Origin of the sequence: Leifsonia sp. Leaf264, from assembly GCF_001422325.1 — a bacterium.
GTDB lineage: Bacteria > Actinomycetota > Actinomycetes > Actinomycetales > Microbacteriaceae > Orlajensenia.
Map to the genome: position 1 here is coordinate 115,344 of NZ_LMMR01000004.1, position 114,849 is coordinate 230,192.

The window sequence follows — 114,849 nt, forward strand, 5'->3', positions numbered from 1 at the left end:
GCACACTGGACTTCGAGCGCGAGGTGCTGCCCATCCGCGACTACCAGGGGACCTCGGTGATGAACTACGCCGACCTCGACGTGCCGTACACGCGCATCCACGAGTTCCGCCACTTCCACCCCGAGCGCGAGTACCCGGCCGACAAGACCGTCATCATGCGCGAGTTCTCCCGATTCGCGGAGAAGGGCGACGAGCCGTACTACCCGGTGAACACCCCGGACGACCGCGAGAAGCTGCTCGGCTACCGCGAACTGGCGAAGTCGGAGGACGGCGTCTACTTCGGCGGACGCCTCGGCACCTACCAATACCTCGACATGCACATGGCGATCGGCTCGGCGCTCTCGATGTACGAGAACCAGCTCAAGCCCGCGCTCGGCTGATCAGCCGATCCGCACACCGACCCACCGCCCCGAGGGAGCACCACAGGCAATGACCGAGTCGACACCGATCGAGGAGCGCGCCGTCCTGCAGCGCGTCATCTTCCCCGCGAACGCCGACCCCCAGGCACTGCCGCTCTACCTCGACCCCGAGGTCTGGACCTGGGATCGCCGATCGGAGAGCGAGGCCGACAGGCTCGCGAAGATCCGCGGCGTCTTCATCGAGGGTGCGGATCGGGACCCCGTCAGGCTCACCAACCGCAACGGCATGGCCTGGCTTCGGGGTCGCCGAGGCCTGGAGATCCCGTCGTTCCGCACCGTGTCGCTCGCCAGCTACTTCAACGCGTTCCCCGCCAGCTACTGGAACGCCTGGACGAGCCTCAGCGGTGTCGACCTGCGGATCAGCACGCAGGGCACTGGAACCGTCATCGTCTACCGCTCCAACGCGCGCGGCGTCATCCAGCGCGTCGACGACCTCACTGTCGCCGGGGACCACACCGGGACATTCCACCTGCCGTTCGCGTCGTTCATCGACGGCGGATGGCTGTGGTTCGACCTCGTGTCGGGGGAGGAGCCGCTCACCCTCGTCCAGGCGGACTGGCTGGCGCCGGAGGGCGCGACGCCCCGGGTCGACGGAACCGCGACGGTGTCGATCACCACGCTCAACCGCGGCGACTACTGCACCAAGCTGCTCTGGGAGATCGGCGAGGACAAGGAGGTGCTCGCGCACCTCGACCGCCTGACAGTCGTCGACCAGGGCTCGGAGCGCATCCTCGAGAACGCCGGCTACCCGCTGGCGGAGAACAGCCTCGAAGGCAAGCTGCGCGTCATCGAGCAGGCCAACCTCGGCGGCTCCGGCGGATTCTCCCGCGGCATGATCGAGACCGTGCAGGCCGGCGAGTCCGACTACATCATCCTGCTCGACGACGACGTCGAGGTGGAGCCCGAGAGCATCCGTCGCGCCGTGACGTTCGCGAACTACTCCACCAAGCCCGCGATCGTCGGCGGCCACATGCTCGACATGTACGACAAGGCGAAGCTGCACGCCTTCGCCGAGGGCATCCGCTGGAAGCCGTTCATCTGGGGTCCCTTCACGCCGGCTCGTCACGACTTCGGCGAGTCGAACCTGCGGCAGACGTCGTGGCTGCACCGCCGGTTCGACGTCGACTACAACGGATGGTGGATGTCGCTCATCCCCGTCGAGGTCATCAAGCAGGTCGGCCTGTCGCTCCCCGTCTTCATCAAATGGGACGACGCCGAGTTCTCGCTCCGCGCGCGCGAAGCCGGCTACCCGACCGTGAGTCTCCCCGGGGCCGCGGTCTGGCACGTCTCCTGGGTGGACAAGGATGACTCGCACGACTGGCAGGCGTTCTTCCACGCCAGGAATCGACTCGTCGCCGCCCTGCTGCACTCGCCGTACAAGCGTGGCGGCTCGCTCTGGCGGGCGAACCTCTCGACTGACCTCAAGAACCTGCTCACCATGGACTACTACACCGTGGCGATGCGCCTCGAGGCCGTGAAGAACATCTTCGACGGGCCCGACCAGCTGCACGCCGACATGGTGGACCGCCTGCCCCGCGTGCGGGCCATGGCCTCGACGTACACCGAGGGCAAGCTCATCCGCGAGACGAGCGACCTGCCGCACTTCCCGGCGCGCGAGATCATGTCGGTCACCACGGGCCGTGCCGATCCGGGCCCGCGTGGGCTCGGCCTGCTGGTCTGGCTCGCCCAGCAGTCCCTCAAGCACGCCTTCACGACGCCGAGCGCCTCGTCGAGGCAACGACCTGACGCACACCTGTCGTACCAGGATGCTCGCTGGTTCGAGGTCCCCGACCACGACAGCGTTCTGATAACCAATGCGGAGGGATCGGGCGCGACCTGGCACCTGCGCAACCCGCGCCTCTTCCGGAAGCTGCTGGTGCAGTCGGTCAGAGCGAACCTGCGTTACCGCCGGGAGTGGGCGGAACTCAGTTCCCGCTACCGGAAGGCCCTGCCGGAGATCACGTCCATCGAGGCCTGGAAGCGCACGACAGGGGCCTGACGGCTCCTCGCCGCGCGTCCGTGCAGCGCGCTCAGGCGCGGCGGCGCTCGAGCAGAGGCAGCCCGACCGCCTGCACGAGCAGGCCGCAGACGGGGCCGACGATGAGGGCCAGAGTCGTCCTCGCCTCCAATTCGAGCGGCAGCAGCAGGCAGCCGATCGTGACGAGGGCGGCCACGACCCATCCGGCCGTGAACAGGCCGTGGCGCGAGCGCGAGAGGGTGGCCGGGGCGGTGATGCAGAGCGCGCCCAGCGCCGTCGACGATGCCGCCAACACGGCGATGAGGGAGCCGTCGATGGGCGGCTCCTCTGGGAAGAGCAGGGCGAAGACAGCCGGTCCGAGGGTCCAGCCCGCGACGACGAGGACGGCGCCGACGGCGAGCACCACCCCCTCGAGCCGCAGCAGCAGGCCCCAGAAGTGCGCCGTGCCGCGGAACAGGACGACGAGGTAGCTCTGCAGCGCGAGTCCCACCACGATGAGCGGGGCACGCACGAGGGTGGCGAGCAGGATGATCGTGCCGAGCCGGTCGGGATCGGCATCCGGTGATGTCACTCCGAGCAGGAACGGGAAGCCGCTGACCAAGAGGCCCATCCCCGTCGCTGCGAGCACAGTGCGTGCGACGTTCCACACGAGCTGCCGGTAGCCGACGTCGAGTTGCGTGCGTTGCACCAGGCGACGTCCTGCGGCGAGCCAGATGACGACGAAGGTGGTCGGGAACGGGATCGCCACGGCCCAGGCCAGCGCGACCTGATCCGTCGTGACGACCAGGGTTCCGGCGATGAGGATCAGGCGGAGCGTGCCCTCCATCAGGATCACCCAGAACACCCCACGCCAATGCGCGGAGCCGTACAGCGTGCCCGTCAGCACTGTGAGCAGCACGTAGGACGCGCCGCCGACGGCCAACGGCCACACCATCGCCCAGCCCTGCTCAGGGAAGACGGCATCAGCCCAGAACAGCGCCGAGACCACGACGATGACGAACACCAGCAGCGAGGTGGCCAGCGCGAACGGCAGCGCACGGGCGAGACGACTCCGGGGCGGCACCGCAGCGGCATCAGCGGGCCCGGTGGCCCTCGTGACCTCCTGCTGGATTCCCGAGAGTCCGGCGGCGAGCAGGAAGGTGAACGACCAGTAGATGGCGAAGGTGGTGTACGCCGCCGTGCCGATGACGAATGGAACCAGCCAGGTGATGACGTACCCGGCGACGCCGACCACGGCCGTCGCGACCAGCACCGGGGTGAAGCCGCCGCGCGACGTCGACTCAGGGTCGGCGGACGGGTACTCCTCGATGTCTGACACGTGCAACTCCGTTCGCGGCGGCATCCGGAAGCCGCACCACCGCCTGTCGTCAGAGGGTGGGGCCGACTGCGTCGACCAGCGACAATCCTATGCGGCCACCTACGCCGGGCCCGCTCGGAGCCGGCCGCCGTCGACGCATCCACCTGCCAGATCCAGGCGCTGTATGGTCGTGACATGAGCTCCGGACCGACCGGAAGGGCAACGCCGCCCTTCGACAGCCCGACCGCCCCCTCGACCCGCGACAGTGCCTACACCGATCGACTCGTGGCCAAGCAGACGGCCACCTGGAAGCGCGTGCTGAATGTCCAGGCGCCGTACAGGTGGAACCTTCGCCGGCTCGACCTCGGCTTCGTCCTGGACATCGGATGCGGCATCGGTCGGAACCTCCAGCACCTCGGCAGCGGAGTGGGCGTCGACCACAATGCCGACTCGATCTCCGTCGTGCGCGAGCGGGGCTTTCCGGGATTCACGCCTGAGGAGTTCCACGCATCGGAGTTCGCCGTCGCCGGTCGCTTCGACTCCCTGCTGCTCTCGCACGTGCTCGAGCACATGGACGCGGCGACAGGACGAGCCCTCCTGGCCGAATACCTGCCGTACCTGCGCCCCGGGGGCCGGGTCTGCGTGATCACCCCGCAGGAGCGCGGCTACGCCTCCGACGCCACCCACGAGCTGTTCGTCGACTTCGCGGGGATCGAGGAGGTCTTCGCCGACCTCGGCCTGGAGCCCGTGCGGCAGTACTCGTTCCCCTTCCCCCGCTGGGCGGGGCGGGCCTTCATCTACAACGAGTTCATCGCCGTCGCCGTTTCACGACGGGCCGGAGACTGACAGGACCCTCCGTATCCGATCGGGTACTCTGACGGGGCGCCCCCCGATCGGGGACGCACACAACGGCGTTGGCACCATCTCTCGCCTGCGAACGCCCGTGAGAAGGGCGTCAGTCACTGTGGCAGGAACCAACCCCGAGCGTCGGATCTCCATCTGGGCGACGGTCGGAGTCATCGCCTCGGTCATGGTCGCCTCTCTCGCCCTGTCGCTGGGCCCGCTGGTCGCGCGCGCCGGATGGCGCTTCGACCTGTTGCGCAACTACTTCTCCTACGACCAGTGGGGCTACCTGTCCATCGTCCGGAACTACGCCGATGGACTGTTCTCCGCGGTCGAGCCCGACACCCAGACCGGGAGCAACTTCTACCCGCACGCGTACTACGCCTTCCTCGGCCTCGTCGCCCGGGTGACCGGCGCCGATTCCATCGTGGTGTGGAACATCGTCGGCATCGCGTTGCAGACGGTGCTCGTCGGATTCCTCGCGATGGTGCTGATCGTGCGCTGGCGGCGCCCGTTGCTCGGCCTGCTGGCCGTGATCCCCTTCATCATCGGCACCTTCGCGTGGTTGGACGGAGGCGCCTGGTTCACCCAGCTGCAGTCGCACGCCGTGCTCTGGGGACCCTTCGCGATGTTCTACACGCTCAACGGCGAGGCGGCATCCGTGGCCATCGCGGGTATGGCGCTGCTGACGATCCTGGCCGTCTGGATCGGTCCGACATCTCGTCGGCTCCGGATGTGGGGCACCCTGCTGGCCGCGATCGCCATCGGTGCGCTCGGCAACGTGCAGACCTACTCGTTCATCACGGCGGTCTATCTGGCCGTCTACGTGCTGGCCGTGTACGCCATCGTGTCGAGGCGTCGGTGGAAGACCGCCATCGTGTCAGTGGTGCTCGTCCCCGTGCTGTTCCTCACCGGCGGGACGGTCTTCGCCGTCGGCGGGCAACTGCCGACCCTGGTCTTCGGGCTGCTGCCTGCGATTCCCGGCCTGATAGCGATCATCATCGACTCCCGGGGGTTCGTCGCCGTGTGCGGCGCCGCCGCCGCGCTCGCTGCGTCGCCGCAGGTCGTGATGACTGCCATCGGGATCATCTCGAAGGACCCGTTCCTCACGTTCAGGGTCGACTCGAACGTCGCCCTGGGCCTCGGCGTGCGTGCCGGACTGCTGGCGAGCGTCGTGCTGATCCTTCCGCTGGTCGCCGTGGCCGTCGCCGGCATCGTGGCACGTCGCCCGCTGTGGAGCGCCTACGGCATCGGAGCGATGGCGGCCTGGTTCGTGCTCGCCTCGAACGACCGGTGGGGCGCGAACGCCGAGCCGTACCGCATCTGGATCGATGCGTTCACCCTGATCGCCCTCACGATCCTCCCGGTGATCGTCGACGTCGTCATCGGGCTGAGGCGACGGGCGGCCGAGACGGAGTCGGAGTCGCCGTCGCGCGCCCGAGCCCTGCGCGTGACCGTCAGCGTCGTGGTGACCGTCACCGCACTCGTCGCCGCAGGCTCGGCGATCGATGTGCTGCGGTTCAGCCAGGACGCGACCATGCACACCCTCGAGGCCTCGCGCACCCCGCGAGAGCTGGCGGCATCCGCCTTGGCATCGTCGACGGATGCGGCGAAGACCGGAGCCCTCATCGCCACCGACGGGTGCGTCGATCCGCGCTACCTGAAGGTCAACAGCGGCGGCCCCGTCGCCTTCTTCCACGTGGGCATGGCGTGGCCCGAGGACTACGTCGACGTCGGCGCCGTCGTCGACGGGCGGCAGGACGGCAGCTTCCCGGTCGCATCGGCCATCGCCGGGGGAGTGGGGTGGGTCATCACCGACTCCGAGTGCGCTGATGACTGGCCGACGCGATACGCCGACGACCTCGTGCTGCACTCGTCGCGCGACTACACGACGGACGATGGTGCGTCCGCACAGGTCCAGCTCTGGAGCATTCGCGGCGATGGCTGAACACGCGCGCGGCTGTGCTTCGGAGACGGCTCCTCTCGGCGCCGGAATCGCGCCGAATAGACTCATCACGACTCGACGGACCCGACTCCGTTCGCACACACCCGACTTCGTCCCATGAAAGGGCATCCGCCATGTCTCTGCCCCTCCTTGTCGCGTTCGACCTCGACGACACCCTCGCGCCCTCGAAATCGCCCGTCGATCCGCGAATGGCGGATCTGCTCGTGAGACTGCTCGCAGCCACGGAGGTGTGCATCATCTCCGGCGGCCAGATCGGCCAGTTCCGGATGCAGGTGCTCGACAACCTGCCCATCGCCGACGAGGAGACCTTCGGTCGGCTGCATCTCATGCCCACCTGCGGCACCCAGTACTACCGGCGCCACGACGGCGAATGGGCCCAGGTCTACGCCGAGAACCTGACGACCGACGAGCGCGACCGAGCGCTCGAGGTCGTCGAGCGTGTCGCGAAGGGGCTCGGCTACTGGGAGAGCGAGACCTGGGGGCCGATCCTCGAGGACCGGGGCTCGCAGATCACCTTCTCGGCGCTCGGCCAGGCCGCCCCGGTCGCGGCCAAGGTGGCCTGGGACCCGACGGGGGAGAAGAAGGACGCGCTGCGGGATGCTGCTCAGGCGGAACTGCCCGACCTCGAGGTGCGCGGAGGCGGCTCGACCTCGGTCGACATCACCAGGCGCGGCATCGACAAGGCCTTCGGCATGAAGCGGCTCGCCGAGATCACCGGACTCTCCCTCGACGACATGCTGTTCGTGGGCGACAGGCTCGACCCGAACGGCAATGACTACCCGGTCAAGGCGTTGGGCGTCGAGTGCGTCTCGGTGCACGGCTGGGAGGACACCGCCGTGGTGATCGAGGACCTCCTCGCCGGCGCCTCCGCCAGCTGAAGCGGCGTCATCTCCGGCTGAGCGAGAGCGTCATTTCGGCGCGGGCTCCAACGGGACCGGATCGCGCTTCGGCAGCGCATCGCGCCAGCTCATGCTGCGTGACGCCTTGACGGAACAGATGACGAGCAGCATCCATCCGCTCTCGAAGAGCGCGGAACTCTCGGCCAACGACACCGTCGCGAGAGCCACGAGGATGAGCGCCGGCCAGACGTAGACGAGACTGCGCTTGTCGGAGGCGAGCAGCCAGGAGCGGACGAGCGCGAGACCGATGAGCGCCACGAAGGCGAAGAAGCCGACGATTCCGAGCTGGAACCAGACGTCGAGATAGGCGTTGAGGCCCGTGGAGTTGTCACGCCCTGTCGCGAGGTTCATCCAGAGGTACGGAACCGTGTCAGGCCAGGTGCCGACCCAGCCCCAGCCCTGCAGATTGTTGGGGCTGGCGTAGGCGGTCATGGAGCGCCACAGCCTGTAGCGCACCTCGAACTCGCTGCCGGCGTTCAGCATGTCGATCACGCGCGACTGGGCGACCCAGATCAGCACTCCGGTGACGGCGATGCCGGCGAGGATCACGAGTTGCCAGATCCAGCGGGATGCTGCACGTGCACGGCGCACGGCGAAGAGGGCGAGGGCGGCGGCGACGACGACGGCCACCACGCCGATCGCCACGGGGGAGCGGGACAGCAGGAGGCAGGCCGCGGCGATGAGCAGCGACCAGCGCCCGACGCGTCGGGGGACGGAGTTGGTGGCCATCTCCACCGCGAAGGTGATGAGCGCTATCACGGCGATGAAGCCGAGTTGGTTGCGGGTCCCGAACACACCCTGGATCGGACCGAGGTCGGCGATGTTCCCCTGCATCCGGAGGAAGGCGATCGGCTGGTCGATCAGCACTCCCGCGAAGACCTCGAGCACGAGTGAGACCACCAGGAGGATGCGCAGGGCGTCGCCGGCGGCGCGCACGATCTGGATGGTGTCGCGCAGGACGGCCACGTAGAAGCCGAGGAAGCCGAATCCGAGCATGTAGACGAGGCGCATGCCTGTCGCGATGGTGGTGTCGGTCCAGAAGATCGACAGCACGGCCCATCCGACGAAGACGATGACGGAGATGGGCAGTGTGCCATGCCACTCGAGGTGCGCGCGGCGGTACCAGAGCGACGCGAGGGCGCAGATGATGAGTCCGGCGAGGATGCTGATCAACCCGGGCCAGCCGATGAGTGAGCGGATCAGCTGGGTGCTGAAGGCGGTGAGGAAGATCGCCGTCGTCACGGCGGAGGCGAATACCGCGGAGCCCAGGAAGGTCCGGCCGCCCGGGGGGAGGAGGAATCGCCGCTCGGCCACGGGTCAGCGCACCCGTTCGCCGGAGGACGGCGTCGCGTCGTCAGACTGCCGATCTCCCGCGGCCTCGACGGGGGCGAACTGCGCGCGCTTCGTGATGATGCAGAAGGCGACGACGAGCATCCAGCCGCCCTCGTAGAGGATGCGGCTCTCGGCGAGGCTCTGGGCGAGGAGTGCGGCGAGGATGAGGAGCGGGAGCAGGGAGCGGGCGGTGTACGGCTGGTCGTCCGCGATCCCGACCCGGGGGCGATCGACGGCGGCGAACCAACTGCGCCACAGCGTCGAGGCGAGCAACGCCGTGAAGAGCACGAGTCCGATGATGCCGACCTGCAGCCAGACGTCGAGCCAGGCATTGTGGGCCTGGAGGTAGGTCACGCCCTTGCGCACGGCGAGGCCGTCGAAGGGCTCGACCCACGGTGCCCAGTAGCCCATCCATCCCCATCCAGCCACCGGCCGCTGCTGGGCCAGGCCGATCACGGCGTTCCAGATGTCGAATCGGCCCGTGAGGTCCTCGCTCTTGCCGAACACCTTAAGCAGTGCACCGTTCAGCGTGATGAGCAGGGTGATGACGACGACGACAGATGCCGCGGCCGTGATGTACATGGGCCGTCGCCGCTCCGCCCCCCGCGCCCGCGCCCAGAGGGCGAAGCCGAGCGCTGCAGCGACGACGACGAGGGCGAGAATGACCGTCGTCGAGCGGGTGAGGGCGAACACCAGACCCGCGACCGCGACCCAGAAGATCGCCCAGCCGCGGCGCACAGTGCCCTCGACGAGTTGCAAGACGAACACGATCAGGGCGATGAGCGCGATGAATCCGAGCAGGTTGCGGTTCCCGACGATGCCCTCGACGGGACCGCCGTCGAGCAGCAGTCCTCGCGACCAGTAGAACGCCTTCGGGTAGGGAGGCTCCCCGTAGTCGACCCAGAACGGCAGGACGGGTCCGCGCACCACGAACGCCACCCACGCCTCGAACAGGAGGGAGAGGACGAGCATCCACCGGAACGCCGCCGCGAGACTGCGGATGAGCTCTGCATATGTGAGGCAGAGGGCCAGGAAGACGCCGCAGACCGCCGTGCCCAGCTGGATGCCCACGCCGATGAGCGACGCAGCCGGGTAGAACGACCACGCGATCGACAGGGTGCAGAAGCCGACGAAGGCGACGAGTCCCTTGGGCACGCGGCGCCACTCCAGGCGCGGATGCAGGACCGCGATGGCGACGATGGCGCCGATGATGCAGAGTCCTGCGATGATGCCGAAGCCCCACCAGCCGAGCAGGTTCCGCCAGAACTGGCCACCGAACGCCGTGAAGACCGTGAGTGACGCGAGCAGGCGCAGGGGGAGCCTGCTGCGCGTTGATGCCATGCGATCAAGATTAGTCGGCGGTGGCGTCGGGGCATGAGCGCGGCCGGCCGAGTTCGGGCTGGCTGAGGCCGTCCTATAGTTGTGCATTGGAAGTGTCTGTGACTTGGGGGTACGTGTGGGCGTGAGCCTGGGACAACGCGGCGTCCACCTGTCGACAACCGACGCTGGGCGCCATCCCACGATCTCCGTCCTCATCGACGGTCATCGCGTCTGGTCGACGAAGACGACGGATGCCGTGGCCACGAGTCGGAGCGGCTCGATCATCCTCCCGTGGCCTCCCGCCCTCAGATCACGCCTGCACGGCACCTCCGAATTCGTCGTCATCGACACGGCGACCGAGCGTTCTCTGGCCCATCGGCGTCTTCGATTCGGAACGTCCGCGGCCCCCATCCTCGTCGCCGACAACTCCGGCCGACGTCTGTCGGTGAACAAATGGGGCAGGCTGTCGGCGACCTTCGACGGCGATTCGGCCGGGGACGTCCAGGCCAGAGTGCTGGAGAGCACCAAGGAGGTTATCCTCGCCCTCGAGTCCTTCGGCCTTCCGACGTTCATCGTCGGTGGGACCCTCCTCGGCGCTGTTCGCTCCGGCACCTTCCTGCCGAATGATGACGACGTCGACCTGGCGTACCTGAGCGATCACTCGCATCCGGCAGACCTCGTCCTGGAGAGCTTCACGCTCGAGAGGGAGCTCCAGTCCCGCGGCTTCGAGGTGCTCCGCCACAGCGGTGCCCACCTGCAGGTCCTGTTCCGGCTTCCCGACGGGGAGACCGACCACTACGTCGATATCTTCACCGCGTTCTTCAAGGGCGGGGAGTTCTTCGAGCCGATCCACATGCAGGCAGAGCTTCCCCGCGAGGCGATCCTGCCGCTGGGCACCCAACCCTTCGGTGGCGTCGAGCTCCCGGCGCCGGCCGACCCGGAAGCCTGGCTTGCCGCCTGTTACGGAGTCGACTGGGAGTCGCCCGATCCGTCGTTCAGATTCCGCACTCCGAAAGCAACCCGTCGTCGGTTCTACAACTGGTTCGGCGAGCACAGCCTTCACCGCAGCCTGTGGCTCGACGAGTACGCGGCCGCAGCAGCGAGTGCGACCCCCGATGCCAGCGAACAGGCACGGCGGTTCGCCGCGCGGCTTGCCCCGAACTCGCTCATCGTCGACGTGGGCTGCGGCGACGGCGTCGACGCTCGGTACTTCGCCTCACTCGGGCATCGGGTCATCGCATTCGACTACGTCTGGCCCGCGATCGAACGCGCGCGCCTCGCGGCAGCCGAAGCGGCCGTCGACGTCGACTTCCGGGTTCTCAACCTCGCCGACCGTCGCGACATGCTGAATCTCACCGTCGAGCTCCTCGCCGGTGACGATGCCGTCAACGTCTACCTGCGCCATGCCCTCGACGGCCTCGTCGACAGCGACAGGCTGACGGTGCTGGAGTTCGTCCGTCGAACCGGCGGTCCCGCATCGATAGCGATGCTGACGGCCTTCGGCGACTCCGCCGAGGGCTTCAGCCCCGTCGATCCCCTGAGCTGGCACGTTCCCATGCGGGACCTGCTTCGACTCGCCCTCGAGAACGACCTCGACCTCGACCTCGTCGAGACGGCCGCCGTGCAGACGCCCTATGGTGAACGAGTGGTGCTCGAGTCCATCCTGCGAAGAAGAGGTGCACGTCCATCATGAAAGACAGAATCAAGAAGCGCATGATCCGCACCGGCTGGAAGATGTCGCCCGACACGATGGCCGCCATGGAAGAGGTGCACGCCTTCCGCGAGGAGGTCGCCGCCCTGCGGAAGACCGTCGCCTCGCTGAAGCGCGAGATCGACGAGTCGCGCCGCGACAGCCTGCGCATCGCCGAACTCACGGATGTGGTCGTCGAGAAGCTGGCCGCATTCGAGCGTGCGTCCCAGGCCTCCCGTGATTCGGACGTCCCCGCCGTCTAAGCCTTGCCGCGCACGACGTTGATGACCTGACCGGTGAGGTCGGTCGTCAGGAGCTTGAGCGTGACGTTCGCCACCGTCTCCGCCTCGAGGAGGGTGCCTGCAGGCTCCTCGCCGAAGGCCTGCGTTCGCATGGGGGTGCTGGTGCGCTGCGGGTTGACGCAGTTGACCTTGACGCCGGCGTCCGCCCACTCGTCTGCGAGCGCCTGGGTCAGGTTCACGATGCCCGCCTTGGTCGCGGAGTACAGGCTGTAGCCGGCGCGACCGCGGGTGTAGGAACTCGACGTGAAGTAGACCAATTGGCCGTTCGTCTGCTCCAGGTAGCTGTAGGCCTCCTGGGCGATCTTGGCCGGCGCGGCCAGGTTGACGTCGAGGGTGCGACGCAGGTCGCGACGCTTCGTCTCGTTGAGAGGCGCGATCGAGAGGATGCCGGCAGTCACGATCACGTAGTCGATGCGTCCAGTCGCATCGAACGCCGTCGCCAGTGCGGCACGCACCGCCTTGCGCGAGGTGATGTCGGTGTTGGTGGTCGACCGGCTGAAAGCGAACACCTCGGCGCCGAACTCGCGGGCGGCGTCGACGATGCTGGCGCCGATCCCGTAGCTGGCACCGAGCACGACCATTGTCTTCCCGGCGAAGTCCTCGGGCGCCGGGGCGCCGGGGGACGAGAGATCCTCGGTCTGGAGTTGGAAGATCTTGTCTGCGATGTGGATGTCGAGAGGCTCGGTGACCTTCATGTTCTCCGGAGTGCCGTCCACGACGTAGATCGGGACCTCGGGCGTGTACTTGAACACCACGCCGCAGTCGTCCGTCGCCGCGAAATCGGGGTCGCCCTCGGCGATCGCGTAGGCACGGCGGATCGCCGAGATCCTGAAGGCCTGGGGAGTCTGGCCGCGCCTCAGGGTCGAGCGCACGGGGATCCCGGTGATGTGCCGATTCTCGTCGACCTCGATGATCGTGTCGGCCGAGAGAATGGCTGTGTCGACGGCCTCGTAGTTCTCGAGCGCGGCGACGCAGTCGGCGATGATGCGGTCATCGATGAACGGTCGCACGGCGTCGTGGAATATGACGTTGATCTCCTCATCGGCCGGAAGAGCCGCGAGAGCGAGCTGGGTCGTGTCATTTCGCGAATCGCCACCGGGGAGCACTGCGGTGAGCTTGTCGTACCGGGGGTCGTCGCGGATGTAGTCGAGCTCACGGATGCTGGCGGCGTTCATCATCACGATCACCTCGTCGATGAGGGGATTGTCGTTCAGCGTCTCCAGCGTGTGCTCGACGATCGCCTTTCCAGCGATGCGGATGAGTTGCTTGGGGATACCCAACCCGACGCGTACGCCGACGCCTCCGGCCAGTACAACTGCGACGTTCTTCGGTCCAACGGATGACACGTTGCGACTCCTCTCGTGTCTGGGTATGATCGCGGCGACGTCTGGCCGCGATGAGCCCGCGTTAGTCTATCCGCCGACGCGGAGGCCGCGTCGGCGGGGCGCTGAGCGCTTGGTCGATTCAGGCGTCGCCGCGCGGCACGAACACCGCGTCCACGAGCCGGGCAGCGGCATGCCCGTCCTCGAGCTCCATGAACCTCTCACGGAAGACCAGAACGTTGTCCGCGTGAGCCTCGGCAAGAGCAGTCGGGTTCCTGACGAGCCTGACGACCTCGTCTGTCGAACGTGCCCACGGCCCGGGAGCCGTCTCTGCGTATTCCACGAAACTCTCCCGACCGCGGAAGTACCTCTCGAGGTCTGGGACGAAGAAGACCATTGGCTTGCCAGTGAGCGCGTAGTCGAACCGCAGCGACGAGTAGTCCAGGATGCCGACGTCGGAGGCGAGGATGAGGTCGTTGATCTCGGGGTAATCCGTCACGTTCACGACCCGAGGCGAGGTCCTGGTGCCTGCGCGTGCGTTGAACGGGTGGCCGCGCACGAGTAGCACGAAATCGGGCCCAAGCTGCTTGGCGAGGAGGTCGAAGTTCAGTGCCTCGAACATGTTCGCCGACATGTCATCGGTGGAGATGTAGTCACGGAACGTGGGCGCATAGAGGATTGCCGTCTGATCTTCCCGAATTCCGAGGTTGGCTCTCACTCGCGATCGGACGGCGGCCCCGTCATCAGACAACAGGATGTCGTTCCTTGGGTACCCGATCTCAAGAATCTCAGCGGGGATGGGCGCACCCTCCTCGTAGAACTCCTTGAGGAACGGTGTTGCATAGGCGGCTGGGGAAACCAGATAGTCCCATTCCTGTGCGCGTCTGAAGAAGGAGTGCACCCGTTCGGCCGAGAACCCCAAGCGATCCCACCATCTGCGGCCCGCGAGTTTGAACGGGTAGCCGTGGAATGTCTGGATCAGGATCTGGCCGTCCGGCTTGGCAGTCCAATCGGGTTGATGGACATTGACCATCAGGTAGTCGGCTGTGCCGAACGCCTCGAAATACTCTCTGCTGCCTTCGATAACCGCCCGGCCACCATCCGGAATGCGGACAGACCGGTCGCGAACCGCCCAGATCAGGTCCAGCTTGGAGCCCCTCCTTCGCAGCTCCTCATGGACAGCCAGTGAACTGTCATTGGCGATCTCCCCGTACAGCGACCTGAAGAGAACCGATCGGTCACCGGACGGCGCCAGCGATGAGTACCAGGCTTGGAGCCGAGCCCGATTGCCGCCGCCGAGCTCATCGTCCGCCAACGGAGCTTCGAGCTTGACCTCCATGGGGCCGATCGTCTGGGCCTCGATTCTGATGAGATGATCCGGCGTGCGAGCGACGGTTGTTCCAGAAATGCGGAAGGCCTGGTCGTAAACGATCGACAGCGGCGAGCCATGCGCTTGTGCACGCAGCGTGTACAAGCCGGATGCGACAGCGTTCCAATCGAGTCCCCACAACTGCTGGGTCGTCGAGAAGAATGCCTCATGCGTATCCCCGTCGTGGCTCGTGATCGCGATGGCATGCGATGTCGAACGTCCGTACATGCTGATTTCGAGATCGCTGATGTCGACACCACGAACGGCGATACTGAAGACGATGCCCTCGTCTGTCACGGAGCAACCGAACACTGTCAGGGTGCGATCGAGCTCGGCGATGATGATGCCCGTGCCGTTCGGCGACCGAGAGCCATCGGGATACCGCCGCGCCGGGCGAGACGTGAGGGATGCATTCGCACGGCGAAGGGGCACGACGGCGTTCGAAATGCCCATACTGCTGAGGGGAAGCTCGGGCGCCGAGATCGTGTGCAGCTGGCCGTCACGGTCGCGAGCCTCCAACCGCCAGCGTCGGTTGTCGCGGGAGGACCGACGTATTGCGACGTTGGGCTCGGGCGGGAGAGTGATCACTGCGTCGTACTGACCGGAGACGGCCGTCTGCACGAATCGCGCTTTAGCGCGCTGCAGACCGAACCTATCCGGCTCATAAACGGCGACAACGGAGTGAAGATTCTCCCCAACGACGGTGAGGGCAATGGTGCGATCCTTCGCCTGCGCGGTGATCAGGCGCGCCCGCACGTCGCCAACGCGGACGACGAGTCTTCCCCGCGGACCAGGCAGAACATCCAGGAGCCGCCCATCTTTCACCTCGAATGCCGCCGGCAGTTCGCGCCTCTGCTCGAAGCGGACGACAGTCTCGCGGATGAGCTCTCCCGTGCTCATCCGTACGTCGATCCAATAGTCATCGGGCCGCTCAGCCAAGAGGTCGAGCGGGACGCTGATACGTATGAACGACTCGCTCATATCTGCATAGGGACGTGTGTCCCACCGGATCGCATACTCATCGCGGAAACGGACTGAATCGAGTGGGATCTTCTGTTCTCCGTCGTCGAAGACCAGCTCGGCGCACACGTCATATCGAGTAGTCGAGGGGTCGACACCGTCGATGTACGCCAATGCCTCAACAACAAGGTTGCCGTCGCGTCTGTAGACCCGCTCGACACGAGACCGGGCGTACGATTCGCGGGGCGAGAGCATGAATGCCTCGGCCGGGATCTCCGCCCCTGCGAGTTCGTGGAACGGAAGCTGCGCAACGATTGCATCACCGACCACCGATCCCGGGAACGTGTTGCGATTCCATCCCCCACGCTCGAGGAATTCCAGCGCAGCGATTCGATTTCCCTGAGCTACGAGATGGATCATCACCTTGTTTCGAGAGTCGACACTGCGCCACACCTCAGGACTGTTCGCCTGGTCGCGCAGGTAACGAACGAATCCGACGAAAGAGTCCCAGGCATCGTCATCCATTGCGCGGATCGCGGGGAGGAATTCGGCGAGGTTATTGCTCATGAGCTGGCTCACGCGCACACTCCGCGCCGAGTCCAGACCGCGGGCCTCGAGGATGTCGAGGGTTTCGCGCACAGCCCGCCAGTGGTCGGAAATGTTCTTCTCGCGTGTCGCCTGCTGGGAGATTGAGCTCTGATCGTCTCGAATGCGCCAGTTGAGACTGACTCGCGACATGACGTCGAAGCTCTTGGCGCGAGCGAAAGCCGCGGTGGATATGGCCTGGTCCTCGTAGAGAAGCCCGACCGGGAAGGAGAATCCAGCTTCGTCCCAGAACTCCCGCCGGTATACCTTGCTCCAGGCCACCGCATTGACCAGGATTTCGGGGAACGACTCGAGTGTCTCCCCGAGACGCGTACGTCGATGTGCCGAGCGGATCCAGCTCGCCGCCGCCGGATAGCTTCCCTTGAAATAACGGCGGTACGGCGAAACCGCGAAGTCTGAGCCTGACTTCCTGAGCGCGGCGATCACCTGCGAGAACGCGTGACGATCGACCGTGTCATCGCTGTCGATGAAGGTCAGGAATTCTCCGCGTGCGTGCTCGATCCCCGTGTTCCTGGCGGCACTGAGACCACCGTTCTCACGCCGATACACGCGCACTCTGGGGTCGCGCTTTGCGTAGCGGCGAGCGATTTCGCCGCTCCGGTCGGGCGAGCCGTCATCGACAACGATGATCTCGATCCGACGATAGTTCTGACGCGATAGCGAAAGCAGCGTTTCCTCGATGTAGTCCTCGACGCCGAAGGCGGGAACGACGATGCTCAGCAGGCCCGGAACTCGGCTTCGCCCGGTGGGGGTGGCGCGATAGGCGATTCCCCGTGCCCAGTTGAGCCCGGTGCGGGTCGACTCGCGATAGGCCAGGTGCCGTGGATGCACCAGTACGTCGAACACCGGCTGCAGACGCCGGGATACTTTCAGCAAAAACGCCCCCTCAGGAATCGGCGCAGAACGCCGTTGGGATTCTAACTGACGCTGTCGCGTCCGGATTCTCACCGCCATGACAGGGAATCGGCAGATTGGCGCGAGTTCAGTACAGTTTCAATCGCGCATCTTTGCCCACCCGGGCGGAATCCGAGGGTGTGCAGGGATGAAAGCGGAAATTGACATGCGAGTACTGGTCATTGGTGACATCGGCTGGCAGCAGCTCTATCACTTGGGTGACGAGGCCATGACTGAGGCTGCGATCCAGATGTTGCGCCAGCGTGGTATCGATGACATCACGTTGATCGCAGGAAAGCCCTCGGTCGCCACTGCCATGTACGGACTCCCGGCTGTACCCCGGATCGGGTTCGCGGGAGCGTGGGATCGTGGCCGCATGGAGCGGAAGCTTCGCGAGATCACTGACTCTCTCCCCAGTCATACAGTCGCCGACGGCGAGCCGACGAACGTCGTCGACGCGGTTGCCAGCGTGGATGCCGTCTTGATCGCAGGCGGCGGCAATCTGAACTCGCAGCACGTGAATCATCTCTTCGAGCGAGCGGCACTGGTTCGAATCGCACGGCACTTCGGTCGGCCGGTTTTTGTGTCGAGCCAGACCGTCGGGCCCATGCTGCGTGAGATCGACCTCCCGCTCGTCCGCGAGATCGTCGACTATGCAACGTGCTTCGGCGCTCGAGAAGCGCACACGTTGAAGCTGCTGCTCGGATTGGGGGGAACCACGGACAGAGTCGTTCACACCATGGACGACGCGATGATGCTCACACCCTCGGACGCCGAGTTCGCACGAGCGGCCGCGGTCAGGACAAGCGATCGATACATCGTGGGGAGTTTCACTGCCCACCCGGGCACTTCGGGTCTGTCTGCCGCTGATTACCACAAGCAGATTGCAAAGTCATTGGACGAGATCGCCGCGAAGCATGACGTCGATGTGCTTCTCGTCCCGCACGCCGGATCCTTGGACCGAAGTGTCCGGAACGGCGATCAACTCGCGAACGACTCCATCGTCGCTGCCAGCACGTCCGGAAGGCTGATCAACCTCGACATGATGACTGCGGGGGAGGCGATCGCATTGTCCGCACGTGCAGAATTCTCGTTGTCGACTCGCTACCACCCGACCGTCTTCGGGCCGTTCGCGGGGAAGCCGTCGATAGCGATCTCACTGAGCTACTACTCATCCGTGCGGATGCGTGGATCGCTGGACAACGTTGGCATGCAGCCCTACGTGGTTCCAACCGCCGCGTGGCTCCAGGGAACCCTCAATGAAGTCGTTGACGACGTCCTTTCTCACCAGGGCGAGTTCGCGGCCCACATGAGCACGGTGGCTCCCCTGCGTTTGGCAGAACAGAACAGATGGTGGGACGCGATCGTCTCCGCCATGCGAGGCGGCGAATGGACAAGCCCCGATGGGTTGTCACCAGTCGACGAGCTCGCGCCCGAAGGCTGGAGCCGTGAGGTCGAATCAATCACCCGAGTCGCGGATACGTTGGGGCAGCTCCAGATCAAAACGGGATGGCTCGAGAAAGCCAATGGCGATCTCCGAGCAGAACGCGACAAGCTCGCGGCGGAGGTGGTATCCGGATCGCGCGCGACCGCAGCTGCTGTGGAAACTACAACGGATCTGAAGTCCCGCGTTGAGGGTCTGGAGCACGAGCTTGCCACCGAACGGTCTCGGCGGGCAGTCAGATTCGCCAACGCTGTCGGACGCGCCACCGGTAAGTCAAAGAAATAGTGCTCGGCTGCCCTCGTCGTTTGAGTCACAGGGGAGGGAAGGCGCAAGGTCGTCTGTCGACGGTGCTCGACCGGCAGGCCTCACAGAGCGACATCTCTGATGAACGAGAGCCGGAGGCGTCGTCGGCCAGCCATCTCCGACCGTGAGCACCCGCTGGCTGCGGCAAGTTCTCGGTCGGGCGCGACCTGGCGTCATAGGTCGTTCATCGCACGTGCGTCTCCTCGTAACTGGAAGTCTCTAGAGTCGCCAGTCGTCGAGCACAAGGAGGCACGTGAAGCAACGCAACCGAGTGGTGGTGTTCCCTGCCTGGGGCGACAACCCCTATCTCAACCTGCTCTACCTCGCTCCCAGGGCACAGGGGCGGGGGTACACCGGCATCACCACGTGGGACTCGCTGCAGGCCGCGGTGCCCGAGCTCGGGCGCGGCGACGTGCTGCACGTGCACTGGACCTCGCCGATCTGCCAGAAGGCGGCATCCGTCGGCGAAGCGCGTCGGCGTCTCGACGAGTTCACGACGTTGGTGCAGGCGCTCCAGCGGCGTGGTGGGCGGCTGATCTGGACGATCCACAACAGGCTGCCGCATGAAGTCGTCTACCGCGATGTCGAGATCGCGCTCAACCGGTTCCTCTCCCAGACGGCTGACGCCGTTCACGTCATGGCCGAGAGCACGGCCGACGTGGTGGGCGACCTCTATCCTCTGCGGCTCGATCGGATGCACGTCATCCCGCACCCCAGCTATCAGGGCCTCTACGGGCGGGCTGATTCGCGGGAGCCGGCGAGACGTGCGCTCGGCCTGGCGGCCGGCGAGCGCACCGTGCTGTTCTTCGGGCAGATGCGTCCGTACAAGGGCCTCTCGACGCTCATCGACGCCCTGCGGCTGATGCAGGAGCGCGGCGACACCCTCCCGACCCTGCTGCTCGCCGGGGCCGCCACCGCCGACGCCCGCCGCGAGATCGAGCAGACGCTGCCCGACGGGCTGAGAGTGATCGCCGACTTCGGGTTCGTGGCCGACTCCGAGGTGCGGGGCTGGTTCGACGCCGCGGATCTCGCCGTCTTCCCGTATCGGTCGATCCTCAACTCGGGCAGCGTGCACCTGGCGGCGACGCTCGGCGTTCCGGCCCTGCTTCCGGGCGAGACGCACCTGCGGTCCCAGTTCGCCGACGAGAGCTGGGTGCGCTTCTACGACGCCGAGGATCCTGTCGCCGGTCTCGCCCGGGCGCTGGCGGCCCCGCGGGCCTTCGAACGCCAGGAGGCCGGAATGGCCGAGTTCTCCGAGCGGCTCTCGCCGTGGCGGGTGTCTCGACGATTCAACGCGCTGCTCGAGTCGCTCGAGGGATCAGGCGCGACGGATGCCGCCGGCAGCGCGACGGCGAAGACCGCGCAGCTGGCGTAGGCCACCGCGCACGAGCCAGTGCCTGCGGCTCTCGACCCACAGCCCGTGGGTCAGCGGGTCGCGGCCGGTGAAGAAGCGGGCATACGGATCGTAGGGCAGCGACGCCGTCGTCTCCTCGGGCACAGTGATCGCGATGGCGGTCGTGCCGCAGGCCTTCGCAGCATCGGCGGTCGCGTCGTCGCTCGGCACGACCGCCTGCACGACGATGCGCCGGCCGAGGCTGAGCTCGGAGACCGGGATGCGCGCGGTCCAGGAGCGCATCCCGAGGTCTGTGTCATTGTCATCGCCCAGACTCGCGGCGATGTCGGGCCGCCCCGGGATCGCCAGAGCGAGCGCTGAGACCTCGCACGCGACGGTTCCGTGCAGGTCGAGCCCGGTGCTGCTCGGGGCGACCGAGGTGATCCGCACCCGAGCGGCCCGGGAGGCCCTGATCTTCTCGAGGAGGCCGCGGTCGTCGAGCTCGAGGTCGGCGAGCTCCGGAATGCTGCGGAGAGCGGCGCCGGATGCCGCATCGGACTGCCCGTCGACGGCTCGGATGAGACGCAGCAGGGCGGCATCCGCTCGCCCATCGTCGTCTCCGTCGCGCACGGCCCGAGCAATGGCCGGTACCACCAGCCGTGCTCCGAACTCGGCGAACGGCGGCATCCGCAGATCGTTCGAGAGGCTCAGTGCTTCGACGACGCCAGTCCAGAGCGCGGCAGCTCCGCCATCGCCGCGCTGTGCAGAGGAGGGGGCGGAGGCAGGGGCGGCGGCGGTGCCGGAGAGGGTCCCGAGCATCCGGCTGGCCTCGTCGACCCGACCCTCGGTGACCAAGGCGAGCGCCAGCCGCCTCGTCACCGGGATCCTGCGGAAGGAGGCCGCAGGAAGCAGGTCGGCCAGCGCGCGCACGAGCGCGGCGATCTCGGAGGACTCGTCGGCCGATCGATCGGCGGCCGACAGGAACCTCTCGATGTGCACCCAGCCATCGGCCTCGAAGACCAGAGAGCCGTACTCGATCACGAGGGCGGGCGACTGCGTGGCGGTGATCAGGCGGGCGCACTCGAGCTCCTGGGTGAGGTAGCTGATGATGGCCGTCGCCGACGACGCCTTCGACGTCATCGAGCTGGCACCAGGGCGCTCGCGGTAGAGGTAGACGACGTCGTCGACGACATCGATCGTGTTGGCGGCGAGATAGGCGGTGATCATCGGCACGATGTCGTTCGACCGGGGCACCTCGGGAAAACGGATGCCGGTCGCCCGCCAGAAGTCGGTGCGGAAGGCCTTGTTCCAGCAGGCGCGACCCCGCAGGATCGACGGCACCTGCTCGGCCGAGAACGCCGTGCGGGCCCGAGCGTAGGCCGGCCAGTTCTGCGTCGGCCGCCACGTTCGCGTCGGCGAGAACTTGAGATAGTCGCCGAACGCGATCTCGGAGCCGGATGCCTCCAGCGAGGCGACGAGGGCCGCGTAGGCGCCGTCGGGCACGATGTCGTCGCCGTCGCAGAAGATCAGGAAGCGTCCGGCCGCGTTGTCGATGCCGACGTTGCGGGCGTTGGCGCCGCCGCGGGTGACGGCGTCGATCACGCGCACCCTGTCGTCGGTCGAGGCGACGGCGAGGAGCGCGTCCCGCGTGCCGTCGACGGAGTGGTCGTCGACGACGAGCACCTCCATGCCCGGCACGTCCTGGGCGAGCACCGACGCCAGCGTCTCGCCGATCCACGCGACGACGTCGTGGGTCGTGATGATGACGCTCAGCAGGCACTCGGTGCCGGCTGCAGTTGGCGTGCCCGCGGCATCGGGCGCCAGCGCGGAGGTTCGCTCGCCGATCGCGTGGCTGCCTGACCGTCGACGCTGCTCGCCGGCCGACCGGGTGGCGAGGCCCGCGGCCTCGGAGTGGAAGCGGGGCGTCGCGGCATCGAGCGGCGGGTCGGAGACTGCCGCGAGCGGTGCATCGGCACCGGCCGCGGATGCCGAAGCGACGGCGACGCGGAGCTCGGCATCCGTCAACCCGGCGGCGCGGTGGGCGAGCGGCTCGAGACGTGACAGCGCCTGTGCGCGCCGATGGGCGGCCGATTCCTCGGGCGTCTCCTCGGCAGGGACCGCGGCACCGGAGGACAGCGCCTCGAGGCCGGCCGTGTGCAGGGCGATGAAGTCGCGCGGTCGGCCGCCGGGAGCATCCGGAGTCGCTCCCCAGGCATCGCCGGGGAACGCCACCAGCAGCCGGTCGAGGTCGACCTCGGGCGCATCGATCGCACCGAGCTCGAGCGCCTCCGCCGGAGACGTCGCGAACCTGATGCCGGTGCGACCGGTGCCGGCGTAGTAGTCGATGTACTTGAACGGGTCTTCCGTGGCCGGCACGATCGGGCGGCACGGGATGCCGAGGGCATCCGCGATCACCAGGGCGTGCAGCGAGGTGCCCGTGACGAACTCGCTGGCGGCGAGGTCGCGGATCACGACCCAGGGATCTCGCAGCGGGGAGAGCACCTCGGAGCCGGTGCCGAAGCGGTCGAGTTCGTTGAGGTTCGGAACGACGGAGAGCTCTCGGGTCTTCAACCGGGTCGAGTCGAGCAGCTCGGGCCAGAGGCGGGGGAGGAGCAGAACCGGGTCACCGTAGACCGGGGGCGTCTCGATCCCGTGGGCGAGCAGGACGCCCCGGGTGAGCGGACCTCGCACTGCACGCACGTCGAGCGTCGTCGGCAGGTGCTGGTCGACCACCTTGCCGTTGACGCCGGTGCCCCAGACGATGTCGCCGTGGCGGGCGAAGTGGAGGACCGAGCCGACGGAGAGCACGCGACGGCGCTGCACGGGGTCGGGGTCGACGATGCCGGAGCTCAGCCGTTCGACCAGCAGCGGGCCCAGCAGATCGCCGAAGTTGGCGACGGCGCGGCCGTGCGGCGGCACGTGTGCGGCATCACCCGCGCCCTCTTCCGCGCCCTCATCAGAACCGGGATCGGCACGGCGCACCGGGTTCCACCGCACCGTGGTCACGCCGTTGACGAGCTCCTCCAGATCATTGTGCACGAGGGGAGTCTAGGCAGGCGCCGGCGCCGATTTCCCGCCCGAGGGGCCAGTCCGCGCAACGGCCATCCGTCCTTCACCTCGTGGTCACCATCCGTCATCTCGCGGCCACGTCGGAGTCCTACCGTGTGGCCGTGTGGCCCCAGGACGGGGCACGAGACAGCACGACCTGACCACAGGGGAAACCGTGAGATCTGCAGTTCGCACCTCAGTCGCATTCGCGCGTCGGGTGATCGGCCCCGTGGTGCAACCGCTGCGCCGCGCGCTCGGGAACAGTCGTGCCAGACTCGAGCGCTTCCCGGCCCACGGGCGCGGCTACATCAGCGTCATCATCCCGGTGTTCGACGTCGAGCAGTACATCGACGCCTGCCTCGACTCCCTGCTCAGCCAGGACCACTGGCGGCTGGAGATCATCGTCGTCGACGACGGTTCGACGGATGCCACCTGCCGGCGCGTGCGCCGCTGGGCGCGTCGCGACCCCCGGGTGAGGCTACTCGTCGCTCCGCACGGCGGACCGAACGCCGCGCGCAACCTCGCGATCCCGCACGCCCGTGGCGAGTTCCTGACCTTCCTCGACGGCGACGATGTGCTCCTGGCCGGCGCCTACCGCGACATGGGGCGTCTGCTCGCCCGCACGGGATCCGACTTCGTGGTGGCCGGCTACGACCGACTCATCGGGGAGGAGCGTACCCCGGCGGCGTTCTGGATCCGCGACGCCCACGCCGTCACCCGGGAACGGGTCACGCTCACCTCGTTCCCGCAGATCATGGTGAACTCGGTGCAGTGGAGCAAGCTCTACCGGCGTGAGTTCTGGCTCGGCGCCGACCTCTCGTTCCCCGTCACCGGGCACTACCAGGATCAGGTCGTCAGCGCGCACGCCTACTCCCGTGCCCGCGCCTTCGACATCCTCTCGCGCCCGACGGTGGCGTGGCGCATCCGGGAGGACGGCTCGTCGATGACCCAGCGATTCCGCGAGGGGCAGAGCATCCAGGACCGCTTCGACACCTCGCACCGCGCTCTCGACGTCTATCGGGCGCACGCCGGGGAGGCCGCGGCGCGGCAACGACTCGTGCAGTACCTCTCGAACGACATCGCCCAGATGGCCCTGCACGTCGAGAGTCTCGACGCCGACGGCTGGGTGCGGATGCGGGCCGGGCTCATGACCCTCGCCGACCGGATCTCCGAGAGCTCGCTCTGGGACGAGGTGCCGGCCGAGTTCAAGGTCGTCTACGACCTGATCGTGCGCGACGATCGCGCACGCGCCGAGGAGTACGCCAGGCGCGGCGGGTTCGACCTGCTGCAGCACAGGCTCGAGTACCGCGACGGCTGCCCCTATGTCGCCCTCCCGTTCTGGGAGGACGCGGAGGCCCACGTGCCGATCGAGAGGTTCCGTGCTGCACCGCGTGAACTGAGGGCCTTCGCCGACGCTGCATGACGAACTGTCCGCTCCTCCTCGATGAGGCGTCCCCACCACGCGTGCGCGAGGTCGTCGCCGCGTCGTCGACCCTGCGCCCGGAGATCCAGGCCCTCCGCGCCGCCGCCGTGCTGTCCGTCGTGCTGTTCCACCTCTGGCCGGGTCGCCTGCCCGGCGGCTATGTCGGCGTCGACGTCTTCTTCGCCATCAGCGGGTTCCTCATCACGGCGCACCTCGCCCGGGAGCTGCGCCGGACCGGACGGATCGACCTGCCGGCATTCTGGGCCCGGCGGGTGCGACGCCTGCTCCCTGTGGCCCTGCTCGTGCTCACGCTCACGGCCATCGCGGTCTATCTGGTGGTTCCGTCGCCCTTCTGGGGGCAGTTCCTCGGTGAGATCGCGGCGAGCGCCGTGTACGCCGAGAACTGGGTGCTGGCGGCGGATGCCGTCGACTACCTCGCCGCTGACAACCTGGCCTCGCCCGTGCAGCACTACTGGTCGCTGTCGGTCGAGGAGCAGTTCTACCTCGTCTGGCCCGTGCTCCTGCTCCTCTCCGTTCTGATCGGCCGGCTGCTCGCGCGCCGCAGGAGCGGACTCTCGGACGGGATCGGAGTCGACGGCATCCTGCGCGTCGTGCTCGCCGTCGTGCTGGCCATCAGCCTGGCATGGTCGGTCATCGACACGGCTCTTGACCCCGCCTCCGCATACTTCGTCACGACGACGAGGGTCTGGGAGTTCGCCGCCGGCGGCCTGCTCGCGATGATCGCGCCGGTGCCCTTCGCCGGTGCCGCAGCGGTCCGCACCCTCGTGCAGTGGGTCGGCTGGGCGATGATCGGGTCGGCACTGGTGTTCTTCACGGCGGCGACTCCGTTCCCCGGAGTGGCCGCCCTTCTTCCCGTGGCGGGAACTCTCGCGGTGATCTGGGCGGGCGACCCGCGGCATCCGTTCTCCCCGGGCGGTCTGCTCGCCCGACGACCTGTGCAGTACCTCGGCGGCATCTCGTACTCGCTCTACCTCTGGCACTGGCCGCTCATCGTGGTGGCGCCGTTCGCCCTCGGCGGTGCACGCACGACCCCGGTCAATGTCGGGCTGCTGGCGCTCGCCGCCGCGCTCGCCGCGGTGTCGAAGCCGTTGGTCGAAGACGCGGCCCTGCGTCGAGGCGCGTGGGTCGATCGGCGCCCGCGCTTCACCTTCCTGCTCATGGGCATCGGCATGGCGGTCGTCGTGGCCGTGGCCTCGATCGGCATCGCCGTGTCGGATGCAGCCGAGGCCTCGAGCGAGCGCCTGGTGCAGTCACTCGTCGACGACGGAACGCCCTGTCTCGGTGCCGCGGCCCTGCTGAGCCCGGCCCAGCCGTGCGTGAATGCCGACCTCGACGGCACCCTCGTGCCCGCGCCGGCTGCCGTGCCCGATGACACCGGGGGAGCGTACGCCTGCTACGACCAGCAGCCGACAGCAGACCTGAGCTCGTCGTGCACGCTCGGGTCGACGCGAGCGGATGCGCTCCGCGTGGCCCTCGTCGGCGACTCGCACGCTGCCATGCTGATTCCGGGACTCCGCGACAGGCTCGACGCCCTCGACTGGCGGCTCGACACCTATGTCGGGCGCGGGTGCGTGTGGGGTTCGGTTCCGGTGACGCAGACCGACAGCCCGTGCCACGCGCGCGTGGCGGCGGTGCAGCAGCGGTTGGAGGAGTCGGCCTACGACCTGGTCATCACGACGGCACGGCGCCTCGTCGACGTGCCGGCCGCCGGCCCCGATGCGGCATCCGGCAGCTATGCGGAGGCCTGGGACTCGCTGGCTCCCGTCGGCACCCGGGTGGTGGCGCTCGCCGACAACCCTTACGTGACGGATGCCGCCGGAGCCTGCGTCGTCGCCGCCGGCACCGATGTCGCGGCCGCGTCGTCGTGCTCCGTGCCGCGCGACATCGCGCTGCAGTGGAAGGACCCGCTGCCCGATGCCGTCGAGCGAGCGCAGGGCGGCGCCCACCTCGTCGACCTGACCGACGCCTACTGCGGCCCCGACACCTGCGCGATGGTGAACGGCCACGTCGTGACCTATCGCGACCTGCACCACATCACCGCGACCTACAGCCGCACCATCGCGCCGTACCTCGTGGACGACATCACCCGGTGGCTGGGCACGCAGCGCCCCTCGGGGTGACTCCCGTCGATCAGACGAACGCTGCCTTGCCGGTGATCGAGCGGCCCACGATCAGGGTGTTCATCTCGCGGGTGCCCTCGTAGGAGTAGATCGCCTCGGCGTCGGCGAAGAAGCGGGCCACGTCGTAGTCGACGACGATGCCGTTGCCGCCGAGGGACTCGCGGGCCCAGGCCACGGTCTCGCGCATCCGCGACGTTGTGAAGGCCTTGGCGAGGGCGGAGTGCTCGTCGCGCTGCTCGCCGCGGTCGAGCATCTCGGAGACCCGAACGACCATGCCGATGGAGGCCGTGATGTTGCCGAGGCACTTGACGAGCAGGTCCTGGATGAGCTGGTGCGATCCGATGGTCTTGCCGAACTGCACGCGCTCGCCGGCGTACTTGACTGCAGCCTCGTAGGCTCCGACGGCGGTGCCGACGGCCGCCCACGCCACCTCGGCGCGGGTGAGACGCAGCACCTTGGCGGTGTCCTTGAAGGAGTTGGCGTTCGCCAGGCGGAGGCTCTCGGGCACGACCACGTTCTCGAGGGTGATGTCGGCGTTCTGCACCGAGCGCAGGCTGATCTTGTTCTCGATCTTGGTGGCGCTGTAGCCCGGCGTCGACGTGGGGACGATGAAGCCTTTCACCTGGCCGTCGGCGGTGTCCTTCGCCCAGATGACGGTGATGTCGGAGAAGGTGGCGTTGCCGATCCAGCGCTTGGAGCCGTTGATCGTCCAGGAGTCGCCATCGCGGGTGGCCGTCGTGCGCAGGCCCTGGGCGCTGTCGCTGCCCGAGAGCGGTTCGGTGAGGCCGAAGGCGCCGATGACCTCGCCGCTGGCCAGCTTCGGGATCCACTCGTCCTTCTGCTCCTGCGATCCGCCGACGGAGATGGCCCCGGTGGTGAGGCCGTTCTGCACGCCGACGAAAGTGGCGACGGATGCGTCGATGCGGGCGAGCTCCAGGGCCACGAAGCCGCGGAACACGGCCGAGTTCTCGAACGGCTTCGTCTCGGCCCAGCCGAACCGGAAGGTGTCGAGCTCGGCCAGCGGCTTCACGATCTGCATGGGGAACTCGGCGCGGTTCCAGTAGTCGCCGACGATGGGCTTCACCTCGGTCTCGAGGTAGGCGCGGATGGCGGCGAGCGCCTCCTGCTCCTGCGGGCTCAAGAGGCTCTCGTAGCTGTAGAAGTCGCTGGCGAGGGTTTCGAACGTCATGTCTGCTCCAGTGCATACGGCGACCCCCGCGGGACGGGGGTCTGGAATCCTCGGGCCACGATACGCCCGGCACCCGGGGGTCCCAACCCGTTGGTAGTTTGGAGCAACCGCCACCGGAGAAGGACCCAGCATGTTTGTAGCCATCAGCAACACCCCGCGCGACTACGCCTGGGGCTCGACGACGGCCATCGCGGGCCTGCTCGGAACCACGCCATCGGGCTCGCCCGAGGCTGAGCTGTGGCTCGGCGCTCACCCCGGTTCCCCGAGCCGCATCGATGACCCGACCCGGACCGAGGGCGCCGACGACCTGGTCGAGTGGATCGGGGCGGATGCCGCCACGGCCCTCGGCGCCGAGAACGTGGCCGAGAGCGGCGCCCGCCTGCCGTTCCTGCTCAAGGTGCTGGCCGCCGGCGGGCCACTGTCGTTGCAGGCGCATCCGTCGCCGGCCCAGGCGCGAGCGGGCTTCGCCCGCGAGAACGCCGCCGGAATTCCGCTCGACGCCCCGGACCGCAACTACAAGGACGCCTTCCACAAGCCCGAACTCGTGGTGGCGGTGAGTCCGACGTTCGACGCGCTGTGCGGCTTCAGGCCGCTCGCCGAGGCGCGCGACATCGTGAAGGAGCTCACTGTCCTCGGACGGGCGGATGCTCCCGACCCGACGGTCTTCGATCCGTTCTGGGAACGCCTCTCGGATGCAGACCCCCTGCGCAGCGCCGTGGAGTGGTTGCTGCGCTCCGGCCGCGAGGGCGGCGCCGTCGACGCCCTCGTCGAGCGCGTCGTGCAGCTCGCCGGCTCCGCGCCGGAGACCAGCCGGTTCGCGGTGGAGTACGCCACTGTGACCTCGCTGGCCGCCAGCTACCCCGGCGACCCCGGCATCGTGCTGTCCCTGCTGCTCAACCATGTGACGCTGCGCCAGGGCGAGGCCCTCTACCTGCCGGCCGGGAACATCCACGCCTATCTCTCGGGCCTCGGCATCGAATTGATGGCGGCGTCGGACAACGTGCTGCGCGGCGGCCTCACGCCCAAGCACATCGACGTCGAGGAACTGCTCGACGTTCTCGACTTCACGCCCGTCGACGAGCCGCTGCTCGTTCCGGAGACTCCGTCGCCTGGCGTGCACGTGTTCAGGCCTGATGTGCCGGACTTCGTGCTCTACGACATCGACGCGCAATCCTCGGCGACGGATGCTCCGGCCGCAGTGCCGCTCACGGGAGCGGCGATTGCGCTCTGCACCGCAGGAACCGTCACGATCGCCGGGGCACGATCATCCGTCACCGTCACGCGCGGTGAGTCGGTGTACGTCACGCCGGACGAGGCGAGCCTGACGATCACGGGTGCCGGCACGGTGTACCTGGCGACCGTCGGAGTCACCCGGCGTGACTAGTGCGACCCGCGAGTCGACGCCGGCGAGGACGCGCGATCGACGGCTCGACGTCGCCCGCGGCATCCTCATCTCCCTGGTCGTGTTCGGACACCTCCTCGAGAGGAGCGGCGGCTGGACGCAGGACGGCACCCGGCTGCTGCTGACGGTTCTCTACCTGTTCCACATGCCCGCTTTCGTCTTCCTCACCGGGATGACGATGAAGTCCGACCAGATTCTTCGTCGTGTCGGTCGGCTGCTCAGCCTGCTCGTCGTCTTCGAGGTTCTCTTCACCCTGCTCGACGCCGCATTGGGCACCGCGCTCACGCCCTGGTACATGCCGTGGTGGATCCTCTGGTACGTGGCGGCGATGGTGTGGTGGCAGCTGCTCATCCCGTTCGTACGACGATTCCCGAGGTCGGCCGTCGTGCTCGCCTGCGTCATCGCTCTCGCCGTCGGACTCATCGACATTCCCGGCAACGTGCTCGCCTACTCCCGTGCTGCGTTCTTCCTACCGTTCCTCGTGATCGGGAATCTCTGGGGGGCGCGCATCCTCGAGACCCTCCAACACCGGATGATCGTCGCTCGAGCGGGCGTCCTCCTCCTTTTCGTCGTCCTGGCGGCGTCGATCTATGCCCTGAATCTGCAGCCGCACTGGTTCTTCGGAAACTGGGGATACGGCCAGCTCGACGTCGACCCGGTGACGGGGATGCTCGTGCGTGCCGGCCTGGGGATCGTGGCTGGAATCGGGGTGGTGGCCTTCCTCCTGTGGATCCCGCCACGAGCAGCGTGGATCGAGAGGCCGGGCCGGCACTCGTTGGCCGTCTTCATCTTCCACGCCGCGTGCGTGCTCGTCTTCGCCGAATTCGTCGGCGGCGCCGTCACGGCGTGGCCGCTCGTGCCTCGGCTGCTGCTGGATGCCGGTCTGACCGTGATCGTCGTGGCCTTCTTCTCGCTCGACGTGTTCGAACGCATCGTGCGCTGGGTCGCCGGCATCCCGGAGCGCGTGGTCTCGGTCGTCCGCCGCGGCTGATCGGGCTACCCGCCCAGCCCGAGCTGGTCGTCGAGCTTCTTCGAGAGCGCCCGCGAGTAGGTGGCCGTGAGGTGGTTGCCGTCGCGGTAGACGAGGTACGAGCCGATCACGGCCGGGCACTCGTCGGGGCCGCAGATGTAGTTGTTCATGTCGATCCAGCCGAGCCCAGCGACCCGCTGCTCCTCCTTCTGCAGGCGGGTGTCGATGGCCTGGGCGCGCGGCACCGCGCAGGCGTCGGCGTCGTCGAGATGGGCCGACAGGCAGATGGCCGGCGTCGCGCCCTGGTGCGGGGTGTCGGTGATCCACGTCACGGGCACGTCCGGCAGTGCTGCGACCGTGGCGTCGAGTCCGTCGCGCCAGAGGGCGGCTGATGCCTCGGCCGGGGCATCCGGCGGTAGGTAATGCGTGGAGTAGCTGGCGAGCACGATCATCGCCGGGGGATCGGCGTTGAGGCGATCGATCACGGCCTCGCGCCACTGATCGCACTGGGGATACGGCCGCTCCAGCTCGGCATCGACGAGCACCGACGGACAGTCGCTCTTGGTGTCCGTCTCGAGCAGGATGGTTCCGGCCTCGGCGGTGGGCAGCAGCGCCGGGAACCACTGGGCACCGTGCGAGTCGCCGAACAGCACGACGCGCGGCGCATCGGGGTCGCTGCCGAAGGTGCATCCGCTCGCATCGGTGCTCGGGAGCCCGCGGTGGCAGCCGTCGGCGTAGATCGCCGGGTTGTCCGCCGCCGTGCGTCGCAGGGCCGGGCTGATGTTCGACGCGACGAACGTCGCGCCGACGGGGTGCATCCGCACCGTATCGACGGCCGTGGCCGTGCCGGAGTCGAGCCGCATTCCCGAACTCGCCTGCGCGGCCGTTGCCGAGAAGACCACGATGACGACGGATGCCGCCCCCGCGAGCAGGAGGCTGCGTCGTGGCCTGGCCTGCGCCAGGGCGGGCGGGTTGCGGAACGGGGTCTCGACGTAGCGATAGAGCAGGGCTCCGAGGGGGATGCTCGCCGCGCCGAGGGCGAGGAGGGTCCACGAGGGGAGCGGGCTGGCCGGGGCCGCAGCCTGCTGCGGGATGACGATGAGCGGCCAGTGCACGAGGTAGACCGAGTAGGAGATGAGGCCAAGCAGCTGCAACGGCTTCACGCTCATGGCCCGGCCCGGGGACCAGGGTGTCGCGACGTGACCACCGGCGATCATCAGCGCGGCGCCGAGCACGGGCAGCAGTGCGGCGTAGCCGGGGAACAGGGTGCTCTCGTCGAACAGGAGGGAGGCGCCGAGGATGGCGGCCAGGCCGACCCAGGCCCCGACTCCCGCAGCCCGCGAGCGGGCCCACGCCGGATCCGTGCGCATCAGCATCGCGAGAAGCCCGCCGGCGCCGAGTTCCCAGGCGCGCGTCGGTAGGGAGAAGAACGCCCACGGGGGATTCGTGACTGTGAGCACGAGCCCGCCGACGAAGGACAGGGCGACGATGGCGGCGATGACGGCGAACAGGGCCCGCGACGACCGCCGACAGAGGTGGAACGCCAGCGCGAGCACGCCCGGCCACACCAGGTAGAACTGCTCCTCGACGCCCAGCGACCAGTAGTGCTGGAACACCGACGGGGCCGTCTCGGCGAGGTAGTCGGTGCCCTGGACCGCGAACAGCACGTTCGGCACGTAGAGCGCCGTCGCGATGGCGGCGGTGAACATCTGCCGCAGCATCAGCGGTGGAACCCAGAGCATCGACGCGATGACGGTGATCATGAGCACGGCGAGCGAGGCCGGCAGGATGCGCCGTGCCCGTCGGGCATAGAAGTCGGCGAAGCCGATGCGCCCGTCGCCGGTGAGGGCGCCGAGCAGGTGCGTGGTGATCAGGAAGCCGGAGATCACGAAGAAGACGTCGACGCCCACATAGCCGCCCGGCAGCCACGGAACACCGCAGTGGAACAGCACGACGATGCCGACAGCCAGGGCACGCATGCCCTGGATGTCGGTGCGCTGCCGCCGACCGGCCATGCCTCAACGCTAGGGACCGGGTGTTTCCGCCCCGTGTCCGCCCCGTGAGCATCGGGTGTCACTCGAACGGGGGTCAGATGTCGACGACTCCCTCGACCGGGGCGAGCGGATGCCTCAGGCCAGCTGGCGGGCCCCGAAGGTGCGGCGATACGCGGTCGGCGTGGTCTGCAGCACCTTCACGAAGTGGTGCCGCATGACGGCTGCCCCGCCGAAGCCGCAGTCGCCGGCGATCTCCTCGAGGCTGAGGTCGCTCTCCTCGAGCAGCTGCTGCGCTCGCAGCAGGCGCTGGCGGTTCAGCCAGGCCGTCGGAGTCGTGCCCAGCTCGGCGCGGAAGCGGCGGGCGAAGGTGCGGCTCGACATCAGCGACTTGCGGGCGAGTTGGTCGACGGTGAGGTCCTGGTCGAGGTTCTCCAGCATCCACTCGGTCACGAGGGCGAAGGAGTCGCTGCGGCATTCGACGACGGGAGTCTGGATGAACTGCGACTGGCCCCCGTCGCGCTGCGGGGGAACGACCATGCGCCGGGCGACCACGTTCGCGGCCGATGCACCGAGCTCCTTGCGCACGATGTGCAGGGCGGCGTCGATGCCTGCCGCGGTTCCGGCACCCGTGACGACACGGCGGTCCTCGACGAACAGCACGTCGGGGTCGACATCCGTCAGCGGATACTCGGCGGAGAGCCTGTCGGTGTACATCCAGTGCGTCGTCGACCGGCGTCCGTCGAGGATGCCGGCCTCGCCGAGCAGGAACGCCCCGCTGCACACGCTCATCACCCAGGCGCCACGGGCCTCGGCCTCGCGGATGACCCTGACGATCTCGGGGTGGGCGCTGCCGTCTCCGAGGTAGGCGGGCACGGCGATGAGGTCGGCATCGGCTGCTGCGCTGAGGTCCTCGTGCACGACGATGTCGAAGCCCATCTTCATCGGGATGGGGCCGGGCTCGGCCGCCACGATGTGGAAGTCGAAGATGGGTCCGCCGTGCTCGCGCCGATCGATGCCGAAGACCTCGCAGATCACGCCGAACTCGAACGGCGCCATCCCGGGGATGGTGAGGCAGACGATCTTCTTCAGGGCCATGGGAACTCCGATTGGCAGGAATGTACCGAACACTGTCCACTCTGCCACTCGTGGCTGGAACGCGCAAACCATAGATTTACTGCCATGTCCATCATCCTTCTCATCGCACTGGTCGCCCTCGTGTTCTGGGGCGTGCTGGCCACCATCCTCGGCCTCGACAACGACGGCTACGGCCGACCCGAGATCCGCGACCGCACCCGCCACGCCGGACACGGCGAACGCTGGGACGCCCGCTGGGAGTGAGGCCGACCGCGCCGGAGCGTGCGCGCCGATAGTCTGAAGATCCCGTGCGGATGCCGCGCGGATCATCGAGACGAGGAGGCGCCTCATGGCGTGGTTGGTCACGGGCGGAGCGGGCTACATCGGATCCCACGTGGTGCGGGCATTCCTGGAGGCCGGAACCGACGTCGTCGTGATCGACGATCTCTCGAGCGGACACCGCGAATTCGTCCCGGACGCAGTGCCGTCGTACGAGGGCACGATCCTCGATCGCGAGCTGCTGGCTCGGATCTTCGTCGAGAACGACATCACCGGGGTGGTGCACGTCGCGGGCTTCAAGTACGCGGGCGTCTCGGTGCAGCGTCCGCTGCACACCTACGAGCAGAACGTCACGGCGACGGCCGTGCTGTTGGCGGCCATGGCGGATGCCGGAGTCGGGCGGGCCGTGTTCTCCTCGAGCGCCGCTGTCTACGGAACGCCGGACACCGACCTCGTGACCGAGGAGACGCCGAAGGACCCGCAGTCGCCTTACGGGGAGTCCAAGCTCATCGGCGAGTGGCTGCTCCGTGACCAGGAGGTGGCCGCCGGCCTCGCGCACACCTCGCTGCGCTACTTCAACGTCGTGGGGTCCGGGGCGGCCGACCTCTACGACTCGAGCCCGCACAACCTCTTCCCCATGGTGTTCGAGGCCCTGCTCGACGGGCGCACGCCGCGCATCAACGGCAACGACTATCCGACGCCCGACGGCACCTGCGTACGCGACTACATCCACGTGGCCGATCTGGCGCGTGCCCACGTCGTCGCGGCCCAGCGGCTCGATGCCGGGGAGCCGATCGAGGCCGTCTACAACCTCGGCAGCGGCGACGGCGTCTCCGTCGGCGAGATCATGAGCACCATCGCCAGGGTCACCGGCATCGACTTCGAACCCGAGATCGCTCCACGTCGGGCCGGCGACCCGGCTCGGATCGTGGCGTCGGGGGAGAAGGCGGCGCGCGACCTCGATTGGCGGATGCGTCACACCCTCGAGGACATGGTGCAGAGCGCCTGGGACTCGCGCCGGAGCGCCGCCACCGTCTGACGCTTCGCGCTCCGCTTGGGAAAACGTACCCTGAACGGGGATAACCCTCACTGGGGAGTTGTGCATCCGTCGCATAGCACGGAATTTCAGCGGCGCGTCGCAACTCTCGAGGAATCGTTGAGGGTTTACGATTTGCGACTTGACTCCTGAGAGTTACACCGGTGTAATTACTTCAGACACGCGGTTCGCAGGTCGTGAGAAATAAGGCGGGTGACGATATGGCAGCCAATGACTATCGTGCTGGGGTACCCGACGACTGGTTCGTCGATCCGATCAAGCTGGGCGTCCCCGGGGTTCGACAGAACATCGATGACGACAACCCCCTCGCCTGGCAGTCCGACTCCCTCTGCGCCCAGACCGACCCCGAGGCGTTCTTCCCGGAGAAGGGCGGATCGACGCGCGACGCCAAGAAGATCTGCACCTCCTGCGAGGTGCGCACCCAGTGCCTGGAGTATGCGCTCTCGAACGACGAGCGTTTCGGTATCTGGGGCGGGCTGTCCGAGCGCGAGCGCCGGAAACTGCGCAAGCGCGCCGTCTGACCCCTGCCGCACTGACACCTGAACGGGCCACAGCCTCCGGCCCGTCGGATATCGGCCACGCCCGGCCCTGCTGAGTCGTGACGGCGTTCGGCAACTTAGGCTTTCCCCGATATGTCACCCAGAGTCACCGCCATCATCGTCGCCCGAAACGGCGCGGAGCACCTTCCGCGGACTCTCGAGGCCCTGGCTGCCCAGACGTTGGCTCCCGATGCGATCATCGCCGTCGACTGCGGGTCGACGGATGCCACAGGCACCCTGCTGGCCGAGTTCGGGCCGACGCATCTCATCTCGGCGTCATCCGACCTCAGCTTCGGCGGAGCCATCGAGACGGCCGTGCGCGTGACCACTCCGCCCACGGCTCCGAACGAGCTGCTCTGGCTCATCGCCCAGGACACGGCCCCCGAGCAGACGGCGCTGGCCGAACTCGTCGCGGCCCTCGAGACGGCGCCGTCAGTGGCCATCGCCGGGCCGAAACTGCTCGACTGGGACCGCGGCCAGTTCATCAGATCGCTCGGAGAGTCCCTCACGACGCAGGGGGCGACAGTCGCCCTCGTGTCCGACGAGCTCGACCAGGGCCAACGCGATGTCCTGAGCGATGTGCTCGCCGTCGCCGCTGGCGGCATGCTCGTGCGTCACACCGTCTGGGAAGCCCTCGGCGGATTCGATCCCGGGCTGCCGGTCATCGACGATGCGCTCGATTTCAGCGTGCGCGCCCGGCTCGCCGGCCACAGGGTGTCCGTCGCCCCCGCAGCGCGGGTCGCGACGGCCGGTGACGGGGTCGCAGGCGCAAACACCTCGCACAAGGGGCGCGTGCGCCGCCGGCGAGCCCGCCAGCAGCGCGCGGCGCAGCTGCACCGGAGGCTCGTCTACGCACCGGCGATCCTCGTCCCGGTGCACTGGCTCTCGCTCGTCCCGCTCGCCATCCTGCGTTCGATCGTCGCGCTCCTCGGCAAGCAGCCCGGGCGCATCGGCGGCGAGTTCGCCGCTGCGTTCACCGCGGCCTTCACGGGCATCAGGACGACGGCCGCCCGCCGCAGCATCGCCAGGACCCGGAGCAATCCGTGGTCGGTCATTGCCCCGCTGCGGGTGAGCCCGGCCGAGATGCGCCGTCGCCGGGCGCTGGCCCGGGAGGCCCGCATCGCCCGTGCCCGCGGCGCCAGGCGGGAGATCGGCTTCCTCACGGCCGGCGGCGCCTGGACCCTGCTCGCCGCCATCGTCGTCGGGCTCGTGGTCACGGCACCGCTCGTCGGGTCGGCTGCTGTCGGCGGCGGGGGACTCCTGCCGCTGAGTGCGACGCCAGCCGAGTTGTGGCAGAACATCGGCTACGGCTGGCGCGACATCGGCGCCGGATTCGTCGGTGCCGCCGATCCGTTCGCGGCTGTGCTGGCCGTGCTGGGGTCCCTCTCGTTCTGGGCTCCATCGTCGGCTGTCCTCGCGCTCTGGGTCGCCGCGGTTCCGCTCGCCGCGGTCGGAGCGTGGTTCGCTGCCACCAGGCTCACCGATCGTGGCAGCCTGCGCGCCGTCGCGGCCGTGCTCTGGATGCTGGCGCCCACCTTCCTCACGGCCCTCGCCGATGGTCGACCGGCTGCAGTGCTCACCCACCTGCTGCTGCCCTGGTTGGTCTTCGCCGGCTTCGCCGCGGCGCGTTCGTGGTCGGCATCGGCCACGACGGCCCTGCTCTTCGCGGCGGTGGTCGCGTGCGCGCCGGCGCTCGCCCCGGCACTGCTCCTGGTCTGGCTCGTGCTGCTCGTCATCAGCGGGCGCGGCTTCTTCCGCATCATCGGCATCCCGATCCCGGCGATCGCCCTCCTCGGCCCTCTCGTGTGGGATCAGGCGGCGCGATCGAACTGGATCGCGTTGGTCGCCGACCCCGGCGTTCCGCTGCCGGGCACCCCGGCCTCGGTCTGGCAGCTCCTGCTCGGCTTCCCGTCCGGTGACTTCGGCGGCTGGGATCAGGCACTCACCCTGATCCCGATCGATGGACTGCTGCCGCAGTTCGTGGTACCGGCCCTTCTCGCGCCCCTGGCCGTCCTCGGGTTGCTCGCACTCTTCCTGCCCGGCTTCCGCAGCGCGGCCTTCTCGCTCGGGGTGGCCCTGCTGGGCTTCGCGACGGCCCTCGCCGCCACTCTCATCGTGGTGGCGACGACGGGCTCGCAGCTCGCGCCGGTCTGGTCGGGCACAGGTCTCAGCCTGTACTGGCTCGGAATCGTCGGTGCCGTCGTCATCGGGCTCAACGCCATTCCGCGATTCTCCATCGTGCCGGCCATCGTGGCGACTGCCTGCGCCGTCACCGTCGCGGCACCGCTGGCGCTCGCCATCCCGCTGGGCGAGTCCGCTGTGGACGCCTCGAGCACGCGCATCCTCCCCGCCTTCGTGGCGGCCGAGTCCGAGGGGGATCCGCGCGCCGGGACCCTGGTGATGGTGCCGCAGCCCGACGGCGGAATCCTCGCCGACCTGCAGCGTGGCGCGGGAACGACGCTCGACGACCAGTCAGTCCTCGCGTCCACGGCCCCTGAGATGAGCCCGGCGCAGCAGGACATCGCGACGCTGGCCGGAAACCTGACCTCGCGCAGCGCCTTCGATGCCGCCGCCGAGTTCGATGCCAACCGCATCCGCTACGTGCTCCTCGAGGCCCCGGCCCGTGTCGACGGGGCACCGGCCTCGGGCGATGCCGTGCAGATGAGCCGTCGAGCCGCCGCAGCCCTCGACGGGAACGCCACTCTCGTCCCTGTCGGCAAGACCGATTTCGGCGTCCTCTGGCGGGTGGACACCGAGATTCAGGATGCCGCCTCGGCGGCGATCCCGGACCACGCCGGCGGGTGGCTCGCCACGACGTCCCTTCTCGTCGCAGCGATCGTGTTCGGCGTGACCCTGCTGCTGTCGATCCCGACCGGGGTCGGCCGTGAGCTGCCGCCGGAATCCGCACGGCGCCGCGCCGCGCGTGAACGGCGCGAGCGCCGCGCCGGTCGCTCGCCGCGACGCGCGGCCGCGGGTGTCGTGATCGCCGAGGACGACCTGCCTGAAGACGGAGTGACCGAGGAGTCGACCGGGGACGCCACGGCCGCAGCGGAGGCCTCGGACGCCTCCGATGTCGGGGCCGGTGACGGAGACGGAGACGGTGATGCCGCCGACGCCGGGGCTGCCGTAGATACCCCGGTCGAGCCTGTGCCCGACCCCGAGGCTGACGCCCGCGCCGGGATCGACGGCGAGGCGGTCGCCGCCGAACCCGCCGTCGCCTCCGACGATCCAGCGGCATCCGATGCCCCCGGTCCGCACGACGGGGCGGAGCCGATCGCACCGACGGAGCCGATCGCACCGACGGAGCCGATCGCACCGACGGAGCAGACCGAACCGACCGAATCGACCGAGGAGAAGCGCGATGTCGACTAAGCGCAGGATCTTCGTCGTCGGAGGGCGCACCGTCGCCGGCCTGGCCGCACTCGCCATCGCCGTCGGCGGCGTCGCCGCCGCCGTGCTGGTGCCGTGGCCGACCTACACCGTCGCGCCCGTAGCCGAGCGCGTCGTGCCGGTTCCGACCGATGCCCAACGGGTGTGCCCCGGACCGCTGCTCGCCCTGGCCGAGGATTCCAGCCAGGCGAACGTCGCCTCCTCGATCGGCAGCGCGAGCGTCACCGCCGCCGCAGCACCCGGTGAGGCCGACCCCGAGCAGGCCGCACTGCAGGCGCCGGACAACGCCGCGGCAGACTCCGACGGCGGTCCGACCGTCGTGACTGTTCCTGCAGCGGCCGACGCGACGGAGCCGCCGCTGGTCGCCGCCAGCCAATCGCAGGTGGCGTCCACCGACACGCAGTCCGGCCTCGCCGTCGCCGCGTGCACCGAGGCGGTGCCGGACTCCTGGCTGGTGGGTGGCTCCACCGAGATCGGTCGCACGACGCTCGTGCTGCTCTCGAATCCCACGAGTGTGCTCGCCACGGTCGACCTGGCGGTCTACGGCGAGTCCGGGCCCATCGACGCCCCGGGTGCCACCGGCATCCTCGTCCAGCCCCAGTCGCAGCGGGTGGTCTCGCTCGCCGGCCTGGCGCCCGATGTGGCGTCTCCCATCGTGCATGTCACCGCCAGCGGCGGCGAGGTGGCCGCCTCACTGCAGCAGAGCACAGTGCGCGGCCTCGAGCCGGGCGGCGTCGACATCGTCGGCCCGACGGCTGATCCCGCGCCCTCGACCTCCATCGTCGGGTTCGTCGTCCCATCGTCGACGGCCGGCGATCCGGATGCACAGCCGGGGGCAGAAGAAGGCTACTCGGACGGACAGCCCGGCCTGCGGCTGCTGGCGCCGGGTGACACAGGAACCCGCGCCACCGTGAACGTCGTGGGGGAGAAGGGCGCCCCGGGAACCTCGTTTACGGTCGACCTCGAGCCCGGCGTGAGCGTCGAGGCCCCGCTCAGCGATCTCGGTGCCGGCGCCTACACGGTGAGCGTCGAAGCCGACCAGCCCGTCGTGGCTGCCGCACGTTCCGCTGTCGCCGGTGGAAACGGACGCGACTTCGCGTGGTTCGCCGCGTCGACGCCGCTCACAGCCGACGCGACGATGGTGGCCCCGGCACGCGGTGCGACTCCGGTCCTGCACGCGTGGAACCCCGGTGGAACCGAGGCGACGGTCGTGCTCACCTCGGAGAGCGGCAAGACACGCGAACTCCGGGTGCCGGCCGCGACGGCACTCTCCTTCACCCTCGACGCCGGAGCGGGCTACGAGGTCGGCGACGCCGACGGGGTGCTCGCCTCGGTCAGTTTCCAGACATCGGGACGACTCGCCTCGTACACCCTGGGTCCCGTCGCCGGACTCGCCGCCCCGGTCACGGTCTACACGCACTGACCGCATCCTGACGGGGATTCAGGCGACGATCGGGAGACCGATGCTCAGAGCCCGCGGTAGCGATCGGGATCGAGGTCCCAGGGATCCTTGCCGATGAGGTCGGCGACGGCGCGGAACACGCAGCTCTCGACCATCATCCGCTGGTGGAGGTCGTCATTGCGGTGAAGCTTCGCCATGCGCTGGATGGGGATGCGGTACAGGACGACGCGGCGCTCCTCGAGGCTGACGTGCCAGCGATCGACATGGTCGCCGTGCAGAGCCTCGGCCGGGGCGGCGGCGATCTCGAACCGCACGTCCTCGAGTTCGGGCCAGATGCCCCGGAGGTACTCCGCCGTCGACGCGACGGTCGACTCGAACAGGTCGATGCGTCCGCGGATCATGGGCAGGTACGGACCCGTCACGGCGGAACGGAGGCCGCGCCCGTGGCGGTCGATGATGCCCCGTCGCGCCGACGGCGCGGTGCGCGGAGTGCGTCGTGATCGTGGCATGTCGCCATCCTAGTTCGCGCGGGGGCGCGGGTAATCTGGTGCTGACATGAACAGATCCTGCTCGCGGGTGGCGTGCACCGCTGATGCGGTGGCAACGCTCACCTACGTCTACGCCGATTCGATGGCGGTCCTCGGCCCCCTCTCCATGAGCCACGAGCCGCACAGCTACGACCTCTGCGCCCGGCATGCCGAGCGCCTCTCGGCCCCTCAGGGCTGGCAGGTCATCAGGCACGCGGTCCTGGGCGAGGCCGGGCTCGGAGCCTGACCCGGGGCGAGGTCGCCGAATCGACCTGTCCTGTCCGATGTCGGAGCGCTGCAGGCTGGTGGCGAATGGCACAATGGCACCATGACCTCAACAGCCACCGCACTCCCGTTCAAGGTCCGCGACCTCTCCCTCGCTGAAGCCGGCCGACACCAGCTGCGCCTCGCCGAGAACGAGATGCCCGGCCTCATGGCGCTCCGCGAGGAGTTCGGTCCCTCGCAGCCGCTGGCCGGTGCCCGCATCGCCGGCTCGCTGCACATGACAGTGCAGACCGCCGTGCTCATCGAGACCCTCACGGCGCTCGGTGCGCAGGTGCGTTGGGCGAGCTGCAACATCTTCTCCACCCAGGACGAGGCTGCAGCGGCCATCGCCGTCGGCCCGACGGGCACGCCGGATGCTCCCGCCGGTGTCCCCGTCTTCGCCTGGAAGGGCGAGAGCCTCGAGGAGTACTGGTGGTGCACCGACCGCATCTTCGACTGGAGTGCCGAGGCTGAGGCGGCCGGCGCCGACTGGGTCGGCCCGAACCTCATCCTCGACGACGGTGGCGACGCCACGATGCTGGTGCACAAGGGACTCGAGTTCGAGACCGCAGGGGCAGTGCCGGCGGCGACGGATGCTGACAACCACGAGTACAGCGTCGTGCTCGACACGCTGCGCGCGTCGCTCGCGCTGTCGGCCGACAGGTTCACCCGCATCGCGGCCGAGTTGCAGGGAGTGACCGAGGAGACCACCACCGGCGTGCACCGGCTGTACGAGTTGCACTCCGCCGGCCAGTTGCTCTTCCCGGCCATCAACGTCAACGACTCCGTCACCAAGAGCAAGTTCGACAACAAGTACGGCATCCGCCACTCCCTTCCCGACGGCCTGAACCGCGCCACCGACGTGCTCATGGGTGGCAAGGTGGCACTCGTCGCCGGGTACGGCGACGTCGGAAAGGGTGCCGCCGAGGCCCTGCGCGGCCAGGGCGCCCGCGTGATCGTGACCGAGGTCGACCCGATCTGCGCCCTGCAGGCGGCGATGGACGGCTACCAGGTCTCGCGCATCGAGTCCGTTGTCGGCGAGGTCGACATCTTCGTCTCCGGCACCGGCAACATGAACGTCATCACGCTCGAGCACATGCTCGGGATGAAGCACCTCGCCATCGTCTCCAACGTCGGGCACTTCGACAACGAGATCGACATGGCCGGGCTCGAGTCGCTGGCCGGAGCCGAGCGTGTCGAGATCAAGCCGCAGGTGCACGAGTGGCGCCTGCCCACGGGTCGCTCGATCCTCGTGCTGTCGGAGGGTCGCCTGATGAACCTCGGCAACGCCACCGGTCACCCGTCGTTCGTGATGAGCAACTCGTTCACCAATCAGGTGCTCGCCCAGATCGAGCTCTGGGTGCGCCCGGAGGAGTACCCGATCGGCGTCTACGTGCTGCCGAAGCACCTCGACGAGAAGGTCGCCAGGCTGCACCTCGACGCGCTGGGCGTGGAGCTCACCGAGCTCTCACCGGAGCAGGCCAGCTACATCGGCGTGCCGGTCGAGGGCCCGTACAAGGTCGATCACTACAGGTACTGAGCACGGATGCTCGATCAGCAGATGCTCCACAGTCCGCTGATCGAGCCCTGCCGAAGGCCGCGAGGAGACGGAACGAGTCACGCGGATGCGCGAGCTCAGCGCTCCGGGAATCCGTGAGGCAGGCCGGCCAGGACCGGCTCCAGCGCATCCAGGCGGTCCCGCTCGAGCCTGAGCGCCGTCGCCTCGCGTTCGCGTCGGAGCGCCGCGACTCCCCAGAGGAAGGTCTCCGCCGCGACGTCGGGGAGCGGGGACACGTAGGCCGACGCCTCGCCGGCCAGCTGCTCGGCCGTGCGGGCGCGCGTGGCCGGCATCAGTGCCTCGGTCTGGGACAGGAACTGGGCGATGCGCCGTGACAGCGTCTCGGGAAGCCGGGCGACGTCGGCCACCGCCGCCCATCGGGTGAGCATCGGCGGCATGCCGTGCAGCGGGGGAACGTACCGCGGCACCCGCTCGATCTGGCTGTGCGTTCCGGCGAGCAGATCGCCGAGGCGCTTCGAGCGCTCGTTGAGCAGGCCCGTCATCGCCGCGACGGCACCGAAGGTCAGGTAGATCTCGATCACGCCGGTCAGCGCCCGCACGAAGGCGTGACGCAGGGCTATGGCGCCGCCGTCGTCACGCACGATCCGGGCACCGATGGCCAGCCTGCCGAGCGATCGACCTCGTGTCGAGATCTCGACGACCATCGGGATGACGAGGAGGAACAGCACCAGGCCGACGACGCCGAGGGCGCGCAGTGCCGCCTGGTCGATGCCGGCAGACCCGTACTGCACGACCAGCCAGGCCGTGCCGAGGAGCAGGCCGACATAGACGACGGCGTCGATCGCCGTGCCGGCTCCGCGCAGGATGACGCTGGCCGGCCGCACGTCGAGGGTGACGGCCTCACCGGTGACGAGACCGGTCCCATCGCTTCCGCTCGCCGCGGTGCGCTGCGCGGTGGGGTCTGCCATGCGAGTATCTAATCAGATGGATCTCGACGCATACACGACCGCCCACGGCGCGGAGTGGGACCGGCTGTCCGAGCTCGCCCGCAAGCGCCGACTCACGGGTGAGCAAGCCGACGAGCTCATCGCCGGCTACCAGTCCGGCGCGACCCAGTTGTCGGTGCTGAGCACGGCGGCGGGGTCGACGATCCCCGGCGACAGGCTCTCCGTGACCCTGTCACGGGCCCGGCTCCGCTTCACCGGGGCGAGTGGCAATGCGCTGGCCATGCTGCCTCGCTTCTTCATCCTGCAGCTGCCGGCGGCGCTCTACAGGCTCCGGTGGATCACCCTCGGCGTCATCCTCGCGACGACGCTGGTGTCGACCCTCTATGCGGTCTGGGCGCTGGCGGATCCGCAGGTGCTCGCCTCATTCGGGACGCCGGAGCAACGAGAGGCCCTGGCCGGCGGCGACTTCGTGGACTACTACTCCGAGAATCCGGCGGCATCATTCGCCGGCGCGGTCTGGACCAACAACGCCTGGGTCGCCGCCCAGTGCATCGCCCTCGGCATCACCGGAGTCTTCGTGCCCTACGCGTTGCTCGGCAACGCCCAGAACGTCGGGGTGTCGGCGGCCGTGATGTTCTCGTACGGCAAGGGCGACGTGTTCTTCGAGTACATCCTCCCGCACGGCCTGCTCGAGCTCAGCTGCGTCTTCGTCGCCGGCGCGGCGGGCCTGCGCATCTTCTGGGCCTGGATCGCGCCGGGTGCCCGCACGCGCGGCCAGGCTCTGGCCGAGGATGCGCGTGCGCTGTTCACCGTCGCCATCGGCCTCGCCGTCTGGCTGTTCATCTCGGGCGTCATCGAGGGCTTCGTGACTCCGGCCCCTTGGCCGTGGGCCGTCAAGATCGGCATCGGGATCGCGGCCGCTGCAGCGTTCTACGCGTACATGCTCGTCCTCGGCGGTCGCGCGGCGCGAGCCGGCGAGACCGGGGACCTCGGTGAATACGAGGCGGGTTCGCGGCGCATCATCGCGGCCTAGCCCCGAGCCGACGTCAGCGACTGGCGAGCAGCGCGACCGGCAACGGACGAGGGGCGGATGCCGCAGCATCCGCCCCTCGTGACGTGCTCCTCGCCGACTACTTCTTGGTGCCGTCGAAGATGAACTTGAACGAGACCCCGGCGATGACGGCGCCGACGATCGGGGCGAGGATCGACAGCCAGACCTGGCCGAGCGCCTCGGGGCCGCCGTAGATCGCCGTGGCGATCGACCGGGCCGGGTTGAAGGAGGCGTTCGAGACGGGGATGGCGACGAGAGCCAGCAGCGTCAGGGTGAAGCCGATGGCGAGCGGAGCGAAGCCGACGGCCGCACGCGAGCTGGTCACTCCGAGGATCACGAACAGGAAGACGGCGGTGGCGACGACCTCGACGATGAGAACCGAGAGGAAGCTGTAGCCGCCGGGGGAGAGCACGCCCCAGCCCGTCGACGCGCCGCGGAACCAGAGCACCTCGAAGTCCTTGCTGCCGGCGAGGATCGCCAGCAGGACGGTGGAGGCCAGGACGGCTCCGACGAGCTGGGCGATGACGTAGCCGGCGACGTCCTTCCAGGCGAAGCGGCCCGCGGTGGCGAGTCCCAGAGTCACGGCGGGATTGAAGTGGCCGCCGGAGATCGGTCCGAAGGCGTACGCACTCACGAGCACGGAGAGGCCGAGGGCGATGGCGACGCCGAGGAACCCGACATTGAGGTTGCCCTCTCCCCCCGCGAAGCCGGCGGCGTAGATGGCTGTTCCGATGACTCCGAACACGAGGACGAAGGTTCCCACGATCTCGGCGCCCAGACGGGCCGCTGTGCTCGGGTCGGATTCGATCGGGATGACGGCAGGGGCGTCGGTGGTGGACAAAGCGGTGGCTCCTTGCAGATACGTGTCGGGACGCGCGACTGCAGCACCCCCGGTCAGCGAGGTTATCGCCCGCGCGGGCCGCCCACCCGGTCATGTCCCGGAATGTCGGTTCATGACGCCGCTGATCGCAGATCGAAGCGGGCTACAGCCGACCGGCCGCCTTCAGGGCGATGTAGCGATCGGCCAGGGCCGGCGGCAGGTCGGCCGGCGCTCCGGTCACGACGTCTCCGCCGAGGCGACGGATGGCGGCCGAGACGCGGGCGACGTCGAGCAGGGCCCGCTCGGCCGCCGCCGCCCGATAGACGCCCTCCAGGTCGGCCCGGTCGTCGACGGCGGCGAGAGTGGCCGGATCGGTGACCGAGGCCACCAGCACTGTGTGCCGCCTCGTCAGCTGCGGCAGCATGGCGAGCAGGGCGCCCGACGCCCCTGGAGCGTCGATGGAGGTGAGCAGCACCACGAGCGCGTGCCGATTCGTGATGCCGCGCACGAGGGTGGGAACCCCGGCCCAGTCGGCCTCGATCAGCTCGGGCTCGATGACGGCCATGGAGTCGACGAGCCTGGAGAGCAGCTCGGCCCCCGCCGCCCCCTGCACCCGGCCGCGCACGCGGCGATCCCATGCCACGAAGTCGACGCGGTCGCCGGCATGCGATGCCAGGGCGCCCAGCAGCAGGGACGCCTCGAAGGCCGTGTCGATGCGGGGCTCGTTCTCGATCCGTGCGGCGGCCGTGCGGGCGGAGTCGACGACTATCACCACCCGACGGTCGCGCTCGGGACGCCAGGTGCGCACCATCAGCCGCTGGGCGGCACCTCCCGCTACGCCCTGTCGTGCTGTCGCGCGCCAGTCGATCGACCTCACGTCATCGCCGCGCACGTACTCGCGCAGGCTGTCGAACTCCGTGGCCTGGCCCCGCAGCATGAGCGCCGTGCGGCCGTCGAGTTCGCGCAGGCGTGCCAGCCGCGACGGCAGGTGCTTGCGGGAGTGGAACGGGGGCAGCACCCGGATGCGCCCTGGCGCCACCAGGCTCGCCTGGCGGGCGGCGAGTCCGAGCGGGCCGAAGCTGCGCACTGAGACGGTCTCGACGCGCCGTTCCCCACGGCGGAACGGGGTCAGCGTGAGCGCCACTCGCCGCCGTTCCCCGGCCGGGATGTCGATTCGGGAGCGCGTGGCGGATGCGCCGGCCGACGGCTGCCAGGCGTCCCGCACGATTCCACGCAGGCGGCGGGTTCCACGGTTCACGAGGAACAGCTCCGCTGTCGCGTTCTCGCCGAGCCGCACCCGTGCCGGGAGCTCCCGTGAGACGCCGATGGCGCGGGGCGAGGCTGCTGCGGCCAGGTCGACGGCGGCGACGGCGAGCACCAGCAGCAGCCACAGACCGAGCACGAGCGCGGCGGACCCCGGGGCTGCGGTGTCGATCAGGATGATCGGCAGCACCCCGAGGGCGAGCAGTGCGACGAAACGACCGGAGAGAGCCATGGCTTAGATCGGCACCTGGACCTGCTGCACGATCGAGGCGAGGATGGCGTCGACCGCGACGCCCTCGAGCTCGGCCTCGGGGCGCAGCTGGATGCGGTGGCGCCAGACCGGGACCACCATCGCCTGCACGTGGTCGGGCGTGATCGAGTCGTAGCCGGACAGCCACGCCCAGGCCTTCGCCGAGGCGAGGAGTGCCGTCGTCCCGCGCGGACTCACGCCGAGCTTCACCGACGGGCTGCGTCGGGTGGCGCGGGCCAGGTCGACCACGTACGCCAGCACGTCGGCGCTGACGCCGACGGATGCGACGGCGTGCTGGGCAGCCGCGAGCTCGGCGGCCCCGAGAACCGGCGTGACGCCGGCGGCCGCGAGGTCACGGGGATCGAAGCCGGCTGAGTGGCGTCGGAGCACCTCGACCTCGACGTCGCGGTCGGGGACCTCGAGCACGAGCTTCAGCAGGAACCTGTCGAGCTGGGCCTCGGGGAGGGTGTACGTGCCCTCGTACTCGATCGGGTTCTGCGTCGCGGCGACGAGGAAGGGCTCGGGAACCGGCCGCGAGACGCCGTCGGCACTGACCTGCCGTTCCTCCATGGCTTCGAGCAGCGCCGACTGGGTCTTCGGCGGTGTCCGGTTGATCTCGTCGGCGAGCAGGATGTTGGTGAAGACGGGCCCTTCGCGGAACTCGAAGTCTCCGGCCTTCTGGTCGTAGACGATCGACCCCGTCACGTCGCCGGGCATCAGGTCGGGCGTGAACTGCACCCGACGGGTCTCGAGCGACAGGGCCGTGCTGACGCTGCGCACCAGCAGGGTCTTCGCCACTCCGGGGACACCCTCGAGCAGCACGTGACCACGGGCCAGCAGGGCGATCAGCATGCCCGTGACGGCGCCGTCCTGGCCGACGACGGCCTTGCCGACCTCCGTGCGCACCCGCGCGAGGGCAGCCCGGGGGTCGGGCGTCTGGGGCAGGTCGGTGGCGGGGGAGGACGGATCGGTCATGAACCCATTCTTTCTGTGGATGGCGGCACGGATGCCGGTTCTGCTGCTGAGCCGACCTCGGTGGCGGCGGTGACGGCGAGTTCGAGGTCGACGAGGCGACCGGAGAGGTCGACGAGGGCACGGTCGGAGTCGGGCCGCGCATCGACGAGCACGTTGCGCACCTCCGCGAGCGGAATTCGGGTGACTGAGGCGGCGGCGCCGGTGATCTCCTCGACACTGGTGGTGCGGGCCAGCCCGAGTCGCGCGGCGAGGCGGCCGATGGTGCCGATGCGGAGTGCATCCGCCGCCCGCAGCCGGGATGAGGTCCGGGCATAGAGCCTCGCGCGGCCCTCGCGGGTCTCGCCGGCGTGCACTGTGACGGGCAGGTTCTCGATGACGAGGGCGCCGAAGCGTCGGCCCTGCCAGACCGCAGCGGCGACCACGACCAGCCCGAGCAGCACGATGACGGGAGTGACCCAGTCGGGTGAGAGCTCGCCCAGGGTCGGGGCGGCACCGCCGACGACATCGGCGAGCGTCGGCTGATACCAGACCAGGGTGGGCTGCGCTCCGAGCAGGCCCAGGGCCAGCGCGGCATTCCCCTCGGCGGCGACGGAGTCGTTGCGCAGCTGGGAGCCGTCGGCCAGCAGGGTGAGAGTCCCGTCATCCTCGGCCTTCTGGAGCAGCGTGAAGGCATCATCGTCGGCGAAGCATCCCGTCCAGTCCGTCGCGCCGCCGGCGGTGAGGCTCTTCTGTCCGAGGGTCGCGCTCCCGGCCCTCTCCGCCGCACTGACCTGGCAGCCGGCGACGGCAGTGTCGGCATCGGGCGCGCCGCCGGCGTTGACGGCACCGTCGGCGAGCGCCTGCAGGGCGGCGAAGCCGGGGTCGGCGACCACGATGTCGGAGGCGAGGCCCGAGATCTCGCCGAGGCCGTCGGCGTCGAGGTAGCCGCCGGGGTCCGAGAAGAACAGGGTGACGTCGTCGCCGGTGCCGGCGGCGGCTCGAGCGGCGGCGAGGGAGTCGACGGGTCGTACGTCGACCCCGGAGTCGCGCAGCACCTCGACGACGGCCTTGCTTCCCGCCAGCCCCGGGTTGTCGGCGGCGAGCGGGATGCCGGCCGCGCCGCCGTCGCCGCGCACCAGGGCCGTCACCACGACGAACCCGACGGCGATGATGCCGAGCACGACCCAGAACACTCCGCGTCGTGCTGCCTGCCGCACCGTGGGGGTGATGGCGGCGGTTCCACCCACGCCGTCGGTGGCGGCATCCGGGGCCGGATCCCGGCGTTCTCCGAGCATCGTCACCGCGGAGCCTCCGTCAGTACCGGCCCTGCTGCGGATGCCGGACGCGAGGCCCGGATCTCGTCGTCGAGCTCCACGAGCATGGCGTAGTCGTCCGGAGCACCGGGCTCGCCGAGGTAGCGCACGCCGTCGAAGACCCGCGCAGCACGATCGAGGCCGGCGGCCGCGGGGAACGCCTGCGCGGCGCGTCGGGCGAAGTCGTCGGCCGTCGTTCCCGGGTGCACCGAGACGGCGGCACGGTCCGAGGCCGTGCGGGCTATGGCGCGGAAGCGCTCGATGATCGCGGTGGCGACATCGCCGCGCGCCGCAGCAGCCGTGGAGGCGCGCCGGATGTCGTCGGCACTGCGCGAGTCCTCATCGCCGAAGAGCGATCCCGCGTCCTGCGCGGCACGGCGATTGAGTCGGGGAAGCCCGTAGATGAGGAGGGCACTGGCCAGTGCTGCGACGACCAGCACGACGAGGATCACCGGCAGCACGGCTCCGCCGCCATCACCGCCTCCCGAGAACAGGGACACGAACCAGTCGCGCACGGCCTGGGAGAGCTGGTCGAACCAGGTCGGCCGGGCCGCCTGGTACTCGGGCTTCGCGAGCTCGTCGAGCAGCAGGCGCCTGGCCTCCTCGGCGTCGGGGTCGACGGGGACCCCGGCCACCCCGTACAGGGCTGCGATCATGCTGTCGCGGCTGTGAACTGGTCCGCAGGAAGGTAGGGGTCGGCGGAGTCGTGGCCGGCTTCACGGGCCTCGGCGGCCCGCTGCAGGTCGAGATCGAGGGCCTCGGTGCGGATGCGGCGATCGATGTAGAGGAACGCGATCGTCCCCGACTGCACGACCGACGCGACGGCACCGATGATGATGGTGAGGAAGAGGACGAGGCCGTTCGTGATGACGAGGAACGCCACCTGGTCGCCCGAGCCGTTCGGATCGAGCACGGTGGACCCGAACCCGATGACGAGGGAGAGCGGCGTGGTGATGATCTGCGCGATGGTGTTGACGATCACGGCCACCAGCAGGTTGACGCCGAACACCTTCCAGAACGCCCCGCGCACCAGCAGCCACGATCGGCGCACGGCGGCGAGGACGCCGACGCGCTCGAGCACGATGGCGCACGGCACGAAGAGGGTCTTCGTGTAGATCCACGCCGACAGCACGATCAGCCCGATGGCGGCGAACACCGAGAAGGCTATGCCGAGTCCGAGGAAGCCCTGGCCCTGGGCGAAGATGAGGACGGCGACGACCACCACGACGGCGGATGCCGCGATGAAGCCGATGCCCAACAGCAGCAGCCATCCCACGAGCGGGAGGATGCGGCGCCACACCCGCTTCCACAGGGCGCCAAGGGTGAGCTTCTCGCCCAGGGTGGCCCGAGCGGCCTCGAGCACGATGACGCCCTGCAGGAGAGCGGAGGCCAGGAGTGAGATGGCGAACAGCACGATCCCGACGACGATGCCGAGGCCGACGGAGCCGGCGATGACGGTCTGCTGGTCCTCGAGCGTGGCATTGTCGACGCGGCCGACGATCCAGAGCGTGAACGGCACGAGTGCGGCGATGGTCGCCACTCCGACGATGCCCTGGATCAGCAGGGCGCTGCCGAAGGTGGCCTTCGGGTTCCGCTTGAGCATCTGGAACGGGGCTCCGAGCAGGGTCCCGAAGCTCAGCGGCCTCAGCGGGATGATGCCGGGCTTGGGCGGTGGCGCCCAGCCGGGGGCTGCGCCGGGGTGGCCGGGCTGCTGGGTGCCGGGCTGCCCCCAGGCCGGTTGACCGAACTGCGCCTGGGCGTACTGGCCGTACTGCGGCTGTGCGTACTCCCCGTACTGCGGCGGCTGGGCCGGCTGCGTTCCGTCCTGCGCCTTCCCGTACCCGTGGTTCGACGCGGCCTCCGGTTCGCCCTGCTGCGCGGCATCCGGAGTCACCGGGATGCCGTCCTGTCCTGAGTGCTGCTCCGCGCCATCCGTCACGCGTCCATGCTCGCATACGAGTGCGGCCGCGCCGCTGCGAGGCGCACCCCATGTCTCTCGACTACTCTGTCACTGAAGATCGCGCGGTCGGGCGATGACGAATCGGATCGGCCTCAGTGGAAAACGGAACGATGAACGCACGCATTCTGGTTGTCGACGACGACACGGCCCTGGCAGAGATGATCGGGATCGTGCTGCGCGGCGAGGGCTTCGAGCCCTTCTTCTGCGCTGACGGAGCACTCGCCCTCGAGGCGTTCCGTGCAGCGAAGCCCGACCTCGTCCTGCTCGATCTGATGCTCCCGGGGCTCGACGGCATCGAGGTCTGCACCCTCATCCGCGCCGAGTCCGGCACGCCCGTCATCATGCTCACGGCGAAGTCGGACACGGCCGACGTCGTGAAGGGCCTCGAGGCCGGTGCCGACGACTACATCGTCAAGCCCTTCAACCCGAAGGAGCTCATCGCCCGGGTGCGCACGCGCCTGCGCCCGACCCAGGCCGCCGAGCCGACGCACCTGCAGATCGGCGACCTCACCGTCGACTCCGCCGGTCACGAGGTGCGCCGCGGAGACCGCCGCATCAACCTGACTCCACTCGAATTCGACCTTCTGCTGGCCCTCGCGTCGAAGCCGCACCAGGTGTTCACGCGCGAGATGCTGCTCGAGCAGGTGTGGGGCTACCACTACAAGGCCGACACCAGGCTCGTCAACGTGCACGTGCAGCGCCTGCGCGCCAAGGTCGAGGACGACCCCGACAACCCGCGCATCGTCACGACCGTCCGCGGCGTGGGGTACCGGGCCGGCAGCGTGGCCTAGCCCGTCATGACCGCTCCTGCGGCCGAGTCGCGAGTGCTCGGCATCGACTGGGCGAGCTGGCGCACCTGGCCCGCGCGAACGGCGGGGCTGTGGCGCGGCTCGCTGCAGTTCCGGACCACTCTCATCGCCCTCGGTCTGTCGAGCCTGGCCATCCTGCTCGCCGGGATCTATCTCTCGGTGAGCGTGAGCAACAACCTGTTCCAATCGAGGCTCGAACTCGTGCTCTCGGATTCCAGCCGTGCCACCCAGTCGGCGCAGCGCATCCTCGACGCCTCTGACGCCTCGGATCGGGTGGCGGTGCAGGCGGTCCTCAGCCAGGCGCAGGCATCCATCAGCTCGGCGTCGTCGAGTCGGCTGATCGCCATGTCGCGAGCGCCCGGCCAACCGCCGTCGCTCGCAGCCCCGCTCGACTTCACCACGCAGGAGCTGCGCGGCGACGTCATCTCGACCGAGCTGCGCCGCCAGGTGCAGGGCGACAGGACCGGCCAGTTCTGGCAGTCGGTGACGCTCACCGACGTCGACGGCCAGGCGCAGCCCGGCATCGTGGTCGGGTCGCAACTCCTGCTGCCGGCGGCAGGCTGGTACGAGGTGTACATCGGCTACAGCCTGGCCGACGTGCAGCAGACCCTGTCGTCGGTGCAGCAGACCGCGGCGATCGCGGCCATCGCGCTGCTGCTGCTCATCGCCGGGGTCACCTGGGTGGTCGTGAGGCTCGTGGTCACGCCCATCAGGGTCGCGGCCGAGACCAGTGAGAAGCTCGCGGCCGGCGACCTGGAGGTGCGCATCCCCGAGAAGGGGGAGGACGTCATCGCCACGCTGGCGAGATCGTTCAACGGCATGGCCGACGGCCTGCAGTCCCAGATCAGGGAGCTCGCCGACCTCTCCGAAGTGCAGCAACGCTTCGTCTCGGACGTGTCGCACGAGCTGCGCACTCCTCTCACCACCATCCGCCTGGCCGGAGACGTCCTGTACGACCAGCGCGACACGTTCACCCCCGTCGCCGAGCGCACGGCCGAGCTCCTGCACACGCAGGTGGAGCGGTTCGAGGTGCTGTTGGCCGACCTGCTCGAGATCAGCAGGTACGACGCCGGATCCGTCGACCTCTCGCGCGAGCCCACGAACCTCGCGCACCTGACGGCCGATGCCGTGGCGAGCATGCAGTCGCTCGCCGACCGCAACGGCTGCGAACTGCGGCTCGTCGCGCCCGGAGGCCATGTCGACGTCCTCGTCGATCCGCGTCGCATCCGACGGATCCTGCGCAACCTGCTCGGCAACGCGATCGAGCACGGCGAACATCGGCCCATCATCGTCTCGGTCGACTCGAATGCCACGGCCGTGGCGATCGGCGTGCGCGACTACGGGATCGGCATGACAGCCGAGGCCGCCGCCCACGTCTTCGACAGGTTCTGGCGCGCGGACCCGTCACGGCAGCGCACGATCGGAGGCACTGGCCTCGGGCTCGCCATCGCCCTGGAGGATGCCGTCGTGCACGGTGGGGCCATCGAGGTCTGGTCGCAGCCCGGCGCGGGAAGCAACTTCCTCATCGTGCTGCCGCGCACCATCGACTCGCCGCGCGGCGAGTCGCCGCTCGCCCTCGTGCCCGACGATGCCGGCGACACCGAACCTGCCCCCGCCGGTCCAGCCGTCACCGAGGCCACGGCCGATTCCACCGGCGACGGATCGACATCCCCCCAGCTGATCGGAGGAAACGATGCGTAGACCCGCACGTCTCGCCGCCGCCGGTGCCCTGCTGATCAGCCTCGCCCTGCTCACAGGCTGCGCGACCATCCCCCTGTCCGGCCCGGTCCAGGAGGGCTCCTCGTCCGACACCGACGACGCCCTGGAACTCGACCTGATCGCCCGTGGGCCCGCGGCCGGTGCGACCCAGGCCGAGATCCTGCTCGGCTTCATCGACGCCGCGGCCACCCCGCAGGACCGCTACGCCGTCGCGAGGCAGTACCTCACGAGCAGCTTCGACGACGTCTGGAACCCCGATGCCGGAACCACGATCGACCGCGGCGTCGATCGGGAGTACACCTCGACGGGCGAGCTGGCCATGTCGCTCTCGGTCACGCCGACGGCAGTGGTCGGCCAGCACGGGGACTACACCGAGGATCTCCCGGATGCCAGGGTCGCGCTGTCGTACGAGTTCCAGAAGGTGAAGGGGGAGTGGCGCATCAGCAAGGCACCGCAGGGAACCCTCATCGACGAGACCACGTTCCCCCAGGTCTTCAACTCCTATCCGCTGTACTTCTACGACACCTCGTACACGCACATGGTCCCCGACCTGCGCTGGTTCCCGCGCCGGGTCTCGACCCCGACCCAGATCGTACGGGAGCTCCTCGCCGGCCCCAGTGAGTGGTTGGCCGGAGCCGTCGTCTCGGCCTTCCCCGAGGGTGCGACGCTCACGGCAGACACCGTCACCGTGCTCTCCCGCGACGCCCAGGTGCCGCTCAACAGCGACGCGCTCCGGGCCGACCAGGCCACGCTGCAGCGCATGAAACTGCAACTGGTGGAGAGCCTCTCCGGGGTGCCGACAATCGGAAGCGTCACCATCTCGACCAACCAGATCGAACAGGACATCCCCGACCTCGCGCGCTACCAGGTGCCCCGCGTCGACTCGCGGGCCCTCATCATGCGCGACGGCGTCTTCGGCTACCTGCCGGCATCCGACGACACCCTGGTCCCCATCGACGGGCTCTCCGACGCCATCGAGTCGCTCTCGCCGACGGCGGTCACCCTGGGGGCGGGCCAGACGACGGCGGCAGTGCTCTCCGACGTCGGCGTGTCGAGCGTGCGATCGGGACGCGATCCGGTGGCCCTCGACGACCGCGACGACCTCATCGCGCCGTCCATCGACACTGCGGGCTACGTGTGGAGCGTTCCCGCGGACGATCCTGGGGCGATCCGCGCCTACGGCCTCGACGGCTCGGTGAACGAGGTGGCCACGAGCTGGCCGGACTCCTCTCGCATCGTCGCCCTGCGACTCTCGCGCGAGGGCACCAGGCTGATCGCCGAGCTGGAGAGCGAGGGGCGCAGCAGGTTCGTCGCCGCCGCGATCATCCGCGGCGACGGGGAGCGGCGGCAGGTGCCGGTGAAGCTCGGCGCCTGGATCCCGCTGCCGTCGGCCGACGGCGTGCCCCTCGACGCCTCGTGGGTCGACGACCTCACCGTCGCCTCGCTGACCAGGCTCCCCGACGGCTCCACCACTGTCGTCACCCAGCAGATCGGCGGCCCGAGCCAGTCGATCGATGGCAGTCCGGACGCGGTGGGCATCTCGGGCGGCAACACTGTCCGCGACCTGCGTCTGCTGCTCTCCACCGGCTTCCTGGAACAGCGGCAGGGCATCGGCTGGCAGCCTCGTATCGACGGCGTTCAGATGCTGGCGACCCAGCAGGGCCTCTGATCCTCTGAGCGGCAGGCCTCCTCCTCAGGATGGTTGGCTTCATCCGTCGCTCCCGGCCATCGGGTACGCGGCACTGCCGGGGCGTGCCGGCGCGAGGATGGCGCCGTGCACCCCGGGCGACGTGCGGCACTGACCGAGGCGCTCCGCGACGCCGTCGCCCTGGTCCTGCCCGTCGACTGCTCCGGATGCGGGGAGCCCGGCCGCGTGATCTGCACGCAGTGCCGCGCCGCCGTCGCCCCCGCGGTGCATCCGGCGGACCGGGGCGGGACCGTCGTGCACTGCGCCCTGGACTACGACGGCGTCGCGCGGAGCGCCATCGCAGCCTTCAAGGACGGCGGCCGCCCCACTCTCGCCGGCGTCCTGGGACCGGCCCTCCTCGCCGCTGTTCTGGCGGCCGCTGCTGCCGCCCCGACTGCAGCGTCCCCGGGCCGCGGCATCGAACTGGTGGCGGTCCCGTCGTCCCGCTCGGCCTATCGGCGCCGAGGCTACAGCCCCGTCGACGACCTCCTGCGGGCTGGCGGGCTGCGGACGAGCAGGGTGCTCCGCGTCGCGGGGCAGCATGCCGACCAGGCCGGGCTCGGACGTGAGGCGCGCAGCGCCAACGTCGCCGGTGGCTTCACCGTGCGCGGGGTGCGGCGCGGACGGGACCAGCCGCTCGCCGGGCGACGCTTCCTCATCGTCGACGACATCCTCACCACGGGGTCGACGATGCTGGCGGCGGCGGATGCCGTCAGTGCCGGAGGGGGCGACGTCGTCGGAGCAGCAGCACTCGCCGAGACGCGCCTGCGAGGGCGTCGAGGGTAGTCGTCGTCGCTGTGTGAAACAACTGGTGACATCTCCAGCAAGGCGGGATACCGTGGGCCTAAAGGCGTGAACGATTCGCCCTCGCACCAGCCGGGTGACACGCCGGACAACGGGGAGGTCGACATGGAGCTGAACATCGTCGGACGAAACGCGGGTATCACGGATCGATTCCGTGAATACGCCACGGAGAAGGCCGACAAGGTCGCCCACCTGGCAGACCGAGCCGTCGCGCTCGAAGTGAAGGTCTGCCGTCATCACGAGACGAACGGAACCAGTGGGAACGACCGCGTCGAACTGACGCTCATCGGCAAGGGGCCCGTCGTGCGGGCCGAGGCCGACGGATCCGACAAGTACGCGGCGTTCGACGTCGCCTACGGCCGCCTGCTCGAGCGCGTGCGCCGGGCCAAGGACCGCCGCAAGATCCACCGGGGCCAGCACCGCCCCACGTCGCTGCGTGAGGCGACGGACGGAGGCTTCGAGGCGGTTCACATCGCTCCGGCCTCGCCCGAGGTGCTCGAGCGCGTCCGCACGGGATCGATCCCCGTCGTCGACGGCGCGCAGCCGGCCGGAGAGCCCGAGAGCGAGTACGACTACAGTCCCGTGGTCATCAGGCGGAAGCTCTTCGCCTCGGTCCCGATGTCGATCGACGACGCGCTCTACAACATGGAACTCGTCGGTCACGACTTCTACCTGTTCTTCGACACCGAGACCAACCGTCCCAGTGTCGTCTATCGCCGCAAGGGGTGGGACTACGGCGTGATCGGCCTCGACGAGAACGTCGAAGCGGCGAGCTGAGCCGACGCTCGTCTCGGCATCCGTTCGGGGGTCGTGGGTCAGGCGAATCACAGTTCGCCGCCGTCTACCATTGGTAGGGTTGCCCGTTGGGTGATGACCCGCGCGTCCGAACGGATGCGAGGCGTGCGTGCACGCCGTACTGACTATCTGGAGTGCATTCGTGGCCTCAATCCTGGAAAAGGTCCTTCGTGTCGGCGAGGGGCGCACGCTCCGACGCCTGGAGAACTACGCGAAGGCGATCAACGCGCTCGAGGACGACTTCCGAGCCCTCAGCGACGAGGAGCTCAAGCACGAGACCGTGGAGTTCCGCGAGCGCTACGGCAACGGCGAGTCCCTCGACGACCTGCTGCCCGAGGCCTTCGCCGCCGTGCGCGAGGCCGCGCGCCGCACGCTCGGTCTCCGTCACTTCGACGTGCAGCTCATGGGCGGCGCAGCCCTGCACCTCGGCAACATCGCCGAGATGAAGACCGGTGAGGGCAAGACCCTCGTCGCGACGACCGCCGCCTACCTCAACGCCATCACCAGCCGCGGCGTGCATGTCATCACCGTCAACGACTTCCTCGCGAGCTACCAGTCCGAGCTGATGGGTCGCGTGTTCCGCGCCCTCGGGATGACCACCGGATGCATCATCGCCGGCCAGACGCCGGAGGTGCGCCGCGAGATGTACGCGGCCGACATCACCTACGGGACGAACAACGAGTTCGGCTTCGACTACCTCCGCGACAACATGGCGTGGCAGGCGCAGGACATGGTGCAGCGCGGCCACTACTTCGCCATCGTCGACGAGGTCGACTCGATCCTCATCGACGAGGCCCGCACGCCGCTCATCATCTCGGGACCGGCATCCGGTGAGGCCAACCGCTGGTTCAACGAGTTCGCCTCGCTGGCCACCCGCCTTGTCCCCGGCGAGGATTACGAGGTCGACGAGAAGAAGCGCACCGTCGGCGTGCTCGAGCCCGGCATCGAGAAGGTCGAGGACTACCTCGGCATCGACAACCTCTACGAGTCGGCAAACACCCCGCTCATCTCGTTCCTCAACAACGCGATCAAGGCCAACGCCCTGTTCAAGCGCGACAAGGACTACGTCGTCATGAACGGCGAGGTGCTCATCGTCGACGAGCACACCGGCCGCATCCTGATGGGTCGCCGCTACAACGAGGGCATCCACCAGGCGATCGAGGCCAAGGAGAAGGTCGCGGTCAAGGCCGAGAACCAGACCCTCGCCACCGTCACGCTGCAGAACTACTTCCGCCTCTACTCCAAGCTCTCCGGCATGACGGGTACGGCAGAGACCGAGGCAGCCGAGTTCATGTCGACGTACAAGCTCGGCGTCGTGGCCATCCCCACGAACAAGCCGATGGTGCGCATCGACCAGTCCGACCTCGTCTACAAGAACGAGGAGGTCAAGTTCGCGCAGGTCGTCGAGGACATCGTCGAGCGCCACGCCTCGGGCCAGCCCGTCCTCGTGGGAACGACGAGCGTCGAGAAGAGCGAGTACCTCTCGCGCCTGCTCGCCAAGAAGGGCGTGCGCCACGAGGTGCTGAACGCCAAGAACCACGCGCGCGAGGCTGCCATCGTCGCCCAGGCCGGGCGTCTCGGCTCGGTCACCGTCGCCACGAACATGGCCGGCCGTGGAACCGACGTCATGCTCGGCGGCAACGCCGAGTTCCTCGCCGTCTCGGAGATGAACGCCGCGGGCCTCAGCCCCGTCGACACCCCCGAGGAGTACGAGGAGAAGTGGGACGAGGTGTTCGCCCGCGTCAAGGCGACTGTCGACGAGGATGCGGCAAAGGTCGTCGAGGCCGGCGGCCTCTACGTGCTCGGCACCGAGCGTCACGAGTCCCGCCGCATCGACAACCAGCTGCGCGGTCGTTCCGGCCGTCAGGGCGACCCCGGCGAGAGCCGCTTCTACCTGTCGCTCACCGACGACCTGATGCGCCTGTTCAACTCCGGTGCCGCCGAGGCGCTCATGTCGCGCGGAGTGCCCGATGACGTGGCCATCGAGTCGAAGGTCGTCAGCCGCGCCATCCGCAGCGCGCAGTCGCAGGTCGAGGCGCGCAACGCCGAGATCCGCAAGAACGTGCTCAAGTACGACGACGTCCTGAACCGCCAGCGCGAGGCGATCTACTCCGACCGTCGCCACATCCTCGAGGGCGACGACCTGCACGAGCGCACGCAAAAGTTCCTCGAGTCGGTCATCGACGAGGTCGTCGACCAGCACACGGGCGATGGCACCGGCGACGACTGGGACTTCGACGCGTTCTGGGCCGAGCTCAAGACGCTCTACCCCGTCGGTGTGACGATCGACGAGGTCGTCGCCGAGGCCGGAGCCAAGGGCCGCATCAACCGCGAGTTCGTCCGGCGCGAGATCCTCTCCGACGCGCGCATCGCCTACCAGAACCGCGAGAACCAGCTCGGTTCGCCGGCCATGCGCGAGCTGGAGCGCCGCGTCGTGCTCTCGGTCATCGACCGCCGCTGGCGCGAGCACCTCTACGAGATGGACTACCTGAAGGACGGCATCGGCCTGCGCGCCATGGCTCAGCGCGATCCGCTGGTCGAGTACCAGCGCGAGGGCTTCGCCATGTTCCAGCAGATGATGGGCCAGATCCGCGAGGAGACCGTCGGGTTCCTGTTCAACCTCGAGGTCGAGGTGAACCAGGCTCCGGGCGAGATCACGGCTCCGCGCGTCGCGGCCAAGGGCCTCGGCGGCATGGAGGCTCCGGCCGAGAAGCTCAGCTACTCGGCTCCGAGCGACTCCGGTGGAGTCGAGGTGCGCAACCAGCGCGGCCAGATCCAGCAGGCGGCCACCGAGCGCGCCCGTCGTCAGGTCGCGGCTTCGCAGCCGGCGCCGGCCGCCGAGGAGCAGGCTGGACGCGGAGCCTTCGGCCAGAAGCCCTCTGCGGCCGATGCCGCCCCCGGCAACCGCGCCGAGCGACGCGCACAGGACAAGCGCAAGGGCTGAGTCGCAGCCAGCGCAGGCTGACGCCGCCGCCGATCACCGCACAGCGGTTCGACGGCGGCGTCGGCGCGTCTAGAGCACGTTGATGCTGCTGGCACGCCAGCGGTTGTCGAGTCCTTCGAGGCGGATGGCCACGGCGCGCGACCGCGACCGGCTGTGCACCATGACGACGGCCTCGACGACTCCGTCGCGCGGCTCGGTCACGATGATGCTGCCGATGGAGATCGTGGGCCGTTGCGCCTGCTGCTTCTTCACCGCCCGCGCCCGCGATGCGAGCACGACCCGCTTGAGGAGGTGGCGGTACACGTCGTCGGTGACCCAGCGGCTGAGCTGGTCGAGTTCGCGCGCACCGGCGAGCACTTCCATCACGCAACGCGTCAGGTTCGACAGCAGCGGCTGCGGATCGGGGAGCGAGCGAGTCGGAGTGGGCTGGGCGCCGAAGAAGTCGTCATCGAGATAGCGCCCGAGAGCTGTGGAGCCGATGATCGGCGCCGGGGACGACGTCGGTGCGGCGTGCTCGTCCGGGGTCGAGGGTGTTGCTGGATCTGGGCTCATGTCGCCGCTTCCAGGACTCGGGGAACCGGGTGTGCCACCCCCGTCCGGGGGTGTCTGGAGAGACTCAATCATGACGGAGGCTCAGTTGTCCAGAGCCTTTCCGGCACTGTGGAGAACTTCGAGCCGCCGGGCCGTCGACTGGCTAACGTTCCCGCATGCGCTTCGACGACCTCTTCGACGACCTCGAGGGTCAGCTCGAACAGGAGTTGCACGCCGAGGAGGCCGACCTCCGCATCGAGGGGGAGCGCCTGCGTCTCGGCCGGCTCGGCCTGCGCGACAGGCTCATCGCCCTCGCGCGTGAGCGGCCGAGCGGCGCTGTCACGGCGCTGCGCCTGGAACTCGTCGGCGGCACCGTCGTCGTGGTGCGCCCGACGACATTCGGCAAGGACTGGCTCGCCGGCGATCTCATCGACGGTTCGCCGTGGCATCCGCAGGGCATAGTCCCGCTGGCTGCCGTCGCGGCCCTGCTGCTCGATCGGGCGCAGGTCGACCCGAGCCTCGAGCCGGCCACCGCTCCACCGGGCCGACTGATCGATCGCATCGGGCTGCCGTTCGTGCTGCGCGACCTCGGGCGGCGGCGCAGCTCCGTCGAGCTCATCACTGCGACGGGCTCCCTGCACGGAACCATCGACAGGGTGGGACGCGATCAACTCGACCTGGCCGTTCACGAGGCCGGGACCCCTCGCCGCGATCGCGCCGTGCGTCAGTACCGCGTGGTGCCGTTCGCCCACCTGAGGCTCGTCCGGCTCGCGGGCTGAGGGCAGGCCACGGCCCGATCAGTCGGTCTCGGTCGTCGGTTTCCGCGCAGGGGGCAGGATGCGGCCCTCGGAGAGCTCGGGGATGTCGGCGTACGCCGACTCCTGCCAGAGCGACATGCGACGCGCCTCCTCGTACTGGCCCTCGATGAAGGCCTCGAGCACCACCCGCTCGACGCGCCACGCTGTGCCGACCCGAATGGCCGGCAGTTCGGCGGTGCGCACCAGTTCGGCGACCTCAGGCACGGAGATCGCGAGGATCTCAGCGGTGTCGGCGAGCGTCAGGAAACGCGCGACATCACCATCGGGAGGAACAGGGGGCACCTGACCATTATCGTCGGCTGCGCGCCATCGGCGCCGGATGGCGGGCGTTGTGGATAACTGACATCGCCCTCCGGGGCGACTCGGCATGATCGGGGACAGGCTCCGACGCCGGAGCCCCGGGGAGGTCGCCATGGGGGTCGCAACGACGGGATCTGCCGCGTCCCGCTCGCGCTCGTTCTGGATCGACCCGCGTTTCGTCGTCGGCCTCGTCCTGGTGATCGGCTCGGTGATCGGTGTCTACGCCATCGTCTCCGCGGCCGACCGCACGACCCTGGTCTACGTGGCGCGGGATGCCCTCGTGGCGGGCGAGGCCGTCGACGGTGACGACGTCGTAGCCACCAGTGTCAGGCTCGGAGCCGGGGCCGACGTCTACCTGGCCGCCGACGCCCCTCCTGCCGACGGCCTCGTGATGACGAGGTCGGTCCTCGCCGGCGAGATGATCCCGGCCTCCGCCGTGTCGACGAGGGCGCGTACGGGCCTCACGAGCGTGGTGGTGGCCGTGAGCGGCCGTCTGCCCGCGAGCGTCGCCACGGGCTCCGTCGTCGATCTCTGGGCGGCGCGGGCCGCGAAGGGCGATGGCTTCGATCCACCTGTCGTGCTGGTCCCGGATGCGACAGTCGCCGTCGTGAGCGAGGCCGACGGCTTCCTCGCCGCCGGCGACGGCCGCGCCGTCGAGCTCCTCGTGCCGCGCGCCGACGTCGCCCTGGTGCTCGAGGCCATCGCAGCAGAGGACGTGCTCTCCGTCGTGCCGGCGGACGGCTGAGAATGGCCGGCATAGCGCTGATCCTCGACAGGAGGCTGGAGGACGCGCTCCTTCCCGAGATCATCGAGCGCGGGCACGCCGTCGTGGCGCGGTCCGGGTCGGCCCGCGAACTGCTGGGCATCCTCGAGGGGCTGGAACTCGACGCCGTCGTCGCCGCGGCGACGCCGGCGTCCATCACGCGCGACCTGCTCGACGCCTGCGATCGCCGCGGGGTACGCCTGATCGGCATCGCGGCCGACGACACGGGGAGGCGCCACGCAGCCGAGCTGGGACTCTTCGAGGTCCTCGGCGGCGATGCGCGGTGGGACGACGTCGAGAACGTCCTCGGCCACAGGGGACCCGCGCCGCTCACAGCGCCCACCCCGCTCGTCGAGCGGGGCACCTCCGGAATCATCGCCGTCTGGGGGCCGGCAGGCGCGCCGGGACGCACGACCCTGGCGGTCAACCTGGCTGCCGAGATCGCCGCGCGCGGGCGCTCGGTGCTTCTCGCCGACGTCGACCCCTACGGAGGCACCATCGCGCCGATGCTCGGCCTGCTCGACGAGGCGCCGGGGTTCGCCGCTGCCTGTCGCCTCGCCGGGGCCGACAGCCTCACCAGGTCGGAACTGGATCGCATCGGCCAGCGCCACGGCGCGCGTGAGAGCTCCTTCAGCGTGCTCACCGGCATCAGTCGTGCTGCCCGGTGGCCGGAACTCGGAGGCAGCCGAGTGACGGCCGTGCTCGAGGCCTGCAGGCACTGGGCCGACGTCGTCGTCGTCGACACCGGCTTCAGCCTGGAGTCCGACGAGGAGATCTCGAGCGACCTGTTCGCCCCCAGGAGGAACGCCGCCACCATCGCAGCCCTCCGGGCGGCCGACCACGTCGTCGCCGTCGGTGCGGCCGACCCCGTCGGCCTCCCGCGCTTCCTCCGCGGCTACGCCGACCTCGCCGAGGCCATCGAGCCCGTCAGGGTGAGCGTGGTGATGAACAGGCTCCGTGCCAGTGCCTCCGGGGTCGGGGCGGCGGGGCACGTGCTGGCCACCCTCCGCCGGTTCGGCGGCATCGAGCAGGCGCACATGGTGCTGGACGATCGCCGAGGCGTCGACGCCGCCGTCCTGGCCGGCGGCACGCTGCGGGAGGTCTCGCGTCGATCGCCGGCGCGCCTGGCGATCGAGCGCTTCGTCGACGAGAGCGTCGCGCCGCCGGCGGCGGGACCGCGGCGCGCCAGGCGTCGGCTGGGGGCCGCATCCATCGCCGGCTCGGTCCCGGCGTCCGGAGGCTGAGGCATCCCGCTACGCTGGGAGACGTGTCGACGCTCAGTGATCTCGTACTCGCGCAGGGGCGCGGCAGTCAGGCCGACGTCGATTGGCTGCACATGCTCGTCGCGGACGGCCAGCTGATCGCCGATCTCGCTTTCGCCGACCTCGTCGTCTGGGTCCCGACGGCATCCGGCAGCTTCGTGGCCGTCGCGCACGCGCGGCCGTCGAGCGCGGCGACCCTGTTCTATCGCGACTTCGTCGGTCAGGGAATCAGGCAGGAGTGGGTGGCACAGGTCACCGAGGCGTTCGAGACAGCACGCATCGTCGATTCGTCGACTCCGGCCTGGTACGAGGAGACACCGACCCGGGTGCGCGCAGTCCCCGTGATGCGTCGCCTGTCGCCGACGGGATCCGGCATCACCGACGAACCCATCGCCGTGCTCACCCGGCACACCAACCTGAGTGAGACGCGCACGCCGAGTCGTCAGGAGCTCACCTTCAACGAGTGCGCCAACGACCTGTCGGCGATGATCGCCTCGGGTGACTTCCCCGACCTCGGCGCTCCGACGGGGCCACGCCGCGGTGCGCCGCGCGCCTCCGACGGCCTGATCTGCCTTGACGTCGACGGCACGACGACCTTCGCCAGCCCCAATGCCCTCTCGGCCTTCAATCGCATGGGCTTTGCCGACGAGCTTGAGGGCGAGTCGCTGGCCGAGGTGACCACGCGTGTGCTCAGCGGATCGCTGGTCGCCGACGAGTCCCTGCCGCTCGTCGTGACCGGCCGGGCGCCGTGGCGCACCGACATCGAAGCGCGTGGTGTCACGGTCTCGCTGCGGGCCATCCCGATCCGCAATCGGGGCGAGCGCATCGGCGCCATCATCCTGAGTCGCGACGTCACCGAACTGCGCCACCAGGAACGCGAGCTCATCACCAAGGACGCGACGATTCGCGAGATCCACCACAGGGTGAAGAACAACCTGCAGACCGTGGCGTCGCTGCTGCGGATCCAGGCCAGGCGCACGCACTCGGACGAGGCGCGTGAGGCCCTCACGCAGGCCATGCGCCGGGTCGCGGCCATCGCCGTCGTGCACGACACCCTCTCCGAGGGCCTCGCGCAGAGCGTCGACTTCGACGCCGTGTTCGACAGGGTGCTGCTGCTCATCGCCGAGGTCGCCTCGGCGCACAACACGACAGTGCACCCCAAGTCGTCGGGAAGCTTCGGCGTGCTGCCGAGCGAGTACGCCACCCCGCTCGCGCTGGCGCTCACCGAGTTGGTCACCAACGCCGTCGAGCACGGGCTCGCCGGTCGCGAGGGCGACGTCGAGATCATCGCCTCGCGCACCGACGACACGCTCAGCGTCAAGGTGCGCGACACGGGGTCGGGGCTTCCGGAGGGCAAGGTCGGCTCGGGCCTCGGCACGCAGATCGTGCGTACCCTCATCCAGGGCGAACTGAGCGGCACGATCGACTGGCACACGGTCCTCGGCAGTGGCACCGAGGTCACGATCGACATCCCGCTGCGCTGGCTCACCAAGCCCTGACCGTCGACAGCAGAACGCGCCCTCGAGATGAGGGCGCGTTCAGGTCGTGCTGGGGGAGTGGGCTACGAAGCGCGGCGAGCGCGGGCTGCACGGCGCTTGAGGGCGCGGCGCTCGTCTTCGCTGAGGCCTCCCCAGACACCCGAGTCCTGGCCGGTCTCGAGGGCGTACTGCAGGCAGATCTCGGTGACGTTGCACCGCGAGCAGACGACCTTGGCCTTCTCGATCTGGTCGACTGCGGGCCCGGTGTTCCCGACGGGGAAGAAGAGTTCGGGGTCTGCAGTGAGGCAGGCGGCCTTGTCGCGCCAATCCATGGGGGTGCTCCTTTGTATTGCGGGGGTGCATGGCCGTATGGCCTAAGAATGCAACGGGGTGACGGTCAAGTTGCAGGAAGTAAACTCAGGAGTGAACAGCTCACGACCCTGTGAGCAAAACTTGACCTCGAATATGGTCGCATAGTAAAAGAATCGGATCAATAGTTTTGAATGGGATAACCCTGTGAATGCACGTCCTGTTCGGGGGTCAGGAGACGGCGATGAGCCCAGCGTTCCGGCACGGAACAGTGCCCTGATCGCGGTTCTCCGTGTGCTGCTGTTCGCCGAGGCGGCCCTCGTGATCGGCGTCGCCGTGTGGTTCCTGATCGAGCTGCTGACAGCGGAGCCCGCCTCCATCACGAGTGCCATCGCCATCTTCGTGATCGTGGTGATCGCGGCGATCTTCGTGACGGCCATCGCCATCGGCGCACTGCGCGACAGGCCGTGGATCCGGGGTGCGTCGGTCACCTGGCAGATCGTGCAGATCGCCGTTGCCGTCGGATGCTTCCAGGGGCTGTACGCGCGGCCCGACGTCGGCTGGGCGCTCCTGCTGCCGTCGCTGGCTGTCATCGTGCTGCTGCTCGTCCCGGGGGTCAGGGTCGCGTTCACGCACGAACTGGAGCGGCCGGCCTACTGAGGCGCGCCGGCTGAAGCGGCCGGCCGCAGCCGCTGGCCGAGACTACTTCACCGGGACCGTGATGCTCGCGTCGAGCACGTGCACGATGAGCGGCTTCGTCGTGGTGGTCTTCACCGGGGTCCAGAACACCGTGGTGTGAGGCACGAGGTCCATGGTGCACGGCTGGTCGGGGAGGTCGGCAACGGTGACCTTCACCTCGTTGCCCTCATCCGCCGGCTTCACGACCGAGATGTCGGTGCCGACGTACGGGCAGGTGGAGCTGCCCCACAGCACGACGGCGAGTTGGCCTCCGTCGTTCAGGTAGAACGCCTGGGGCGTGCCGTCGGTGTCCTCAGGAATCGCCCCGGACGTCGTGATGTCGTCGGGGACCCCCGCGAAATCCTCGACGGCGACTCCGCTCGGAGTGCATCCTGTGAGCAGGAGCAGCAGGGCCACGCCGACAGCGGCGGTGACGAGTCGTTTCATATCGGGTGTCTCCGATTCCCAGCGGCGATCGAACATGCCTGTCGAGGCCGGGGCATCAGCGCGGCCGACCGTTCCCCAGCGTAGCGAAGCACCGCCCTCCGATGTCGGAGATCTGCACCATGGGTTGGACGTCAGGCGTCGATGCCGAGCTTCTTCCGCAGCATCGAGATGTGACCTGTCGCCTTGACGTTGTACAGCGCATGGCTGATGACGCCGTCCTCGTCGATCACGAAGGTCGAACGCAGGGTGCCGGTGACGATGCGACCGTAGGAGTTCTTCTCGCCCCAGGCGCCGTAGGCCGTGTGCACGGCGAGATCCTCATCCGAGAGCAGGGGGAAGGAGATGGAGTCCTCCTCCTGGAACCGCTTCAGCTTCGCGACGGCATCCTTCGAGATGCCGAGCACCTGGTATCCGGCGCCGGCCAGCGACGCGAGGTTGTCGCGGAAGTCGCACGCCTGGGTGGTGCATCCGGGAGTCATCGCCTCGGGGTAGAAGTACACGATGACGCGGCGACCCGCGTAGTCGGCGAGGGAGACGGCCCGGCCGTCCTGGTCGAGAAGGGTGAAGGCGGGCGCGGTGTCGCCGGTCTGCAGGCGGAACGGTTCGGTCATCCCTCCATCCTCCCGCACGGGAGCGACGGGTCAGAACGTCGGCCGCTCCGAGAACGTCGTGAGCAGGCGCTGCAGGGAGTCCAGGCGCGCGACGCCGGTCTCGCCCAGCTCCCCGGCGGCGACGGCCTCGTTGATGGCGCAGTCCGGCGCGTCGGGCAGGTGGGTGCATCCGCGCGGGCAGCGCTGGGCGATGGCATCGAGGTCGGTGAAGGACTTGAGGATGTTCGCCGTGTCGACGTGCCCCAGCCCGAAGGAGCGCACGCCGGGGGTGTCGATCGCCCAGCCGCGTCCCGCCGGGACATCGATGCGCAGCGACACCGTCGACGAGGAGGTGTGCCTGCCCCGTCCGGTGACCGTGTTCACGACGCCGGTCGCACGATTCGCATCCGGGACCAGCGCGTTGACCAGGGTCGACTTGCCGACGCCGGAATGCCCGACGAACACGGTCTCGTGGCCGACGAGCTGCTCGGTGATGATGTCGAGCGGGATGTCGTCACTGCGGCTCGTGAAGACCGTGAGGCCGAGCCCGGCGAAGTTCGCGAGGAATTCGGACGGGTCGGCCAGGTCGGTCTTCGTGACCACCAGCATCGGTCGGATGCCGGCGTCGTAGGCGGCGACCAGGTAGCGGTCCACGAGGCGCACGCGCGGCTCGGGATTGGCGGCCGCCACGACGATCAGCATCTGGTCGGCGTTGGCGACGACGACGCGCTCGATGGCGTCGGTGTCGTCGGCGCTGCGCCGGAGGAGCGTGGTGCGGGGCTGGATGCGCACGATGCGGGCGAGGGTGCCGTCGTCGCCGGTGGAGTCGCCGACGATGTCGACGCGGTCGCCGTTGACGACGGGCTGCTTCCTGAGCTCCCTGGCGCGCGCCGCCGTAACCTCGTGCTCGGAGTCGAGGTTCTCGTCGACGAGCACGGTGTAGCGCCCGCGATCGACGCCGAGAACGCGCGCGGTTATGGCCTGCTTGTACGCGGGTCTGGTCTTCGTACGCGGACGGTTGCCCTTGGGATTCGGACGGACCCTGATGTCGGCCTCGTCGAACTCGGGCTCGTCATCGTCCTCGTCGGTCTCCCACCAGCTCATGCCGACGAACCGGTTCCGAGCTCGGGGAGGTCGATGACGCCGTCGGTGCGCACCGAGGAGGTGCCGACCTCGCCGGCCCCGTTTCCGAGCATGGCGTGCCAGAGCTGCGGGAACTGGGGGAGGGTCTTGGCCGTGGTGGCGATGTCGTGGATCTCGACTCCGGGTACGGCGAGGCCGATGATGGCGCCCGTGGTCGCCATCCTGTGGTCGGCGTAGCTCTTCCAGACGCCGCCGTGCAGCGGAGCGGGCTCGATGCGCAGGCCGTCCTCGAGCTCGGTGACGCGTCCGCCGAGTCCGTTGATCTCGGCGGCCAGGGCGGCGAGACGATCGGTCTCGTGATGCCGGATGTGGCCGATCCCCGTGAATTCGCTCGGTCCGTCGGCGAGGGCGGCGAGGGCGACCAGGTTCGGAACGAGCTCGCCTCCGGTGGAGAGGTCGAGGGTGACGCCCCGGATGCCGTCCCCACCGGTGACGGTGACGCTGTCGCCGTCGCGTTCGACCGTCGCGCCGAACAGGGGGAGGAGATCGAGCAGGTCGTCGCCGACCTGCGTAGTCTCGGCCGGCCAGCCGGGGATCGTCACGCTGCCCCCGGTGACGAGGGCCGCGGCGAGGAACGGGGCGGCGTTGGAGAGGTCGGGCTCGATGGCGACATCCGCTGCGGCGATGGTGCCCGGCGAGACGATCCAGTGCCCGGTCTCGGGCTGCTGCACCTCGACACCACGCTGAGCCAGGGTGGCGATGGTCATCTCGATGTGCGGCTGGCTCGGCAGGCGCTCGCCGTCGTGCAGCAGGTCGAGCCCGTCGTCGAACCGCGCGGCCGCGAGCAGCAGGCCGGAGACGAACTGGCTGGTGAGGGTGGCATCGATGGTGATGGCGCCGCCCCTGACGGCGCCGGTGCCGTGGACCGTGAACGGGAGGGCGGCGCGGGCGTCGTCGTTGATGTCGACGCCGAGGTCGCGGAGCGAGGAGATCGTGGTGGCCATCGGTCGCCGGCGGGCCCCCTCGTCGCCGTCGAAGGTCGTCGGCCCGAGCGCGAGTCCCGCGACGGGCGGCAGGAAGCGCATGACGGTCCCGGCCAGTCCGCAGTCGATCGTCGTCGATCCCGTCAGCTCGTCTGCGGGGGAGATCACCAGGTCCGGCCCGAAGTCTCCGGTGCCGGCCACCTCCTCGATGCCCACGCCGAGCGAACGCAGGGCCTCGATCATCAGCGCCGTGTCGCGCGAGTGCAAGGGGGCGCGCAGTCGCGACGGGGCATCAGCCAGTGCGGACAGCACCAACTCGCGATTGGTGAGGGATTTCGAGCCGGGGAGGGCGACGACGGCGCGCACGCCGGAGGCGGCCACGGGGGCGGCCCAGAGCACGTCGGGGTCGTCGGGGCTTTCATCGCCGTAGGGATTGAAGTCCGGTGCGGAATATCGCGAGATGAGCATCGGTTATCACGATAGTCGGTGCAGAAACGACGGATGGAGGCAACAGTGAGTGTGACAGGCGTGCTCGAGCGCGATTCGGCGTCAGCCGCATCCGTCTCCCCGTCGGTGCTCATCGAGCCCCTGCATCTAGGATGGCCGGTGATGAATCCGGAACCAGTCGAGGAATCCGAGCCCGCTCTCGGAACACTGTTCGAGCAGCAGGCCCTGCCGTTCATGGACCAGCTGTACGCAGCTGCCATGCGCATGACCAAGAACCCCGCGGACGCCGCGGACCTCGTTCAGGAGACCTTCGTGAAGGCGTTCGCAGCCTTCACGCAGTTCGAGCAGGGCACCAACCTCAAGGCGTGGCTCTACCGGATCCTCACGAACACGTTCATCAACACCTACCGCAAGAAGCAGCGCGAGCCCTACCAGGGCACGATCGACGAGCTCGAGGACTGGCAGCTGGGCGGTGCCGTCTCGACGACGGCGATGTCGAGCCGTTCGGCCGAGGCCGAGGCGATCGACCACCTGCCGGACAGCGCTGTGAAGGATGCCCTGCAGGCGATCCCCGAGGACTTCAGGCTGGCGGTGTACCTCGCCGACGTCGAGGGCTTCGCCTACCAGGAGATCGCCGACATCATGAAAACCCCGATCGGCACAGTGATGAGCCGCCTGCACCGTGGCAGGCGAATGCTTCGCGAGTCACTGGCCGAGTACGCGGCGGAGCAGGGCATCGGCACGACGCCCCCCGCCCAGACCAGGAGCAGCAGATGACCGACTGTGGATGCGACAAGGCCAAGGCCGAACTCGAGGAGTACCTGCACAACGAACTGTGCAGCTCCGACGCTCAGGACATCCGGGACCACCTGGCGAACTGCCCCGACTGCACGTCGGAGCACCATGTGGGTCGAGTGCTGACCGAGGCCGTGCAGCGTGCCTGCAAGGAGGCGGCTCCCGAGGAGCTCCGCGCCCAGGTCCTGGCCAGCCTGCGCTCGCTGCAGGCGTCGCACTGACCTCTCGGCTCGGCCTGCCTTCGGTGGGCCGCCTCCCCGAGGTCCTTTTGTCACAGAGAAGCTAACTCGGTTAGCATTGGCGGGTGAGCCTCTCCAGGAAACCCTCAGTCGCCCCCACGTCCAGTGTTCCTGTCTGGTTGCGTGTAGCGCTGCCCGTCGTGCTCATCCTCGTCTGGTTCGGCCTGTTCGCCGCCGGAGGCGCCAGCTTCGGCTCGCTCAGCACTGTCGTCGAGAACGACCAGTCGCAGTTCCTCCCCGCGAACTCCGAGGCCACGCAGGTGCAGGAACTGCAGGAGGGCTTCCGCAGTGCCGACGTGATCCCCGCGATCGTCGTCTACGAGCGCGATGGCGGACTGACGGATGCCGACGACGCGGCGATCGACTCCGACGCGACGGCCTTCCAGTCCATCGACGGCGTCATCGACGACGGAGTCTCCCCGGCCGTGGTCTCCGAGGACGGCGAGGCGGCCGAACTGTTCGTGCAGATCGACGCGACAGCCGAGACCAAGGACGTGGTCGGGGAGATGCGGGACCACATCTCCGACACGGCTGTCGACGGGCTCACGGCTGCAGTGACCGGTCCCGCCGGCTTCACCACCGACCTGGCCGGTGCCTTCTCCGGCATCGACGGAATCCTGCTCGGCGTCGCCCTGCTCGCGGTCTTCGTCATCCTGATCATCGTCTACCGCTCGCCGCTGCTCCCGGTGATCGTGCTGGGCACCAGCCTGTCGGCACTCTGCGCCGCCGTGCTCGCCGTGGTGTCGCTGGCGAAGGCCGACATCCTGCTCCTGAACGGGCAGACCCAGGGCATCCTCTTCATCCTCGTGATCGGAGCGGCCACGGACTACTCGTTGCTCTACATCTCGCGCTTCCGGGAGGCGCTGCACGTGCACGAGCGCACCTGGGACGCCACGCTGGCCGCCCTCAAGGGCGCCTGGGAGCCGATCCTGGCGTCGGGCGGCACCGTGATCGCGGGCCTGCTCATGCTGCTCGCCAGCGAGCTCAACTCCAACAAGATCCTCGGGCCCGTCGCCGCGATCGGAATCGTGTTCGCCCTGCTCGGAGCGCTGACCCTCCTTCCCGCACTTCTGCTCTGGGCCGGTCGCGTCGCCTTCTGGCCCGTGCGTCCGAAGGTGGCAGCGCACACGGCGCCCGACGACGAGATCGCGAAGAAGGGGGTCTGGCCCTGGGTCGCCCGCCTGGTGCAGAAGCGCCCGCGCGTGATCTGGATCGTCTCGACCCTCGTGCTGGTCGTGCTCTCACTCGGAGTGACGCAGCTGAAGGCCGACGGTGTGCCGACGAGCGAATTCGTTCTCGGCGAGTCGCAGGCGCGTGACGGCCAGCAGATCGTGGGCGAGCACTTCCCCGGAGGCTCCGGCACGCCGGCCGTCATCATCGCGCCCGAGGAGTCGCTGCAGGACGTCGCCGACATCGCCATCGGCACTGACGGCGTCTCCGACGTATCGGTGCTGTCCGAGGACTCGCCCAGCGGCTCGCTCCCCGTGACCACGGATGGCATCCAGCCGATCGGACCTCCCGGCAGCCCGACGGGTGAGCCCACCGTCGTCGACGGACAGGTTCAGCTGAACGCCACGCTCGACTACGCCAGCGACTCCGATGCGGCCGAGGCCGTCGTCGCGGACCTGCGTGAGCAACTGGCGGCGCCCGTGCTCGTCGGCGGTGCGACGGCTGTGGCGCTCGACACCAAGAACGCCGCCATCCACGACCGCAACCTCATCATCCCGCTGGTTCTCGGGGTCATCCTGCTGATCCTCATGCTGCTGCTGCGGTCGATCGTGGCTCCCGTGCTGCTCATAGCCACCGTCGTGCTCTCCTTCGGGGCTGCGCTCGGCGTCTCGGCTGTGGTCTTCAACGACGTCTTCGGCTTCGCCGGGGCCGACCCGACGGTGCCGTTGTTCGGTTTCGTCTTCCTCGTCGCGCTGGGGGTGGACTACAACATCTTCCTGATGACCCGCGTGAGGGAGGAGACGGCCGTTCACGGTGCCCGGGACGGAGTGCTGCGCGGACTCGTTGTGACCGGCGGCGTCATCACCTCGGCGGGCCTCGTGCTGGCGGCGACCTTCGCTGCGCTCGGCGTGCTGCCCATCCTGTTCCTCGTGCAGTTGTCGTTCATCGTCGCGTTCGGTGTCCTGCTCGACACCTTCCTGGTGCGCTCACTGCTGGTACCGGCACTCTCCTACGACATCGGGCGTGCGATCTGGTGGCCGTCGAAGCTGTCACGCGCTGAGCAGCCCGATGTCATCGAGCGGCGATAGATTCTCAGCCATGAACTCCCGGATCGCCGCCGTCGTCTTCCGCCTACTGGTCGCAGGGCTGTCGCTCACGGCGGTGGGCGTGCAATTCGTCGCCGTGACGCTGGCGAAAGGGCACAGCGTCGTGAACTTCTTCAGCTACTTCACGAACCTGTCGAACATCATCGTGAGCGTCGTGCTCATCGTGAGCGCGATCCGCCTCGCACGGGGTTCGACGGCATCCACGGTGGGTGTCGCCGTGCGCGGAGCGTCCGTGGTCTACATCGCCTTCGTCGGTCTGGTGTTCAACACCCTGCTGCGCGACGTGGACCTGGGCGACCTGATCCCGTGGGTGAATGCGATCGTGCACTTCCTCGTGCCGATCGCTGCGGTGATCGACTGGGTGGTCTGGCCGCCGCGTCGCCCGCTGCCGTGGAGCGCCGTGTTCTACTGGATGATCTTCCCGGCCGTCTACGTGGCGTATTCGCTCATCCGCGGCGCTGTCACCGACTTCTACCCGTACCCGTTCTTCAGCCCGGTGATCCAGGACGGCTACGGGGGAGTGGCCGTCTACTGCGCGGTCATGATCGTGGGGTTCCTCGTCCTGGCGGTGCTGATCCGCTGGCTGGGCAATTCCCTCGGTGGGGCGCGGGTGCGCCGGGAGGCGGCATCCGTCACCTGACCTGCGACGAGGTCAGGAAGCGGCGCGATCGACCGCAGCGGGTTCCTCGGGCTCCGCAACCGGCGGATCCCCACGGCGTCGCAGCACCAGGTAGGCGGCAACGCACACCACGCAGAACACGACCAGAGTCGTCAACCAGCTTCCGACAGTGTCACCGAGGACCCGCCAGTTGTGCTCGGAACTGACCACCAGCACGCTGAACGCGACCAGCACGACGAAGTAGCTCGCCGCCCACAGCCGCCGGGACTCGTGGAAGACCTCCGCCCCCTCCAGGAGGCGGAACGGCAGCAGGCCGACGACCAGGGCCGTGATCCCCTCGGTGGTGATCGCAGCCAGCGTCTCGGTGGCGAGAGGCCCGACGAACGTCAGCGACTCCTCCGCCCCCGACTCCAGCAGTGCGTTGTAGCCGAACCAGGCCGCGACCCCGAACGCGAGCACGACCCCGGCCCGCACCAGCACGGCCCGCGCCCGATCCCGTTCCGACCCCGCGCTCGTGACGGCCAGGCCGAAGACCAGCCCGACCATGAACCCGGGGGAGAAGTCCAGAAGACGGGAGGCCGCCACCCCGAGCACGGCGAGGAGGAGGGCGAATGGCCGGAGCTGGATGGCCGTTGCGAGGTGCCAGCGCTGGCGCAGGGCGAGCGCGGTGACGGCGCTCGCGAGGTAACCGATGACGAACAGCGCGATGAGACAGGCGAGGAAGAGTCGCGCTGAGGCGGCCGTGAAGCCGAACTCGGGGTCGTTGAGGCTGAACAATCCGGCTGCCACGACGCTGACCGTGATGCCACCGATGATCGGACGGGCCTGGACGCGGTTGCCGAGACCGACCACTGCAGCCGGGGTCAACCGGCCCAGCCATCCGAACAACACGTCGTAGCGGGCGAGGAGCGTCGAATTCAGCAGCTCGACCGGGAAGAGAACGAGGAGCATGACGGCCAGCGCACCGAGCACGCCGAAGGCGACGAGTTCCGGTTGGGCACGGAACCCGCGCAGGGTGGCGAGGGACTTCGTGAGCAGATTCGGCTCGGTCGCTGCAGCGGGGACGCTGTCGGGGGGAGCAGCGACGTCTGGTGTCGTCGACGCGCGTCCGAGCACCTGGGTGGTCGCTCCGACCCCCACGGCGACGAGCTGGGACTGCGGGGCGTCGGCGACGGGAGATCCGTCTCCGTCATCCGTCGGCGCTTCTGGCGGAGGGGGCTGCGGAGGCGGCGGTGCGTCCGGGAGTCGCAGGAACGGAGCGTGGTTGGGAACGGGCGTGTCCGGCACGTAGTCGGCCGGAGGAGTCGCGGGCCCTCCGGTGCTCACGACGGAGTCGGAGGATGCGGCGGGGGCGGGCTGTGCCGCCGCAGCCACCGCACTGAGGGCGATCGCCATCACGAGGATGGTGCCGCCGATGGAGCAGAGTCGGGATCTCCGCACGGGTCGGACCTTTCGCAGCTCAGGTGACTGCACAGGACTGGTCTGGACCGGCGGCTCGGGGGTGGCATCCGTCGATCGCAGAAGGTGCGACACACCGTAGCAGCGCGTTGGCCGGTACTGGCATCTGGAAACAAGGCTGTAACAAGCGCAGGCGTGCAGGCTGACGCATCGGTCCTCTGGCATCCGTCGCCTGCCGCGGCGTGAACGAGAAGAGGCCGGCTCCCCGACGGGACCGGCCTCCTCTCGTGGTCGCGGGGTGGCTACAGCGTGAGAGCCTGCTTGATGAGCTCGGCCTGCTCGACGGCGTGGCGCTTCGCGGACCCTGCAGCGGGGGCTGCGGATGCCGGACGCGAGATGACGCCGACCGGGCGGGGGCCCAGCTTGCTGGTCTCGAGGATGAAGTACGGCCAGGCGCCCTGGTTCTCGGGCTCGTCCTGGATCCAGTACAGCTCGGCGTTCGGGTACTGCGCCGCGACATCCTTGATCTCGGCTGCCGGAAGCGGGTAGTACTGCTCCAGGCGCACGAGGGCGATCTCGGGGTTCGGGTTCTTCTCGAGCTCGGTGCGCAGGTCGTAGTAGACCTTGCCCGCCATGAAGAGCACGCGCTTGACCGCTGCCTTGTCGTCGATGCGCACGTCGTCGATCACGGGCTCGAACCGGCCGCTGGTGAAGTCGGCGATCTCGCTGGTGGCGCCGCGGAGGCGCAGCATCGCCTTCGGCGTGAAGACCACGAGAGGGCGACGCGGGCGCTGGTAGGCCTGACGACGCAGCAGGTGGAAGTACGACGCCGGGGTCGACGGCCGGGCGACGGTCATGTTGTTCTCGGCGCAGAGCTGCAGGAAGCGCTCGATGCGCGCCGAGGAGTGGTCGGGACCCTGGCCCTCGTAGCCGTGCGGGAGGAGGAGTACGACGCTGGAGCGCTGGCCCCACTTCTGCTCGGCAGAGGAGATGAACTCGTCGATGATGGTCTGCGCACCGTTGGAGAAGTCGCCGAACTGGGCTTCCCACAGCACGAGCGCATCGGCCCGCTCCACGGAGTAGCCGTACTCGAAGCCCATGGCGGCGTACTCGCTGAGCAGGGTGTCGTAGATCCAGAACCTGGCCTGGTTCTCGGACAGGTTCGCCAGTGGCAACCACTCCTGCCCGTTGGCGCGGTCGTGCAGGACCGCGTGGCGCTGCACGAAGGTTCCGCGGCGGGCGTCCTGACCGGCGAAGCGCACGGGCGTGCCCTCGGTGAGCAGCGAGCCGAGGGCGAGCAACTCGCCGAACGCCCAGTCGACGCCGCCGTTGCGGCTCATGTCGAGTCGCTTCTGCAGGAGCTGCTGGAGCTTGTTGTGCACGGTGAAGCCGGACGGCTTGTTGTTGAAGGCGTCGCCGATGAGGTGCACGACCTGCTCGGAGACGCCGGTGGTCTCCGGCTCGCCGGTGGCGTCGCTCTGGTCGTCCTCGCCAATCGCCGTGATGGGCGTCGTCTGCGCCGCGTGGGTCTCCAGGAAGGCGCGCTCGAGGCGGTCCTGGAAGTCGGCGTGAGCCTGCTCGTACTCCTCCTCGGTGATGTCGCCACGTCCGACGAGGGCCTCGGTGTAGAGCTTGCGGACGCTGCGCTTGGCCTCGATGAGGTTGTACATCAGCGGCTGGGTCATCGAGGGGTCGTCGCCCTCATTGTGACCGCGACGGCGGTACGAGATGAGGTCGATGACCACGTCGCGGTGGAACTCCTGGCGGTACGCGTAGGCGAGCTGCGCCACGCGCACGACGGCCTCGGGGTCGTCGCCGTTCACGTGGAAGATCGGCGCCTGGATGGTCTTGCCGACGTCGGTCGAGTAGATCGAGGTGCGTCCCTCGCTCGGCGGCGTCGTGAAGCCGACCTGGTTGTTCACCACGAGGTGGATGGTGCCGCCGGTGCGATAGGCCCGCAGCTGCGACATCTGCATGGTCTCGACGACGACGCCCTGGCCGGCCATGGCCGCGTCGCCGTGGATGAGGATCGGCAGGGTCGAGAAGGTGCCGACGGGCTTGCGGTCCTGCTTGGCGCGCACGATGCCCTCGAGCACGCCGTCGACAGCCTCGAGGTGGGACGGGTTCGCGGCGAGGTACACGCCGATCTCCTCGCCGTTGGCTCCGGTGAAGGTTCCCTCTGTGCCGAGGTGGTACTTCACGTCACCGGATCCGGAGCCGGCCATGTGGCCCTCGAACTCCTGGAAGATCTGGCCGTAGGTCTTGCCGGCGATGTTGGTGAGCACGTTGAGGCGTCCGCGGTGCGCCATGCCGATGGCGACCTCGTCGAGGCCGTCCTCCGCAGCGCCCTGGAGGATCTGATCGAGCAGGGCGATCGTGGATTCTCCGCCCTCGAGGCTGAAGCGCTTCTGGCCGACGTACTTGGTCTGCAGGAAGGTCTCGAACGCCTCGGCCTCGTTGAGCTTGCCCAGGATGCGCATCTGCTCGTCGTGGTTGGGCTTCTCGTACTTGCGCTCGACCTGAGCCTGCACCCAGGCGCGCTGGGCCGGGTCCTGGATGTGCATGTACTCGATGCCCGTCGTGCGGCAGTAGGAGTCGCGGAGCACGCCGAGGATGTCGCGCAGCAGCGCAGAGCGCTTGTCGCCGAATCCGCCGGTGACGAACTCCCGGTCCAGGTCCCAGAAGGTGAGGCCGTGGCTGGAGATGTCGAGGTCGGGGTGCGAGCGCTGCACGTACTCGAGCGGGTCGATGTCGGCCATGAGGTGGCCGCGCACGCGGAAGGCGTTGATCAGCTCCTGCACGCGGGCCGTCTTGTCGATGGCGCTGGCGATGTCGACGCTGATGTCGGGAGCCCACTCGATGGGGGCGTAGGGGATGCGCAGCGCCGCGAAGATGTCGCTGTAGAAGGTGCGCTTGCCGGTGAGCAACTCGTGCACGATCTTGAGGAACTCGCCGGAACCTGCACCCTGGATGACGCGGTGGTCGTAGGTGCTGGTCAGCGTGATGGTCTTGCCGATGGCGAGGCCGGCGAGGGTCTTCTCGCTCGAGCCCTGGAACTCGGCCGGGTACTCGAGGGCGCCGGCGCCGATGATGCAGCCCTGGCCGCGCATGAGGCGCGGGACCGAGTGCACGGTTCCGATTCCACCGGGGTTGGTGAGCGAGATGGACGCGCCCTTGAAGTCGTCGGCCGTGAGCTTGTTCTGGCGGGCCCGGGAGACCAGGTCCTCGTAGGCGGAGAGGTACTCGCCGAAGGTCATGGTGTCCGCGCGCTTGATGGCGGGCACGAGGAGGGCACGGGAGCCATCGGGCTTCGGGATGTCGATGGCGATGCCGAGGCCGACATGGGCGGGCTTCACGACGGAGGGCTTGCCGTCGACGTCCTCGTAGTAGACGTTCTGGCTCGGGAACTGCTTGAGCGCCTGGATGAGCGCCCAGCCGATGAGGTGGGTGAAGGAGATCTTGCCGCCGCGCGAGCGCTTCAGGTGGTTGTTGATGACGATGCGGTTGTCGATCATCAGCTTGGCCGGGATGGTGCGCACACTGGTGGCGGTGGGGACCGTCAGGCTCGCATCCATGTTGGTGGCCAGGCTCTTCGCCATGCCGCGCAGCGGGGACACCTCGTCCTTGGGGGCCTCGACGGCTCCGTCGGTGACTATGGGCTGCGGGCTGGTGATCGGAACGTCGGCCGGAACGGGAACGGGCTTGGGGGCGACCGAGGTGGTGCGTGCCGCCGGCTTCGATCCGATGATCGGAATGGGGGCGGTGAGAGGTCGCTGCTCGGTGGCCGGCGCCGCGGGTGCCTGCGCGGCCGGCGCCGGAGCGGCGGCCGTGGGAGCCGCGGGAGTCTGGGTCTCCTGGGCCGCCGGGGCAGCGGATGCCGCAGGAGCGTTCGCGGGGGAGTCGCCGGTCGGAGCCGCCTGCTCTCCACCCGGGGCGTCAGGTGTCTGGCCAGCAGCAGCGGCCTTGGCCTTCACCTGCTGGTGGTAGCTGTCCAGGACCGGCCACCACGCCGGATCGACTGAATCCTTGTCGACGATGTACTGCTCGTACATCTCGTCGACGAGCCATTCATTGGCCCCGAACTCGGCCGATGCCGTTTCGTCTGAACTTGCCCCGGTCAATTGGCTCGACACAGCCGATCGCCCACTCTCTTACGTTGATTCCCAGCGACTCTTCGCACCCGACGTCGAGACGACGCGTGCACACCGTCACAAGCCTAATCCCCTTTACGGAAGGCACAGTTCCCCCGAATGCGGGAGTGGTGCAGACCCGGGGCTGCACGAGCGGCCCCTTCGGTCTACCGTTGCTTCCATGGAGTTCTATCGGACAGCGCCGACCCACGACCTCACCTATTCGGATGTCTTCCTGGTGCCGAGCCGATCGGAGCTGAAGAGCCGCTTCGATGTGTCGCTCGCACCGGACGACGGCACGGCGGCCACGATCCCGATCGTGTCGGCGAACATGAACTCGGTGACGGGTCCCCGCCTGGCCGCCACCCTCGCCCGCCGCGGCGGTCTCGGCGTGCTGCCCCAGGACATGAACCTGCAGGAACTCGATGCCGCCATCCGCTGGGTGAAGGACCAGCCCGTGCAGTTCGACACGCCCCTCACGCTCAGCCCCGACGACACCGTGGCCGATGCGCTGGTGCGGGTGCCCGCCGTCCAGGGCCACGGCATCGTCCTGCATGACGATGACGGCGCCTACCTCGGGGCCATCGCGGCCTCCAGGCTCGAGACCGCGCTGCCCGACGCCCGGCTCGGCGACCTGCTGCACGGCCGGATCACCGCCATCGATGCTGAAGACGTCGACAGTGCCCGTGCGGCATTCGACCTGATGCTCGCGGCGGACCTCGAGTTCGTTCCTGTGCTCAGGCACGGAGCCGTGGTCGGAACGCTCAGCCGCAAGAGCGCCCTGCGCGGCACCATCTACTCGCCGACTCTCGACGCCGACGGCCGCCTCCAGGTCGCCGTGGCCCTCGGCATCAACGGGGACATCGCCACCAAGGCGCGGGCCTTCGCCGCGGCCGGCGTCGACGTCCTCGTCATCGACACGGCGCACGGACACCAGGAGGGCATGCTCGAGGCCATCCGCACCGTGAAGGCGCTCGGCCTCGGCCTGCCGATCGTGGCGGGCAACATCGTCACGTCGGATGCCGTCACCGACCTCGTCGACGCCGGAGCCGACATCCTCAAGGTCGGCGTCGGACCCGGCGCCATGTGCACCACCCGCATGATGACGGCGGTCGGGCGGCCGCAGTTCTCGGCCGTGCTCGAGACGGCCGAGGCCGCTCGCTCGGTCGGCGCGCACGTCTGGGCCGACGGGGGAGTGCGCTATCCACGCGACGTGGCACTGGCGCTCGCCGCCGGAGCGTCGTCGGTCATGATCGGATCGTGGTTCGCCGGCACCATCGAGGCGCCCGGCCAGCTCGCCGTCGACGGCGGCGGACGCCTGTACAAGGAGAGCTGGGGGATGGCGTCGACCAAGGCCGTGCGCGAGCGCTTCGGTCGGCTCGACGCCTTCGACCTCGCGCGCAAGGAGCTCTTCGCCGAGGGCATCTCGTCGAGCAAGATCTACCTCGATCCCCTGCGCCCCTCGCTCGAGGACCTGCTCGACATGATCACCTCCGGGCTGCGCAGCTCCTTCACCTACGCCGGCGCCAGCTCGCTCAGCGAGTTCTCCGACCGCGCCCTGGTCGGCATCCAGTCGGCAGCGGGCTACGAGGAGGGCAAGGCGCTCCCGGTCAGCTGGTAGGCGCGGAGAGCCTCGATCCACAGGGGAATGTGGCATCCGGGGCCGATATACTCGCCTGACAATGGATGACCCGCCCAGTAGCACTCCCGGCCATAGACCCTCGCCCGTGAACCGCGGAGGTGTCGCCCATGTCTGAGTGGATCATGCTCGCCATCGGCCTCATCCTGACCGTGGGCACGGGCTTCTTCGTCGCCAGCGAGTTCGCGCTGGTCAACCTCGATCGGGCCGATCTCGAGGCACGCCGCGATCGCGGCGAGACCCGGCTGCAGATGACCATCTCTGCGCTGGCGCACACGTCGACCCATCTGTCGAGCGCGCAGCTCGGCATCACCATCACGACGCTGCTCACCGGTTACATGTTCGAGCCCGCGATCAGCTCCCTGCTGGCTCCACCGCTTGAATCGTGGGGCATCCCGGATGCCGTCGCCGTCGTGGCCTCCACGATCGTCGCCGTGACCCTGGCCACCCTCCTCTCCATGATCCTCGGAGAGCTGATCCCGAAGAACCTCGCCCTCGCCCTGCCGTTGAAGACGGCGAAGTTCGTCATGCCGTTCCAGTCGGCTTTCACCTGGGTGTTCAAGCCGGCGATCATCGTGCTGAACGGCAGCGCCAACGGCATCCTCCGCATGGTCGGCGTCGAGCCGAAGGAGGAGCTGTCGGGTGCCAGGACGGCGGAGGAGCTCTCGAGCCTGGTGCGACGTTCCGCGAGTGCCGGAGTGCTGGAGCGCGACACGGCCAGCCTGCTCAACCGCACGCTGCTGTTCGCCGACCACACCGCATCCGACGTGATGACCCCCCGCCCGCGACTGGTGAGCATCCAGCGCTCGGAATCAGCGCACGCCGTGCTCGAGCTGGCCTCGCAGACCGGCCACTCGCGCTTCCCCGTGATCGACGAGGACGTCGACGACGTCGTCGGCTTCGTGCACGTCAAGCAGGCCATGGCCGTGCCACGGCGGCGCCGGGCCGACGTCCCCGTGTCGGCGCTGCAGTCCGAGGCGCTCCGCGTTCCCGAGACCATGCGCCTCGACGTGCTGCTGGCCGAACTGCGCGGTCGTGGCTACCAGATGGCCGTCGTCGTCGACGAGTACGGCGGAACCGCCGGCGTCGCGACGCTGGAGGACCTGGTGGAGGAGCTCATCGGCGAGGTCGCCGACGAGCACGACAGGTCGCGCGCGGGCATAGTGCGACGCGGCCGTGCCATCAGCTTCCCGGGCATGTTGCGCCCCGACGAGCTGCGCGACAGCACCGACCTGATCGTTCCCGAGGACGGCACCTACGAGACCGTCGCCGGTTACGTGATGAGCGAGCTGGGCCGACTCCCCGTCGTCGGAGACACCGTGCTCATCGATAGCGGTGAGCTGACCGTCGAGCGTCTCGACGGCCGCCGGATCGACAGGCTGCGCTTCACCCCAGACGAATCCGAGGTGGCCCCGGTGGCCGATGTCGACGGCGTGAAACCCGCCAAGCCGGCCAAGCCCGCCGTGGTCGATGTCCCGGCGCGAGCCGCCGACAGGGTGCGAGCCGCCGACAGGAAGGGGGCGCGCTCATGAGCGACTGGGCCGGAATCCTCTGGCTGGCCGTGCTGCTGGTCGTCAACGCGTTCTTCGTCGGGTCGGAGTTCGCCGTCATCTCCGCACGCCGCTCCCAGATCGAGCCCCTCGCCGAGAAGGGCAGTCGGCGCGCCAAGACGGCGCTCTGGGCGATGGAGCACGCCACTCTCATGCTCGCCGCCTGCCAGCTCGGCATCACGGTGTGCTCGCTCGTGATCCTGAACGTGTCGGAGCCGGCGATCCACCACCTGCTCGAGGGTCCGCTCGGACTCACGGGCTGGTCGGAGGAGGTCATCGGAACCGTCGCCTTCATCATCGCGCTGGTCGTCGTCACCTACCTGCACGTCGTGCTCGGCGAGATGGTCCCGAAGAACCTCTCGTTCACCGCCCCCGACAAGGCCGTGCTGCTGCTGGCGACCCCGCTGGTCTTCATCGCCCGCATCTTCCGCCACGTGATCGGCGCGCTCAACGCCATCGCCAACGGATCGCTGCGCCTGCTCGGCGTCGAGCCGAAGTCCGAGGCGAACAGCACCTTCACCCTCGACGAGGTCGCGACGATCGTCAGCCAGTCCAAGCGCGAGGGCGTGCTGAAGGACTCGAACGGAGCCCTGAACGCGGCGTTCGAGTTCACCACGAAGAAGGTGCGTGACGTCGCGGTCCCGCTGCACGAGGTGGTCAGCCTCCCCGAGACCCTCACGCCGACCGAACTCGAACGCGCCGTCGCCAAGCACGGCTTCTCGCGCTACCTCGTGATCGACGAGGACGGCACGCCGGCCGGGTACCTGCACCTCAAGGACGTCATCGACCTCGACCTCACGGGTGACGAGGAGCCCGAGCGCCCGGTTCCGCCGAAGCGCATCCGCCAACTGGCCTCGATGTACGAGGAGACCGACCTCGAGGACGCCCTCGCGTCGATGCGCCGCACCGGAGCGCACCTCGCGCAGGCCTTCGACGTCGACGGGCGCACGACGGGGGTGCTCTTCCTCGAGGACATCATCGAGGAGCTCGTCGGAGAGGTGCAGGACGCCACCCGACGGGAACGCTGAGGCGCCGGCGGAGTATTCTGGGCAGCGGGGCTCAACAGAAGGAATGCTCATGTTGAATGCGAAATCCGCTGCCGCCGTCCTCCCCGCAATAGACCTCGATCGCGCGCGGCAGTACTACGACGACAAGCTCGGCTGGAAGCCGGACGGCCAGGATGCCGGTGGGCTGATGTACACCGTCGGTGGCACGTCGGTGTACGTGTACGAGACGACGTTCGCCGGCACGGCCAGGAACACGGCGTTGATGGTGGAGGTCGACGACCTGCAGTCGGTCGTCGACGAGCTGCGCGCGGCGGGTGTCGCGTTCGCCGACTACGACCTGCCCGGACTCACCACAGTCGACGGCATCGCCGACCTCGAGGGCGAGAAGGCGGCGTGGTTCACCGACAGCGAGGGCAACATCATCGCCCTCGGTCAGCGCAGCGGCTGACTCACCACGTGCCGCCGCTGACGGCGGGCTTCGCGCGCACGTACTGCGGCGGCCAGTAGTCCAGCTCGACGCCGAGCTCTTCGGCGGCGCGCAGGGCGAAGTGCGGGTCGCGCATGATCGCGCGACCGAGCAGCACGGCATCCGCCTGTCCTGATGCCACGATCTGCTCGGCCTGCTGCGGCGTGGTGATCAGCCCGACGGCGGCGACGGGCACGCCGGCCGTCGTCTTCACGTACTCGGCGAACGGCACCTGGTAGCCGGGGCCGAGCGGGATGCGCACCTTGGCGATGTTGCCGCCGCTGGAGATGTCGAACAGGTCGGCCCCGGCCTGCTGGGCCCAGGCGGCCACGACGGCGGTCTGCTCCTCGTCCCAGCCGCCCTCGGCGTAGTCACTCGCGGAGAAGCGCACGAAGACGGGATAGTCGTCGCCGACGGCGTCGCGCACGGCGGCGACGATCTCGAGCAGCAGGCGCGCCCGGTTCTCGAGGGAGCCGCCGTACTCGTCCTCGCGCAGGTTGCTGAGCGGCGACAGGAACTGGTGCACCAGGTAGCCGTGGGCCGCGTGGATCTCCACCAGGTCGAAGCCGGCGCGCTTTGATCGCGCCGCAGCCTCGGCGAAGGCGTGCACGATCACGGCGATCTCCGGCCGGTCGAGGGCCTCGGGGGCGGCGTACTCGCCGAAGGCGACATCCGACGCCGACACGGTCTGCCAGCCGCCGTCGGCCGGGTCCATGCTGCCGTGCCTGTCGTGACCCCACTCGGGCCACACCGACGCCTTGCGTCCGGCGTGGGCGAGCTGGATGCCGGCTGCGGCGCCCTGCGTGTGGATGAAGGCGACGATGCGCGCCCACGCCGCGGCCTGCTGGCCGTTCCAGATGCCCGTGTCCTCGTCGGAGATGCGACCGTCGGGGACGACGGCCGAGGCCTCGGCGATCACGAGCCCGGCACCGCCCATGGCCATGGCGCCGAGGTGGGCGAGGTGCCAGTCGTGCGGAACGCCGTCCTTCTTCGTGACCGCGTACTGGCAGAGCGGCGGCACCCACAGGCGGTTGCGGATCGTGAGCGAGCGAACGGTGATGGGCTGGAACAGTGCTGACAAGGGATCTCCGGGAGTCGAGGCGAGCTGTCGGACGGGCTGGATGCCGGGCACGGATGCGGTCAGGCCGCGAGCTCCTCCAGGAAGCTGCGCAGTCCCTCGGCCGAGGTGAACACGTGTCCGGTGATGCCGAGTGCCTCGGCGCCGGCGATGTTCTCGGCCTTGTTGTCGATGAACACCATCTGGTCCGCGGTGATTCCGAGCAGGTCGAGAGTGTGACTGTAGATGGCGGCGTCGGGTTTCACCAGCAGGATCTCGCCGCTCACGACGACCTGCTCGAAGAGCGGCCCGAGGGATCCGTTGCGGAAGTAGCTCGAGAAGTCGCGGCCGGCATTGGACAGCAGGGCGAGGCGGGTGCCACCGGCGGCGAGATCCTCGAGCACGGCTGCGGTCCCCGGGTTGATGCTCAGCCAGCCGACGAAGTCGATCGCCCAGATGGAGTGCAGTTCGGCGGGCGACCAGTCCGCCCCTGTTGCGGCGGCGATTCCGGCCCAGTAATCCGCGATCGGGAGGGTTCCCTCGTCGAGCGCACGGCGGCCGGCCTCATAGGCGGACCAGAACGCCTCGGCGCCGGCCTCCGAGATGCCGGCGATCTCGAGCAGTTCCCGCCGGTTCTCGGCGGTGGGGGAGAAGGAGATCACCTCGCCGTAGTCGAACACGACGACGCGATCGGGCAGGCGGATGGGGGTCGAGGCTGTTCCATTCATCCCCTGCAACCTATCGTGAGAGCATGACCGGTTCCGCTGAACGCCTGATCTGGACGGCGGATGACGCCAGGGAGTGGATCGCCGTTCCCACGGCATCCGACGACAAGTACTCCCGCGGGGTGCTCGGGGTGATCACGGGGTCGCACGACTACCCGGGCGCTGCCGTGCTCGGTGTCGAGGCGGCGGCTCGAACGGGGGTCGGGATGATCCGCTACACCGGGCCGAAGGCCGTCGCCGCCGCGGTACTCGCGCGCCGTCCCGAGGTGGTGACGCAGCGGGGGCGCGTGCAGGCCTGGCTCATCGGCTCGGGGATGAACTCCGGCCGGCGCACCTTCGTGCTCGGCGGGGAGATCCAGCAGGCTCTCGTGCAGGGCCTGCCGGCGGTGCTCGACGCCGGTGCGCTCGACCTCGTCGCCGACGCGACGGGGCCGACGGTCATCACCCCTCACGCCAGGGAGCTCGCCGGGATCCTCGCCCCGCGGCACATCGGCGCGTCGCTGGAGGCGATCCAGGCTGATGCAGCCTCCTGGGCGGCCCGGGCGGCCGACGAGTTCGGCGTGACCGTGCTGCTGAAGGGGGCGACGACGCACGTCGCGGCGCCCGGATCACCCACTGTCGCCGTTCCGGATGCCCCGGGTTGGCTCGCGACGGCCGGGACGGGCGACGTGCTGGCCGGCATCCTCGGCGCCCTGCTCGCCACCCACGCCGTGCGCCTGGCCGATGACCACGGTGACGCGTTGCCGGCGCTCGCCGCCACGGCGTCCTTCCTGCACGCCCGAGCGGCCGAGCTCGCGTCCGGCGGGGGTCCGATCACGGCGCTCGACGTCGCGGAGAAGGTTCCGGTCGCTGTCGCCGCCCTCCTGAACGACTGAGTCACGGCATCCGTCGACTGCTCGCCGTCTCTTGGGCGAGTCACAGCCGTCCCATAGGAATCATGCATAACGTCGATGACAACCGGGACCGACGGCGTGATCCCGAGCATGTCGCTCCTGACGGGGTGAGGAGAAGGTGAACCGTGAACGCACGCATCGGCAGGACTGCCATCGCACTCGCATCAGGAGCCGTCGTGATCGGCTCCCTCGCCGGATGCGCCACCGACCAGTCGGCCGAGGCCGACACGGCACCGTCGACTGACGGCGCGGAGTCGACGGCGCCCACGTCACCCTCGACGGGGACGGACTCGACCGGCACTGATGGCGCCGAGGCCTCATCGAGCAGCTACACCGACGGCGAGTACACGGAGACCGGGGATTACACGACCCCCGGCGGCCAGGAGGACGTCACCGTGACGATCACTCTCGCCGACGACATCGTGACGGCGGTGGAGGTGACGGGCTCGGCGACCAGCGGTAATTCGAAGCAGTACCAGAGCGCCTTCATCTCCGGCATCGCGGCCGAGGTCGTCGGCAAGGACATCGACGACCTCGACGTGTCGAAGGTCGCCGGCTCGTCACTCACCAGCTCCGGCTTCAACGCCGCCCTCGACGCGATCCGCAGCGATGCCGCCTGAGCCGGCCGCCCTGGCCTTCGAGGCCATCGGCACGGCCTGGCAGGTCGACACCCTGCATCCGGTGCCGGCCGCGACTGTCGAGCGGATGCACGCCGTCATCGAGGACTTCGACGCCACCTGGTCGCGCTTCAGGGCCGACTCGCTCGTCGCGTCGGTCGCCCACTCCGCCGGGGAGTGGACCTTCCCGGACGAGGCGCCCGCCATCGTCGGGCTCTACGCCGATCTGCACGCGGCGACGCGGGGCGCGATGTCGCCGCTCGTCGGCGCGTCGCTCACGCACCTCGGCTACGGCGCCGGGTATCCGCTCGTCGCCGGTCCCGGAACCCTGGCGAGCCCGTCGTGGGATGCCATGGCCTGGGAGGGCACCCGTCTGAGTACCGACCGTCCGATCGAGCTCGACATCGGTGCTGCGGGCAAGGGCCTGCTGGTCGACCTCGTGGTCGAACTCCTCGAGGGCGACGGGGTCGAGCAGATCCTGGTCGACGCCGGGGGAGACCTGCGCCACTCCGGCGGTGACGCCGTGCGCGTGGCGCTGGAGCATCCCTACGACCCGACGAGGGCCATCGGCATCGCCACCCTCGTCGACGGGGCTCTGTGCGCCTCGGCCAGCAACCGCCGGGCGTGGGGCTCGGGCCTGCACCACGTGCTGGACGCGCGTACGGGGGCGCCTGTCGATGAGGTCGTCGCCACCTGGGTCACGGCCGAGACCGCCATGATCGCGGACGCGGTCGCCACGGCCCTGTTCTTCACGGATGCCGACAGCCTCACCCCTCTCTTCTCGTTCGAGTACGTGCGGATGCTCACCGACGGTCGCGCCGAGATCTCGGCCGGATTCCCCGGGGAGCTGTTTCGATGAGGCGCCTGCTCGACTCCTCCCTCGGACGCGTCTCGGGCTACAGGCTCATGACGCTCGGCCTCGGCGCGATCGCGATCACGGCGTTCGTGCTCTCGGCCACGGGCCTGCTGTTCTACACGCCCGTGCAACTGGGCGTCAGCCTCGTCGTCGCCGTCGGATCCGTCGTCGCATCAGGCTGGCTCGCCGGCCGGATCGTCCGGTCTCCGGCCCACCTCGAATCCTCGGTGATCACGGGGCTGCTTCTGTTCTTCCTGTTCTGGCCATCGGAGGATCCGGCTGCGCTGGGTGTTCTCGCCGTGACCGGCGTGCTGGCGACGGCGTCCAAGTACCTACTCGCCGTCCGCGGACGACACGTCTTCAACCCGGCGGCGATCGCGGCCGTGATCATCGGGTTCACCCAGCTGGGCTCCTCGGTCTGGTGGGTCGCGAACTCCTACCTGCTGCCCGTCGTCGCCATCGCCGGCTTCCTCGTGCTCTGGCGCACCCGGCGATTCGCCGTGGCCGGCGTCTTCGTCGCCATCTCGGGTGTGCTCTGCACCGGACGACTGATCATCGCCGGGACCGACGCCGGAACCGCGGCCTGGACCGTGCTCGCGTCGTTCCCGATAGTGTTCCTCGCCGCCTTCATGCTGAGCGAGCCGCTGACGCTCCCACCTCGGCGACGTCAGCAGCTCCTGGTCGCCGCGGTCGTGGGGGTGCTGTTCTCCATCCCGCTCGCGGTCGGGCCGTTCTCGATGACCCCGGAGCTCGCCCTGGTGGTCGGCAACGCCGTGGCCTTCGTGTTCGGGCAGCGGCGGGCCGTGCGGCTGCGGCTGGTGGAGGCGCGGCATCCGACTCCCGACATCGTCGAGTACGTCTTCGCGCCTCTGCGGCCTGTCGTATTCCGGGCCGGGCAGTCGCTCGAGCTGGCGGTGCCGCACCGCCGGGCCGACTCGCGCGGAACGCGCCGGGTGTTCAGCATCTCCTCGCCGCCGGACGACGCGGATCGCATCACGATCGCCATGCGCATGCCCGAGGTGCCGTCGACGTACAAGCGGGCCCTCGCGGCACTGGTGCCGGGTTCCGTGGTGCGGGCCACCTCGGTGGGCGGTGACTTCGTGCTGCCGCAGGATCCGTCGGAGCCGGTACTGCTGATCGCCGGCGGCATCGGCATCACCCCGTTCGCCAGCCAGCTGGCCTCCGACAGCGCGGCCGGGCGCACCCGTGACGTGGTCCTGGTCTACGCGGCCGGGGCGACGGGGATCGCCTATCGGGAGGTCGTCGCCGCCTCGGGCGCCGAGGTGGTCGTGGTGGGAGAAGCCGCGTCCGCCGAGGTGCCGACGGGATGGGAGGCACGCCGCGGCCGGGTCGACCACGAGCTGCTGGATGCCGCCGTGCCCGATTGGCGCACCCGTCGTACCTTCGTGTCGGGGTCGCCCGCCATGGTCGACGGCGTGCGGGCGGCCTTGGCGCGCCGGGGCGGGCGCTCGGTGACGACGGACTCCTTCAGCGGGTACTGAGGGCCGTCGCCCGCAGGCTCGTTAGGCCGTGAAGCGTGCCAGGAACTCACGGGTGCGCGGGTTCTCGGAGTGCTCGAACAGCTGCGCAGGCGGGCCGGCCTCGGCCACCACGCCCTTGTCGAGGAACACCACCCGGTGGGCGACGTCGCGGGCGAAGGCCATCTCGTGGGTCGCCATCAGGATCGTGGTGCCCCCGCGGCCGAGCTCGCGCACCAGGTCGAGCACCTCGCCGACGAGCTCCGGGTCGAGGGCGCTGGTGATCTCGTCGAGCAGCAGCAGTTCGGGGTCTGTCGCGATGGCGCGCACGATCGCTGCGCGCTGCTGCTGGCCGCCCGAGAGCCTGTCGGGGAAGTCGCGGGCCTTGTCGGCGAGGCCGATGTGGCCGAGCAGCTCGAGGCCCCTCTTCTCGGCATCCGCCCGGGAGGACTTGTGGACAGCGCGGCTCGCGAGGGTGACGTTGTCGAGCACGCTGAGGTGCGGGAACAGGTTGAAGTGCTGGAACACGACGCCGATGCGGGCTCGGATGGCGTCGGGCTTGGTGTGGGGGTCGCTGATGTCGTCGTCACCGAGGAAGATCTGGCCGTCGTCGATCTGCTCGAGCAGGTTCGCCGTGCGCAACAGGGTCGACTTGCCGGAACCGCTGGCGCCGATGAGCGCCACGATCTCGTGCCTGTGCACCGTGAGGTCGATGCCGCGCAGCACCTCGTTGCCTTCGAACGACTTGCGGATGCCGACGAGGCGGAGCACCGGTGCCGAAGCCGGCGCGATCACGTCGACCGTCGACTCCGAATCGGCGGCGCTCATACGATGCTCCCCATCTGCTCGCGGCGGCGGACCCGCGCCGTGTACCAGTCGGTGAAGCGGATCATCGGGAGCGCGAGGAGGAAGAACAGGAGTCCAGCGAGGATGTACGGCGTGAAGTTGAAGTACGCCGCAGTCTCGATCTGGGCCGCGCGCACGGCGTCGACGGCTCCGAGCACCGAGATGAGCCCGACGTCCTTCTGCAGCGCGACGAAGTCGTTCATCAGGGCGGGCGTGACCTTGCGCACGGCCTGCGGCAGGATGACACGACGCATGCTCTGGCTGTAGTTGAGGCCGAGCGAGCGGGCCGCGAGGCGCTGCGACGGGTGCACAGCCTCGATGCCCGCGCGGAACACCTCGGAGACGTAGGCCGAGTAGACGACGACCAGCGCGATGGTTCCCCAGAACTCGGCAGGCATCCTGGGGAAGACGCCGAGGCCCGGAATGCCGTAGCCGATCACGTACAGCACGATGATGAGCGGCATCCCGCGGAAGAGGTCGGTGTAGCCGGCGGCCAGCGCGCGGAGGGGGAACCAGACCGGCCCGCGCAGAGTGCGCACAGTGGCCAGCACGAGGCTGAAGATGCCGACGCCGATGACCGAGTAGACGAGCACGCGCACGTTGAGCCAGAAGCCCTCGATGACGCGAGGCCACGCTGCGACGGCTACGTCCCAGTTGAAGAAGGTCTCCTGCACCCGGCTCCAGCCGGGGGTGTTCACCACGAAGATCCACACCAGGACGGCGAAGACGATCGTGCTCACCACGGCCAGGAGCACGGACCGCGTCGTCTGCTGACGCCGGAATGCCCGGCGACCGAGCTCGATCGAACTCGGCGGCCGGGCATCGATCCCGGTGGTGCTCATGCGCTACAGAGTACTGGAGCGCCCGATCACTTCAGGACAGGGGCCGTGTCCTCGGAGCCCAGCCACGTCGAGGCGAGCCGGTCGAGGGTTCCGTCCTCGCGGAGGGCGTCGACGGCCGCGGTGACGTCCTTCGTGAGGGGGCTGTCCTTGGCGAGGACGAGACCGAACTGGTCGCCGGTCGTGCCCTCGGCCTGTGGGAGCTGGCCGATGATCTTCCCGCCCTCGAGTTCGGCGCCGGTGAGGTAGAAGGCGGTGGGCAGGTCGACGACGATGGCGTCGACGGTGCCGTTCTGCAGCGCCAGCTTGGCGTCGTCGTTGGAGTTGAAGACCTGCGCCTGCGAATCGGGCTTGATGACGTCTTCCACCGCGGTGAGGCTGGTGGTTCCGGTCTGGGCTCCGATGGAGAACTTCTTGAGGTCGGCGATCGACGTCGCGCCGGCGGCGGGGGACGTCGCCACGGTGATGACGGTCTGCGTCGTCTCGTAGTACGGCGAGGAGAAGTCGACGGCCTGCTTGCGCTCGTCGGTGATGGAGAACTGCTGCAGGTTGAAGTCGAAGTCCTTCGGGCCCGGCGCGATGGCCTCGTCGAAGGTGGAGCGCACCCAGACCACGTCGGAGTCGGCGAAGCCGAGCTGGCCCGCGACGGCGTAGGCGACGGCGGACTCGAAGCCCTCACCGGATTCGGGCTTGTCGTCGATGACCCACGGGTAGTACGCCGGCTCCGCGGTGCCGATGGTGAGCTTGCCGTCGGTGACGTAGCCGCTGTCCGATCCCGAGTCCGACGATGCGCCGGCGCAGCCGCTCAGTGCGACGACACCCGCCGTGACGACTGCGAGTGCGATGGCACGGGTACGGATGCGGCGTAGGGGCATGGCTGTCTCCTGGCGAGAATCGAGGGGGGTCTCCAGCTTGCCGCATCCGTCGGATCCCGATGACGAATCGCGTCCTCCTGTGACACAAGTGATATCGAAGGGCGGTCGACGGTGGAGCGTGGCGGCGATGGCTGTCCTGCCCGGGCGGATGCGGCGGATAGCATGAGCGCCATGGCCGGCCTTTCCGCATCCGTCGCTCCGCCGGCTCCCTCCCGGACTCTGCGCAGGGTGCTCGGCAACCGCATCGCCCTGTGGGCGGCGTTCGTCGTCGTGCAGGCCGTGCTGGTCTGGCTGGCGCTGACCGGCCCGGGTCTGCCTCTCGGCGACGTGACGCTGGTGTACACGACGTGGATGCGCACCATCGACCTCAGCGGGTACGTCGTCGGCATCGACGGCCCGTTCGTGTATCCGATCCTGGCCATCGTGCCGATGGCGCTGGCCGCGCTGCTCGGCTTCGACCTGTATGTGTACACCTGGCTGGGTCTCATCGTGCTGCTGAACGCCGGTGCCTTCGCCGTGCTCATCGGCCTGCACCGGGGCCCGGTGACCCGCTTCGTGCCCGCCTGGTGGTGGCTGGCGTTCCTGGTGCTGCTCGGTCCCATCGCCGTCGGCCGTATCGATGCCGTCACGGTGCCCATAGCCCTCGTCGCCGTGCTCCTCGTCGCCGGTCGGCCGCGACTGGGTGCTGTGCTGCTGGCTGTGGCGACCTGGATCAAGGTGTGGCCGGCCGCCATCATCGCCGCGCTCATCATCGCCTCCCGCGAGCGGGTGCGCATAGCCGTCGCGGCTCTCGGCACGAGCGTGCTGATCGTCGTCATCAGCCTGGTGCTCGGAAGCGGCTGGAACGTGTTCAGCTTCATCACCGAGCAGACCGGTCGCGGCCTGCAGATCGAGGCGCCGGTGAGCACCTTCTGGATGTGGCAGGCTGCAGCCGGCAGCTCCACCTCCTGGGTGTACTACGACCACGACATCCTCACTTACCAGGTCAGCGGCCAGGGGACGGTGTTCGCCAGCGCGATGATGACGCCGCTGCTCGTGCTGGTCGTCGGCGCGATCGTCGCCATCGGCATCCGCTCGCAGCTGCAGGGAGCGTCGTTCGTCGCCCTGTTCCCCCCGCTCGCACTCGCGCTGGTGACGGCCTTCATCGTGGTGAACAAAGTCGGGTCGCCGCAGTTCATCTGCTGGCTCGCCGTGCCGACGGTCATCGGCCTCGTCTACCGCGGCCGAGGCCATCTCGTTCCCGCTGTCATGGTGCTGGCCATGGCCGGACTCACCCAGCTGATCTACCCGTTCCTCTACGACTGGCTGCTCGTGGCCGACCCGCTGGTGGTGGCCCTGCTGACGCTCCGCAACCTGCTCGAGGTGGCGCTGCTGCTGTGGGCCGTCGTGATGGTGTGGCGGAGCGGATGCCACGCCGCGGTATCGCGCGCCGTGGCGTCGGACGGCGGGGCTTCGGACGGCGCGGCATCCGACGGCGCGACATCCGACGGCGAGGCTTCGGACGGCGCGGAGGGTGCGGATGCCGCGGATGCAGCGGCATCCGGAGCCGAGGTCTGGAAGAGTGGGAGCAGGTCGCCCGACGCGACCGACTGAGGCTCGGGAGGCCATCATGCTCGTCGCATTCTCCGTCGCTCCATCGGGAACGGGTCGCTCCGACGGCTCGGTGCATGACGCCGTCGCAGCGGCCGTGCGCATAGTGCGGGAGTCGGGCCTGCCGAACCAGACCGACTCGATGTTCACGACCATCGAGGGCGAGTGGGACGAGGTGTTCGCCGTCATCAAGGACGCGACGGATGCCGTGGCCGAGTACGGATCGCGGGTGTCGCTGGTGCTGAAGGCCGACATCCGCCCCGGCTATTCGGGCGAGCTCACCGCGAAGGTCGAGCGCCTCGAGGCCGCGATGGAGAACGACGGGTAGGACCGTTCCTCACCGTTCGTCGCCGCCATCTCCGCTCGCCTACACGTCCCGGCCAGCCAGTCGCCTGACTTCGTCGCATCGGGACGGCGCTGACCGCCCAGTGGCGACGAACGTGGGTGGTTCGCGGGAACCGCCCCGGGATCTCGGGCATCAAGCAGCCAGTCGAATCGATTCGATTCTCGCGCTACAGTGGACTGGTGACCCTCGAAGATGCCGGGCCGACGACTCTGTCGCCGGCCCGTACCCGTTTGGCCCTGCTCGCACTCGCGCTGGGCGGCTTCGGCATCGGCTCCACCGAGTTCGTGGCCATGGGCCTTCTTCCCAACCTGGCGAGCGACCTGCTCCCGGGCCTGTACGCCTCCGACTCCGCCGCCGCCAACTCCCAGGCCGGCCTGCTCATCTCCGCCTACGCGCTCGGCGTCGTGGTCGGGGCGCCCACCATCGCAGCGGCGGCAGCGCGCTGGCCGCGCAAGAAGCTCCTGCTGGCGCTGCTCACGGCGTTCACCCTCGGCACAGTCGCCTCCGCCGTGCTGCCCTCGTTCCAGCTGGTGCTGCTCGCCCGCTTCGTGGCCGCCCTCCCGCACGGCGCCTACTTCGGCATAGCGTCGCTCGTGGCCGCGAGCCTCATGGGCCCCGGCAAGCGCGGACGTGGCGTCGCCTTCGTGCTCAGCGGCCTGACCATAGCCAACGTCATCGGCGTGCCGGCCATCACCTGGATCGGACAGCTCTACGGATGGCGCGTCGCCTACCTCGTGGTCGCCGGCATCTTCGCGCTCACCTTCGTGGCCGTCGCACTGGCCGTGCCCTGGCAGGCCGGCGACCCGACGGCGACGATGCGGAACGAGCTGAAGGCCTTCACCCGCCTGCAGGTGTGGTTCGCCCTCGCCATCGGGGCGATCGGCTTCGGCGGCCTGTTCGCCGTCTACAGTTACGTCGCACCGATGGCGACGGAGGTGACCGGGCTTCCGGCAGCCGCCGTGCCGCTCGTGCTCGTCGTGTTCGGCATCGGCATGACCATCGGCAACATCGTGGGCGGGCGCCTGGCCGACCACAGCGTTCGACGGTCGATGTACCTGTTCTTCGGCATCCTCATCGTCGCCCTCGTCGTCATGGGCTTCACGGTGTCGACCGTGGCCGGTCTGCTCGCCGGGGTGTTCTTCGTCGGGGGGACCTCGGCCGCCCTGTCGCCGATCATCCAGACCCGGCTCATGGACGTCGCGCGCGACAGCCAGTCGATCGCCGCCGCCCTCAACCACTCCGCCCTCAACATCGGCAACGCGCTCGGAGCCCTGCTCGGCGGCATCGCGATCGGCGCCGGCCTCGGCTACGTCGCCCCGATCTGGATCGGACTCGGCCTCAGTATCGCGGGCCTGCTCCTGGCCGTCGCGACCTTTGCGATCGACAGGGCACGCCGCACCCGGGGCGTCGAGGTGCCCTATGGCACGGCGGCGATGGCGGCTGTCGGCGAGGCCTGAGACCGCGGCCGCAGCACATCGCCAGCGGCATCCGCTCGGCGACGGCATCCGCTCGGCGAGACGGCATCCGCTCGGCAGAGACGGCATCCGCTCGGCAGAGACGGCATTCCGCTCGGCTGAGACAGCCCGAAACGACGAGAGCAGGCCGCTGGGGCCTGCTCTCGGTGGTGCGTATGGTCGGGCCGGATGCCGCGGTGACCGCGGAGGAGGCCCGGGAGGGTCAGTCCGTCTGCAGCAGGATGCCGTCGTGGATGGCGCGCTTGCGCAGTGCGACCTTGGTGCCCACGTCGTAGCCGGCCTGGCGGTACTTCTCGCGGATGCGCTTGAGGTAGCTCTTGGCCGTCTCCTCGGAGATGCCGAGCTGGTACGCGACGGCCTTCACGGGCTCGCCGGCGCCGTAGAGCGCCATGACGCGGCGCTCCTGGGCGGAGAGGCGCGGGGCGTCGCCGGCGGCGACGGAGTTGATCGCGAGGTCGAGCTCCTCGGAGATGTACGACTCGCCGACATAGGCGGCGCGGATGGCCTCGGCGATCATGTTCGCCTCCTCGCTCTTGACGAGGTAGCCGAGAGCTCCGGCGTCGAGGGCCTGGCGCACGACGGCGGGCTCCGAGTAGGTGCTCATCAGAACCGTGCGCACGCCCGTGGTCTTCAGCGTCGCCAGCTTCAGGGAGATCGGGATGTTGTCCTTGAGGTCGAGGTCGAGCAGTACGACGTCGACGGGGAACGACGAGTGGGTGAGGAGCTCGGGCCATGTGGTCACGGCGGCCACCATGTCGATGTCGTCCGCCGCGTTGCGGATCCACTCGGTGAGTGCTCCCAGTAGCATGCGGTGATCGTCGACGAGCGCCACCCGGATCGGTGCTGTACTGCCCACTGTGTCTGCCTCCTCTGGCTCGTCACCCCTCGTGGCGAATCCGTGACTACCTTACGTGTCTGACGCACCGTCGATGGTGCAGTCGATCTCGACACGCAGACTGCCGTCGCGAACCGAGTCGATGTGCGGCCCGACGATGCCCATGGCCTCCCACGCCGCGGCATCCACCCGGCGGCGCAGCACGCCCGTGGTCTCGAGCACCAACGGGAAGCGCACGGTGCGGTAGGCACCCAGGCGGGGCGGATGCGTCGGGCCGAAGATCAGGTGCACCGTGGCGCCCCAGCGGTCTGTGTCGCTGACGAGCAGCCAGAGCACGAGCAGCAGGGCGTCGCGTTGCGGCGGTGTCAGGACGCCGGCGAGGCTGGACGGATCGTCGATGGTGACGGCCGGTGCGAGGAACTCGCTCTCGGAGACGGCATGGCGCAGCCAGGTCTCCTTGCGGCCCTCGATGAGGTGCAGTCGCAGCTCCGTCGCCAGCGATGCCGCCCTGGTCGACGCCTCGAGGGGCAGCGGCAACGAGAGGCGGCCGGCCGCGACGTCGTCGAAGAGCTCCTCGGCGTCGTCGTCGAGGCGGGTGAGCTCTTCCGATGCGAGCATGCCGACAGTGAGCTGCGGAGCCTGGACCGTGCTCTGCACGAGCGCCAGGTCGAGTTCGAGCTGCACCATGCGGCGGTAGGAACGCACGACGGCGACTCCGAGAAGCGCCGGGGCGACGCCGATGGCGATCATCATGAGCTCCGGGGCGAGGGTGAGCACGTTGGAGCGCTCCTCTGCCGCGGCAGCCAGGAGCAGCGTGATGCCGATGGCCACGTCGGCGATGAGGATCTGCACGGTCTCCCGGAGCGTCACGATGGCCAGCAGCAGCGCCGGAACGGCGAGGGCGGCCGTGGGGATGATGGAGCCGGAGGGGGCTCCCCAGACGCCGTAGAGGTCGAGCCCGATGACGGCGACGCCGCCCACCAGGGCCGCCGCGAACAGCCAGTGCGGCATCCGCATGGCCAGGCCGTGCACGATGGCCGCAGTCGATCCGACGATGACGACGAGGAGACCCCAAGCGACGACGGAGTAGCTCGGATGCTGCATCCGGGTGATCTGCGCGAGGAAGAGCAGCAGCAGGAACAGCGTGATCAGGCCGGCGCCGGTGGAGGTGCCGATGGTCAGGTGCCGTCCGCCCAGGGCGTGCTGGTTCGCCCGCGTGGTGCTGACCGTGCGCTCGGGGCGGCGGAAGGAGCGGTTGCGCCGCGGCAGGTTCTCGCGGCCGACGACGACGCCGAGGGTGTTCTCTTCGACGCTCGACATCACTTGGGAACCTCCAGGACCACGGTCGTGCCCGATCCGGGCGAGGAGAACAGGCGCGCGTTCCCGCCGACGTCCTGGAGCCTCGCGACGACGGATTCGGCGAAGCCGAGGCGTTCGGCCGCCACCTGGTCGAGGGCGAAACCGACACCGGCATCCGTCACCATGGCACGCACCGTCGTCTCGTCGTCGGTGATGGTGACGTCGGCCTCGCTCACCTCGGCGTGCCTGCGCACGTTCTCGAGGCATTCGCCGAGGGCGCCGAGGAAGGAGTCGAGCACGTTGCTGGGCAGCAGCACCTGGCCGTGGCCGTGCCAGTTGACCTCGAGCCCCATGCGGCTGAAGCGCTGCTTGACCGACTCGAGCGTCGTGCCGAGGGCGGTCTCCGCCACGGGCTCGAGCGTGTAGACCCCGGAGGTGCGCGGCATCGGCTTGCCGCCGAGCCGAAGCTGCCTCAGCAGCCTGGCGTCGTCCGCCGCCTGGAGACGCAGGGCGTTCTCGCTCACGCCGACCCCGGAGTGCGCGAGCAGCGTGAGGGTCGCGAGCACCGTGTCGTGCAGCAGTCGGGCATCCTGTCGGCGCTGCGCCTCGCGCTCGCTGGCCTGACGCTCACTGCGGTGGGCACGTCCGACGCTCGCGATGCGGTGCATGACGCGCGGCACGCTGAGACCGAGCCACCAGCCCAGCAGCGTCGCGCTGATCCAGCCCGAGACCACGAAGATCTCGACGTAGGGGAGGGTGAGATCGAGGCCGACGGATGCCGTGGCCGACAGCCCGACGGTGGCGAGCAGCGCGACGGCGAGCACCGCGACCCGGCGGCCGCTCACGGGCAGCACGATCGCGGCTGAGGAGATCACGCCGCCGCCGATGATGGCCACGGCGGTCAGGGAGGCCGCGTTGGCACCGACGGTGCTTGTCGTCACGGCGTAGATGGCGCCGAGCCCCGCGACGACCACGAGCCAGAACCAGCGCAGGCGTCCGGTGACTCCCAGCAGGTAGTGCCCGACGGTGATCACGCCGAGCAGGGAGAGCGCGATGCCGAGGGCGACGGCATCCGCCGCCCCGGGGATGCAGAGGGTGAGGATCGCGACCGCTGTGCAGATCAGCCCGCTGAGCCGGGCCGTCCTGCGGAGCAGGCGATCCCGTTCCTTCAGGATGCGCTGCATGACACCTGCCTGGCTGTGGGGGATGGGCGGAACATCCACACCCTATCCCCGGGGAACGCTCGCATCCAGAAGGCGGCGGAGGTGTCGCCCGACGGCGTCCTCCTCGATGAGGAATCCGTCGTGTCCGAACGGCGAGTCGATGATGACGGGCTCGTCGCCGTCGAGAGTGCTGCTGACGTTCCGGGCGATCACGTGCTGACCATCGAGCGGGAACAGGCGGTCGCTCGAGATGCCGAGCACGAGGGTGAGTGCGCTGATGCGGGAGAGGGCGGATGCCGCCCCGCCGCGTGCGCGGCCGACGTCGTGCGAGTTCATGGCGTCGACGAGGGTGATGTAGCTGTTGGCGTCGAAGCGGCGCACGAAGCGGTTGCCGTGGAAGTCGAGGTAGCTCTCGACGGCGAAGCGGCCGCCGTCGCCGAGAGGCGAGATGCCGCTCTGCCAGCTGCGGGCGAAGCGGTCGTTGAGCTCGGAGGAACTGCGGTAGTTGAGCATCGCGAGCCGTCGTGCGAGGGCGAGACCCGTCGCCGGTCCCTCGTCGCCGTCGTAGTAATCGCCGCCGCGGAAGTTCGCGTCCATGCGCACGGCCTCGAGCTGCAGCGAGTTGGCGGCGATCTGGTCGGCCGTGAGCGCCGGCGGCACCGCCAGCACGGCGAGGCGCTCAACCCGCTCGGGGTGGGTGATCGCCCACTCGAGGGCGTGCATGCCGCCCATCGAGCCGCCGACCACGGCGCCCCACCGTTCGATGCCGATGGCGTCGGCGAGGGCCACCTGGGCGGCGACCTGGTCGCGGATCGTCAGGTACGGGAACCTGGAGCCCCACTCGGTGCCGTCAGGGGCGAGGGAGGCCGGGCCTGTCGAGCCCTGGCAGCCGCCCAGCAGGTTGGGGGCCACGACGAACCAACGCTCGGTGTCGATGGGCTTCCCCGGCCCGACGACCCCGTTCCACCAGCCGCTCGTGACGTGCCCCGCCGAGGCGGCTCCGAAGACGTGGCTGTCGCCGGTGAGGGCGTGCAGCACGAGCACGGCGTTGTCGCGCTTCGGGGAGAGGGTGCCCCAGGTCTCGTAGGCCAGGCGGGCGAACGGCAACGTTCCACCGCGCTCGAGCTCCAGGGTGCCGACCGGTGCGAACTGACGATCGCCCAGGGGATCGCTCTCATGCCAGGCCCCGGTCACCGGCGGTTTCCCGGCGAGTGCACGAGCCTGGGCCTCGGTGATGAGGCTCGCGGTCTCGAAGTCCGCCGGAGTCTGCCAGTCCATGCTCTCCAGTCTGCCCCGTGTGCGTCGGGTCTCCGCGTTTGTTACGGGGTACACGGCACGACGACGGATGCCGCGGACCGGTCGGTCCGCGGCATCCGTCGTCGCGTCAGTCGTTCAGTGCGTCGGGGCCGGTCAGCGGTCGGCCGCGATCGAGGCGACGGTCACGCTGCGGGCTGCGGCGAGGCCGGTCTCGAGGTCGGCGATGAGGTCGGCCACGTTCTCGATGCCCACCGAGAGGCGCACCAGGCCCGGCGTGACGCCGGTGGTGAGCTGCTGCTCGGGGGTGAGCTGCGAGTGCGTGGTCGACGCCGGGTGGATGACGAGCGAGCGCACGTCTCCGATGTTGGCGAGGTGGCTGAACAGCTCGAGGTTGTCGACCAGGGCCCGCCCGGCGTCGACGCCGCCCTTGAGCTCGAACGAGAGCACGGCGCCGACGCCCTTGGGGGCGTACTTGTTCGCTGCCGCGTACCACGGGCTCGACGGCAGGCCGGAGTAGTTGACCGACGCGATCTCGGGGTGGTTGTCGAGCCACTCCGCGATCTCCTGGGCGTTCTGCACATGGCGCTCGATACGGAGGGACAGCGTCTCGATGCCCTGGATGAGCTGCCACGCGCTCGCCGGCGCGATGGCCGAGCCGAGGTCGCGCAGCAGCTGCACGCGCGCCTTGATGATGTAGGCGAGTCCGTCGCCGACGGCCGCCGTGTAGCTGGCCCCGTGGTACGAGGGGTCGGGCTCGGTGAGGCCGGGGAACTTCTCCACGTTCTTCGACCACTCGAAGGTGCCGCCGTCGACGATGATGCCGCCGATGACGGTGCCGTGGCCGCCGAGGAACTTGGTGGCCGAGTGCACGATGATGTCGGCGCCGTGCTCGAACGGACGGATGAGGTACGGCGTCGCGATGGTGTTGTCGACGATCAGCGGGATGCCGGCCTCGTGGGCGACGCCGGAGACCAGCGAGATGTCGAGGATGTTGATCTTCGGGTTTCCGATGGTCTCGGCGAAGAACAGCTTCGTGTTCGGGCGGACCGCGCGGCGCCACTCCTCGGCGTCATCCTGGTTCTCGACGAAGGTGGTCTCGATGCCGAGGCGGGCCAGCGTGTACTTGAACAGGTTGTAGGTGCCGCCGTAAATCGAGCTCGACGAGACGATGTGGTCGCCGGCCTGCGCGATGTTGAGAACGGCGAAGGTCTCCGCCGCCTGCCCGGAGGCGACGAGGAGGGCTCCGGTGCCCCCTTCGAGCGCGGCGAGGCGCTCCTCGACCACGGCCTGCGTCGGGTTCTGGATGCGGGTGTAGATGTTGCCGAACTCGGCGAGCGCGAAGAGGTTCTTCGCGTGTTCGGCACTGTTGAAGACGTAGGAGGTGGTCTGGTAGATCGGCGTGGCGCGTGCGTTGGTGACGGGGTCGGGTGCTGCTCCCGCGTGCACCTGCTGCGTCTCGAATGCCCAGCCGGCCTTGTCGTTGCTCATCGGGTTCTCCTTCGAGGCCGGTGGTCCATCCACCGCTCGTGGCGAGCCTAGGAGCGGCCCGGGTCATGGGCAACGGACCCTGACACACGCGGTAACCGGATGCACGGCATCCGTTCAGGAAGCAGGAGGTCCCGGCGGAGCGACCGGCGGCGGCAGGTGCAGGGTCTCGGTGGGAGCCGGCGTCGCCGGAGCCTCGCGTCGGAACAGCCACGTGACCCGCGGCTCCACCAGGGGCCTGAACGCGCGACGGATGAATCGCTGGGAGAGCAGCAGCGCTATCGCCAGGCAGAGCAGGATCATGCCCGGAAGCACCCACCAGGGCTGCGGGCCGTCGAGCACTCCGCTCTCCCGCAACGGGTACAGCAGGAACGAGTGCAGCAGGTAGATGTACATGGTCGCTCCGCCGAGAGCCGTGAACCAGGTGGGCCTGCGCGGCAGCAGCATCAGGAAGGCGATGGCCAGCACCATCGCCAGGATCATGAGGCCGAGACGGATGCCGCCCGCCCACCACTCCGGGTAGCCGATGGCCGGGTACGGTTCGTCGTAGAGCAGGAAGCGGCGCACCTTGAGGTCGCGGAGCGGCTGTACGAAGACGACCACTGTCACGGCGAGGGCGAGGAACAGGGCGAGCGCACCGGCCCGCCACCGCCAGATCACGCGGGGCCGCAGCGCCAGCCAGTGGCCGGTGACCTGACGCTGTCGCAGCGCCCAGCCGAAGACGAAGAAGGGCAGCAGCCCGATGGTCCGGGACAGCGCGAAGGTCGCGTCGATGGCGGGGAAGTAGCCGGCGAAGACCGAGATGCCCATGGTGATGAGCAGCGGGTAGCGGAGCACGGCGATGTAGGGGAGGAGCACCCGCCAGAGGGCCAGGGCGATGAGGAACCAGAGGGTCCAGCTGGCTGTCGCGTAGTCGAGCGCGAACGACCCGCCCAACAGCCAGCGGATCGTCGTCCAGATCGTCTCGAAGATCACGTACGGCACCACGATGTCGGTGATCAGGCGCTTGATCTGCCGGGTGCCGGGCGACGTCGCCTTGGCCATGTATCCGCTCACGGCCACGAACACCGGCACGTGGAAGGCGTAGATGAAGAGGTAGACCGAGTAGGCGGCATCCGACTCCGCGATCAACGGCAGGATGCCGTGGCCGACGACGACGAGGGCTATGGCCAGCCAACGGGCGTTGTCCCAGAGCGGAACGCGGTGCGGCGCGCGCGGCTTCCGGTGCGGGGTCGCAGTCTCGGTCATCCGTTCATTGTTGCAGCGTGCGCGAGCGGGCATGGCCTGCGTGGCCGGTGCTGCGCAGCTGTCAGACTATGGAGATGCAGATGAGGCGAGTGGTTGTCACCGGTGCGAGTTCGGGAATCGGAGCGGCGACGGTTCGCCTGTTCCGCGCGAACGGCTGGGAGGTCGTCGGCGTCGCCCGCCGCGCCGATCGGCTCGAAGCGCTCGCCGCGGAGACCGGGGCGAGTGTCTTCGTCGCCGACCTCACCAAGCAGGCCGACGTCGACTCCTTGCGCGACCACCTCGCGGCGACGGGCCCGGTGCACGCTCTCGTGAACAACGCCGGCGGTGCCAAGGGGCTCGACTCCGTCGAGAACGGGGATCCGGACGACTGGGCCTGGATGTTCGAGATCAACGTGCTCGGCGTGCAGCGCGTGACAGGCGCCCTGCTTCCGCTGCTCCGCACCACCGTCGCGGCCGAGGGCGGCTCGGCGACGATCCTCACCGTCACGTCGATCGCCGGCCACGTCGCGTACGTGGGCGGCGGCGGCTACAACGCGGCCAAGTTCGCGGCTCACGCCATGACCGAGGTGCTGCGGCTCGAGCTGAACGGCGAGCCCATCCGGGTGATCGAGGTGGCTCCGGGGATGGTCAAGACCGACGAGTTCGCCCTCGTGCGCTTCGGCGGCGACCAGGAGCGAGCGGATGCCGTCTACGCCGGCGTCGAGAACCCGCTGAGCGCTGAGGACGTGGCCGAGACCATCGTCGACGCCGTCGAGCGGCCGGCGCACGTCGACCTCGACCTCATCGTCATCAAGCCTGTCGCGCAATCGGCCCCGCACCTGGTGGCCCGCGGTCCGCTGGGCGTTCGCGAGGGCTGACCGGCGTGAGCGCCACGAATGCGCGCCGGAGCGGCGTGCGGCATCCGTCGTCCACCGCCTCGACCCGTGGTCGGCGGCCGGAGGCGGCGGGCTGGATCTGGCTCGTCGCATTCGCCGCGCTCTACGTCGTGGCGTCTGTGCTGTGGTCGGTTCCCTTGGTCGTCGGCGTCGTCTACGTCGTCGCGAGCGCGCTGGAGTTCGTGCTCTACGGCGTCGACAAGCGCGCGGCAGTCGCCGGCGCTCGCCGCATTCCCGAGGCGACGCTGCACCTCGTCGCGCTGCTCGGCGGATGGCCGGGTGCCGTCGTCGCGCAGAGCGTGTTCAGGCACAAGACGCGAAAAGCCAGCTTCAGGCTGCGGTTCTGGGTGACCGTGATGGTGAACATCGTCGCCTTCGTGCTCGTGACGACGCCCGTCATCTTCGCTCGGTAGTGTCGACGGCATGACCTTCGATGCGGGCGACGCCGGAACCGACCAGATCGAGCGCGAGGTGCTCACGTGGGATGCCTTCCACCTGGCATCACGCGGACTCGCCGAAGACGTCCTGCGGAGCGGCTTCCAGCCCGAGGTCGTGATCGCCATCGCTCGCGGCGGCCTGCTGCTCGCCGGGTCGATCTCCTACGCTCTCGGCACCAAGAACTGCGGGTCGATCAACGTGGAGTTCTACACCGGAGTCGACGAACGCCTGCCCGAGCCGATCCTGTCCGGACCGATGCTCGATGCGCCGGCGCTCGCCGGCAAGCGGGTGCTGCTCGTCGACGACGTCTCCGACTCGGGGCACACGCTCGCGAAGGTCGTCGGCATCCTGCAGGATGCCGGATGCGATCTGCGAACGGCCGCGCTCTACACGAAGCCGCGTACGGTGCTGGTGCCGGACTTCTCCTACAAGGCCACGGACCTCTGGATCACGTTCCCCTGGTCGGCCGAGCCGCCGGTGACGGTGTAGCCGGACCGCCCTCTCGTACCTGTCGCCGCCGAACGAGTCATGCCGACCGGCGTCGCCGTCGATCGAGTAGTGCTCGGGCGCACTCGCGGTAGGTGCGCCTGACGACGGTGCGGGCAGGCAACGCGCCAGCGCCACCAGTGCGCCGTTAGGCTCGACGCATGAGTGTCCACCTGGTCGGCGGCGGTTGGTCGCCCGATTCCGCGCCCGAGGTCTACGGCGCCTTCGTCATCGAGGCGCTGGAGCGCGGGCTCGGCAGCGGGCGGGAGCATCCGCGCCTCGCGATCATCGTGGTGCGCACCGGCGACGGTGACGAGCACGCCCAGAAGCTCGTGACCGCCCTGTCAGCCGGCGGCACGTTCGACGCTCACATCACCGCTGTCGCCGAGGGGTCCGAGCTTCCGGCCACGGCGCTCTCCGACGTCGATGGCATCGTCATCGGCGGCGGTCTGACGCCGGCCTACAACGCTGCCGTCGCCCCGTTGGCCGGGGAGATCCGGCGCCAGGTCGCCGCCGGCGTGCCCTACCTCGGCTTCTCGGCGGGCGCAGCCATCGCGGCCGAAGGAGCCCTGATCGGCGGATGGCGCATCGGCGACGTCGCGGTCTGCCCCGAAGACGCGTCCGAAGACCTCGACGAGGTGACGGTGCAGCAGGGCATCGGCCTGCTCGACGTCTCCATCGACGTTCACGCCGCGCAATGGGGCAGCGTCTCGCGGCTGATCGCGGCGGCCGAGGCCGGACTGATCGACGGCGGCTTGGCGATCGACGAGGACACAGTCCTCGTCGTCGGCGAGGGCGGGCTCGTCGTCTCCGGTGCCGGCAGCGTCTGGCGTGCGATCCCCGCCGAGACCGGCGTTCTCGTGAGCACGCTCGGCGCCTAGGCCAGAGCCCGATCACCAGAGCACAGACCCGAGCCCGGCACAACAGCATGACCGACGCGGCGCTCTCGCTCCCCGAACTGGCCCAGGCCGGGCACATCGACCCGGGCTGGGCTGCGGCTCTCGCGCCCGTTGCCGACGATCTCGCGGTGCTCGGCGACTTCCTCCGAACGGAGACGGCGGAGGGCCGCGGCTATCTGCCGGCGGGCGAGAACGTGCTCCGGGCCTTCCGGGCGCCGCTGGCGGAGGTCAAGGTGCTCATCGTCGGTCAGGACCCGTACCCGACGCCGGGGCATCCGATCGGCCTGTCCTTCGCCGTCGATCCCGAGGTGCGGCCGATTCCGCGCAGCCTCGCCAACATCTACACCGAGTTGCGCGACGACCTGGGTGTACCCACCCCGCAGCACGGCGACCTGTCGGCGTGGAGCGACGCCGGAGTGCTGTTGCTCAACCGCGTCCTCACGGTGCGGCCGGGGGAATCCGGGTCCCACCGGGGAATCGGCTGGGAACGCGTGACGGACTGCGCCATCAGCGCCCTCGTCGCCCGGGATCACCCGCTGGTCGCCATCCTCTGGGGAAGGGATGCCGCGAGCCTGGCACCGCTGCTGGGCAGCACGCCGTCCATCGAATCGGCGCACCCGAGTCCGCTGTCGGCTCGCCGCGGGTTCTTCGGCTCCAAGCCGTTCAGTCGCGCCAACGCCCTGCTCAGGGAGCAGGGCGCCGAGCCCGTCGACTGGACGCTCCCTGACGCGACCGCGGACGACCTCGCCGTGCCCGCCCTGTTCTGACGTCGGCTCGACCGCTGGCGATACCCTGTCACCATGCTCGAAGAGGAATACCAGCCCCGGCGCACCCTCCCGCCGCACCTGCGCAAGCCGGCGGATGACGAGCCGCCGTTCGAGTACTCGATGCGCGACGCCAAGCCGGCCGATCTTCCGCACATCCGCGAGATCTACAACTACTACGTGCGCAACAGCACGGTCACCTTCGACACCGAGGCGATGACGCTGCGGGCGTGGAAGGCGAAGTACTCCTACCTCGCCAAGCTCGGGATGCCGTTCATCGTCGCCGAATCGCCTCGGGGCATCATCCTCGGCTACGCCCTCGTCGCCCCGTGGAAGCAGAAGCGCGCCTACAGGTTCACCGTCGAGAACTCGATCTACCTCGGCCCGGCGGCCGCAGGCAAGGGACTCGGCCAGGCGTTGCTCGGAGAACTCATCGAGAGGTCGAAGGCGGCTGGGCTCAAGGAGATCATCGCGGTGATCGCCGATCAGGGTGCCGATGCCTCGCTGCACCTGCACGAGAAGTTCGGCTTCAAGGAGATCGGCCGCATGGGCCGGGTGGGCTACAAGTTCGACCGCTGGCTCGGCACGGTCATGCTGCAGAAGAGCCTCAAGTAGTCCGGAACCGGTGAAGGGCTGACGAGATGGGCGAGTCGAACGATTCGGTGGCTCCGGCGGTCGGACGCGTGCTGCAGTTGCGGGTCGTCGTCGAGGCCGACGACTTCGAACAGGCCCTCGCGTTCTACCGCGACGCCCTCGGCATGCCGCAGCAGGAGGCCTATGAGGGCGACGGCGGTGCCAGAGTCGTCATCCTCGATGCCGGTCGGGCCACCCTCGAGATCGCCAACCCGGCGCAGAAGCGCATGATCGACGACGTCGAGGTCGGTCGACAGGTCGCTCCGCGCATCAGGCTGGCGTTCGAGGTGGCCGATGCCGTCACGGTGTCCGAGGACCTCGCCGCGGCCGGCGCAGCCGTCGTCGCACCCCCGGTCCGCACGCCGTGGCGGTCGCTCAACGCCCGCTTCGATGCGCCGGGACAGCTCCACATCACAGTGTTCGAGGAGCCGGACGCCGAGACCGCAGTCGCGATTGATGGCACGGCCACGGCGTCGGGGTCAGCGACGCCGACCCGGAGTAGTGGCTCGTCCGAGCGCCGTCAGCAGTGAGCGCTTCGGAACCAGTCCGACGAGCGAGGCGCCGGCGGCATTGCCGGCGCCGCTCACGATCGACGGCGGAGTGGAGCGGGCGTCGAGGGCCCTGAACGCCGTGTCGATGACCTGTTCAGCCGTCTGCGGGTTCTTGAAGAACAGCTCGCCGTTGCCGGCCACCTCCGTGAACTCGGTCGCCGTCGGTCCCGGGCAGAGAGCCGTGACCTTGAGACCGGTGCCCTTCGCCTCGTACCAGAGGGCCTCGGTGAGGCTGAGCACGTACGCCTTGGACGCCGCGTAGACGCCCATGAACGGAACCGGCTGGAACGCCACGGTGCTCGCGACGTTCACGAGCGCGCCGTTGCCGGGCGACGTGCGGCAGTGCGCCGTGAGAGCACCCCAGAGGCCACGCGACAGCATGGTGAGTGCTGCGACGTTCAGTTCGACCTCCTGGTGCATCCTGTCGCCGTCGATCTCGCCGAAACGACCGTAGCTGGCGAACCCGGCGTTGTTGACGAGACTCCCCACACGGATGCCGCGACGCTCGATATCGCCCACCAGCTCGTCGACGGCGCCCTGCCGCGTCAGGTCCATCGGGATGACCGTCGACTCCGCGCCGTAGCGTTCGGCGAGATCGACGGCGAGAGCCTCGAGGCGCTCCTGGCGACGCGCGACGAGCACCAGATCGGCGCCGCGTCGGGCGAACTCATGCGCGAAGGCCACCCCCAGCCCGCTGCTCGCGCCCGTGATGACAGCGGTGGATCCCATGGGGTCGAAATGCTGGCGTGCCATGCGTCGAGCCTACGGCTCCAGGCTCCTCAGTCGGCGTGGCGCGAGGGCGCCCGGGGCGGACGCGCCCCGGGCGGCGGTGCCTCCGATGGCGGCGACAGCGCCCCGCTAGGCTCGGCGCTGTGGGGGAACTGCATGAATACACGGCGATCGAACAATGGACACTGCTGCAATCGGGGGAGACCTCGCCGACGGAGCTGGCCCAGCACTACCTCGAGCGCATAGCGCGGCTCGACGGCGGGATCGGCGCCTTCGCCACGGTGACTGCGGATGCGGCCCTCGAGCGTGCACGTCTGTTGGAGGCATCCGACCGTCGCACAGCGCCGATCTGGGGGCTGCCTGTCGGAGACAAGGACCTCTGGCGGCGCGCCGGCGTGCCGACGGGATTCGGTTCGAGGCTGTTCTCGAACTACGTGCCCCGGACGTCGGACCCCATCGTCGAGGCCATCGACGCGGCAGGAGCCGTGAGCCTGGGAAAGACCGCCGCGCCGGAGTTCGGCCTGCCCTCCTACACCGAGAGCCTCGCCACCGGGGCGACCCGGAACCCGTGGGACACGGCACTCGGCGCAGGCGGATCCAGCGGTGGGGCGGCAGCGGCGGTGGCGGCCGGCCTGCTGCCCTTCGCTCCGGGATCCGACGGTGGCGGATCCATCCGCATTCCGGCAGCCGCCTGCGGACTCGTCGGACTCAAGCCGTCGCGCGGACGGGTCCCGTCGCAGAGTGGCATCGAGTCGCTCGGCGGACTCGTCGTCGCGGGACCGATCGCCAGGACCGTGACGGATGCCGCCCTCCTGTTCGACGCGTTGGTCCGGCCCGACGGTGGTCGCCCCGCGCATCCGTACGCCCTGCGGGCTCCGGGGGAGGACGGGCCGTTCCTCGCCGCGGCGACGCGTGGAGAGGGCCGATTCCAGCTCGGCGTGATGACGACGTCGGCGTGGGACAGCGCACACGACGTGCTCGTCGAGCCGGAGGCTCTCGCCGCCCTCGACCTCGCCGTCGAGCTGTTCGCGACCATGGGGCACGGGGTCGAGCAGACAGCCCTGGAGCCCGACGAGAGCTACGCCCCGGCCTTCCGCACCCTGTGGCAGGCCGGTGCAGCCTCGATCCCGGCCGAGACTCCGAAGCAGCTCGCCCTGCTCGAACCGCTCACGAGATGGCTGGTCGGCCGCGGGCGATCGCTGCAGGCACGCGAGCTGGCGGAGGCCCTCGGCGTGCTGACGGCCTTCGAGCGGTCGCTCATCAGGCAGCTCTCGTCCTTCGACGCCGTGCTCACGCCGGCCCTCGCCATGACACCGCGTCCCATCGGCTGGTACGACGAATCCGACGGCGACAGGAACTTCGTGCAGCAGGTGCTGTACACGCCGTTCACCTCGATGATCAACGTCTCCGGACTCCCGGCGATTGTGCTCCCCGTGCACCAGACCGAGAGCGGCCTGCCGATGGGGGTCCAGTTGATCGGGCGACCCGGAGGAGAGGCGACACTGCTCGCCCTCGGAGCCCAGCTCGAGCGTCGGGTGCGCTGGCAGGATCGGCATCCGCCGGTCTGGTGACGGCGGCGGCCGGAGCGGACCGACTCGTGTTGATGCGCCTTGCCGGGTGAGGCTCTGGGGTCGCGGGCGGGCCGTACGGTTCGACCATGCCGGGACGCGTGTGTAAGACTTAGGTAATGCTTACCTCACCGACTCGGTCCGAGGCTGTCGTCGAACCGCGGCCCGCGTATCGCGCCTTCTCCGCGACAGTGAGCGCAGTGCGGCGTCTGAGCCCGCACTTCGTGCGCATCACCTTCCAGGGAGCTGAGCTGGCCGACTTCGGCACGGCCGGCCTGGACCAGCGCGTGAAGATCGTCCTCCCGCTCGCGGACTCGGGCTTCGCGCACTTCCCGCGCACGGTCGAGTGGTACCGCGACTGGCGCGAGCTGCCGGAGGAGCAGCGCAACCCCTTCCGCACCTACACGGTGCGAGCAGTGCGACCCGGCCTGCGAGAGGTCGACGTCGACTTCGCCATGCACGGCGAGACCGGACCGGCCTCGGCGTGGGCGGCTTCGGTGCAGATCGGCGACGAGTCTCTCATCGTGGGACCCGACGACCGCAGCCCCGGCCGCACCATCGGCATCGACTGGCGTCCCGGCGATGTGCGCACGGTCCTGCTCGCCGGCGACGAGACCGCTGCCCCGGCCATCTGCGCCATCCTCGAGAGCCTGCCGGCCGACGCTCAGGGCTGCGCCATCATCGAGATCCCGACTGCGGGTGACGTGCTTCCCGTCGCGGCGCCGGCCGGAGTCAGCGTGCGCTGGCACCCCCGTGGCGGCGGAATCCCGCAGGGCGGCGCCCTCATTCCCGCCGTGCGCGACTGGACCGTGCGCAAGGTGCAGGGCCACCCCGACGACGCCCCGACGCCGCTCGACGACATCGACGTCGACCGCGAGATGCTGTGGGACGTGCCGGAGGGCCACAGCCTCGATGGGGAGTTCTACGCCTGGATCGCCGGAGAAGCCTCGGTCATCAAGACCCTGCGCCGGTTCCTGGTGAGCGAGGCCGGTCTCGACCGACGCTCCGTCGCCTTCATGGGCTACTGGCGCCTCGGCCGCGCCGAGCTCGACTGACGTGACGCGCCTGACGTGACCACGACGAGCGTTGCGGGAGTCGCTCCCGCCCTCACCGGCGCGCGCCGACGACGCCTGCTGCGCTGGGGCGTCTTCGCCGCATCCGTCGTCGCCCTGATCATCGTCGTCATCGCCAGCCTGACCATCGGAACCAGGGCCGTGTCGCTGGCCGACGTCTGGAACGCCCTGGTCGCCCCTGTCGCGGGCGATGTCGACCACCTCGTGATCCGCGAGCTGCGGGTGCCGCGCACTGTCATCGGGATCATGGCGGGCGCTGCTCTCGCTCTCGTCGGCGCCGTGATCCAGGGCGTCACCCGCAACCCGATCGCCGACCCCGGACTTCTCGGCATCAATGCCGGGGCATCGCTCGCCGTGGTCGTGGCCATCTCGGCCCTCGGCATCTCCGACCCCGACGGCTACATCTGGTTCGCCTTCGTGGGGGCCGCAGCGGCGGCGATCGTGGTGTTCGTCATCGGGTCGAGCGGGCGTGACGGTGCGACCCCCGTGAAACTCGCCCTCACCGGTGCCGCCGTGATGGCGACGGCGACCCCGCTCATCACCCTGATCCTCATCTCGGACCTCGACACGCTCAACCAGTACAGGTTCTGGTCCGTCGGCTCGCTCGCGGGCCGGGAGCTCGCCACCGCCGGCGCGCTCTGGCCGTTCCTGGCGGTCGGACTGGTACTGGCCCTGATGCTCGGGCGGCGGCTGAACCTGCTCGCGCTCGGCGACGACGTGGCACGCGGACTCGGCGAACGCCCGGCCGTCACGCAGGTGCTGGCCGCGCTCGCCGTCATCGTGCTCGCCGGCACGGCGACGGCACTCGCCGGTCCGATCGCTCTCGTCGGTCTCGTCGTCCCGCACGTGGCGCGACGCATCACCGGCCCCGACTACCGCTGGATCCTGGCGTACTGCCTCACCCTCGGCCCCATCCTGCTGCTCGCGGCGGACGTCATCGGGCGCGTGCTGGTGGCGCCGGCCGAGCTCGAGGCCGGAATCGTCGTCGCCTTCATCGGCGCCCCCATGCTCATCGTCATCGTGCGCCGCGCCAGACTGGCGGGCATGTGAGCGCCGCGACGGGCCTCGATGCCAGCACCATCGAGCTGGGCATCGCGACGGTGTCGGCGGGGCGGATGCGCCGTCGTCGCCGGAGCATCGTCGTGGGTGCTGCGCTCGGCGCCGTGGTGCTTGCGGGCGTCATCACGGCGCTCTCGCTGGGAGCATCGGGACTGTCGCCGGCCGACATCATCGCCACGCTCGTCGGACAGGGAACGCGAGTGCAGGAGCTCATCGTCTTCAGGCTGCGGCTTCCGCGGGTGACGACGGCGGTCGTCGCCGGGGTCGCCTTCGGCCTTGCCGGCGCCCTGTTCCAGACCACGCTGCGCAACACCCTCGCCAGCCCCGACATCCTCGGCGTCACCGGGGGAGCGAGCCTCGCCGCCGTGTTCACCCTGCTCGTGCTCGGGCAGAACGGCGTCGCCCTGGGCGTCGCCGCCTTCGTCGGTGCCCTGGGGATCGCCGCGCTGATGTGGGCGCTCGCCTGGCGCGGCGGCCTCGTCGGCTACAGGTTCGTGCTCATCGGCGTCGGACTGGCGGCGCTGGTGCAGGCAGCCCTCGGCTACCTGTTGACGCGCGCCGACGTGCGCGACGCCTCGTCGGCGCTGGTCTGGATGATCGGCGGCATCGGCGACGCCAGCTGGCCAGAGGTCGGCACCGCAGCGGTGTGCCTCGTCGTGCTGCTCCTGCTCGCAGTCATCCTGTCGAGACGGATGCCCGTGCTCCGACTGGACGATGACACGGCGCAGTCCCTCGGAGTCGACAGCACCCGCTCCCGGGCCGCCGTCATCGTGCTGGGCGTCGGACTCGTCGCCGTCGGCACGGCGCTCGCCGGACCCGTCGCCTTCGTCGCCCTCGTGTCGGCGCCCATCGCGCGCTCCCTCGTGCGCAACGGGGGAGCGGCCCTCGCCGCATCAGCCCTCGTCGGCGCCGCCGTCGTCGTCTTCGCCGACATCATCGGCCAGCACGCGCTGCCCGGCGGGCTGCACGTGCCGGTCGGAATCATCACGGGGCTCATCGGCGCCCCGTACCTGCTCTGGCTCATCGCAGCCGGCAATCGGAAGGGATCAGACGGATGACATCCGCACCCCAGCCCCATCCCGGCGCGGAGCCGGAGAACCGGCAGCGCGACCCGCACGAGCTGCGCGCCGAGACCGTCTCGCTCGGCTACGACGGTCGCACCATCGTCGACGAGCTGAGCCTGGCGCTGCCAGACGGTGCCATCACCGTCATCGTCGGTCCCAACGCCTGCGGTAAGTCGACACTGCTGCGGGGCTTCGCGCGGCTGCTGCGTCCCACCTCCGGTTCGTTCTCCCTGGACGGGCGCGACATCGCCGGGCTCTCGCCACGCGAGGTGGCCAGGGTGGTCTCGGTGCTCCCGCAGCAGCCGGTGGCTCCGGATGGCGTTCTCGTGTCGGATCTCGTGGCCCGGGGACGGCATCCGCATCAGGGCTGGTTCCGCTCCAGGTCGAGTGACGACGACAGGATCGTGGCGGAATCGCTCGCAGCGACGGGAACCCTCGACCTCGCCGATCGCCGGGTGGAGGAGCTCTCCGGAGGCCAGCGCCAGCGGGTCTGGATCGCCATGGTGCTCGCTCAGCGCAGCGACATCGTCCTGCTCGACGAACCGACGACGTTCCTCGACGCCACCCACCAGCTCGAACTGCTCGACCTGCTCACCGACCTCAACCGGGAACGCGGCGCAACCGTCGTCATGGTGCTGCACGACCTGAACCTCGCCGCTCGCTACGCCGATCACCTCGTCGTGATGGCCGAGGGGGCCATCGTCGCGCAGGGGACGCCGTCCGAGGTCATCACGGCCGAGATCGTGCACGCGGCATTCGACCTCGAGTGCGTCGTGACGACGGACCCTGTGGCCGGATCCCCGCTCGTCATCCCCATCGGACGGCACCACCGCGCCGCCTGATTAGGGTAGGCTACCCTAAACACCCCCACTTCTACCGGGAGACCTCCATGCCCTTCAGACCCCGCATCCGCCACGTGGCCATCGCTGCAGCCGCAGCGGCCGCCCTCGTCCTCTCCGGATGCGCCGCCTCCCCTTCTCCCGCTGAGACGACAGCCGCCTCCGGCGATGCCTTCCCGGTGAGCCTCAAGTCGAACTTCGGCACGGCCGAGATCGACGCAGCACCCACCCGCGTCGCCACCTGGGGTTGGGGCAGCACCGAGGCGGCCCTCGCCGTCGGCGTCGTGCCCGTCGCGATGGCCCAGCAGAGCTACGGCGCCAACGCCGACGGTGTCCTGCCCTGGGTCGCGAAGAAGCTCGACGACCTCGGTGTCGAGACGCCGACGGTGCTCACGGACGACGGCGAAACCGTGCCGTACGAGGAGATCATCGAGGCCGAGCCCGACGTCATCCTCGCCCCGTACTCCGGCATCACGCAGGAGCAGTATGACACCCTGAGTGACATCGCTCCCGTCGTCGCCTACACCGGTGATGCCTGGACCACCCCGTGGCGCGATGTCATCTCGACGGTCGGAGAGGCCCTCGGCAAGACCACTGAGGCCGATGCGGTGCTCGCGGACCTCGACAAGACCCTCGCCGACCAGGCGGCAGCACACCCCGAGCTCGACGGCAAGACCATCGCCGCGGTCTGGGACGTGGGCGGAACGTTCTACGTCTACAAGTCGGCCGACCCGCGCGTGGAGTTCCTCTCGGCACTCGGCCTCGAGAACGCCCCGGCCGTCGACGAACTCGACAACGGTGCCGCGCCGTTCTACTTCACGCTCAGCTACGAGCAGCTCGACAAGCTCGACAGCGACATCATCCTGAGCTACTCAGACACCCAGGCGGAGGCCGACGCCTTCCTCACCACCCCGACGACGATGGCCCTGCCGGCAGTCGGCCGTGGAGCCGTCGCCCAGGTCGTCGGAACCGAGTTCATCGCGGCAGTGTCCCCGCCGACCGCGCTGTCGTTGACCTGGGGCCTGGACGACCTCGTGGCATCGCTGAGTGCGGCGGCCGACAAGGCCTGACGCCTCGCAGTCCAGACGTGCCCCGCCCCGAACATCGGGCGGGGCACGTCTGCGTTGACGAGCGACCTACCGCAGGTAGCCGCCCTTCTCCAGGCCCGCCTCGATCTCGAAGCGGTTCCTCAGCGGGTCGCGACCGGCGAACAGGTAGAGCACGGGCATGAGGAAGCCGTAACGCTGCCACTGGCGCTTGTGCACGGCCTCGTGTTCGAGCACGGCATCGGTCACGTTCTGGCCCGTGAGGTAGCAGCCGCCCACGCAGACGCCGCCCCGGCGGTAGGCCCAGCCGGGCAGTCCGCGG

General features: G+C 69.2%; 99 protein-coding genes (2 of these 99 running past the window's edge). 60 read left to right on the forward strand and 39 right to left on the reverse strand.

Annotated features, from left to right (window positions below; genetic code table 11):
* Positions 1-380, forward strand: the final stretch of a protein-coding gene (gene glf / locus ASF30_RS06015) for a UDP-galactopyranose mutase (protein WP_055903334.1). The gene continues 775 nt to the left of window position 1, outside the view; 380 of the gene's 1,155 nt are visible here — the last part of the coding sequence; its start codon lies beyond the left edge, outside the window; the stop codon is at positions 378-380.
* A 49-nt stretch (positions 381-429) separates the two neighbouring features.
* Entirely contained in the window at positions 430-2,418 is a 1,989-nt protein-coding gene (locus tag ASF30_RS06020) for a glycosyltransferase (protein WP_055903337.1), read from the forward strand.
* Positions 2,419-2,449: 31 nt separating this feature from the next.
* Here ASF30_RS06020 and ASF30_RS06025 read toward each other — a convergent pair whose 3' ends face one another.
* Positions 2,450-3,715, reverse strand: a complete 1,266-nt coding sequence (locus ASF30_RS06025; RefSeq protein WP_055903343.1) for a hypothetical protein — start codon at positions 3,713-3,715, stop codon at positions 2,450-2,452.
* A 174-nt stretch (positions 3,716-3,889) separates the two neighbouring features.
* Here ASF30_RS06025 and ASF30_RS06030 point away from each other — a divergent pair, with 174 nt between their 5' ends.
* From ASF30_RS06030 to ASF30_RS06040, 3 genes are all read left to right on the forward strand, one after another.
* Positions 3,890-4,540: a class I SAM-dependent methyltransferase gene (locus ASF30_RS06030; RefSeq protein WP_055903345.1), complete on the forward strand. Its 651-nt coding sequence runs from the start codon at positions 3,890-3,892 to the stop codon at positions 4,538-4,540.
* Between the two features lie 118 nt (positions 4,541-4,658).
* Positions 4,659-6,485 carry a hypothetical protein gene (locus ASF30_RS06035; protein ID WP_055903347.1) on the forward strand — a complete coding sequence of 609 codons (1,827 nt, stop codon included), beginning with the start codon at positions 4,659-4,661 and terminating at the stop codon, positions 6,483-6,485.
* Positions 6,486-6,616: 131 nt separating this feature from the next.
* Positions 6,617-7,381, forward strand: coding sequence for an HAD-IIB family hydrolase (locus ASF30_RS06040; protein WP_055903350.1), 765 nt, complete (start codon positions 6,617-6,619; stop codon positions 7,379-7,381).
* A gap of 30 nt (positions 7,382-7,411) precedes the next feature.
* On the opposite strand, the gene ASF30_RS06045 is transcribed toward ASF30_RS06040, so the two are convergent.
* Together ASF30_RS06045 and ASF30_RS06050 are read right to left on the reverse strand one after the other, a co-directional pair.
* On the reverse strand, positions 7,412-8,644 hold the full coding sequence (locus ASF30_RS06045) for an O-antigen ligase family protein (protein ID WP_235480283.1): 1,233 nt from the start codon (positions 8,642-8,644) through the stop codon (positions 7,412-7,414).
* A gap of 75 nt (positions 8,645-8,719) precedes the next feature.
* A complete protein-coding gene (locus ASF30_RS06050) occupies positions 8,720-10,075 on the reverse strand; it encodes an O-antigen ligase family protein (protein ID WP_082467512.1) in 1,356 nt (451 codons plus the stop codon).
* Between the two features lie 121 nt (positions 10,076-10,196).
* On the opposite strand from ASF30_RS06050, the gene ASF30_RS06055 reads away from it, so the two are divergent.
* Positions 10,197-11,747, forward strand: a complete 1,551-nt coding sequence (locus tag ASF30_RS06055) for a class I SAM-dependent methyltransferase (protein WP_162240727.1) — start codon at positions 10,197-10,199, stop codon at positions 11,745-11,747.
* On the forward strand, positions 11,744-12,007 hold the full coding sequence (locus ASF30_RS06060) for a DUF6752 domain-containing protein (protein WP_055903359.1): 264 nt from the start codon (positions 11,744-11,746) through the stop codon (positions 12,005-12,007). Before ASF30_RS06055 ends, ASF30_RS06060 begins: the two co-directional genes overlap by 4 nt.
* Here ASF30_RS06060 and ASF30_RS06065 read toward each other — a convergent pair.
* The gene (locus ASF30_RS06065; RefSeq protein ID WP_055903363.1) at positions 12,004-13,392 is read right to left on the reverse strand and encodes a bifunctional cytidylyltransferase/SDR family oxidoreductase; all 1,389 of its coding nucleotides are present in this window, start codon (positions 13,390-13,392) and stop codon (positions 12,004-12,006) included. The two genes, ASF30_RS06060 and ASF30_RS06065, sit on opposite strands and share 4 nt — an antisense overlap.
* A gap of 118 nt (positions 13,393-13,510) precedes the next feature.
* The gene (locus tag ASF30_RS06070) at positions 13,511-17,257 is read right to left on the reverse strand and encodes a bifunctional glycosyltransferase/CDP-glycerol:glycerophosphate glycerophosphotransferase (RefSeq protein ID WP_082467514.1); all 3,747 of its coding nucleotides are present in this window, start codon (positions 17,255-17,257) and stop codon (positions 13,511-13,513) included.
* Between the two features lie 88 nt (positions 17,258-17,345).
* Here ASF30_RS06070 and ASF30_RS06075 point away from each other — a divergent pair, with 88 nt between their 5' ends.
* Positions 17,346-18,926, forward strand: coding sequence for a polysaccharide pyruvyl transferase family protein (locus tag ASF30_RS06075; RefSeq protein ID WP_055903371.1), 1,581 nt, complete (start codon positions 17,346-17,348; stop codon positions 18,924-18,926).
* 271 nt (positions 18,927-19,197) lie between these two features.
* Entirely contained in the window at positions 19,198-20,319 is a 1,122-nt protein-coding gene (locus ASF30_RS06080) for a glycosyltransferase family 4 protein (RefSeq protein WP_055903374.1), read from the forward strand.
* Here ASF30_RS06080 and ASF30_RS06085 read toward each other — a convergent pair.
* Positions 20,263-23,316 carry a glycosyltransferase gene (locus ASF30_RS06085; protein ID WP_055903376.1) on the reverse strand — a complete coding sequence of 1,018 codons (3,054 nt, stop codon included), beginning with the start codon at positions 23,314-23,316 and terminating at the stop codon, positions 20,263-20,265. The genes ASF30_RS06080 and ASF30_RS06085 overlap by 57 nt on opposite strands.
* 184 nt (positions 23,317-23,500) lie before the next feature.
* On the opposite strand from ASF30_RS06085, the gene ASF30_RS06090 reads away from it, so the two are divergent.
* The gene (locus ASF30_RS06090) at positions 23,501-24,748 is read left to right on the forward strand and encodes a glycosyltransferase family 2 protein (protein WP_162240728.1); all 1,248 of its coding nucleotides are present in this window, start codon (positions 23,501-23,503) and stop codon (positions 24,746-24,748) included.
* Positions 24,745-26,889, forward strand: coding sequence for an acyltransferase family protein (locus ASF30_RS06095; protein ID WP_055903382.1), 2,145 nt, complete (start codon positions 24,745-24,747; stop codon positions 26,887-26,889). The genes ASF30_RS06090 and ASF30_RS06095 overlap by 4 nt, the downstream gene beginning before the upstream one ends.
* Positions 26,890-26,899: 10 nt before the next feature.
* Here ASF30_RS06095 and ASF30_RS06100 read toward each other — a convergent pair whose 3' ends face one another.
* Entirely contained in the window at positions 26,900-28,078 is a 1,179-nt protein-coding gene (locus tag ASF30_RS06100; protein ID WP_055903385.1) for an acyl-CoA dehydrogenase family protein, read from the reverse strand.
* 130 nt (positions 28,079-28,208) lie between these two features.
* Here ASF30_RS06100 and manA point away from each other — a divergent pair, with 130 nt between their 5' ends.
* Positions 28,209-29,462: a mannose-6-phosphate isomerase, class I gene (gene manA, locus ASF30_RS06105; protein WP_055903389.1), complete on the forward strand. Its 1,254-nt coding sequence runs from the start codon at positions 28,209-28,211 to the stop codon at positions 29,460-29,462.
* On the forward strand, positions 29,455-30,471 hold the full coding sequence (locus tag ASF30_RS06110) for an acyltransferase family protein (protein WP_055903392.1): 1,017 nt from the start codon (positions 29,455-29,457) through the stop codon (positions 30,469-30,471). The genes manA and ASF30_RS06110 overlap by 8 nt, the downstream gene beginning before the upstream one ends.
* A 5-nt stretch (positions 30,472-30,476) precedes the next feature.
* Here ASF30_RS06110 and ASF30_RS06115 read toward each other — a convergent pair whose 3' ends face one another.
* Both ASF30_RS06115 and ASF30_RS06120 read right to left on the reverse strand, forming a co-directional pair.
* Positions 30,477-32,465: an acyltransferase family protein gene (locus ASF30_RS06115; RefSeq protein WP_055903395.1), complete on the reverse strand. Its 1,989-nt coding sequence runs from the start codon at positions 32,463-32,465 to the stop codon at positions 30,477-30,479.
* 114 nt (positions 32,466-32,579) lie between these two features.
* A complete protein-coding gene (locus ASF30_RS06120) occupies positions 32,580-33,539 on the reverse strand; it encodes a GlxA family transcriptional regulator (protein WP_055903398.1) in 960 nt (319 codons plus the stop codon).
* An 84-nt stretch (positions 33,540-33,623) separates the two neighbouring features.
* Here ASF30_RS06120 and ASF30_RS22590 point away from each other — a divergent pair, with 84 nt between their 5' ends.
* From ASF30_RS22590 to ASF30_RS06140, 5 genes are all read left to right on the forward strand, one after another.
* Positions 33,624-33,782, forward strand: coding sequence for a hypothetical protein (locus ASF30_RS22590; RefSeq protein WP_157497038.1), 159 nt, complete (start codon positions 33,624-33,626; stop codon positions 33,780-33,782).
* 85 nt (positions 33,783-33,867) lie between these two features.
* Entirely contained in the window at positions 33,868-34,836 is a 969-nt protein-coding gene (galE, locus tag ASF30_RS06125) for a UDP-glucose 4-epimerase GalE (RefSeq protein WP_055903400.1), read from the forward strand.
* 218 nt (positions 34,837-35,054) lie between these two features.
* Complete coding sequence (locus ASF30_RS06130; protein WP_082467518.1) at positions 35,055-35,375, forward strand: WhiB family transcriptional regulator; 321 nt, start codon at positions 35,055-35,057, stop codon at positions 35,373-35,375.
* 111 nt (positions 35,376-35,486) lie between these two features.
* Positions 35,487-38,765: a glycosyltransferase family 2 protein gene (locus tag ASF30_RS06135; protein ID WP_055903402.1), complete on the forward strand. Its 3,279-nt coding sequence runs from the start codon at positions 35,487-35,489 to the stop codon at positions 38,763-38,765.
* Entirely contained in the window at positions 38,755-40,206 is a 1,452-nt protein-coding gene (locus tag ASF30_RS06140) for a DUF5719 family protein (protein ID WP_055903405.1), read from the forward strand. Before ASF30_RS06135 ends, ASF30_RS06140 begins: the two co-directional genes overlap by 11 nt.
* Before the next feature lie 44 nt (positions 40,207-40,250).
* On the opposite strand, the gene ASF30_RS06145 is transcribed toward ASF30_RS06140, so the two are convergent.
* On the reverse strand, positions 40,251-40,694 hold the full coding sequence (locus ASF30_RS06145) for a metallopeptidase family protein (protein ID WP_055903408.1): 444 nt from the start codon (positions 40,692-40,694) through the stop codon (positions 40,251-40,253).
* A 46-nt stretch (positions 40,695-40,740) separates the two neighbouring features.
* Here ASF30_RS06145 and ASF30_RS06150 point away from each other — a divergent pair, with 46 nt between their 5' ends.
* Entirely contained in the window at positions 40,741-40,959 is a 219-nt protein-coding gene (locus ASF30_RS06150; RefSeq protein ID WP_055903410.1) for a DUF3499 family protein, read from the forward strand.
* Between the two features lie 81 nt (positions 40,960-41,040).
* Positions 41,041-42,516, forward strand: coding sequence for an adenosylhomocysteinase (gene ahcY, locus ASF30_RS06155; protein ID WP_055903413.1), 1,476 nt, complete (start codon positions 41,041-41,043; stop codon positions 42,514-42,516).
* Between the two features lie 95 nt (positions 42,517-42,611).
* Here ahcY and ASF30_RS06160 read toward each other — a convergent pair whose 3' ends face one another.
* Positions 42,612-43,463, reverse strand: a complete 852-nt coding sequence (locus ASF30_RS06160; RefSeq protein ID WP_055903417.1) for an RDD family protein — start codon at positions 43,461-43,463, stop codon at positions 42,612-42,614.
* Positions 43,464-43,479: 16 nt separating this feature from the next.
* Between ASF30_RS06160 and ASF30_RS06165 the strand changes: the two genes are divergently transcribed.
* A complete protein-coding gene (locus ASF30_RS06165) occupies positions 43,480-44,475 on the forward strand; it encodes a stage II sporulation protein M (protein ID WP_055903419.1) in 996 nt (331 codons plus the stop codon).
* Between the two features lie 97 nt (positions 44,476-44,572).
* Here ASF30_RS06165 and aqpZ read toward each other — a convergent pair whose 3' ends face one another.
* From aqpZ to ASF30_RS06195, 6 genes are all read right to left on the reverse strand, one after another.
* Positions 44,573-45,334, reverse strand: coding sequence for an aquaporin Z (gene aqpZ, locus ASF30_RS06170; RefSeq protein ID WP_235480285.1), 762 nt, complete (start codon positions 45,332-45,334; stop codon positions 44,573-44,575).
* A gap of 142 nt (positions 45,335-45,476) precedes the next feature.
* On the reverse strand, positions 45,477-46,808 hold the full coding sequence (locus ASF30_RS06175; protein WP_055903422.1) for a DUF58 domain-containing protein: 1,332 nt from the start codon (positions 46,806-46,808) through the stop codon (positions 45,477-45,479).
* Positions 46,809-46,811: 3 nt separating this feature from the next.
* Entirely contained in the window at positions 46,812-47,801 is a 990-nt protein-coding gene (locus tag ASF30_RS06180; RefSeq protein ID WP_055903425.1) for an AAA family ATPase, read from the reverse strand.
* Positions 47,798-49,075, reverse strand: a complete 1,278-nt coding sequence (locus ASF30_RS06185) for a DUF4350 domain-containing protein (protein WP_055903429.1) — start codon at positions 49,073-49,075, stop codon at positions 47,798-47,800. Before ASF30_RS06185 ends, ASF30_RS06180 begins: the two co-directional genes overlap by 4 nt.
* A 2-nt stretch (positions 49,076-49,077) precedes the next feature.
* On the reverse strand, positions 49,078-49,749 hold the full coding sequence (locus tag ASF30_RS06190) for a DUF4129 domain-containing protein (protein ID WP_055903432.1): 672 nt from the start codon (positions 49,747-49,749) through the stop codon (positions 49,078-49,080).
* On the reverse strand, positions 49,746-51,032 hold the full coding sequence (locus tag ASF30_RS06195) for a hypothetical protein (protein ID WP_055903434.1): 1,287 nt from the start codon (positions 51,030-51,032) through the stop codon (positions 49,746-49,748). The genes ASF30_RS06190 and ASF30_RS06195 overlap by 4 nt, the downstream gene beginning before the upstream one ends.
* 131 nt (positions 51,033-51,163) lie before the next feature.
* Between ASF30_RS06195 and mtrA the strand changes: the two genes are divergently transcribed.
* The 6 genes from mtrA to secA all read left to right on the forward strand — a co-directional run bounded on the left by mtrA (position 51,164) and on the right by secA (position 59,811).
* The gene (mtrA, locus tag ASF30_RS06200) at positions 51,164-51,844 is read left to right on the forward strand and encodes an MtrAB system response regulator MtrA (protein WP_055903437.1); all 681 of its coding nucleotides are present in this window, start codon (positions 51,164-51,166) and stop codon (positions 51,842-51,844) included.
* 6 nt (positions 51,845-51,850) lie between these two features.
* Positions 51,851-53,563 (forward strand): MtrAB system histidine kinase MtrB, encoded by a 1,713-nt coding sequence (mtrB, locus tag ASF30_RS06205; RefSeq protein ID WP_055903440.1) that lies wholly within the window; start codon positions 51,851-51,853, stop codon positions 53,561-53,563.
* Positions 53,556-55,250, forward strand: coding sequence for an LpqB family beta-propeller domain-containing protein (locus tag ASF30_RS06210; RefSeq protein WP_055903443.1), 1,695 nt, complete (start codon positions 53,556-53,558; stop codon positions 55,248-55,250). Before mtrB ends, ASF30_RS06210 begins: the two co-directional genes overlap by 8 nt.
* Before the next feature lie 105 nt (positions 55,251-55,355).
* Positions 55,356-56,054: a ComF family protein gene (locus tag ASF30_RS06215; RefSeq protein WP_055903446.1), complete on the forward strand. Its 699-nt coding sequence runs from the start codon at positions 55,356-55,358 to the stop codon at positions 56,052-56,054.
* Between the two features lie 123 nt (positions 56,055-56,177).
* Positions 56,178-56,849 carry a ribosome hibernation-promoting factor, HPF/YfiA family gene (gene hpf / locus ASF30_RS06220; protein ID WP_055904700.1) on the forward strand — a complete coding sequence of 224 codons (672 nt, stop codon included), beginning with the start codon at positions 56,178-56,180 and terminating at the stop codon, positions 56,847-56,849.
* A 160-nt stretch (positions 56,850-57,009) separates the two neighbouring features.
* A complete protein-coding gene (secA, locus tag ASF30_RS06225) occupies positions 57,010-59,811 on the forward strand; it encodes a preprotein translocase subunit SecA (protein ID WP_055903449.1) in 2,802 nt (933 codons plus the stop codon).
* 69 nt (positions 59,812-59,880) lie between these two features.
* On the opposite strand, the gene ASF30_RS06230 is transcribed toward secA, so the two are convergent.
* Positions 59,881-60,363, reverse strand: coding sequence for an Rv3235 family protein (locus ASF30_RS06230; RefSeq protein WP_235480286.1), 483 nt, complete (start codon positions 60,361-60,363; stop codon positions 59,881-59,883).
* Positions 60,364-60,518: 155 nt separating this feature from the next.
* Here ASF30_RS06230 and ASF30_RS06235 point away from each other — a divergent pair, with 155 nt between their 5' ends.
* Positions 60,519-61,121, forward strand: coding sequence for a hypothetical protein (locus tag ASF30_RS06235; protein WP_055903455.1), 603 nt, complete (start codon positions 60,519-60,521; stop codon positions 61,119-61,121).
* 18 nt (positions 61,122-61,139) lie between these two features.
* Here ASF30_RS06235 and ASF30_RS06240 read toward each other — a convergent pair whose 3' ends face one another.
* Positions 61,140-61,442, reverse strand: coding sequence for a helix-turn-helix domain-containing protein (locus tag ASF30_RS06240; RefSeq protein WP_055903458.1), 303 nt, complete (start codon positions 61,440-61,442; stop codon positions 61,140-61,142).
* Positions 61,443-61,572: 130 nt separating this feature from the next.
* Between ASF30_RS06240 and ASF30_RS06245 the strand changes: the two genes are divergently transcribed.
* From ASF30_RS06245 to ASF30_RS06255, 3 genes are read left to right on the forward strand one after another with little or no spacing between them, the layout of a single operon-like run.
* Positions 61,573-62,205: a hypothetical protein gene (locus ASF30_RS06245; RefSeq protein WP_055903461.1), complete on the forward strand. Its 633-nt coding sequence runs from the start codon at positions 61,573-61,575 to the stop codon at positions 62,203-62,205.
* A 2-nt stretch (positions 62,206-62,207) separates the two neighbouring features.
* Entirely contained in the window at positions 62,208-63,467 is a 1,260-nt protein-coding gene (locus ASF30_RS22595; protein WP_235480287.1) for an AAA family ATPase, read from the forward strand.
* 23 nt (positions 63,468-63,490) lie between these two features.
* Positions 63,491-64,984 (forward strand): sensor histidine kinase, encoded by a 1,494-nt coding sequence (locus tag ASF30_RS06255; protein WP_055903463.1) that lies wholly within the window; start codon positions 63,491-63,493, stop codon positions 64,982-64,984.
* A gap of 62 nt (positions 64,985-65,046) precedes the next feature.
* Here ASF30_RS06255 and ASF30_RS06260 read toward each other — a convergent pair whose 3' ends face one another.
* On the reverse strand, positions 65,047-65,295 hold the full coding sequence (locus ASF30_RS06260; protein ID WP_055903466.1) for a WhiB family transcriptional regulator: 249 nt from the start codon (positions 65,293-65,295) through the stop codon (positions 65,047-65,049).
* Between the two features lie 184 nt (positions 65,296-65,479).
* Here ASF30_RS06260 and ASF30_RS06265 point away from each other — a divergent pair, with 184 nt between their 5' ends.
* The gene (locus ASF30_RS06265) at positions 65,480-65,932 is read left to right on the forward strand and encodes a hypothetical protein (protein ID WP_235480288.1); all 453 of its coding nucleotides are present in this window, start codon (positions 65,480-65,482) and stop codon (positions 65,930-65,932) included.
* Between the two features lie 42 nt (positions 65,933-65,974).
* On the opposite strand, the gene ASF30_RS06270 is transcribed toward ASF30_RS06265, so the two are convergent.
* From ASF30_RS06270 to aroA, 4 genes are all read right to left on the reverse strand, one after another.
* Positions 65,975-66,397: a hypothetical protein gene (locus ASF30_RS06270; RefSeq protein ID WP_055903468.1), complete on the reverse strand. Its 423-nt coding sequence runs from the start codon at positions 66,395-66,397 to the stop codon at positions 65,975-65,977.
* A gap of 131 nt (positions 66,398-66,528) precedes the next feature.
* Positions 66,529-67,008 (reverse strand): thioredoxin-dependent thiol peroxidase, encoded by a 480-nt coding sequence (gene bcp / locus ASF30_RS06275; protein WP_055903470.1) that lies wholly within the window; start codon positions 67,006-67,008, stop codon positions 66,529-66,531.
* Between the two features lie 30 nt (positions 67,009-67,038).
* Complete coding sequence (gene rsgA, locus ASF30_RS06280; protein ID WP_055903472.1) at positions 67,039-68,091, reverse strand: ribosome small subunit-dependent GTPase A; 1,053 nt, start codon at positions 68,089-68,091, stop codon at positions 67,039-67,041.
* Entirely contained in the window at positions 68,088-69,521 is a 1,434-nt protein-coding gene (gene aroA / locus ASF30_RS06285; protein WP_055903475.1) for a 3-phosphoshikimate 1-carboxyvinyltransferase, read from the reverse strand. Before aroA ends, rsgA begins: the two co-directional genes overlap by 4 nt.
* 141 nt (positions 69,522-69,662) lie before the next feature.
* On the opposite strand from aroA, the gene ASF30_RS06290 reads away from it, so the two are divergent.
* From ASF30_RS06290 to ASF30_RS06305, 4 genes are all read left to right on the forward strand, one after another.
* A complete protein-coding gene (locus tag ASF30_RS06290; protein ID WP_200918443.1) occupies positions 69,663-70,277 on the forward strand; it encodes a sigma-70 family RNA polymerase sigma factor in 615 nt (204 codons plus the stop codon).
* The gene (locus ASF30_RS06295; RefSeq protein WP_055903478.1) at positions 70,274-70,516 is read left to right on the forward strand and encodes a zf-HC2 domain-containing protein; all 243 of its coding nucleotides are present in this window, start codon (positions 70,274-70,276) and stop codon (positions 70,514-70,516) included. Before ASF30_RS06290 ends, ASF30_RS06295 begins: the two co-directional genes overlap by 4 nt.
* Positions 70,517-70,599: 83 nt before the next feature.
* Entirely contained in the window at positions 70,600-72,792 is a 2,193-nt protein-coding gene (locus tag ASF30_RS06300; RefSeq protein ID WP_055903481.1) for an MMPL family transporter, read from the forward strand.
* Between the two features lie 10 nt (positions 72,793-72,802).
* Complete coding sequence (locus ASF30_RS06305; protein ID WP_055903484.1) at positions 72,803-73,450, forward strand: Pr6Pr family membrane protein; 648 nt, start codon at positions 72,803-72,805, stop codon at positions 73,448-73,450.
* A gap of 12 nt (positions 73,451-73,462) precedes the next feature.
* Here ASF30_RS06305 and ASF30_RS06310 read toward each other — a convergent pair whose 3' ends face one another.
* Together ASF30_RS06310 and ASF30_RS06315 are read right to left on the reverse strand one after the other, a co-directional pair.
* On the reverse strand, positions 73,463-74,869 hold the full coding sequence (locus ASF30_RS06310; RefSeq protein WP_157497044.1) for a hypothetical protein: 1,407 nt from the start codon (positions 74,867-74,869) through the stop codon (positions 73,463-73,465).
* Positions 74,870-75,129: 260 nt separating this feature from the next.
* Positions 75,130-78,960: a multifunctional oxoglutarate decarboxylase/oxoglutarate dehydrogenase thiamine pyrophosphate-binding subunit/dihydrolipoyllysine-residue succinyltransferase subunit gene (locus ASF30_RS06315; RefSeq protein ID WP_082467530.1), complete on the reverse strand. Its 3,831-nt coding sequence runs from the start codon at positions 78,958-78,960 to the stop codon at positions 75,130-75,132.
* Positions 78,961-79,138: 178 nt separating this feature from the next.
* Here ASF30_RS06315 and ASF30_RS06320 point away from each other — a divergent pair, with 178 nt between their 5' ends.
* The 4 genes from ASF30_RS06320 to ASF30_RS06335 all read left to right on the forward strand — a co-directional run bounded on the left by ASF30_RS06320 (position 79,139) and on the right by ASF30_RS06335 (position 83,601).
* Positions 79,139-80,578, forward strand: a complete 1,440-nt coding sequence (locus ASF30_RS06320; RefSeq protein ID WP_055903490.1) for a GuaB1 family IMP dehydrogenase-related protein — start codon at positions 79,139-79,141, stop codon at positions 80,576-80,578.
* 128 nt (positions 80,579-80,706) lie between these two features.
* Positions 80,707-82,128, forward strand: a complete 1,422-nt coding sequence (locus tag ASF30_RS06325; RefSeq protein ID WP_082467532.1) for a hemolysin family protein — start codon at positions 80,707-80,709, stop codon at positions 82,126-82,128.
* Positions 82,125-83,174 carry a hemolysin family protein gene (locus ASF30_RS06330; protein ID WP_055903493.1) on the forward strand — a complete coding sequence of 350 codons (1,050 nt, stop codon included), beginning with the start codon at positions 82,125-82,127 and terminating at the stop codon, positions 83,172-83,174. Before ASF30_RS06325 ends, ASF30_RS06330 begins: the two co-directional genes overlap by 4 nt.
* A gap of 49 nt (positions 83,175-83,223) precedes the next feature.
* Positions 83,224-83,601 (forward strand): VOC family protein, encoded by a 378-nt coding sequence (locus ASF30_RS06335; protein ID WP_055903496.1) that lies wholly within the window; start codon positions 83,224-83,226, stop codon positions 83,599-83,601.
* Between the two features lies 1 nt (position 83,602).
* On the opposite strand, the gene ASF30_RS06340 is transcribed toward ASF30_RS06335, so the two are convergent.
* Both ASF30_RS06340 and ASF30_RS06345 read right to left on the reverse strand, forming a co-directional pair.
* Complete coding sequence (locus tag ASF30_RS06340; protein ID WP_055904713.1) at positions 83,603-84,700, reverse strand: NADH:flavin oxidoreductase/NADH oxidase; 1,098 nt, start codon at positions 84,698-84,700, stop codon at positions 83,603-83,605.
* Positions 84,701-84,759: 59 nt separating this feature from the next.
* Positions 84,760-85,404 (reverse strand): HAD family hydrolase, encoded by a 645-nt coding sequence (locus ASF30_RS06345; protein WP_055903499.1) that lies wholly within the window; start codon positions 85,402-85,404, stop codon positions 84,760-84,762.
* 23 nt (positions 85,405-85,427) lie between these two features.
* Here ASF30_RS06345 and ASF30_RS06350 point away from each other — a divergent pair, with 23 nt between their 5' ends.
* The 4 genes from ASF30_RS06350 (at position 85,428) to ASF30_RS06365 (ending at position 89,269) form a co-directional block, all read left to right on the forward strand.
* Positions 85,428-86,276 carry an ADP-dependent NAD(P)H-hydrate dehydratase gene (locus ASF30_RS06350; RefSeq protein ID WP_055903502.1) on the forward strand — a complete coding sequence of 283 codons (849 nt, stop codon included), beginning with the start codon at positions 85,428-85,430 and terminating at the stop codon, positions 86,274-86,276.
* 143 nt (positions 86,277-86,419) lie between these two features.
* On the forward strand, positions 86,420-86,914 hold the full coding sequence (locus tag ASF30_RS06355) for a hypothetical protein (RefSeq protein ID WP_055903505.1): 495 nt from the start codon (positions 86,420-86,422) through the stop codon (positions 86,912-86,914).
* Positions 86,904-87,770, forward strand: a complete 867-nt coding sequence (locus tag ASF30_RS06360) for an FAD:protein FMN transferase (RefSeq protein WP_055903508.1) — start codon at positions 86,904-86,906, stop codon at positions 87,768-87,770. Before ASF30_RS06355 ends, ASF30_RS06360 begins: the two co-directional genes overlap by 11 nt.
* Positions 87,767-89,269 (forward strand): ferredoxin--NADP reductase, encoded by a 1,503-nt coding sequence (locus ASF30_RS06365; RefSeq protein WP_055903511.1) that lies wholly within the window; start codon positions 87,767-87,769, stop codon positions 89,267-89,269. Before ASF30_RS06360 ends, ASF30_RS06365 begins: the two co-directional genes overlap by 4 nt.
* A 21-nt stretch (positions 89,270-89,290) precedes the next feature.
* On the opposite strand, the gene ASF30_RS06370 is transcribed toward ASF30_RS06365, so the two are convergent.
* The 3 genes from ASF30_RS06370 to ASF30_RS06380 are packed head-to-tail and all read right to left on the reverse strand — an operon-like array spanning position 89,291 to position 91,805.
* The gene (locus tag ASF30_RS06370; protein ID WP_055903514.1) at positions 89,291-90,073 is read right to left on the reverse strand and encodes an amino acid ABC transporter ATP-binding protein; all 783 of its coding nucleotides are present in this window, start codon (positions 90,071-90,073) and stop codon (positions 89,291-89,293) included.
* The gene (locus ASF30_RS06375) at positions 90,070-90,933 is read right to left on the reverse strand and encodes an amino acid ABC transporter permease (RefSeq protein ID WP_055903517.1); all 864 of its coding nucleotides are present in this window, start codon (positions 90,931-90,933) and stop codon (positions 90,070-90,072) included. Before ASF30_RS06375 ends, ASF30_RS06370 begins: the two co-directional genes overlap by 4 nt.
* A 26-nt stretch (positions 90,934-90,959) precedes the next feature.
* Positions 90,960-91,805, reverse strand: coding sequence for an ABC transporter substrate-binding protein (locus ASF30_RS06380; protein WP_055903520.1), 846 nt, complete (start codon positions 91,803-91,805; stop codon positions 90,960-90,962).
* 171 nt (positions 91,806-91,976) lie between these two features.
* Between ASF30_RS06380 and ASF30_RS06385 the strand changes: the two genes are divergently transcribed.
* The 3 genes from ASF30_RS06385 (at position 91,977) to ASF30_RS06395 (ending at position 95,198) form a co-directional block, all read left to right on the forward strand.
* Complete coding sequence (locus ASF30_RS06385) at positions 91,977-93,398, forward strand: glycosyltransferase 87 family protein (RefSeq protein WP_082467540.1); 1,422 nt, start codon at positions 91,977-91,979, stop codon at positions 93,396-93,398.
* 16 nt (positions 93,399-93,414) lie between these two features.
* Positions 93,415-93,723 carry a thiamine-binding protein gene (locus tag ASF30_RS06390; RefSeq protein WP_055904716.1) on the forward strand — a complete coding sequence of 103 codons (309 nt, stop codon included), beginning with the start codon at positions 93,415-93,417 and terminating at the stop codon, positions 93,721-93,723.
* A 197-nt stretch (positions 93,724-93,920) separates the two neighbouring features.
* Positions 93,921-95,198: an MFS transporter gene (locus ASF30_RS06395; RefSeq protein ID WP_055904719.1), complete on the forward strand. Its 1,278-nt coding sequence runs from the start codon at positions 93,921-93,923 to the stop codon at positions 95,196-95,198.
* A gap of 220 nt (positions 95,199-95,418) precedes the next feature.
* On the opposite strand, the gene ASF30_RS06400 is transcribed toward ASF30_RS06395, so the two are convergent.
* The 6 genes from ASF30_RS06400 to ASF30_RS06425 all read right to left on the reverse strand — a co-directional run bounded on the left by ASF30_RS06400 (position 95,419) and on the right by ASF30_RS06425 (position 102,503).
* Positions 95,419-96,072, reverse strand: coding sequence for a response regulator transcription factor (locus tag ASF30_RS06400; RefSeq protein ID WP_268765538.1), 654 nt, complete (start codon positions 96,070-96,072; stop codon positions 95,419-95,421).
* Positions 96,073-96,123: 51 nt separating this feature from the next.
* Positions 96,124-97,371: a hypothetical protein gene (locus ASF30_RS06405; protein ID WP_055903523.1), complete on the reverse strand. Its 1,248-nt coding sequence runs from the start codon at positions 97,369-97,371 to the stop codon at positions 96,124-96,126.
* On the reverse strand, positions 97,371-98,534 hold the full coding sequence (locus ASF30_RS06410; RefSeq protein ID WP_055903526.1) for a sensor histidine kinase: 1,164 nt from the start codon (positions 98,532-98,534) through the stop codon (positions 97,371-97,373). Before ASF30_RS06410 ends, ASF30_RS06405 begins: the two co-directional genes overlap by 1 nt.
* Positions 98,535-98,576: 42 nt before the next feature.
* Complete coding sequence (gene metX, locus ASF30_RS06415) at positions 98,577-99,791, reverse strand: homoserine O-acetyltransferase MetX (protein ID WP_055903529.1); 1,215 nt, start codon at positions 99,789-99,791, stop codon at positions 98,577-98,579.
* Positions 99,792-99,923: 132 nt separating this feature from the next.
* Positions 99,924-101,258 (reverse strand): bifunctional o-acetylhomoserine/o-acetylserine sulfhydrylase, encoded by a 1,335-nt coding sequence (locus ASF30_RS06420; RefSeq protein WP_055903532.1) that lies wholly within the window; start codon positions 101,256-101,258, stop codon positions 99,924-99,926.
* 114 nt (positions 101,259-101,372) lie between these two features.
* Positions 101,373-102,503 (reverse strand): acyltransferase family protein, encoded by a 1,131-nt coding sequence (locus ASF30_RS06425; protein ID WP_082467542.1) that lies wholly within the window; start codon positions 102,501-102,503, stop codon positions 101,373-101,375.
* A 74-nt stretch (positions 102,504-102,577) separates the two neighbouring features.
* On the opposite strand from ASF30_RS06425, the gene ASF30_RS06430 reads away from it, so the two are divergent.
* The 7 genes from ASF30_RS06430 (at position 102,578) to ASF30_RS06460 (ending at position 107,128) form a co-directional block, all read left to right on the forward strand.
* The gene (locus tag ASF30_RS06430) at positions 102,578-103,360 is read left to right on the forward strand and encodes an SDR family NAD(P)-dependent oxidoreductase (protein ID WP_200918434.1); all 783 of its coding nucleotides are present in this window, start codon (positions 102,578-102,580) and stop codon (positions 103,358-103,360) included.
* Between the two features lie 5 nt (positions 103,361-103,365).
* The gene (locus ASF30_RS06435; RefSeq protein WP_200918435.1) at positions 103,366-103,791 is read left to right on the forward strand and encodes a DUF1294 domain-containing protein; all 426 of its coding nucleotides are present in this window, start codon (positions 103,366-103,368) and stop codon (positions 103,789-103,791) included.
* A gap of 10 nt (positions 103,792-103,801) precedes the next feature.
* Complete coding sequence (locus ASF30_RS06440; protein WP_055903535.1) at positions 103,802-104,305, forward strand: phosphoribosyltransferase; 504 nt, start codon at positions 103,802-103,804, stop codon at positions 104,303-104,305.
* A gap of 158 nt (positions 104,306-104,463) precedes the next feature.
* Entirely contained in the window at positions 104,464-105,183 is a 720-nt protein-coding gene (locus ASF30_RS06445; protein ID WP_055903538.1) for a Type 1 glutamine amidotransferase-like domain-containing protein, read from the forward strand.
* 47 nt (positions 105,184-105,230) lie between these two features.
* Positions 105,231-105,968 (forward strand): uracil-DNA glycosylase, encoded by a 738-nt coding sequence (locus ASF30_RS06450; protein WP_055903541.1) that lies wholly within the window; start codon positions 105,231-105,233, stop codon positions 105,966-105,968.
* Between the two features lie 33 nt (positions 105,969-106,001).
* A complete protein-coding gene (locus ASF30_RS06455; protein WP_055903544.1) occupies positions 106,002-106,580 on the forward strand; it encodes a GNAT family N-acetyltransferase in 579 nt (192 codons plus the stop codon).
* A gap of 26 nt (positions 106,581-106,606) precedes the next feature.
* Complete coding sequence (locus ASF30_RS06460; RefSeq protein ID WP_055903547.1) at positions 106,607-107,128, forward strand: VOC family protein; 522 nt, start codon at positions 106,607-106,609, stop codon at positions 107,126-107,128.
* On the opposite strand, the gene ASF30_RS06465 is transcribed toward ASF30_RS06460, so the two are convergent.
* The gene (locus tag ASF30_RS06465) at positions 107,078-107,902 is read right to left on the reverse strand and encodes an SDR family NAD(P)-dependent oxidoreductase (RefSeq protein ID WP_082467544.1); all 825 of its coding nucleotides are present in this window, start codon (positions 107,900-107,902) and stop codon (positions 107,078-107,080) included. The two genes, ASF30_RS06460 and ASF30_RS06465, sit on opposite strands and share 51 nt — an antisense overlap.
* A 119-nt stretch (positions 107,903-108,021) precedes the next feature.
* Here ASF30_RS06465 and ASF30_RS06470 point away from each other — a divergent pair, with 119 nt between their 5' ends.
* The 6 genes from ASF30_RS06470 to ASF30_RS06495 all read left to right on the forward strand — a co-directional run bounded on the left by ASF30_RS06470 (position 108,022) and on the right by ASF30_RS06495 (position 114,551).
* Positions 108,022-109,449: an amidase gene (locus ASF30_RS06470; RefSeq protein ID WP_055903550.1), complete on the forward strand. Its 1,428-nt coding sequence runs from the start codon at positions 108,022-108,024 to the stop codon at positions 109,447-109,449.
* A 116-nt stretch (positions 109,450-109,565) separates the two neighbouring features.
* Positions 109,566-110,501, forward strand: coding sequence for a siderophore-interacting protein (locus ASF30_RS06475; RefSeq protein ID WP_055903553.1), 936 nt, complete (start codon positions 109,566-109,568; stop codon positions 110,499-110,501).
* A 15-nt stretch (positions 110,502-110,516) separates the two neighbouring features.
* Positions 110,517-111,569, forward strand: coding sequence for a FecCD family ABC transporter permease (locus ASF30_RS06480; protein ID WP_055903555.1), 1,053 nt, complete (start codon positions 110,517-110,519; stop codon positions 111,567-111,569).
* A complete protein-coding gene (locus tag ASF30_RS06485) occupies positions 111,566-112,636 on the forward strand; it encodes a FecCD family ABC transporter permease (protein WP_235480289.1) in 1,071 nt (356 codons plus the stop codon). Before ASF30_RS06480 ends, ASF30_RS06485 begins: the two co-directional genes overlap by 4 nt.
* Positions 112,633-113,484: an ABC transporter ATP-binding protein gene (locus tag ASF30_RS06490; protein ID WP_082467546.1), complete on the forward strand. Its 852-nt coding sequence runs from the start codon at positions 112,633-112,635 to the stop codon at positions 113,482-113,484. Before ASF30_RS06485 ends, ASF30_RS06490 begins: the two co-directional genes overlap by 4 nt.
* 47 nt (positions 113,485-113,531) lie before the next feature.
* Positions 113,532-114,551: an iron-siderophore ABC transporter substrate-binding protein gene (locus ASF30_RS06495; RefSeq protein WP_055903558.1), complete on the forward strand. Its 1,020-nt coding sequence runs from the start codon at positions 113,532-113,534 to the stop codon at positions 114,549-114,551.
* Between the two features lie 66 nt (positions 114,552-114,617).
* Here the strand turns inward: ASF30_RS06495 and ASF30_RS06500 are convergent, their stop codons facing one another.
* Positions 114,618-114,849, reverse strand: the 3' portion of a protein-coding gene (locus tag ASF30_RS06500) for a hypothetical protein (protein ID WP_055903561.1). 128 nt of this gene lie beyond the right edge of the window; only the last 232 of its 360 coding nucleotides appear in the window; its start codon lies off the right edge, out of view; it ends in the stop codon at positions 114,618-114,620.

What these genes read in the sequence shown, in the direction of transcription:
- ASF30_RS06185 (WP_055903429.1), bottom strand. Translation starts at nt 49,075, where the DNA reads ATGCTCGGAGAACGCCGGGATCCGGCCCCGGATGCCGCCACCGACGGC.
- ASF30_RS06150 (WP_055903410.1), top strand. Translation starts at nt 40,741, where the DNA reads ATGAACAGATCCTGCTCGCGGGTGGCGTGCACCGCTGATGCGGTGGCA.
- galE (WP_055903400.1), top strand. Translation starts at nt 33,868, where the DNA reads ATGGCGTGGTTGGTCACGGGCGGAGCGGGCTACATCGGATCCCACGTG.
- bcp (WP_055903470.1), bottom strand. Translation starts at nt 67,008, where the DNA reads ATGACCGAACCGTTCCGCCTGCAGACCGGCGACACCGCGCCCGCCTTC.
- ASF30_RS06380 (WP_055903520.1), bottom strand. Translation starts at nt 91,805, where the DNA reads ATGCCCCTACGCCGCATCCGTACCCGTGCCATCGCACTCGCAGTCGTC.
- ASF30_RS22595 (WP_235480287.1), top strand. Translation starts at nt 62,208, where the DNA reads ATGGCCGGCATAGCGCTGATCCTCGACAGGAGGCTGGAGGACGCGCTC.
- ASF30_RS06135 (WP_055903402.1), top strand. Translation starts at nt 35,487, where the DNA reads ATGTCACCCAGAGTCACCGCCATCATCGTCGCCCGAAACGGCGCGGAG.
- ASF30_RS06330 (WP_055903493.1), top strand. Translation starts at nt 82,125, where the DNA reads ATGAGCGACTGGGCCGGAATCCTCTGGCTGGCCGTGCTGCTGGTCGTC.
- ASF30_RS06495 (WP_055903558.1), top strand. Translation starts at nt 113,532, where the DNA reads ATGCCCTTCAGACCCCGCATCCGCCACGTGGCCATCGCTGCAGCCGCA.
- ASF30_RS06165 (WP_055903419.1), top strand. Translation starts at nt 43,480, where the DNA reads ATGGATCTCGACGCATACACGACCGCCCACGGCGCGGAGTGGGACCGG.
- ASF30_RS06425 (WP_082467542.1), bottom strand. Translation starts at nt 102,503, where the DNA reads ATGACCGAGACTGCGACCCCGCACCGGAAGCCGCGCGCGCCGCACCGC.
- ASF30_RS06440 (WP_055903535.1), top strand. Translation starts at nt 103,802, where the DNA reads ATGACCTTCGATGCGGGCGACGCCGGAACCGACCAGATCGAGCGCGAG.
- metX (WP_055903529.1), bottom strand. Translation starts at nt 99,791, where the DNA reads ATGGACTGGCAGACTCCGGCGGACTTCGAGACCGCGAGCCTCATCACC.
- ASF30_RS06345 (WP_055903499.1), bottom strand. Translation starts at nt 85,404, where the DNA reads ATGAATGGAACAGCCTCGACCCCCATCCGCCTGCCCGATCGCGTCGTC.
- ASF30_RS06290 (WP_200918443.1), top strand. Translation starts at nt 69,663, where the DNA reads ATGAATCCGGAACCAGTCGAGGAATCCGAGCCCGCTCTCGGAACACTG.
- ASF30_RS06100 (WP_055903385.1), bottom strand. Translation starts at nt 28,078, where the DNA reads ATGACGTTCGAAACCCTCGCCAGCGACTTCTACAGCTACGAGAGCCTC.
- ASF30_RS06230 (WP_235480286.1), bottom strand. Translation starts at nt 60,363, where the DNA reads ATGAGCCCAGATCCAGCAACACCCTCGACCCCGGACGAGCACGCCGCA.
- mtrA (WP_055903437.1), top strand. Translation starts at nt 51,164, where the DNA reads ATGAACGCACGCATTCTGGTTGTCGACGACGACACGGCCCTGGCAGAG.
- manA (WP_055903389.1), top strand. Translation starts at nt 28,209, where the DNA reads ATGTTTGTAGCCATCAGCAACACCCCGCGCGACTACGCCTGGGGCTCG.
- ASF30_RS06145 (WP_055903408.1), bottom strand. Translation starts at nt 40,694, where the DNA reads ATGCCACGATCACGACGCACTCCGCGCACCGCGCCGTCGGCGCGACGG.
- ASF30_RS06095 (WP_055903382.1), top strand. Translation starts at nt 24,745, where the DNA reads ATGACGAACTGTCCGCTCCTCCTCGATGAGGCGTCCCCACCACGCGTG.
- ASF30_RS06210 (WP_055903443.1), top strand. Translation starts at nt 53,556, where the DNA reads ATGCGTAGACCCGCACGTCTCGCCGCCGCCGGTGCCCTGCTGATCAGC.
- ASF30_RS06180 (WP_055903425.1), bottom strand. Translation starts at nt 47,801, where the DNA reads ATGACCGATCCGTCCTCCCCCGCCACCGACCTGCCCCAGACGCCCGAC.
- ASF30_RS06405 (WP_055903523.1), bottom strand. Translation starts at nt 97,371, where the DNA reads ATGTCGAGCGTCGAAGAGAACACCCTCGGCGTCGTCGTCGGCCGCGAG.
- ASF30_RS06335 (WP_055903496.1), top strand. Translation starts at nt 83,224, where the DNA reads ATGTTGAATGCGAAATCCGCTGCCGCCGTCCTCCCCGCAATAGACCTC.
- ASF30_RS06365 (WP_055903511.1), top strand. Translation starts at nt 87,767, where the DNA reads ATGAGGCGCCTGCTCGACTCCTCCCTCGGACGCGTCTCGGGCTACAGG.
- ASF30_RS06475 (WP_055903553.1), top strand. Translation starts at nt 109,566, where the DNA reads ATGCTTACCTCACCGACTCGGTCCGAGGCTGTCGTCGAACCGCGGCCC.
- ASF30_RS06410 (WP_055903526.1), bottom strand. Translation starts at nt 98,534, where the DNA reads ATGCAGCGCATCCTGAAGGAACGGGATCGCCTGCTCCGCAGGACGGCC.
- aroA (WP_055903475.1), bottom strand. Translation starts at nt 69,521, where the DNA reads ATGCTCATCTCGCGATATTCCGCACCGGACTTCAATCCCTACGGCGAT.
- ASF30_RS06455 (WP_055903544.1), top strand. Translation starts at nt 106,002, where the DNA reads ATGCTCGAAGAGGAATACCAGCCCCGGCGCACCCTCCCGCCGCACCTG.
- ASF30_RS06245 (WP_055903461.1), top strand. Translation starts at nt 61,573, where the DNA reads ATGGGGGTCGCAACGACGGGATCTGCCGCGTCCCGCTCGCGCTCGTTC.
- ASF30_RS06175 (WP_055903422.1), bottom strand. Translation starts at nt 46,808, where the DNA reads ATGGCTCTCTCCGGTCGTTTCGTCGCACTGCTCGCCCTCGGGGTGCTG.
- ahcY (WP_055903413.1), top strand. Translation starts at nt 41,041, where the DNA reads ATGACCTCAACAGCCACCGCACTCCCGTTCAAGGTCCGCGACCTCTCC.
- ASF30_RS06490 (WP_082467546.1), top strand. Translation starts at nt 112,633, where the DNA reads ATGACATCCGCACCCCAGCCCCATCCCGGCGCGGAGCCGGAGAACCGG.
- rsgA (WP_055903472.1), bottom strand. Translation starts at nt 68,091, where the DNA reads ATGAGCTGGTGGGAGACCGACGAGGACGATGACGAGCCCGAGTTCGAC.
- ASF30_RS06390 (WP_055904716.1), top strand. Translation starts at nt 93,415, where the DNA reads ATGCTCGTCGCATTCTCCGTCGCTCCATCGGGAACGGGTCGCTCCGAC.
- ASF30_RS06140 (WP_055903405.1), top strand. Translation starts at nt 38,755, where the DNA reads ATGTCGACTAAGCGCAGGATCTTCGTCGTCGGAGGGCGCACCGTCGCC.
- ASF30_RS06235 (WP_055903455.1), top strand. Translation starts at nt 60,519, where the DNA reads ATGCGCTTCGACGACCTCTTCGACGACCTCGAGGGTCAGCTCGAACAG.
- ASF30_RS06160 (WP_055903417.1), bottom strand. Translation starts at nt 43,463, where the DNA reads ATGGCAGACCCCACCGCGCAGCGCACCGCGGCGAGCGGAAGCGATGGG.
- ASF30_RS06030 (WP_055903345.1), top strand. Translation starts at nt 3,890, where the DNA reads ATGAGCTCCGGACCGACCGGAAGGGCAACGCCGCCCTTCGACAGCCCG.
- ASF30_RS06075 (WP_055903371.1), top strand. Translation starts at nt 17,346, where the DNA reads ATGAAAGCGGAAATTGACATGCGAGTACTGGTCATTGGTGACATCGGC.
- ASF30_RS06190 (WP_055903432.1), bottom strand. Translation starts at nt 49,749, where the DNA reads ATGATCGCAGCCCTGTACGGGGTGGCCGGGGTCCCCGTCGACCCCGAC.
- ASF30_RS06130 (WP_082467518.1), top strand. Translation starts at nt 35,055, where the DNA reads ATGGCAGCCAATGACTATCGTGCTGGGGTACCCGACGACTGGTTCGTC.
- ASF30_RS06070 (WP_082467514.1), bottom strand. Translation starts at nt 17,257, where the DNA reads ATGGCGGTGAGAATCCGGACGCGACAGCGTCAGTTAGAATCCCAACGG.
- ASF30_RS06445 (WP_055903538.1), top strand. Translation starts at nt 104,464, where the DNA reads ATGAGTGTCCACCTGGTCGGCGGCGGTTGGTCGCCCGATTCCGCGCCC.
- mtrB (WP_055903440.1), top strand. Translation starts at nt 51,851, where the DNA reads ATGACCGCTCCTGCGGCCGAGTCGCGAGTGCTCGGCATCGACTGGGCG.
- ASF30_RS06450 (WP_055903541.1), top strand. Translation starts at nt 105,231, where the DNA reads ATGACCGACGCGGCGCTCTCGCTCCCCGAACTGGCCCAGGCCGGGCAC.
- ASF30_RS06060 (WP_055903359.1), top strand. Translation starts at nt 11,744, where the DNA reads ATGAAAGACAGAATCAAGAAGCGCATGATCCGCACCGGCTGGAAGATG.
- ASF30_RS06115 (WP_055903395.1), bottom strand. Translation starts at nt 32,465, where the DNA reads ATGGCCGGTCGGCGGCAGCGCACCGACATCCAGGGCATGCGTGCCCTG.
- ASF30_RS06370 (WP_055903514.1), bottom strand. Translation starts at nt 90,073, where the DNA reads ATGAGCGCCGCCGATTCGGAGTCGACGGTCGACGTGATCGCGCCGGCT.
- ASF30_RS06270 (WP_055903468.1), bottom strand. Translation starts at nt 66,397, where the DNA reads ATGAAACGACTCGTCACCGCCGCTGTCGGCGTGGCCCTGCTGCTCCTG.
- ASF30_RS06050 (WP_082467512.1), bottom strand. Translation starts at nt 10,075, where the DNA reads ATGGCATCAACGCGCAGCAGGCTCCCCCTGCGCCTGCTCGCGTCACTC.
- ASF30_RS06420 (WP_055903532.1), bottom strand. Translation starts at nt 101,258, where the DNA reads ATGAGCAACGACAAGGCCGGCTGGGCATTCGAGACGCAGCAGGTGCAC.
- ASF30_RS06040 (WP_055903350.1), top strand. Translation starts at nt 6,617, where the DNA reads ATGTCTCTGCCCCTCCTTGTCGCGTTCGACCTCGACGACACCCTCGCG.
- ASF30_RS06350 (WP_055903502.1), top strand. Translation starts at nt 85,428, where the DNA reads ATGACCGGTTCCGCTGAACGCCTGATCTGGACGGCGGATGACGCCAGG.
- ASF30_RS06295 (WP_055903478.1), top strand. Translation starts at nt 70,274, where the DNA reads ATGACCGACTGTGGATGCGACAAGGCCAAGGCCGAACTCGAGGAGTAC.
- ASF30_RS06430 (WP_200918434.1), top strand. Translation starts at nt 102,578, where the DNA reads ATGCAGATGAGGCGAGTGGTTGTCACCGGTGCGAGTTCGGGAATCGGA.
- ASF30_RS06320 (WP_055903490.1), top strand. Translation starts at nt 79,139, where the DNA reads ATGGAGTTCTATCGGACAGCGCCGACCCACGACCTCACCTATTCGGAT.
- hpf (WP_055904700.1), top strand. Translation starts at nt 56,178, where the DNA reads ATGGAGCTGAACATCGTCGGACGAAACGCGGGTATCACGGATCGATTC.
- ASF30_RS22590 (WP_157497038.1), top strand. Translation starts at nt 33,624, where the DNA reads ATGTCCATCATCCTTCTCATCGCACTGGTCGCCCTCGTGTTCTGGGGC.
- ASF30_RS06120 (WP_055903398.1), bottom strand. Translation starts at nt 33,539, where the DNA reads ATGGCCCTGAAGAAGATCGTCTGCCTCACCATCCCCGGGATGGCGCCG.
- ASF30_RS06260 (WP_055903466.1), bottom strand. Translation starts at nt 65,295, where the DNA reads ATGGATTGGCGCGACAAGGCCGCCTGCCTCACTGCAGACCCCGAACTC.
- ASF30_RS06325 (WP_082467532.1), top strand. Translation starts at nt 80,707, where the DNA reads ATGTCTGAGTGGATCATGCTCGCCATCGGCCTCATCCTGACCGTGGGC.
- ASF30_RS06375 (WP_055903517.1), bottom strand. Translation starts at nt 90,933, where the DNA reads ATGAGCACCACCGGGATCGATGCCCGGCCGCCGAGTTCGATCGAGCTC.
- ASF30_RS06385 (WP_082467540.1), top strand. Translation starts at nt 91,977, where the DNA reads ATGGCCGGCCTTTCCGCATCCGTCGCTCCGCCGGCTCCCTCCCGGACT.
- ASF30_RS06460 (WP_055903547.1), top strand. Translation starts at nt 106,607, where the DNA reads ATGGGCGAGTCGAACGATTCGGTGGCTCCGGCGGTCGGACGCGTGCTG.
- ASF30_RS06465 (WP_082467544.1), bottom strand. Translation starts at nt 107,902, where the DNA reads ATGGCACGCCAGCATTTCGACCCCATGGGATCCACCGCTGTCATCACG.
- ASF30_RS06305 (WP_055903484.1), top strand. Translation starts at nt 72,803, where the DNA reads ATGAACTCCCGGATCGCCGCCGTCGTCTTCCGCCTACTGGTCGCAGGG.
- ASF30_RS06020 (WP_055903337.1), top strand. Translation starts at nt 430, where the DNA reads ATGACCGAGTCGACACCGATCGAGGAGCGCGCCGTCCTGCAGCGCGTC.
- ASF30_RS06360 (WP_055903508.1), top strand. Translation starts at nt 86,904, where the DNA reads ATGCCGCCTGAGCCGGCCGCCCTGGCCTTCGAGGCCATCGGCACGGCC.